Source organism: Devosia lacusdianchii (genome assembly GCF_022429625.1).
In the GTDB taxonomy this organism is placed as follows: domain Bacteria; phylum Pseudomonadota; class Alphaproteobacteria; order Rhizobiales; family Devosiaceae; genus Devosia; species Devosia lacusdianchii.
This window is the reverse complement of sequence record NZ_CP092483.1, coordinates 3707501-3820399: the sequence shown is the minus strand read 5'-3', so window position 1 is coordinate 3820399 and position 112899 is coordinate 3707501. Positions and strand designations below refer to the sequence as shown.

Here is a 112899-nt window from a genome sequence, read left to right as displayed (position 1 = left end):
AACGACGTTTCCATGGCCATTGCCGAAACGATCGCCGGCGATGAAGCGAGCTTTGTGGCGATGATGAACGAGACGGCGGCCCGGATGGGCCTGTCGGCCACCCATTACGCCAATCCCAATGGGCTGCACAATCCAGCCCAGGTGACATCAGCGCGCGATCTGGCCGTGCTCTCGCTCTATATCCGCCAGAGCTTTCCGCAATATCTGCCGATCTTCGGCACCGAGGCGGTGGTGCTGGGCAAGAAGCGTCTCGAGTCCGAAAACAAGCTGCTCACCACCTTCTCCGGCACGACCGGCATGAAGACTGGCTTCGTCTGCGCCTCCGGGCTCAATATGGTGGCGACGGTCGAACGCAATGGCCGGCGTATGATGGCGGTGGTCCTGGGGGCGTCCTCGGGTCGCGAGCGCAATGAGCGTACGGCCGAGCTGGTGCTCAAGGGTCTCTCGGGCGCGGCCCAGCCGAGCGGACAGACGATCCTCAATGTCGCCAACAATCCCGGCGCCGCACCGGTTGATATGCGGCCGATGATCTGCGGCAAGGATGCCAAGGCCTATGTGGCGGCACAGGAGGCGGCGTTCCCGATGGGCCTCGAAGGTCAGCCCAGCTATCTCAATGACACGGTGGTGCCCAGCAGCTACGTGGCAACCGATCTCGGCAGGCTCGCCACGGGCGTTGCATTGCCGCGCCCGCGTCCGCCGCATGTGCCTGTCTTCGCGGTGCCGACGACCGAAGCCGCGTTGAGCGGCGACCTGCGGCCGGGTCTGCCGGCGTCGGTGGGTGCTGGCGTGCCCTATCCGCGGCCGCGTCCAGCCAATCTCTAGACGCTAGCCCTTTTGGATCGTGAAGCGCAGCACGTCGCCTTCGGTGGCGACGGCGCAGTCATGTCCCTGCTGCCGGCAATGCAGGGGAATATCGATCTTGGCCATGGGATCGGTGGCCAGCACGATCAGCGTCGCACCCGGCAGCAGGGCCGCCAGGCGTTTTTCCATCTTCAGTACCGGCAAGGGGCACTTGAGGCCCCGTGCGTCGATGACATCATTGGTCAAGGACGAGCACCCAGTGCACGCCATAGGCCGAGCTCTGGTTGAAGGCGACGGCGACGCCGGCCTTGGTGGCGTTGGCCTTGAGACCGGCGGCATCAGCCGGATTGTTGCGCCAGCCCGAGAAAGTCTCGGCAAAGGTGGCGTAGCCGGCGCTCAGCTTCATGACCACCAGGTCCTGCGGCGTCTTGGGCGGCGTGCCCGTCTGGGCATACTGGTTGGCCAGCACCTGCGCCGTGCCATCGAGGGCCGGGTCCGGGGTCAATGCCGGCAGACCATTGGTGGCGCGATAAGCATTGATGATGCTGAGGGCCTGCGCTTTGTCGAGGCTGGCGCCCGGCTGGTCCATGCGGGCCGAAAGCCCCGGCGCCAGTGCGATGCCGGCGCTGCCGCCGCCACCCATGCTGCAGGCGGAAATGGCGAGCCCGGCAAGAATGGCGGCGAGCGGCAGAATGGCCGGCTTGGAGAGGCGCAAAGCGGTCATGAAGCAAATCCTGATCGAAAGAAGGTCTGGGGCGAGTAGGGGGGCAGCAAGGCCAAAAGATGATCCTGCCGTTCAATAGCGCCAGGAGCCTGCTTTTGGCTTAACAGCGGGTTAGCGATCCCTGGCCGATCGACAGCTCGACATTGATCGTATCGCCTACAGTGACGTCGCACGTCTTGCGCACCGCCGCCTTTATGGGCAGCAGATAGCCCTGGTCCTTGGGAAATAGCGATGTCGTAAAGCGGACGTCGGCGATCCGGGCCTCAACCGGGATCATGCCCCAGCCATAGGTAACCCGCTTCGCCGCCTTGGCAATCTCGGCCACGTGAGCGGCAGGGATCGCCGCGAAAAAGAAAGGCGACGGCCCCCGCCAATGGATGACAATGGTCTGAAATCTGAGCGGCGGCATGGCGATCTCGTTGCATCAGTGCTGTCGCTCAAATACCAGAACTATCACCAGCGCAGCATCAGCTCCGGCATTATGGTGTTGAGCCAGGTCGTAGAAAAGCCAAGCTAACCGAAGTTCTTCGATGATCAAAATTCCTCTTCGCGCTGGACAACTCACCGCGGCCATCTCGCCGATCGGTGCTGAAATCACCTCGCTTCATCATGACGGTGTCGGCGAACTCATGTGGCCCGGCTCGGAAGATAGCTGGCATCGGCAGGCGCCTTTGCTCTTTCCGATCATCGGCCGATATCCGGATGACCTGGTCCTTGTCGGAGATGGTTTGCTCAATCTGCCGCCGCATGGCTTTGCGCCCGATAGTACCTTCGCTGTCGCGCAGCAGAGCGAGGCGGCGTGCCGACTGGTTCTGGCCGATGACGCCAGGACGTGGGCGGTCTACCCCTATGCGTTCCGCCTGACTGTCGATTTCGCGCTCGATGAACGCGGCCTCACCATGGCGATCGAGGTCCACAATCCATCGACCGAGGCTGCGCTGCCCTTCATGCTCGGCGGGCATCCCGGCTTTGCCTGGCCGCTGCCGGCCGCCGGTAATGCCAGCGATCATCGCCTGGGGTTCTCCCGTCGGGAGGCCTCGCCCATGCTGGTGCTGAGCGGCGCGCCTCTATCGGATGATCGAAGTTATGGCTTTGACGGCCAAGTTGCCTGGCCGGCCGATATCGACTTCTTCAGCCTGACCCACGCGCTGTCGCCCGTCAGCAGCGAGATGGTGACCTTCGGAACCGAGGCGGTGAATGTCGCGCTGTCGTTCGAGGGTTTTGAGACACTCGCCCTGTGGCGCCGCGACACGTCGCCGTTTCTCTGTCTCGAACCATGGACCAACCTGCCGATTGCAGCGACCGAGCCGACCCATTTCGAGGACCTGCCCGAGATGATCCGGCTGGCGCCGGGCGCCAGCCGTCGGTTCGCTATGCGAATTGTTCCGGGCGGGACAAAACTTGGTGCAGCTTCGCAAAGCTAGGAGCGGCAGAAACCTGCCTGTGCTCGGCTTCGATGCCGCGTTGCCGCAAGGCACGGATGTAGCGTTGCGCTTCGACGCCTGGGCCCAGCACCAATACGGGGCCGTTCCGCAGCGGCCACTCCTGCTCCGCCTCGGCAATTTCGGCACCTACCAGCAGGCCCAGTATGTAGCCGGCAATCTCGTCGGGTGGCATGCGATCGAACAGCACCAGACTGCGGGCCGAGAACAGCCGGCGCAGCGCTCCGCCGGGCAGGGACTGGTCCCAGGCGGTTGCAACGCCGCGATCGAAGCCGGCCTCGCTGATCGCGGCGCCGTCGGGGATCAAGCGGCTGACGAGCGAATCGCGGCTTAGAAGTTTAGCCGTTTCGCCGCCCACATAGGTGCCCAGCCGAGCGATACGCTCCGCCTCCACCGTAACGAATTTGGTGTGAAGGCCCGGCATGACCACCGTAGCGTTTGCTTGGCCGGCCGCGGCGAGCGCCCGAATTTCTTCACCGCGCATCACATCAGGCAGTGCCGCGAGCGACGAGACGCCGGGCAGAAATGTCAGGGTGAGTTCGGCATCGGCATGGGTCACAGCCGCCCTCCCGATATCGGAAAGTCCGGCCGGAGCAGCGACGAATCCGGTTTCGACCCAACCGCCGCGCCCGGTGATCATGCCGGAAAAATAAGCGGCCTTGGCCTGGTTCCGCCAAACCTGGGGCAACAGTTCGGAGAAGGTCTCGGCAAAACGGCGGTCGCGCACCGCGGTCGTGCCCGTGGCGTTTTGCACCACGTCGATCACTCTGCCGTCATCCTCAATGAGGTCGGCGCAAAACGCCTGTGATGTCCATTCCACCCCAATCAGCATTCTCAGTTCCTTCCAGGCGCTGTGGTTCGGCCTCGACCTTCGGCCGCACCTTTTCGTGCGCGCCGGATCAATGGCCCACTTGACTGATAGCACGCTGCATGTTCATAGTTCCATACCAAAGAAACAAGTTCCAATATATGGAACAAACTAAGGGATTGAGGATGCTGTTCGGGGTGCTGCCGGTTCTTCCAACGCCGTTTGACGCGAGTGGAGGCGTGGATGTCGATGCCATGGCCCGCGTCACGGAATTTGCCCTGGAAGCCGGTGCCGATGGTGTGGTCTTCCCCGGCGTGGCGAGCGAATTCGACCGGTTGGACGCGCAGGAGCGCGAGCGGCTGGTCGGCGTGGTCGGTCGCACCCTGGGTGGACGCAAGCCTTTCGTCGTTGGTGCCAGTGCGGCGACGCCTGCCGAAGTCATCGCCTTTTGCCGCGCCGGCAAGGCCGCGGGCGCTTCGGCGGCCATGGTCATGGCTCCCGCCAGTGTCGGAGCGGAGCCGGCAGCGCTGATCGCCTTTTTCGCGGCGGTGGCTGATGGCGCCGGGCTCGACATCATTCTGCAGAATGCCCCGGCGCCCGTCGGATCAGGCTTGCCTGTGGCGATCATCGCGCAGGTCGTGAGGGCCGTGCCGGCCATCCGCTACGTCAAGGAAGAAACCCTGCCGCCGGGCCCGCGTATCACCGAACTTATCGACGCCGTTGGTACCGAACTGGCCGGAGTGATGGGCGGGGCTGGGTCGCGCTATGTCTATGATGAGCTTGAGCGCGGGGCCGTGGCCCTGATGCCGGCCGTCGAGATCGCCGACCTGCATGCTCAATTGTTCCGGGCCTATCGCGATGGCGACACCGGTCGGGCGCGCGAACTCTATATCCGCTCGCTACCCATTCTGCTCGTGCAGATGATCTACCGCATGAGCCTGACCAAGGAGGTTCTGATGCGGCGTGGGGTGTTCACCACCACCACGGTGCGGGCGCCCCTGCCGGCATTCGACCGCCATGGCCTGGCCGAGATCGACATGATGCTGGCCGAACTGTCCGACCTGCTCACGGTCGGGGCAGAACCTTCAAAGCGTGCCGCGGGAGTTGCGCGATGACCAGCCGTATCAAGTCCGTCGAGAGTTTCATCATCCAGATCGCCCGCCAGGACGAGCCCTATCTGGGCGGTCCCAAGGCCGGCGAGGCGGTCAACGAAGCTGGCTATTTCGTTCGCGGCGGCAACCGCACGGTCTACCCCACCAAGGATCGCACGGTGATCTGCCGCATCGAAACGGTCGATGGAACGGTGGGTTGGGGCGAGACCTATGGCATCGTGGCGCCCGGCGCGGTGCGGGCCATCATTGACGACCTGCTGGCCAATTTCGTCATCGGCCGCGACCCCTTCGACGTCACGGTGATCTACGAGGACCTCTATGACCTGATGCGGGTGCGTGGTCACGATGGCGGCTATTACCACGACGCGCTCGCCGCGGTGGACATAGCCCTCTGGGACATCTGCGGCAAACTGCGCAACGCGCCGGTCGCCAAGCTGCTGGGTGGCGTCCGCCACACCGAAATACCCGCTTATGTGTCGGGACTACCCGGGCCGAGCCTTGCGGCGCGCGCCGAGTTCGCGCGGAGCTGGCTCGACAAAGGCTTCACCCAATTCAAGTTTGCGTCGCCTCATGCCGATGACGGCGTAGTGGCTGAGTTCCGCAGCTTGCGTGAGGCGCTGGGACCGGAGGCGATGATCGCTGCCGATCTGCACTGGACACTGACCGACGTCGAAACCGTGGCATTGGCCCACAAGTGCCTGCCCTATGACCCATGGTTCCTCGAAGCGGTGTGCAAGCCCGAGGATGTGGACGGCATTGCCCGTGCCGCCGAACGGTCACCCGTGCCGATCGCGGCCGGCGAGGAATGGCGCAATGTCTACGATGTCCGCCGCCGCCTCGAGGCCGGCCCACTGGCGATCATCCAGCCCGAAATGGGTCATACCGGCATCACCGCCTTCCATCGCATGGGGCTGCTGGCTGGTTCGCATCATCGGCAGGTCATTCCGCACGCCACGATCGGCACCGGCATTTTCCTGGCGGCCAGCCTGCAGGTCAGCGCGACCTTGCAGACCCTGCGCGGCCACGAATTCCAGCACTCGGTGATGGCGCGCAACGCGCCCTACATCGAGAGCGCGCTGGAGGTGAAAGAGGGGCGCTACATCGTGCCCGACAAACCTGGCATCGGCGCCGAGCCTTCGGCTCAGGCGCTGGCCGAAATGGTCAAATAAGACGTCATCTGGGAGGATAATGATGAAACTGACTAAGACCCTGGCCGGCCTGCTGCTGGCTGGCACCATGGTGCTGCCAAGCGCGGCCATGGCCGAAACGACACTTAATTTCGTGTCGTGGCAGGTTGGCGAAAAGGGCTATGGCGACTGGTGGGCCGCCGTGATCGAGGAGTTCGAGACGACCCATCCGGACGTCACGATCGACTTCACCCTGGTGCCGCGCGACGGCTACACCGACGCCATGATCACCCAGTTCGCCGCGGGTGCACCGCCCGATATCGTGCACCTGACCTCGTTCGAGTATCAGACCTTTGCCGAGAATGGCTGGCTCGAGGATCTGGGACCCTGGGTCGAGAAATCCGGCATGGACCTGACCGGCTGGGCTGGGCAGAGCGCTTGTGTGTGGAAGGGCACCACCAACTGCATCATGCTGCTCTATTTCGGCTACATCCTGGCCTATAACGAGCAACTGCTCGAGGAAGCCGGGGTTGCGGTGCCGACCAATTGGGAGGAGTTCCTGGCCGCCGCCCGCGCCACCACCATTGATCGCGACGGTGATGGCATCAAGGATGTCTATGGTACCGGCGTGCATCTGGCCACGGCCAATTCCAGCTATACCAATGACGTGCTGATGTATGTGCTGTCTGCCGGCGGCCGCTGGACCGACAGCAATGGCAAGGTGACGATCAACACGCCCGAGACGATCGAAGGCATCAACCGCTGGCGGACGCTGGTGGAGGAGGAACTGACCCCCATGGGCATGGTTGGCGGTGATACCGACCAGTTGTTCATGGAAGGCAAGGTCGCCATGCGCATCAACGGGCCATGGATCAACGGCTTCGTGCAGCGCGCTGAGCCGGGCATCCAGGAACACCTCAAATATGCCGCTTCGCCCCTGCAGCCACCGCTGGGCGGCTCGTCCAACGTGATCACGCTGGCCAAGGAAACGCTGCAGGAGAAGAAGGAACTGGCCTGGGAGTTCATCCAACTCGCCACCAGTCAGAAGTTCCAGGAGCTCTATTCCGAGCTGGGCGCTTCGCCGGCGCCCCGTCCCAACTCGGTCAACGATGCCGCGTTCGCCGCGGTGCCGCATATGCAGCTTCTGATCGACGCGACCAATGCCGCTTCGGCGGCTGGCGTCGACCGCATCCCGACCGGACTTGAGGCTCAGAACAACGAGTTTACCAAGATCGCTGCCGAAGAGTTCCAGCGCATGCTGATTGAGAACCTGCCGACCGAACAGGTCGCCGGCGTGATTCAGGTCGAAGCCGAAAAGCTGCAGTAACAGCCCGGCCGCGCCCCCACGGGGCGCGGCTGCCAACGCACAAATCCGGAGGAGGGATAGGATGCGCAAGACCACCATTGCGGGTGCGGCCCTGGGGCTGCTGCTCGCCACGACAAGCCTGGCCCAAGCCGAAACGCTCAAGTTTCTGACCTGGCAGCTCACCGAGGACACCTATGGTCCCTGGTGGGAAGCAGTGATTGCCAAGTTCGAGGAAGCCCATCCCGGCGACACCGTCGAGGCGACGCAGATCGCCCGGCAGGACTTTGCCGATACCATGATGACGCAGTTCGCCGGCGGTTCGCCGCCCGATATCGTCCACCTCGCTTCGTTCGAATACCAGCCCTTTGCCGCCAATGGCTGGCTGGAAGATCTTGGGCCGTGGATCGACAAGGCCGGCCTCGATCTCGATGGCTGGGCCGGACAGAATCTGTGCACCTGGGAAGGCAGCACGCGCTGCATCAACCTGCAGTATTTCGCCTATATCATGGGCGTGAACACCGCCCTGCTGGAAGAGGCCGGGCTCGAGATTCCCACCGGCTGGGACGAGTTCGTGGCCGCGGCGAGGGCGCTTACCAAGGACACTGACGGTGATGGTATCACCGATGTCTATGGCACCGGCCTGCATCTGGCTTCAGGCAATAACTACATCAACGACATGCTCAACTTCGTGCTGGATGCCGGCGGAAGCTGGACCACGCCGGAGGGCAAGCCCGCCTTCGATACGCCCGAAATGGTCGCGGCCATCGACCATTGGGCCACGCTGATCCGTGAGGGCCTGGTGCCCGCCGACACGACGGGCGGCGATGCCCGCCAGCTTTTCGTCGAAGGCAAGGTGGCCATGCGTATCGAGAATCCAGGCTTGGCCGGGGTGATCGAGACCTCCGCTTCGGAAGAGATGAAGCCGAACCTCAAGCTCGTGCCGTCGCCATTCGATCCGCCGGTTGGTGGCGCCTCGGCGGTGATCACCATGCCAAGTGAAATTCCCGACGAGCGCAAGCAGAAGGTCTGGGACTTCATCGCCATCGCCACCTCGCCGGAAATGCAGGAACTGTTCTCCGAGGTGGTCGGCGCCCCGGCACCGCGGCCGGGTTCGGTCACCGATGCCGTATTGGCCTCGACGCCCGAATACGGGCTGGTCGTGGAAGCCATGGAGAAGGCCGCGGCAGCAGGCGTCGACCGCGTTCCGGTCGGGCTCGAGACGCATTACAACGAGTTGGCCAGCATCGTGCGTGAGGAAATCCAGCGCATGATCATCGAGAATCGCACGGCCGAAGACACCGCCGCGACCTTGCAGGAGCGGGTTTCCGCTCTGCAATAGCAAGCCGGTCCGCCGGCCTGCCCGGCGGACCAACACCGTTCTAGTGGAGAATTACGGCGATGTCAGAATTGAGCCAGCCGCGCACTGATCTTGCCCCGGTTCGCCGATCATCCGGCCTATTTGGGATCGACCTGGCCAGCCCCCGGCATGCCAGCAAGCTGGGCTATTTGCTGCTCGCTCCGGCGGCGCTGCTGATCCTGGCCATCCTGGTCTATCCGATGCTGCTGGCCATCGACATCAGCTTCCACGACGTCAAGTTCGCGACCCTGTCGTTCGGCGCCAGCGAATATACGCTCGCCAACTATCAGAAACTGTTCTCGTCGCCCGATTTCTGGAAAGCTATCGGGGTGACGGCGCAATTGCTGGTGGTGGTCACCAGTATCAGCATGGCCGTCGGCATGGGCACGGCGCTGCTGGTCAACCAGCAGTTTCGCGGCCGCAGCTTTGCCCGCATGCTGATCGCCCTGCCATGGGCGATCCCTGAAGTCGTGGCGGTGGTCACCTGGGTCTGGATTCTCGACGCCTCGTTCGGCGTGTTCAACTGGCTGCTGATCAAGGCGGGGTTGGTGGGTGGTCCGGTGAGCTGGTTCTCCCAACCGGGCACCGCTTTCTCGGCCGTCACCATGGTCATGGTGTGGAAGGGTTATCCCTTCATCTCAATCATGATCCTGGCCGGGCTCCAGTCCATTCCCGAGGAATACTATCAGGCGGCCAAGGTCGATGGCGCCAACGTGTTCCAGCGCTTCTTCTGGATCACCATTCCCTGCATCGCGCCGGTGCTGGGGGTGACGCTGATCCTCACCATCCTTTGGGTGTTCCGCGATTTTTCGATCATCTACGTGCTGACCGGCGGCGGCCCCGTGGGGGCAACCGAGACGCTGGCCATCATGACCTATGAGGAGGCCTTCAACTTCTTCCGCATGGGCTACGCCTCGGCCATCGGCGTGGTGACGCTGCTCATCTGCGCCATCATCAGCGCTTTCCTGGTCAAAAAGACCAGCCACGCCATCTACTAGGAGGGCGCCATGAAACGCACGCTGCCCCAATCCATCCTGCTCTATGTCACCCTGGTGCTGGTGATCGCCATCCTGCTGTTTCCGGTCTACTGGATGGTCATCACCTCGCTGGCTCCCAGCAATGCCCTGCGCAGCTTCCCGCCGCAATTCTGGCCGCAGAACCCGCAGTGGCAGACCTATACCAACCTGATCTTCAACAGCGACATGCCGCGCTGGCTGATGAACTCGGCGCTGGTGGCCGTGGCGGCAACGGCCATTTCCATGCTGGTCTCGGTGCTGGCTGCCTATAGCCTCTCGCGCTACACCATGCGGGGCAGCGAGGCGGTGGGCCTGTTTATCCTGATGAGCAAGATGCTGCCGGCCACCATGCTGATCATTCCGCTGTTCAGTATCTTTCGTAACCTCGGCTTGATGGGCTCGCTGTGGTCGCTGGTCATTGCCCATGCGACGGCTATCGTTCCCTTCGCCACCTGGATGCTCAAGGGCTACTTCGACTCCATTCCGCAGGAGCTCGAGCAGGCGGCGCAGGTCGATGGCTGCACCCCCTGGGGGGCGCTGTTCCGCGTCATCCTGCCCGTTGCGGCGCCTGGCCTTGCCGCCACTGCCCTCTATGGTTTCGTGCTGTCCTGGGCCGACTATCTCTATGCCCGCACGTTCCTGGCCAATGCGGCCGGAAATTGGACGGCCAATGTCGGCATCGCCACCTTCAAGGGCGAGTATCAGACCGACTGGAACGTCATCATGGCCGCTTCGCTCCTGGCAGCCCTGCCTATCATGATCGCCTACCTCTTCCTGCAACGCTATCTCGTTGGCGGCCTTGCCGCTGGCGCGGGAAAATAACGCCATGGCCGACATTCAGATTCAGAACCTCAATAAGTCCTACGGCGCCTTCCACGCGCTCAAGGATATGTCCCTCCGTATCGAAGACGGCGAGTTCGTCGTCTTCGTCGGACCTTCCGGCTGTGGCAAATCCACGGCGCTCAAGATCCTGGCCGGCCTCGAAGCTGCCAGTGGCGGGAGCATTCTCATTGGTGGGGAGGATGTGACCGAACTCGCTCCCGGCAAGCGCGATATTGCCATGGTGTTCCAGAACTATGCGCTCTATCCGCACCTGACCGTGCGCCAGAATATCGGCTTCGGTCTCAAGATGCGGGGCACGAGCAAGCAGGAGATCGACCAGCGGGTCGAGCATGCCGCGCAGGCGCTCGAAATCACCGATTTTCTCGATCGCCGTCCACGCGCCCTTTCGGGTGGTCAGCGCCAGCGCGTGGCCCTGGGCCGGGCCATCGTGCGCGAACCGCGGCTGTTCCTGATGGATGAACCGCTGTCCAACCTGGACGCGGCGCTCCGCGTCCAGATGCGGGCCGAAATCACGGCGCTGCAACGGCGCATCGGCACGACCACGATCTATGTGACGCATGACCAGACGGAGGCCATGACCATGGCCGACCGCATCGTCATCATGCGCAAGGGTGTGGTCCAGCAGATCGGCAGCCCCGATGAGCTGTTCAACCGGCCGGCCAATATCTTCGTGGCCGGGTTCATCGGCTCCCCGGCGATGAACTTCATCCGGGGCACTGTGACCAGCGATGCAAGTGGGCTCAGCGTCGATGCCGGCGGCCTCCGGCTCCAGCTCGATGGTGCTGCGGCCGCTGGCTATATCGGCAAGGACGTCGTCTGCGGCGTGCGCCCGGAATCCCTGACCCTGGCCGCGCCCGGTGCGCCGGCCCTCGAAATCACGCCCACGCTCATCGAAAGCCTGGGCAACGAGGCTTATGTGCATTTCCGAATGCCGGGTCGTCAGGTCGCCGTTGCGGTGGCAGGGGAGCACGAGCATGAAGCGTCCAGCAGCGGCACGCTGATCGCTCGTCTCTATGATGTCGGCCAGCCGCTGGCCGGACAAGTGGTGCGGCTTGCCCTCAAGCCAAACTCTTCCGTACACCTGTTCGATCCGGCTACAGAAGAGGCGATCAGATAACGGAATCATCATGCCCGAACTGAAGCGTCTTGGCGGATATGAAATGCCGATGGGCACGACGGCCCTAGGCAAGGGGCTCTACGTGCTCGATCTGCTCGGCGAGGTGGACCGGCCCCCGCGCTTCACCCAGCTGCTGAAGCTCACCGGCTTTCCCAAGGGCACGCTGCATCGCATCCTCGAGGGGCTGATGGAGTTCCGCCTCATTCGCTTCAACGAGGCCGACCAGACCTATCGGTTGGGACCACGCTTCTTCGAGCTGGCCCACAAGGTATGGGATGAATTCGATCTGCGCGGCGCGGCAGCTCCCGAACTGGATCGGCTGGCCGACCTGACGCATGAGACCGTGTCGCTGTGCGAGCTGGAGCATGGCGCTATCCTCTATATCGACCGGCGCCTGTCTCCGGACGCGTTCGGCTTTCGCATCGAGGTCGGCCGCCGCGCGCCGGTGCACAATACGGCGGGCGGCAAGGCGTTAATGAGCTTCCTGTCGCCGCATCGGCAACGCAGCCTGATCGCCGAGCTTCTGGCCTCGGACGATGTCACCAAGCGGCCGGCTAACGAGGCCGAGTTCATGACTGATCTGAGCCTGACCCGGGCGCGCGGCTATGCGCTGTCGCTCGAGGAACACGTCCCCGGCGTCGTGTCGGTCGCTGCGCCGGTGCTCGACCACCGGCACGAGCCGATCGCAGCCATCGGAGTTTCCGGTCCGCGCGAGCGCATCAGCATTGATCGTCTGCACACGATTGGCCGCGACCTCATGGAGGCGGCGCGGCGCATTTCAGGCAATGTCGGAGCGACTGCTATGAGCATCAACGCACCCGAGCGGCCCCGCATCGAGGGAACGGCCAATGCCGAATGCGTGTTGCCGGTGGCTGCCCATCTCGGGGAGGGTCCGGTCTGGAGTTCGGCCGACGGCAAGCTGCTGTGGCTCGATATTCTCTCCCCGGCCGTGCACGTCTTTGATCCCGCAACCGGCCAGGACAGCGCGGTCAAGGTCCCGCGCATGGTGACCTCGATTGCGGCCCGGACCCGGGGCGGGCATGCCGTTATGACCCAAAATGGGCTGGAACTGCTCGACATCGCCACGGGAGCGCTGACGCCGGTGGTCGACCCCGAACAGGCCATCGAATCCAATCGCTTCAACGATGCCAAATGTGACCGCCGCGGGCGCTTCTGGGCCGGAAGCATGGCGCTGGACGCTTCGGCACCGTCGGGCAGCCTCTATTGTATCGAACCGGACGGGCAATGGCGGCGGGTGGATAGCGGTTTCACCGTGTCCAACGGCATGGATTGGAGCCCCGATGACACCAAGATGTACTTTGCCGATTCAGCGCAAGGCAGGGTGTTCGTCTACGATTTCGACCTTGAGAGCGGCACGGTCAGCAACCGCCGTCCGCTCATTCACATTCCTGCCGTCGAGGGCAAGCCCGATGGGCTGACCGTGGATGCCGAGGGCTTTATCTGGGTGGCGGTCTGGGATGGCTGGTCGGTCCGGCGTTATGCGCCCGACGGTAGACTGGACCGCGTCGTCGGCGTGCCGGTGCCACGACCGTCGAGTTGCTGTTTCGGCGGCCCGACCCTCGACCGGCTCTACATCACGTCGGGCCGCATCCGCCTCGCCGAGCGCATGCTGGTCGAAGCGCCGCTGTCTGGCGGTATTTTTGCCTTCGAGCCTGGCGTGCGCGGCCAGCCGGGCGGATTGTTTGCCGGATGATCGAAAGCACCTATTCCAGCCTGCGCGACCGGCCCGTCGTGGTGACTGGCGCCGCCTCGGGTATCGGCAAGGCCATGGCATTGGCCTTCGGCCGACAGGGTGCTCCGGTCGGCGTGATCGACTTCAACGCGGCTGGCGGAGCCCAGGTAGCCGATGAGATCATCGCCGCTGGCGGGCGGGCGATCGCGTCGCCGGCCGACGTCACCGATATTGCCGCGCTCCAGCTGGCCATCGCCTCCGTGCAGGAGGCACTCGGGCCGATCCGGGTGCTGATCAACAATGCCGGCAACGACAAGCGCCATGATTTCGCGGATATGACGCCCGCCTATTGGGATGAGCGCATGGCCGTCAACCTGCGCCATCTAGCCTTTGCCGCCCAGGCGGTGACGCCGGGTATGAAGGGAGCTGGTGGCGGCGTGATCATCAATCTAGGCTCGACCTCGTGGATGCAGGGCGCGGCGGGTCTCATCGCCTATGGCACGGCCAAGGCCGCCATAGGCGGGTTCACGCAATGCCTCGCGCGCGACCTCGGACCCGACGGCATCAGGGTGATGTGCATTGCCCCTGGTCGCACGATGACCGAACGCGCGACCGCGGGCGGACTTGATCCCGCCTATGTCGAGCAAACGCTCGCTCGCCAGGCCGTCAAGCAATTGGTGCAGCCCGACGATATTGCGCGCCTGGCGCTCTGGCTGGCCTCGGACGATGCCCGCATCATGTCTGGCCAGACCATCATAGCCGATGGCGGCCATATGCTGCGGTGACGTGGAGGTGGTGATCTCGACGGGATTCGAACCCATGACCCCCGGATTAGGAATCCGGTGCTCTATCCTGCTGAGCTACGAGACCACGGCTCGTGGATAGCAAATGCGCCGGTATTGCGAAACCCCGTTCGCGGGGCGCGATTGATGAATGCGGTTCATGGACACATGCGCCGCGAATGGCCTAATCGCCTGCGAGCTGGCCCGATAGACTTGCCGTCGACGATTCTGTCGACAGCGGGCTTACGGGGACCAATGATGAGTGACGAGGCCGTTGCCGATGTCAGCGCGGAGATCGATGACGCGGCCAAGCCACCTGTCAGCCTGACAGAGCATCGCCCCCTGCTCGGTATCGGGTTAGCCATTGCCGCGACCATGCTCTTTGCCACCAATGACGCCACCAACAAATACCTCATCGCCACTTATGATGTGCCGCTGGTGGCCGCCATCCGATACATCGTCCACGCGTTGCTGATGCTGGCGCTGCTCGGTCCGACGCGCGGGCCCGAACTGGTGACGACCCAGCGGACCGGGCTCGTGGTGGCGCGGTCGCTGTGCCTGGTCGTGGCGACGCTGTTTGCCGGGCTGGCGCTGCAACGCATGCCGATCGCCGAGACGGTCTCGATCATCTATCTCTCGCCAATCGTGGTCGTCGTGTTGGCGCGGCCCATTTTGGGCGAGCAGATCGGCGTCATCGGCTGGCTGGCTGCGCTGGGTGGCTTTGCCGGCGTGGTGCTGATCGCCCGGCCTGGCGGCGGGCTCGATCCTGCCGGGGTGACCTTCGCCCTGTGCAATGTCGGGGTCACGGTGACCTATTACCTGCTCTCGCGCATCCTGGTGCGCAGCGAGAAGACGCTGGCGCTGCTGTTCTATTCGGCGCTGGTGGGCGCCATCTGTTTCGGGCTGGCCATGCCGTGGTTTTGGTTTGGCGCGGTGCCGAGCCCGTTCGAAATCGTGCTTTTCATCAGTCTCGGGCTGACAGCCGGCCTCGGCCATTTCTGTTTCACCGCCGCCAATCGCTATGCCGAAGCGTCGCTGCTGGCGCCAATGGGCTATCTGCACCTGTTGTGGGCCTGCCTGCTGGGCTGGCTGGTGTTCGGACAGTTGCCGGACGGGCTCGGTCTTATGGGGATGGCAATTATCGGACTAGCCGGCGTCGGCGTGGCGCTGCGGTCTCGGTTTGCTGGCCGCTGACGCCCTGATGGCGTCGGGGTTTGCAGGACATCGGTTCATGGGCCCGGCCATTCGAGCGTAGCCCTCATGGCCTTCTCGCCTCAAATCGCTCCACTGGAGCGATTTGCCCTACGGGACGGCTCGAAGTCTTGCGAATGCCTTATGTTTCGGGCACACCGGGGGTCGAATTCGTCTGCTCCAGAAGGCTCGGCACATGGCCCACCCGGTTTCCCCGCTTGCTCCCAAATCCTACCCGGATCTGCCGGCCATATCGGGGGTGCGCTTTGCCACCGCCGAGGCCGGCATCAAGTACAAGAACCGCACCGATGTGCTGCTGATGGCGTTCGAGGAAGGCACGACCGCTGCGGGCGTGCTGACCAAGTCCAAATGTTCGTCGGCTGCCGTCGATTGGTGCAAGGCCAACCTGCCGGGCGGGGTCGCGCGGGGTCTGGTGGTCAATTCGGGCAATGCCAATGCCTTTACCGGCGCAAAGGGTAAAGAAAGCGTGGCGCTGACGGCCGATTATGCCGCCAAGGCGCTGGGCTGCGCGCCATCCGAAGTGTTCCTGGCCTCGACCGGAGTAATCGGTGAGCCGCTCAATGCCGACAAGTTTGCCGGCGTGCTCGATACGATGGCGACACGTCTCAATGACGGCCCCTGGATGGACCCGGCCAAGGCCATCATGACCACCGATACCTTCCCCAAGCTTTCGGGCGCCATCCTCGAGATCGACGGGGTGGAAGTCAGGATCAACGGCATTGCCAAGGGCTCGGGCATGATTGCCCCTGATATGGCGACGATGTTGAGCTTTGTTGTCACCGACATGCCCATCGCGGCGCCGGTGCTACAGGCCTTGCTGGCGCGCCATGTGCAAACCAGCTTCAACGCCATCACTGTCGACAGCGACACCTCCACATCCGATACGCTACTGGCCTTTGCTACCGGCAAAGCGCGGGTCGAGGCGATCGACAGCCTCGACGATCCGCGCGCCGAGACCTTCGGTGAAGCGCTGAGGGATGTGTTGTTCGATCTTGCCATCCAGGTGGTGCGCGACGGTGAGGGTGCGACCAAACAGGTCTCGATCCATGTCGAGGGCGCAACCTCAGACGCCAGCGCGTTCCGCATCGCCAAGTCGATCGCCGATAGCCCGCTGGTCAAGACCGCCATTGCCGGCGAGGATGCCAATTGGGGCCGCGTGGTCATGGCCGTTGGCAAGGCCGGTGAGCCGGCCGATCGAGACAAGCTCGCCATCCGCTTTGGTGACCTCCTCGTTGCCAAGGACGGCGAGCGGGCGGCGGTCTATGACGAGGCCGCGACCAGCGCCTACATGAAGGGTGAGGACCTGGAGCTGACGGTCAGCTTGGGTCTCGGCGATGGCAAAGCCAGCGTCTATACCTGCGACCTGACGCATGGCTACATCACCATCAATGGCGACTACCGGAGCTGATATGGTTCTGCCCGGCGCCGACGTGTTCGAACGGTCCGGCCTCAAGGCCTGGCCGGGGATAGAGGTGGAGTGGGATGGCGCTTGGGTGCGCCGCGCCGCCAATGGTTACACGCAGCGCGCCAATTCGGTGCAAAGCCTTGACCCTGCCGATGACACCGATGCGCCGGCCCGGATCGCCGCAAGCAGAGCGTGGTTCGAGACGCGCGGCCTACGGCCGATCTTCCGGGTGACGCCGCTGGCCGGGCCCAAGACCGTTGCGGCGCTCGACGAACAGGGCTGGGCCGAGGTCGATGCCAGCCATCTGTTCGCGATGGAATTGGGAACCGTCGCGGCCGACCCGCGCGGCGAGGTGTATGATCTGCTCGACCCAAAATTTCTCGTCGTTCAACAGCAACTCCGGAACTATCCGGATGAAAGGCTGGAAAGGCTCAAGGCTTTGCTCGGCGTGGTCGCGGTGCCCGCTTGCGGCATCGTGCAATACTCGCCCGAAGGCGCGCCAGTGGCCACCGCGTTGATGGCCATTGCTGACGGCATCGTCATTACCGGCAATGTCATCACCGACAGGACCCAGCGTCGCAAGGGTTATGCCGCTGGCATGATGCGGACAGGGCTTGCCTGGGCCAAGCAGGCGGGCGCGGGCATAGCGGCGCTCAATGTGGCGGCGGACAATCCGGGTGGGCAGGCGCTCTATGCCGCTCTCGGCTATCGCCGCCAGTATGATTACACCTATCGCATTCCCGGTGGCGCATGAGCGAAAACAAGCTGCTTCTCGTCGTCGCCTGCGCCCTCGTTGATGCCGACCGGCGCGTGCTGATCGCGCAGCGCCCTGAGGGTAAGTCCATGGCCGGGCTCTGGGAATTTCCTGGTGGCAAGGTCGAGCCCGGCGAAAGCCCCGAGGACGCGCTGATCCGTGAACTCGAGGAAGAGCTTGGTGTTTCGACCAAAACCGCGTGCCTGGCTCCGGTATCTTTCGCCAGTCACTCTTACGAGAATTTTCACCTGTTGATGCCACTTTACGCCTGCCGGAAATGGCAGGGTGTGCCGCAGCCCAGAGAGCATACCGCGCTCAAGTGGGTGCGTCCGCAGGCGCTGCGTGACTTTGCCATGCCGCCGGCCGATGAGCCGCTGATCGCAGCCCTGTGCGATTTGCTCTAGTTGTCCGCGGGGGCGCGCATGCTGGTAGAAACCATCCGGCTATTTATCGATGACGACGGCGGTGCTACCGCTATCGAATATGGCCTCTTGGCCGCACTGATCAGCGTCGCCGCAATCGCCAGTTTCATGATCCTGGGGAACGGCCTGACCAATCTGATGGGCGAGGGCACGGGCGCCGCTGCTCAGGTCATCGGCGAACGGGCCGACAACCTCTAGTTCGGGCTACTGCAGCACCACGACCTTGTACTTCTCGCCCACGACCACGGGGTCGCCGGGATAGAGGTCATTGATGATGTAGAACAGGTCGGTACCGCGATTGAGCCCACCCATCTGGCGTGCCAGGGTATCGGCCGTGTCGCCGGTTTTTGCCGTGACGACGCGGATGGCGACCTTGCGGATCTGTCCCAGGTCCGAAGAATCGGTGCGGCGGAAGCTCTTGAGCGTCGACTCGGCGCCGGCGGCAAAGCGGGCGCTGTCGGATTTGGCGGCGAAGATGAAGCGATAGACCTGGCCGTCGAGCCGCATGACCGAGACGCGGAAGAACCACTGGTCGGTCTGGGCCAGGCCGGAGGCCATCTCGATACCGTTATAGCTCTGGCTGCTGACGCTGTCGGCCTTGAGGCCCGCGATCCAGCCGGACTTCAGATAATCGGTCAGGGCGACATTGGGCTGCACGTCGGCGCTGTCGAAGCGCACGGCCTCGCCGTCACCGGCCACGCCGACCACGGCGCTCTGCGAATTCTGCAGCGTATAGCCTTCGGGCACCGTGAAGGTGAACTTCGATGCCGAATGCAGGAAGCGGCGGCCCACGATCGAGCCCTGGGCCGGGCTGTCGCCAAAGGTGAGACCGGCGATCGAGGCCAGATAGCCGTCGCGATCGGTCTCGCCCATGCTGGTTTGGCCGAACATGGTGCGCGCGGTATCCAGCGCTTTCTGGATGCGGGCCGGGGTTGAAGGGTGCGAGGACAGGAAGCCCTCATCGGCATTGCCGGCGCCGGCCGAGAAGGTAGCGAAACGGCTCATGACGCCAAGGAAGCGCGCTGCGGCCTGCGGATCGTAGCCCGCCTTGCCGGCAAACTTGATGCCTTCGCGATCGGCCTCGAGTTCCTGGTTCTGCCCGAAGGCGGCCATGGATTCACGGGTGCGGTTGGCGGTGGCGTCGGTAGAGGTGTCGCCGCCGAAGACGCCGGTGATCACGCGATCGACGATTTCGGTGGTGCGGGTGCGGTCGGTGCGCGCGCGGGCATGGCGCAGCGTCACGTGGGCGATTTCGTGCGCCAGGACGGCCGCGAGCTCGCTGGTGTCGGAGGCGAGGGCCAGGATACCGCGCGTCACGTAGATATAGCCACCCGGCAGCGCGAAGGCGTTTACCTCGGAGCTGTCGAGAATGGTGACCTGGAATTGCGCATTGGGCTGATTGGCGGCGGCAAGCAGGCGCCCAACGATACGGGCGACCATGATCTCGGCCGGGCGGTCCGAATAGACCCCGCCATAGGCTGCGATGATGCGCGGATGTTCGCGGCGGCCAATCACGGCGTCGTCGGGATCGGTGCCCTCGGGTACGACCGTCGGGGCGGGCCGATCGCCGGTCTGGCTCACGGCAATGTTCGAACTGGTGAGGGTGGTGCAGGCAGACAGCGCCAATAGCGAGACGGCCAGCAGGCCATTCCGCAATCCGGTCCGCATGTCTTCGGCGATGTGCCCCATGCTCGTCATCGTGTCGCCAGAACCTCGATCTGCTCGGGATGGGTTATTTCGATGCGTGGACCATCCCGGTCATCCACCCACCCCCTGACGCGCACCAATGCTCCTTCGAGCATCAGCGGATCGACACCCGTCTCGGCGAAAAGCCGCAGAGCCTGCGCCTCGATCACGGCGGTGAAGTCTTCCTTCCAGAACCGGCCGAAATTGAGATAGACCCGCCCGCCGCTTTGATCGGCGAGGAGTATGCGTCCCTCGACAAGTTCGTAGTGACCGGCCCGGGCGAGGAGGTCGCCGGGCGCGTCCGCCGCACGAGTGCTGTAATAGGGATCGCGCCAGATTCCAAGCCCGGCCGTGCGGGCGCGGCCCTCTGCCGCAAACAAAAGATCGAGGCAGGCGCGGTTGTCGGGGAAGGAATAGACGCGAGCCAAACCCCGGGCGACCATCGCCTGCTGGGCCCAGACGAGACCGTCGTCGGTTTCGACGAAAACATGGGCCAGGGCGCGTTCGTAGCGGTCGATTTCCTCGCCGCCGTAACCCAGTTGCACGGTCTTGTTGAGGGCAATGGCCTCGAGCGCAGCCTTGGCTTCGGGCGCCAGCGGCCAGGTCTCGAAGCCCTCGCGGCCCAGCGGCAGCTTGGGCGCCTGCGTTCCGATCATCCGCACGACGGTTCCGGTATGGAGCACCACCGTATCGCCATCGGTAACTTGGACGACAGTTCCACCCGGCACCATGCGCAAAGCCTCGCAAGCAAGAGCTGCCGTCGATGCCGACGATAGCGCGGCAAGCGCAACAAGATGAACCAAGCTAGTTTTGAGCAAATCAGGGCCCCGGAAAGACATTGTTCACCATGCACCCAAATAAGGCAAAAAATGATGAACAGATCGTGATTTCGGAAGCAAACAGCGGCGGAAGAGACGGTGGACGTCTTCCTGCGGGTGGGTTGGTTCATCGGGCAGCCAGGGAGACCGGATGGGCGTGCGGTCCATGTCAAGCCAGGCCATCAGCGGCGTGCCTATTCCGGCGCGCGCTGCACGATCAGGTGGTTGGCGATGGCGTCGGCCACCACCCGCACGGAGGGCAGCAGGCCCCGGCGATGCGGCATCAGCATCGTAGTGGTCACCTGGCCCATATCCCAGCCGGGCAGAACCTGCACCAGTTCGCCGCGCGCTATCGGGCCGGCGCAGATCGAGGCGGGCATCGCGGTTACGCCCAGCCCGGCTACGATGCCGGCCAGAGTGCCGTTGACGTCGTTGGCGCAGAAGCGCGAGCGGGGCGTGACCCGAACGGTTTGCCCATCGGGCCCATGCAGGTCCCAGAAACTGTCATTGGGGCCGGAAAACACCGCGTCCATCCGGTTTAGGTCGGTCGGCTCGATGACGGGCGGCCTGCCAGCCAGATAGGCGGGGGCAGCCGCCAGCCAGAAGTCCTCGATCATCAGCCGACGCTGCACCAGTCCTGAATCTCGTAGGGGAGCCATATGATCGCGCACGGCGATGTCATAGCCCTCCAGGATCAGATCGACGAAGCGGTCGGTGGCGTTGAGCACCAGGGTGATGCCGGGATGGCGGAGGGCGACCTGGGGTAGCAGGGCGGAGAGTTCGCTCTGCATGGTATAGACCCCGGCGGTGACGCGCACCGTGCCCGAGGGTTCGCCTAACCGGCCGCGGATGACGTTTTCGGCGGCTTCCGCTTCCACCAGCATGGCAGCCGCATGACGATAGAGGTCGCGGCCCAGCTCGGTGACCCCGAAGCTGCGCGAGGTGCGCTGGATCAGCCTCACGCCGGTGGCCGTCTCCAGCGCCGCCAGGCGCTTGCTCAGCGTCTGCTTGGGCGTGCCGGTGGCGCGGCTGGCGGCGGTGAATCCGCCATGGTCGACCACCTGGACGAAGGTCTGCAGGTCGTTGAGGTCCAGCATGATTGTCTCCAGACGTGGATGATAAGTCCACATTTGCCCGTCTGGTCTGGCTTTGTCCACATCCATAGATTTGCGCCCTTACCGCGACGACAGGAGATTTGTCATGACTGCCGCCGACATTCCCGCTCCGCGCGCCGATGCGCGGGCGTGGTGGGGCCTCGCCATTCTGGCGCTGCCCTGCCTGCTCTATTCGATGGATCTGACCATCCTCACCCTGGCCTTGCCTCATATCGTGGCCGATCTGGGCCCTAACGGCGCGCAACTGCTGTGGATCGTGGATATCTATGGCTTCGTGCTGGCCGGGGCGCTGGTGACTATGGGCGCGCTGGGCGACCGCATCGGCCGCCGCCGTCTGCTGCTGCTGGGGGCGGTGGCTTTCGGCGCCGCTTCGACGCTGGCGGCGTTTTCCAGCAGCACCGAAATGCTGATTGCCTCGCGCGCGCTGCTCGGTCTGGCCGCCGCGACCCTGGCGCCCTCAACCCTATCCTTGATCTCCAACATATTCGCCAACCCGAAAGAGCGGAGCTTCGCCATCGCGGTATGGATCGCTAGCTTCTCGGTCGGCGGGGCCATCGGCCCGATCGTGGGCGGGCTGCTGCTCGAATTTTTCTGGTGGGGCTCGGTCTTCCTGGTGCCGCTGCCGGTCATGGTGTTGCTGCTGGTATTGGGGCCGCGGCTACTGCCCGAATTCCGCGACCCGGACGGTGCGCCGATCGATCTCCCCAGCGCCGCCCTGTCGGTCCTGGCCATCCTGAGCACGGTCTATGGCATCAAGCATCTGGTGATCGGCGAGGTCGGCCCGGTGCCGCTGGCGGCCCTCGCCGCTGGGCTGGCGCTCGGCGCGCTTTTCGTCCGCCGGCAGTTCCGCCTGCCCGACCCGGTCATCGACGTGCGGCTGATGGGTCAGGCCCGGTTCGTGGTGCCGTTGGGCATCTACTTCCTGGGACTGTTCCTCACCTTCGGCATGCTGCTGCTGCTGGCGCAGCATCTGCAACTGGTGCTGGGCATGTCTCCGCTGCAGGCCGGGGTGTGGTCGTTGTTCTCCGCACTGGGGTTCGTCGCCGGTTCGCTGCTGGCGCCGGGCCTGGCCTCGGCGCTGTCGTCCAGGCGCGTCATGGTGGTGGCGCTGGGCCTCACCGCCATCGGTTTTGCGATGGTCGGCATTGGCCTGGGCAATGGCGAGTTCGCGCTACTGCTGATCGGCATGTCGCTGTTCTCGCTGGGCGTATCGCCGGTGCTGGCGCTGTCTACCGATCTCGTCATCAGCGCCGCGCCGCCCGAACGGTCCGGCTCGGCGGCCGGAGTGGCCGAAACGGCCTCCGAACTGGGTGGCGCGCTGGGTGTCGCCGTGGCCGGCAGCATGGTTATCGCCCATTATCGGCAGGGCGTTGCGGCGGAACTGCCGCCTGGTCTGCCCGCCGAGGCCGACCTCGCCATCCGCGACAGCCTGGGGGCTGCCATGGAGGCGATCGCCAGCTTGCCGGCGGCACTGCAGACGGCTGCCGCTGCGGTGGCGCAGGAGGCTTATGTCGCCGCGTTCACCCAGCACGCCTTCGTGGCTGCCGGGCTCGCGGTGGTCGGCGTGATCCTGGCCCTGCGCTTGCGCAAGGCCTAGCCAGAGGGGCGGCGGCTCAGGCCGCCGCCTTCTTACGCCCGGCGATGAAGCCGCCAAAGTAGCGGGTGGCAGCCGGTACCACGATCAGCACGATGGTGGTGGCCATGACAGGCACCAGGATCAGGCAGCGTTGCCAGATTTCCCAGCCAGCCGTCAGCGGCATCAGGACATAAAGGTAGAGGGTGACCACGGGATAGACCAGCAAGGTCATGACGGCGGCCATGCGAAGGCGAGAGGCGAAAGTGGGTTGCATCAGCGATGCTCCATTGAAACGGTACGTTTCGTTCTCTAACGGAACGCCACGTTTCGTTCAACCCCTTTCTTTCGAGTTTCTTTTGGACGATATTGCTGTGATGACCGACTTTGCTACCGATGACGCTGATCAACGCCGCCGATCAATCGGCGCGCGCCGCAATCCCGATACCCAGGAAGCCATCCTTGAGGCCGCCGAGGCGCTGGTGTTCGAGGAAGGCATAGCCGGCTTTTCCATCGAGGCGGTTGCCAAGCGGGCCCGTGCCGGAAAACCGACCATCTACAAATGGTGGCCGGGCAAGACGGCATTGCTGCTCGATGTCTATCACCGGCGCAAGCCAGCCAATGTCCATATGGATACTGGATCGGTCGAAGGCGATGTGCTGGCATTTTTGACCGGGGTGTTTGTCCATTGGGGCGACACCGGCGCCGGTCAGGTGTTTCGTTTCATTGTCGCCGAGGCCCAGCGCGACGAGACCGCTGCAGCCTCGCTTGCCGAATATTCCGCCGAGCGGCGCCTGCAAGGCAGTGCGCTCTTCGAGCGGGGCGTGGCGCGCGGAGAGTTGGCCAGAGATGTGGATTGTGGTCTGGCGGCCGATGTGCTGGCGGGCTTTATCTGGCACCGGCTGCTGACCGGGCGCATCGAGCGCGATCCGGACAAGCTGCGCGTTGTGGCGCGGCAGATGGTCCGGGGGCTGATGGCCCCCGGACGCTGATCTGGCGTTACTGCGCGACGGGCGCAGCTTCTTCGCCGGCAGCTTCGGTCTCGGTCTGGGCAGCCACGGCGGCAGAGAGCTCGGCGTCCGGAATGTCGATCGCGACACCGTCCATCAACCGGGCGACGGTTTCATCGAAGGTCTTCATCAGCAATTGCTGCTGGATCTGGCCAGCAACCTGCTCGAATGCTGGTGGCGTCGACTCGCGCTTTTCCTCGAGCTTGATGACGTGCCAGCCGAACTGGGACTGCACCGGATCGGAGACCTGGCCGATATCGGTCAGCGCATAGGCAGCGGCTTCGAACGGAGCGACCATCATGCCCTTGCCAAAGAAGCCCAGATCACCGCCATTGGCAGCGCCTGGGTCGATCGACTTTTCCTTGGCAATGGTGGCGAAATCGGCGCCGCCGTCGAGCTCGGCCTTGACGGCCTTGGCCTCTTCCTCGGTCGCGACCAGGATGTGGCTGGCGCGGATTTCTTCTGCGGGCACGAATTCGGCGACCAGCTTGTCGTAGTCGGCGCGGACGGCTTCCTCGGTCACCGCATTGGCAATGGTATCGGCGAAGTAGGCGCGGCGCAGAGCGCGATCCTCAAGGTATTTGAGCCGCTGCTGGAACAGAGGGGTATCGGCCATGCCGGCGTCGCGGCCGGCGGCAGCCATGACCTTCATGTCGATCAGCACGCGCAGCAGGAAGGCCTTGCGCTGCTCGGGAGGCATCTGGCTGAGTTCCTGGGTCAGGTCCTCGGCGGCAAAGCTGAGATCGGCCTCGGTGATCGGCTCGCCCGCCACGGTCGCCACGACGGTCTCCGGAGTGGGGGCGGGAGCGGCTTCAGCCGCCGGAGCCTCGGCAGCGGGGGCCGCGTCCTGGGCGAAGGCGGGTGCCACGGCATTGGCCGCAAGGATCAGCGCAAGAACGCTCGCGGTGCGGGCGAGGCGCTTGGAAAAAGACATCATCAGGTAAATCTCCTTGGCCAGCGCTTGCTGCGCCCTGGCTCATTGGTAATCGGCAGCCACGTGCCTCTGGGGTATTCCGGCCTGCCTCACACGGCAACGGGGCCAAAATGTGCCGCGCCGCGTTTCGTGAGCAACCAAAGGGCCGAAAACCCCGTTTCTGCGCGGATTTCCGGCAGGGCGGAGGAGGTGTCGCCCATTTTGGCGACGTTGACAAGACAAGGCCTCGCTCTTACATCTCAGCCGCTTTTCCGCCGCTCGGCGGGGATACAGAAATTCAAAGCCGGAAAGGCTTTCTCATCGCGACGACGACCCGTTGACGGGACTGCATTTCAAACCTCCCCTCACCCGCGCGCCGATGAGCAATCAAAGGACCTGACATATGGCACTTGCTGCGCTCGCCCGGCGGATTTTCGGCTCTCCGTCCGACCGGCACGTAAAGCGGTATCAAGGCAAGGTTGCCGCCATCAATGCGCTCGAGCCCGAGCTCGAAAAACTCAGCGACGACGCCTTGCGCGCTCGCACCGCCGAGTTCAAGGCGCAGCTCGAAAAGGGCGCCGACCTCGACGACTTGATCGTGCCGGCCTTCGCCACGGTGCGCGAGGCCTCCAAGCGTGTGCTGGGCATGCGCCATTTCGATGTGCAGCTCATCGGCGGCATGGTGATGAACGAGCGTGGCATCGCCGAGATGCGGACCGGTGAAGGCAAGACGCTGGTGGCGACCCTGCCGATGTACCTCAATGCGCTGACCGGCAAGGGCGCGCATCTGGTCACGGTCAACGACTATCTGGTGAAGCGCGACGCGGCCTGGATGGGCCAGATCTACGAATTTTTGGGCCTCACCACCGGCATCATCGTGCATGGCATGACCGATCCGGAACGCAAGGCCGCCTATGCCGCCGACATCACCTACGGCACCAATAACGAGCTTGGTTTCGACTACCTGCGCGACAACATGAAGTACACGCGCGCCCAGATGGTGCAGCGTGGCCATGCCTTTGCAATTGTCGACGAAGTGGACTCGATCCTGATCGACGAGGCCCGTACGCCGCTGATCATTTCGGGTCCGTCGGAAGACCGTTCCAATCTCTATACCACCATCGATGCCCTGATGCCGATGATTGGCGAGGGCGATTTCGAGCTCGACGAAAAGCAGCGCGCCGCGACCTTTACCGACCAGGGCATCGAAAAGCTGGAAGCCAAGCTTGCTGAGGACGGCCTGCTCAAGACCGGCTCGCTTTACGACCTCGAAAACGTCGCGCTGGTGCACCATGCCAACTCAGCCCTGCGCGCTCACAAGCTGTTCCGCAAGGACAAGGACTATATCGTCCGCAACGACGAAGTTGTCATCATCGACGAGTTTTCCGGCCGCATGATGCCGGGCCGCCGTTATTCGGAAGGCCTGCACCAGGCGCTGGAAGCCAAGGAACACGTCAAGATCCAGCCGGAAAACCAGACGCTGGCGTCGATCACCTTCCAGAACTATTTCCGCCTCTACAAGAAACTGGCCGGTATGACCGGTACGGCGGCGACGGAAGCCGAAGAATTCGCCGACATCTACAAGCTCGACGTGGTGACCATTCCCACCAACGTGCCGGTACAGCGCAAGGACGATGAAGACGCCATCTTCCGCACCGCCGCCGAGAAGTTCGACGCCATCGCGCAACTGATCAAGGAATGCCAGGATCGCGGCCAGCCCGTGCTGGTCGGCACGACCTCCATTGAGAAGTCGGAAATGCTGGCCGACCTGCTGCGCCAGAAGAATGTGGGCACGATGAACGTGCTCAATGCGCGTCACCACGAGCAGGAAGCTTTTATCGTCGCCGATGCCGGTCTGCCCGGCGCCATCACCATCGCCACCAACATGGCGGGTCGCGGTACTGACATTCAGCTCGGCGGCAATCTCGAAATGCGCATCCAGCGCGAAACCGAAGGTCTTGAGGGCGAGGCGCGCGAGGCCAAGATCGCCGACATCAAGGCGACGATCGCGGCCGACAAGGCCAAGGCGCTGGCAGCGGGCGGGTTGATGGTCATCGGCACCGAGCGCCATGAAAGCCGCCGCATCGACAACCAACTGCGCGGTCGTTCCGGCCGCCAGGGCGACCCGGGTCATTCGGCTTTCTTCCTGTCACTGCAGGACGACCTGATGCGCATCTTCCCGGTCGACAGCATGGATTCCATGCTGGGCAAGCTGGGCCTGGAGCAGGGCGAGAGCATCACCCATCCATGGGTCACCAAGGCGATCGAGCGCGCCCAGGGCAAGGTCGAAGCGCGCAACTTCGATATCCGCAAGAATATCCTCAAATACGACGACGTGATGAACGATCAGCGCAAGGTGATCTTCGAGCAGCGCATCGAGATGATGGACGCCGAGGATATCAGCGAGACGGTCATCGATATGCGCCACGACGTGGTCGAGAACATCGTCAACAAGGCCATCCCGCCGCGCTCCTATCCCGAGCAGTGGAATGTCGAGCAGCTCGAGGCGGCGGCAAAGACCTATCTCAACCTTGATGTGCCGGTGAAGGATTGGGCGGCCGAGGAAGGCATCGACGCCGAGATCGTCATCGAGCGCCTGACGGCAGCGGCCGATGCTGCTGCTGCGGCCAAGGAAACCCGCACCATCGCCGCGATGGAAGCCGCCGGTTCGGGCAATCCGACCGTGATGCGGCAGGTGGAGAAGTCGATCTTGCTGCAGTCGATCGACGGGCTATGGCGCGAGCATCTGGTGACGCTCGATCACCTCTCCAAGGTCGTGGGGTGGCGCGGCATCGCCCAGCGCGATCCGCTCAACGAATACAAGCAGGAAGCCTATGAGCTGTTCCAGGCGTTGCTCGCCAATCTGCGCGAACTGGTGACCACGCAACTCAGCCATGTCGAGCTGCAGCCGCGTCCCGTGGCTCCGCCGGTGCCCGACCTCAGCCGCCTGCGCGAAACCCATATCGATCCGCTGACCGGCGAAAACGACGCCGACGGCGGCGACACGATTGCCGGAGCCCTTGGCGCGGTCGGCAGCGATCCGTCGCTCAAGCCGATCGACCCAAAGCTGTTGGTCGGCGTCTCGCGCAACGCGCCTTGTCCCTGTGGCTCAGGCAAGAAGTTCAAGCACTGCCACGGGCAGTTCTAGAGAAACGAAAAGGCCCAGATGAAAGTCTGGGCCTTTTCACTGGCACTGTCGTTCGTGCTGTGCGTCACCCTCGGGCTTGACCCGATGGTGCTTCACTCTCGGCACGCCGGCCGAGCCCTCGGGTCAAGCCCGAGGGTGACGATCGGGGCTTTCACTTGCCGGGTGCGGGCTGGACATCCTCAGCACGTCACGCGGATTTCGGCGAAGCCGCTGATGCTGCCGCCCTCGCTGGGCAATACGGCGATCATACATTGGGTGCCGGGCAGGCCGATATTGCCGCCTTGGGCGATGACGGTGCCGTCGGCCAGGCTGATGAAGCCATTCTCCACCGCGCCGATTTCAACCGTGCCAGTGGTCCCGCAGACGGTGTAATTGTCGCCGGCCGCAACCATGAAGCGCGTGCCGGTAGGCAGGCAGTCGCCATCCGAGGCGGCAGTGGCAGCGGGCGCCGTGGTCTCGCCCGCCAGGGCCGGCAAGGTCGGGTTCTGGGTATTGGCCGCGCCGCTACGCCAGCTTTCCTCCAGAATCGCCAGACGGTTGGAGAGGTCCTGCAAACCGGCATCGTCGGGTATGCTCGCCGGACTATCGGCCGCCTGCTGGCGACCGAACAGTTCGAGGCTGAGCTTGATCTGTGCGATGTCGGTCGAGAGGCGCGCTATGTCGCGCTGCGTTTCGGTATAGACCCAGCCCGCAGCAAACAGGGCCGCGACGCCGACGAGACCGACGACAAAGCTCAGAACGCGCCCGGGCGCACGGCGCGGCGCCACCGGGGTAGCGGGCTCTGGCTCAGGCGCATGCAGCTTGAAGCCACTGCTGGCCACCGGCGTCTCTTCCACAGCGACAGTCTCCGTTTGCGGTCCATTCTAGCACAGGCCGAGAGGGCATCGCCCCACAATGCGGCCCGGATATGGCTTTGCGTGAAGTGGCTATGGCCGGTTGGGGCGGGGAAAGGGTATGGGCGCGGTTTTGCCGCTCATGACCGGGACGATGTCTTCGTCCTTGCCGCCGCCAAACAGGTTGCCGATGCCGCTGAAGATGCCGGAAACGGCGCCGCCAACAGCCTCGCCGCGTGCCTTGATCGCCGCTTCCTCGGTCGCCTTGCGCTCTTGGGCCGCCAGCGTATTGGCAAAGGCGGCCTCATCGGCCTGCTGCTTGGCGGTGAGGGCGGCATTCTGCACGCCTGCCGGGCAGGCGCCCATGGCGTTGAGAGCGCCGCCGCCACTGCTGGGATTGAAGATGTATTGACGTTCGCACACGTCCCAGACTGGCGGCGTCTTGGTCAGCTCGAACAGGTCGTAGCCTTCCTTAATGTCCTTCCAGAAATTGAGGTGCTCGCTGGTGGACTGCGACGCCAGGTTGGCGGCGGTCATCTTGAACGGGAAAATCTGCAGCTGGAAGCTGGGATTGCCGCCCTTGAAGGTCTCGCGCGCCAGCGCGTAAATCTCGGCAATGCCGTCATCGGTCATGGCGTAGCAGCCGCGCGACGAGCAGTCGCCATGCACCATCAGGTCGCTGCCGGTGCGGCCCCAGGCGCGGTCGAACTTGTTGGGAAAGCCGGTATTGAAGGCCAGGTAGTAGCTCGAACGCGGGTTCATCAGGCCGGGCGTGATCGTATAGAAGCCCTCCGGGCTCTGGCGATCGCCTTCCTTGATCTTGGGCCCGAGCACGCCAGAAAAGGCGCAGATCTCGTAGCTCTTGAACATCTTGAACTGGCCAGAGCTGGTCCGCTTCCAGACCTCAAGCACCTTTTCCTGCTTGAACATGCGGATGACCATGGCCTCGCCGGGCGACGAGCCCATGGCGCGCAGGCCCGAAACCACGCCGCTTTGCAATGGCTGGTTGTGCCGGTTGTCGCTGCTCTTGGGCAGGAAGCCGCCGCAGGCGACCAGGCCAAAGGCGACCCAGAGCAGAATGAGGGCCGAACAGAACTTGCGGAGAAGGGTAGCGGTCACGGTCGGCGGCCCATTGCGGAGAGGTGCGAGACCCATAGGTACTCGTAGTTACCGCAGCATGAGAATTGCTGGTGAACGAAGCGTTACCACGGCGCAATTGTGGCGGGAAGCGGGGTGAAATCACGCAAGTGTGCAAATCTGCCCGCCCCTCCCCAAAGGAGAGGGGGAAGGCGCTACAGCGCCGTGCCGATCGCCAGGAACTTCTCGCGGCGGTGTTCGCGTACTTCAAGGCGCCCTTTGCCGGCAAAGTCGGCGAGGAAGGCGGCGATGGCGCCGCGAGTCGAGTCCATCACGATCTCGGGGTGGCGATGGGCGCCGCCCGGGGGTTCGGGAATGATGCCGTCGATGACGCCGAAGCCGAGCAGATCGGCCGAGGTGATCTTCATATTGGTCGCGGCATCCTGCGCCCGGGCTGCGTCACGCCACAGGATCGAGGCGCCGCCCTCGGGCGAAATCACCGAATAGATGGCGTGTTCGAGCATCAGTACGCGGCTGGCGGTGGCAATGGCGATGGCGCCGCCCGAGCCGCCTTCGCCGATGACGATGGCGATATTGGGCACGCCCAGCTCAAGCGATTTTTCGGTCGAGCGGGCAATGGCCTCGGCCTGGCCGCGCTCCTCGGCGCCGATGCCGGGATAGGCGCCGGCGGTATCGACGAATGAAATCACCGGGATATTGAAGCGGTCGGCCATGTCCATGATGCGGACGGCCTTGCGATAGCCTTCCGGGCGGGCCATGCCGAAATTGTGCTTGAGGCGTGTCTCGGTGGAATTGCCCTTTTCCTGGCCGACAACAGCAACGGGCTGGCCGTTGAAACGGCCGAAACCAGCCTGGATCGCAGCATCCTCGGAGAATTTGCGATCGCCGGCCAGCGGCGTCCATTCGGTAATGAGGCTCTTGATGTAATCGGACAGGTGCGGGCGCTGCGGATGGCGGGCGACCTGGGTCTTCTGCCATGGCGTCAAGCGCTTGTAGATTTCCACCAGTGCCTCATCGGCACGGCTCGATAGCCGGTTGACCTCTTCGTCGATACTGACGGCCTGGTCGGTCGCCGCAAGGGACTTGAGCTCGGCGATCTTGCCTTCAAGATCGGCTACCGGCTTTTCGAAATCGAGATAAGACTGCATCCCACCCGCCCGTTAGGGGTCATTATGTCGGACCCGTGGATATGGGCCGCTGCTGTTGCGCCCTAAAGTGGCCGGAAAGTGACGATGGCGCAACATCAAGTCAAGGTTTGCGCGCGCCTGATCGTTATGCGTCCCATAATGCTAACAGATTGATAGTGGGCGTACCGGGCTATCAGCCCTGATTGAGCGGGTGGTGGCTCTCGACCAGGGTGCGCAGCTTCTCGTCCAGAACGTGGGTATAGATCTGCGTGGTCGAGATGTCGGCGTGGCCGAGCAGCATTTGTACCACGCGCAGATCGGCGCCGCCGGCCAGCAGATGGCTGGCGAAGGCATGGCGGAGGACGTGCGGTGCGACGCGGGTCGAACTGATGCCGGCGCGGCCTGCCAGGCCCTTGAGGTCGCGGGCGAAGACCTGGCGGGATAGATAGCCGTCGGCGCCGGTCGCGGGGAACAGGAACGGGCCGGCGTCCAGCGTCGCCACATAGGCCTTGACCGCATCTCGGGCGCGATCGTTGAGCGGAACGACGCGCTCCTTGTTGCCCTTGCCGGTAACGGTGATGAAGCTGGTATCGCGCATCACCGCCGAGCGGCGCAGGCTCACGAGTTCGCTGACGCGCATGCCGGTGGCGTAGAGCAGTTCCAACAGCACGTAGAGCCGCAATGCCGCGGCGTGTTTTTGCTCGGACGCTTCGGCGTTGGCTTCTACCTCGGCAGTCACCAGAAGTTTGTCCACCTCGGCGATGGAAAGCACTTTGGGCAGCGCGCGCCGGCTTTTGGGGCTGGCGACGATGCGGGTCGGGTCATCGCCGCGCATATTGTCGGCGCACAGGAAGCGGTGAAATTGTCGGATCGCCGAGAGGCGGCGGGCGCTGGACGCGGCAGAGAGGCCGTCGCGGCGAAGCTGGTCGAGATAGGCATTGACGGTTTCGCGCGGCACGGTCAGCAGCGTCTGCTGCTTGCCGGCGACGAAGCCGGCATAGTCGCCAAGATCGCGCCGATAGGCGTCGATGGTGTTCTTGGCGGCGCCGCGTTCGGCGCTCATCATTTCGAGAAAGGCGCCGATCAGGTGCCCGCCGCTCATGGCGTCGTGGTCTCGGCAGGCGCCGCTTCCGTTGCCGGGGCGGCCGGCTGGCTGCCGGGCAGGGCCGGCGCGCCGCCACCGAGCAGATCACGGGAGGGAATGCGGATGGTGACTTCCTTGGGCGTCGGCTCGACCAGCGCCACGAGCGCGAACATGCCAGCATAGACGAGGCCAGCAAGAAACAGCAGCGTGATGATGAGGCGGATCAGGGTCGGCATGATCGTCCAACGATAACAATTGCTGGTAAACTGTCAGCAAATAGTTTCGTTTCCGTTTGACCGCCGCAGCGGCCTGCACCAGGCGTCCTGTGCAAGTTTCTTGACAGGGCGGGCCGGTGCGGGTTGATAGCGGCAAGATCAGGGAGCCCAGTCTTGAACCGACCCGACGCGGCATCGCGGCAGGCCCGCGCCGAGCACCTCGTAGAGCGCCTGGCCGGCAAGCCACTGGTCCTCGTGGGCATGATGGGCGCCGGCAAGACCACGGTGGGCCGCCGCCTCGCCGCTCGGCTCAATCGCCAGTTTCTCGACAGTGACGAGGAGATCGAGAAGGCGGCGCAGATGACGATCCCCGAGATTTTCGAGCAACGCGGCGAACCCGAATTCCGCGCCGGCGAGACCCGGGTTATCGCGCGCGTGCTCAAGGACCATGGCGTGGTGCTGGCCACCGGCGGAGGGGCCTTCGTCAATCCCGATACGCGCGCGCTGATGAAGGCGGAAGCGCTGACCGTGTGGCTCAAGGCCGAGGCGGATATCCTGTTCGAACGGGTGTCGCGCCGCTCGAACCGGCCGCTGCTCAAGACCGCCAATCCGCGCGCCACGCTCGAGAAGCTGATCGAGGATCGCTACCCCATCTATGCCGAAGCCGATGTGACGGTGTTGTCGCGCGATGTGCCGCAGGATGTGGTGGCCGGCGACATCGTCGACGCCGTGCTCGCCTTTCTCAAACGCCAGGATTGATCGATGGCCGATATTGCCCACATGGTTCATGTTGCGCTGGGCGAGCGCGCCTATGACATCCTGATCGGCGACCGGCTGTTGGACGAAGCGGGCGCCATCCTGGCCGAGCGATTTCCCGGGCGACGCTTTGGCATCATCACCGATGCCACGGTGGCCGAGGCGCAGTTGCCGCGGCTGTTGCGGTCGCTGGATGCGGCCGGGCTTGGACATACCGAGATCGTGCTGCCGGCGGGCGAAAGCACCAAGTCCTGGGCCTATCTCGGTCAGGCGGTGGAGGGTATTCTGGCGGCGCGGCTGGAGCGCGGCGACCTGGTCATCGCGCTGGGTGGCGGCGTCATCGGCGACCTCGCCGGCTTTGCCGCGTCCATTGCCCGGCGGGGCATGGATTTCGTGCAGATGCCGACTTCGCTTCTGGCGCAGGTCGATAGCTCGGTTGGCGGCAAGACCGGCATCAATTCACCTCACGGCAAGAACCTGATCGGGGCCTTCCACCAGCCCAAGCTGGTGCTGGCGGACCTCTCGACGCTCGATACGCTCGCGCCGCGGCAATTTGCTTCCGGCTATGCCGAGGTGGTCAAATACGGGTTGATCGACGACGAGGATTTCTTCTTCTGGCTCGAAGCCAATCAGGCCGAAATCTTTGCCGGCGGTCCGGCCCGCGGCGAAGCCATCGCCCGCTGCTGTGCCCACAAGGCACGCGTCGTCATCGAGGACGAAAAGGAGCTCGGTGTTCGGGCGCTGCTTAATCTGGGACATACCTTCGGGCATGCGCTGGAAAAGGACACCGGCTATTCCGACCGCCTGCTGCATGGCGAAGGCGTCGCCATCGGCATGGCGCTGGCGCATGGGTTCTCGGCAAAACTGGGCATCGCGCCGAGCCAGGATACCGGGCGGATCATCGCGCATTTGCAGAAATCGGGTCTGCCGACGGCGTTGGCCGATATTTCCGGCAATCTCGGCTCGACCGAGGTCCTGATGGCGGCGATTGCGCAGGACAAGAAAGTGACGCGCGGCGCGCTGACCTTCATCCTGACACGGGGCATCGGCAAGGCGTTCATCGAGAAGAACGTGGATCCGCAGGCGGTCTCGGCGTTTCTGGATGAGATGCGGGCCGTCGCTCAATAATCCAGGGCAGAGGCGGGAAGCGTGGCGAAGACAGCCAAGTGGAGTAAGCTGCCCTCGGCGCAGGAGATTGCCGCCTTTGGCGGAATGCACTGCAAAGCCCTTTACTTGAAGGCCGTGGCCAGCAATTGGCGGTGCCCTGGTTGCGGGCGCACGGCGCAACAGCTGATCAGGTGGTCTGAAATCAGAGGGCCATCCTGGCGCGAGCGTTTCGGCGATGAGTATGGCATGGGTTGGACCATTTCCATTACCCGGCATCACTGCCACACAGAACGCAAGGTCCGCTTCCCGGATACGATCATCTGCGGCGACTGTAACTCTGCCGATGGTGCGGTGAAGCGAAAGCTTGGTCTGCCAGCAAGCTGGAGCTTCAGCCCGGCAGAGATCGCGCAGTTCGTTGCGGTGTCGCCTCACTCCGGCAAGACCCTTATCAACTATGATATAGCCTTGGCCATTTATGAGGACGCTAGTCGTAAGACGTGATCCGACAGGGAGAACTAGGCCAGTGTACGTTCAAAAAACGCCAGCAGCTTCTCATGCAAGTCGTTCTCGCTGGCGCTGTTGAGCATGTGGTCCTGCCCGTCGAAATAATGCACCTGCGGTGCCTTGCCCGCCGCGCGCAGGCGTTGCTCGAGACGGCGGGTCATCTCGACCGACCAGACGCGATCGGCGGTGCCGTGGCTGATGAAGATCGGAGCAGGGATGGTCTCGACTGCGATCGGGGTTGTTGGGAGCAGAGCGTCCGACGAGCCCTGCCAGGTCCAGGCGCGCTTGCCGGGGTCGGGCGACTGCCAGCCGGGATCGCCCTTGTCGCGCCAGGTGGCGCTGTTGAAGCCCTGGCAAATCACATCGGGCGGGCTGTGGACGGCAATGGCATCCACCGGCGCCAGTCCGTTCTGCGCCATCAGTGTCGAAACCAGCAGCGCATGCTCGGCGCCGCGAGAAACACCATAGAGGCCGAGCCTCGGGCCGGAGAAGGGGAAGGCGCGCAGCGCGTCGAGGGCTTGAACGGTTCGGTCCAGCGGCACATCTATGATCGACCCGGCATTCCACGAATTGCCGCCGATCGAATAGGTATGCGGATAGGCCAGATAGCCATGGGCGGCGAACAGCATGGCGATCCGATGCATCCAGCCAGAAGGGCCACCTTCGGAGCCGTGTAACAGCAGGAGCGCGGGAAACGGGCCGTCACCGGGCGGACCATAAGTGGTGCCCCAATCGGGCAGCAGGCGACGAATGATCCGCAGTGACATGGCTACACCCGATCTGATAACGGATACGGTCCGTCAGGTGGCAAGACCTCGATGGCCAGGGCATGCACCCGGTCCTTGAGTTCGGCGTCGAGCACGTCCATGACGGCGCGGTGTTGCGCCACGCGGCTCATCCCGTCAAAATGGCGGGTCGCGATTCTGACACGAAAATGGGTTTCACCACCCTCCCGCCAGCCGGCATGGCCATGATGGAGCATCGATTCGTCGATCACATCGAGGAAAGCGGGGGCGAATTTATCGGTGAGCTTGGCGGTGATGGTGTCTTTGGCACTCATGCTGCGGGCTTTCTAACTGGTCCAGGCACGTAACTAGGCGCAATGAAACTGCAATCCAAGCTCTTCGATACCATCCGCATCAGGCCGCGTCGGGAAGAAAAGCCCGCGTCGGCTGAGCATGTGTGCGATTGGGAGGGCTGCGAGCTGGCTGGGGAGTACCGTGCGCCCAAGGGGCATCGCAGCGAAGGGCAGTATCATCATTTCTGCCTCGAACACGTGCGCCACTATAACACCGCGTTCAACTTCTTTGCCGGCATGGACAAGGACGAGCTGGAGGACGCGCTGCATACGCCGCCCAAGGCAGAATCGCGCTCGAGTTTTGCCACCGGCAACCCCAATATGCGCGGTGCCAAGGCGGCCCGCGAGGCTTTGCGTCCCGGCGACCGGTTCGGCGACCCGTTCGGTGTGTTCGCCCGTTACCGCCATCGCCAATCGCAGAAGCCGGCCTCGGAACGGGTCAAGCCGCTGCATGAGCAGGATCGCCGGGCGCTCGAAACGCTCGGCATTATCGGGCATGCGAAGTCCGACGAGATCAAGCGTGCCTACAAGACCCTGGTCAAGATCCACCACCCGGACGCCAATGGCGGTGACAAGGCCAGCGAAGAGCGGTTGCGGACCATTATCGCGGCTTATTCGCACTTGAAGAAGACTGGGTTCGTGGCGAAATGACTTCCGGCCCCTCCGGGCCGTTCCCTCGGGCTTGACCCGAGGGCCGCTCAGCACTTGTGCGGCGTTGAGAATGGCCCTCGGGTCAAGCCCGAGGGAACGCTGGTGGATGAGTATGGCGCATGCATTCTGTCGTCCAGACGCCTACCGCCTCCGTCACAATGCTGCTATAGAGCCCGCGACTTTCACGCCTGTCCTGCCTCGATTTTTCCCGCCAAGAGCTTTGCCATGACTGAGTACACCAATCTGCCCGATACCGAATTCTCGGCACGGGAGCTGTTCGGCATCGATACCGACATGGTGGTCAAGGGCTACAAAGAAGCCAATAGCCACGTCCCGCCCATCGATCCGGATTACCTGTTCGACCGCAACACCACGCTGGCGATTCTGGCCGGTTTCGCGTTCAACCGACGCGTCATGGTGCAGGGCTATCACGGTACCGGTAAGTCGACGCATATCGAGCAGGTCGCGGCGCGGCTGAACTGGCCGCTGGTGCGCGTCAATCTCGACAGCCATGTCAGCCGTATCGATCTCGTCGGCAAGGACGCGATCGTGCTCAAGGACGGCAAGCAGGTCACCGAATTCCGTGACGGCATCCTGCCGTGGGCGGTGCAGAACAATGTCGCGCTGGTGTTCGACGAATACGACGCCGGCCGTCCGGACGTGATGTTCGTGATCCAGCGTGTGCTCGAAGTGGCGGGCCGTCTGACCCTGCTCGACCAGAACCGCGTGATCGTGCCCCATCCGGCCTTCCGCCTGTTCTCGACCACCAATACCATTGGTTTGGGCGACACGTCGGGCCTCTATCACGGCACCCAGCAGATCAACCAGGGTCAGATGGACCGCTGGAGCCTGGTCACCACGCTCAACTACCTGCCGCATGACAAGGAAGTCGGCATCGTTCTGGCCAAGAATAAGGCTTACGGCGAGACCGAGAAGGGCAAGAAGGTCGTCTCCAACATGGTGCGCCTGGCGGACCTGACCCGCTCGGCCTTCATCAATGGCGACCTGTCGACCGTGATGAGCCCGCGCTCGGTGATCACCTGGGCCGAGAACGCCCAGATTTTCGGCGGCGATATCGGCTTTGCCTTCCGGCTGACCTTCCTCAACAAGTGCGACGAACTCGAGCGCCCCGTAGTGGCGGAGTTCTACCAGCGCGTGTTCGGTGAAGACCTGCCGGAAAGCTCGGCAAACCTCGCCGTCACAGCGTAACAACGCCTTTCGGACTTCCGGAAGGCCCCTCATCCGGCCCTGCGGGCCACCTTCTCCCAGAGAGGCGAAGGGAACGCGGTGGCCAGCCAATGCTCTGAAGCGCCCCCTCGCCCCTCTGGGGAGAGGGCCGGGGTGAGGGGTGGTCGGGGAAGCAGATGGCCCAGAATATCTACGACGACGCCAAGTTTTTCGAAGGCTACAGCCAGTTTCCGCGCTCGCGCGACGGGCTGGCTGCGGCTGCCGAATGGCCGTCGCTCAGGAGCATGCTGCCGGATTTGACCGGCAAGCGCGTGCTCGATCTGGGCTGCGGCTTCGGCTATTTTGCGCAATGGGCCGTCGAAAACGGTGCTGCCGAAGTGGTGGGCCTCGATCTCTCCGAAAACATGCTGGCCGTGGCCCGGCAGAACTGCGCCGGCATGCCGGTTCGCTTCGAACGCGCCGACCTTGAAACGGCCGATTTCGGTAGCGGGGAATACGACCTGGTGTTCAGCTCGCTGGCCGTACACTACGTCGCAGATTTCGACAGTTTCTGCGCCAGGGTGCGGCGTGCCCTCAGGCCGGGCGGCCACTTCGTCTTCTCGATGGAGCACCCGGTCTTCGCGGCCCGGGCCAATCCGGAATTCATGACCGATGCCGAAGGCTACATGGTCGGTGCCGTCAACGATTACCTGCGCGAAGGTAAGCGGCTGACCAATTGGATTGCCGATGGCGTGGTCAAATACCACCGGCTGATCTCGACCACGATCAATGCCCTGCAAGACGTTGGTCTCCAGCTTGACCATGTCGACGAGTGGTCGGCCACGGATGCCGATATCGCTGACCATCCCGAATGGGAAAAAGAGCGCTATCAGCCGATGTTTCTTCTGTTTGCGACGAGTGTCACCTCGTCTCTGCCCAACCGGACTTAAGTCATGGCCACTCCACCGCGCAGCAAAGCCAACAAGCCCGACCAGACCCAGGTGTTCAAATCCGCCATGGGTGCGACGGTGCGCGCCATCGGCGCCAAGGCCGACCTCGAGGTGACCTTCACCTCCGATCGTCCCTTGCTGACCTCGGACAAGGCGCGCCTGGCCAATCTGCCGCGCCTGCCGACGCGCCGCGATATCGCCATTGCCCGTGGGCAGGGCGATGCCATGGCCATGCGGCTCGCCAGCCACGATCCCGACGGTCATCGCAAGCGCTCGCCGATGGACCCCATTGCCCGCGCTGCCTTCGATGCACTGGAGCAGGCGCGTGTCGAAGCTTTGGGTTGCGTACGCATGCCCGGCATGGTGGGCAATATCGGCGAGATGCTGGAAGACCGGCTGTTCCGCGCAAATTTTGCCGAGGTCGACGACAAAGGCGATGCGCCGATTGCCGAGGCGCTGGGCCTGCTGCTCCGTGAAAAGCTTGCCGGCGTGCCGATACCGCCTTCGGGCCATGCGCTGGTCGACCTCTGGCGCAAGGAAATCGAGGACAAGGGCGGCAAGTCGCTCGACGCGCTGCTGACGCGCTACGAGGACCAGGAAGAGTTTTCCAAGGCCGCCAAGGCGCTGCTGCGCGACCTCAATCTCGTGCCTGAAAGCGAGCTGGATGATCCCTCCTCGGACAGCGAGGAAAATGAGGATCAGGACCCCGAGCAGGGCGATAGCTCCGACAAGTCCCCCGAGCAGGGCGAAGGCGAGAACGACAGCCAGGACAGCCAGGACGACGAACAGGCCGGCGAAAGCGAAGAGACCGGCGACGTCGAGGGCATGGAATCGGACATGGCCGATACCGACGAGGACGCGTCGGCCGAGGCCGGCGAAGACGCGCCCATGCCGCCGCCCGCCAAGGATGGCGGCAACCAGCTTTCCAACCAGTTCCAGTACAAGGTGTTCACCACCAAATTCGACGAAATCGTCAAGGCGGCCGAGCTTTGCCCGCCTGACGAGCTCGACCAGTTGCGCAGCCTCCTGGACAAGCAGCTTGAAAACCTGGCCGGCGCCGTGGCGCGGTTGGCCAACAAGCTGCAGCGCCGCTTGATGGCCAAACAGAACCGCTCCTGGCAGTTCGACCTTGAAGAGGGTCTGCTCGATACGGCGCGCCTCACCCGTGTGGTGACCGACCCGATGCAGGCTTTGTCCTTCAAGGTCGAGAACGACACCGATTTCCGCGACACCATCGTGACGCTCTTGATCGACAATTCCGGCTCGATGCGCGGTCGCCCGATCACCATCGCGGCAATCTGCGGCGACATCCTTGCCCGCACGCTGGAGCGGTGCGGCGTGAAGGTCGAGATCCTGGGCTTCACCACCCGGGCCTGGAAGGGCGGCAAGTCGCGTGAGGCGTGGCTCGAAGCCGGTCGCCCGGCCAATCCCGGTCGCGTCAACGATGTGCGCCACATCATCTACAAGGCCGCCGACGAGCCGTGGCGCCATGCGCGGCGCAATCTCGGCCTGATGATGCGCGAAGGCCTGCTCAAGGAGAATATCGACGGCGAGGCGCTCGAATGGGCGCGGAAGCGCTTGATGGCGCGCCCGGAAGCCCGCCGCATCCTGATGGTGATTTCCGATGGTGCGCCGGTCGACGACTCGACGCAGTCGGTCAATGCCGGCAACTATCTTGAAGCGCATCTGCGGCAGGTGATCGAGGACATCGAAACCCGCTCACCGATCCAGCTGGTGGCGGTCGGTATCGGTCACGACGTGACCCGGTACTACCGTCGTGCGGTGACCCTGCTCGATGCCGAAGAGTTGGCGGGAGCGCTGACGGACGAACTGGCAGCCTTGTTCGACGAGGAAATGCCGGCCCAGTCGCGCCGGCGCGGACGCGGATGAAACCCGTCCTCGCCGCGCTTGGTGTGGCCTTGCTCGCCAGCACAGGTGTCGTGCAGGCGGTCGAGGTCAGCGTTAGCGCGGCGCCGATCACCCGCTTCAAGGAAAGCGGACTGGACGAGACGGTGGATCGCCTGATCTTTCGCGGTGGCATCGCGCTGGTCAGCCAGGACGATACGGTAGGCGGATTGTCTGGGCTCGCGATCAGCGGTCCCGAGCAGCGCGTCGTTTTCGTCTCCGATCGCGGCAATTTCGTTTCCGGGCGGCTGGCCTATGACGATGCCGGGCGCCTGTTCGGTTTTATCGGCGTCACCATCGAGCCGATGCAGAATTCCAAGGGTCAGCCCTTGCCCCGGCAATATGCCAAGGATGCCGAAAGCGTCGATACGGTCTATCGCGACGGTGCGCCAGTTGCAGTGCGCGTGGCCTTCGAGCACCTGACCCGGGTGGCCGATTTTGCCCTGACCGATGGCATCCCCGGCGGCGCGGCGCGCGAGGTGAGCATTCCCGATTGGCTCACCGACCTCAGGACCAATGAATCGCTGGAATCGGTCTGCATCGCCCCACCAGCCTCGCCGATCGCCGGCTCCACCCTGCTGCTGACCGAAGAGGCGATGGACGAGAACGGCAATCACCGTGGCGAGCTGCTGGGCCAGACCGACAAGGGGCCGATCGCCTATCGGCAAAGCCCGGTGGTCAACCCCACCGATTGCGCCTTCCTGCCCAATGGCGACCTGCTGGTGCTGGAGCGCGGTGTGTCCATGCTGACCTTCACCATGGCGCTGCGCCGCGTGCCGGCGGCCGAGGTGCGGCCGGGCAATCTCATGGTGGGAGAGACCCTGCTCGAGGCCAGTGGCGGCACCATCGATAATATGGAATCGCTGGCTGTGCACACCGCGCCCGATGGCGAGGTGCGCATCCTCATCGGCTCAGACAACAATTTCAACGACTGGCAGCGTAGCCTGCTGCTGGAGTTTGCGCTGCCTGAGTAGGGGCGCCCGCTCCCCGGAGGTAGAAGGACGGTCCGTCGCCTCCCACCCATCGGCGCTTCCCCCGGACTTGATCCGGGGGCCTCTCGTCACTTGTGCCGTGTTGAGAGTGACCCGCGGATCAAGTCCGCGGGAAGCGATTGTGGGTGGGGATAGATCGCGCTCGGACCGCAGTCCGATCTCAGGCCACCACACCCAGCGGCGGCAATGGCTTCAACTTGCCCATCAGCGCGCGATACGGCGCCAGCAGCAGCAGGGCGGCGAGGAACTTCACGAGGAAATCGCCGGTTGCCAGCGAGGTCCAGAGCGGAACCTCGGGGCCCACGCCCAACCATGGCGCCGGGAAGCCGAGCGAACCATCCGGCAGACCGAACAGGGTGTCGATACCGACCAGCGCCGGCGCAAATGCCACCGAGAAGAAGATAGCCGTATCGATCATCGAGCCGAACAGCGAACCGAGCAGCGGGGGCAGGAACCAGGCCTTGCTGGCGCGCAGGCGCGAGAACACGGCGATATCGAGCAATTGTCCGGTGAGAAATGCCGTGGCCGAGGCCAGCGCGATGCGCTGCGTTGTCGCCGGGTTACCGCCGGCATTCCAGGGCAGGGGGTTGTAGCTCAGGTAGAACGAGACGCCGAGGCCAACGAGGAAACCCACCAGCACCACCAGCCGGGCGTTACGGGCGCCGTCATAGCGATTGGTCAGGTCGGTGATGAGAAAGGCGAAGGGGAAAGTGAAAGCGCCCCAGGTCAGGAGATCGGCCAGATTGACCGAGCCCAGTTGCGCCTGCAGCGGGTAGAGCACCAGAATATTGGACGCGGCAACGACCACGACCATAGCGGCAACAGCCGCCAGGAAACGAGCTAGCATCAGAATGCACCTCTGTTGAGCGCGGCCGGCAAAAGACCGGTGCGCCGTTATTCAGTTAGAGCAGGAAGTTGCCCCACTCTCAATCGTCACCCTCGGGCTTACCCCGAGGGCTCTTCACTTTGCCGGATGTACAGAAAGTGTAATGCCCTCGGGTCAAGCCCGAGGGTGACGATTGAGAGTGGGGCAAAACAAAACCGCGTGGAGCGCATAACCCCACGCGGTCAATTCGTTGGATCGTCCGATCGCTTAGGCAGCGAGAGCGGCGCGAACTTCCTTCTTGATGCCCTGGGCTAGCGGCGACAGGTCGGCGTCGCTCTGCTTGAGCAGGAAGGCATCGAGGCCACCGCGGTGCTCGACGGTGCGGAGCGCCGCAGCCGAGATACGGAGCTTGACGGGGCGGTTGAGCGCGTCCGACAGCAGCGTCACGTTGAGCAGGTTGGGGAGGAAGCGGCGGCGGGTACGGTTGAGAGCGTGCGAAACGTTGTTGCCAACCATTACGCCCTTGCCAGTCAGTTCACAGCGACGTGCCATTTTCGATATCCTATTTGTGTAAAGGTCCTGCGTGGCGGAGAAGTCCGCGACGGGCCTCGATTGTTGTGAAATCTGGCGCGTCTTTAGAGAAAACGGGCGGGTACGTCAAGGTAAGGCGACCGTCAAACGGGCGCGAGCGCCTTGCATGGGCCATATCGGGCAGGCACTTTCGTGCCAATGAGCTGATTCGCTGCTGCCTTTCGCCGAGACCCGAGCCCTTGACCCAATCCCGCCTTGCCCTGTCTGCCGTGCTGGCTTTGTCGCTGAGCCTCCCTGCCGCCGCTGCCGAGGCTGATGCCCAGGCAAGCTACATTCTGACGCTGGGCGGCATCAATATTGCGGCGATGACCGTCGATCTCAAGGACAATGGCAGCCAGTATAGTCTTGACCTCAACGCCAATGTCGCCGGCCTCGGCGCGGTGGTGGCCAGCGGCACGGCCAAGGCCAGCTCGGAAGGCAGTTCGTCGGGCAACAGCCTCGTGTCGCAGGCGTTCAATCTCGAAACGCGTGCCAAGGGCGAGACCTTTTCGGTCGATGTGTCCTTCGCCGGCCGCGACGTGTCGGCCTTCAAGGTCGAGCCGCCGATCATGGACAATTACGACCGGGTGCCGTTGGAGCGCTCGCACCTGACCGGCGTGAGCGACTTCCTCTCCGCCTTCGTGCTCAAGGGCAGCGGGCTCGACAAGAGCCTCTGCCAACGCCGGGTCAATATCTTTACCGGGGTCGAACGCTTCAATATCGCCATGAGCTATGCCGGCGACGACGAGGCGACCTCGCCGCGCACCGGCTATCAAGGGCCGGTGGTGTTGTGCACGGTGGACTATGACCCCGTCTCGGGCCACTTCACCACCTCCGACATCACCAATTACCTGGCCGACAGCGACCGCATCGTCATCTGGTACGCGCCGCTGGGTGAAACCGGATACTTCATCCCCTATCGCGTGCTACTCGGGACCAATATGGGGGACCTCTCCATGGTCCTGACCGGGATGAGCTTCTAGTTCACATTCAGCGCAGTGTTCGCTTCATCCACGGCGTTCCCTCGAACTTGATAGGGGCCTTTCGCCGCTTGTGCCGCATTGGGAGTGGCCCTCGGGTCAAGCCCGAGGGAACGTCTGCGTTTGTTCACTGGATCGGGCGCGCGCCAGGATGCCCCGGTTTCTCTGTCTCACGTTGGGACGGTCAACGGGTTTTTTGACAATTTTGGATGTCGAAGCGCCGGGCGGGTTGGGCTTTGGCGTTAACGCAGGTTTCGAGCGGCAGATTTCTCGCGGAATGTTCCGTTCAGATTCGGCGCAATTCCGGCGATTTTAACGGCTTGGTAATCGAATTGAACGGCTTTGGGCCCGATCTGCGCCTGTATCGAAGCATGGCTGCGCCGCTTGTGCATGCGCGGGATCGGCGGCACCAGATGTCGTGGTGAACAAAGGCGCATTGGCGTCATTCGCACGATTCGACCCGTGTTCGTTCCGGTTTTGGATCAGGTGTGAAGCGGGCGCCTTGGCGGCGTCCAAATCTGTGCCAGATCGGGACGCGCTCGCTGGCGGTTGGTCAGTAACGCGCAAGGCATCGTTCACTCCGGAGGGGTGCTCGTCGTCGCCGTGGCACTCCCCCGAGGCGTCGCGGAGCGCCTGTGCCGCGATGGGACGGTCAACAGGGCACTTCCTCAATTTGGCCATCGCCGAGGCCGGAAAAGCGGGTCACAGGTCGTCAAGCTGACAAAAATCTTTGCGAAACAAGGATTTACGATTGGGTGACGAATGGCCGATTCTAGACGAAATTCACTCTTTGGCAGGGAAGTTGAAGAGATTTTGCGCTTTAGGCGCCGCTGGCGCTGGCCCACGACTGACATTAGTGGTTGGGACGGCGCCAGCCTACCACCCCTAGCCGGGAACGAATCCGGACTCAGTGAGTCTCATCGATTCGGTTCCGTTTCGTTCCTGACCTGTTCCAAGCATTAACCATGGTGACAAAACCGTCGCATAGGCTGTCCTTTCTTGGGACAAGATCGCTGTGCCCTCGCAACCGGCGTTTCGACATCCTACATTGCCCACGATGACTTTTCCGCCCGCCCAATCGGTCAAGGCGATTCTTGGCCCGACCAATACCGGCAAGACTTATTTTGCCATCGAGCGCATGCTGGCCCATCCCACAGGGATGATCGGCCTACCGCTCCGGCTTTTGGCGCGCGAGGTCTATCAGCGATGCGTCGAGCGCGTGGGCGAAGGCGCGGTCGCTCTCGTGACCGGGGAAGAGCGCATCGTTCCGGCCAAGCCGCGCTTCTGGGTGTGCACGGTCGAGGCCATGCCGATGGATATCCGCGTCGATTGCGTGGCGATCGACGAAATCCAGACGGCGATCGATTTCGACCGCGGCCATGTGTTCACGGACCGCATCCTGCACGCCCGCGGCACGCAGGAAACCCTGCTGCTCGGCGCAGCGACCATGGCGCCGGTGATCAAGCGATTGCTGCCGCATGCCGATATCGTAGACCGGCCAAGGTTCAGCCAACTGACCTATGCAGGCTCGAAGAAGATTTCGCGCCAGCCGGCTCGATCAGCCATCGTCGCCTTCTCGGCTCGCCAAGTTTATGCCATTGCCGAGCTGATCCGGCGCGAGCGCGGTGGGGCGGCCGTGGTGATGGGGGCACTGAGCCCGCGTACCCGCAATGCCCAGGTCGAGCTCTACCAGAATGGCGATGTCGATTTTCTCGTTGCCACCGACGCTATCGGCATGGGGCTTAACCTCGATATCCATCACGTGGCCTTCGCCGACGACACCAAATTTGATGGTCATACCAGCCGCCCGCTGACGCCGGCCGAGATCGGCCAGATCGCCGGCCGGGCCGGCCGGCATGCCCGAAATGGCACCTTTGGCGTCACCGGCGGCACCGAGGGATTCGACGAGGAAATGGTCGTTGCGCTCGAAACGCACGACTTCGACCCGGTCAAAGTGCTGCAATGGCGCAACAATCAGCTGGATTTCTCATCCATTGCAGCGTTGCAGAACAGCCTCGACATGGCCCCCGAGCATCGCAGTCTCACAAGGGTGCCGGTGGCCAAGGATCAGCATGCCCTGGAGTTCGTTTCCCGCAACGAGGCAGGTCAACTCGCGCGCGGACTCGATGGGGCGCGGCTCCTGTGGGAATGTTGCCAAATCCCTGATTATCAAGGGATTTCCCCGGCCAATCATGGGGAAATTGTCACGCGCATTTACTCGGACTTAGTCAAGCGCGGCAAGGTCAACGCGGATTGGATTGCCGAGCAGGTGCGCTTTTGCGACAATATGAGCGGCGATATCGACACCTTGAGCAATCGGATCAAGCAAATCCGGACATGGACCTTCGTCGCCAACCGCAAAAACTGGCTTGCAGACCCTTCACATTGGCGCGAAAAGACCCGGGATATTGAAGATCGGCTGAGCGATGCGCTGCACGAGCGCCTAACCCAGCGATTCGTCGACCGGCGCACCAGCGTGCTGCTTCGTCACCTGAAAGACAAACGTATGGCATCTCCCGAGATCAATGAACGTGGCGAAGTGCGGCTGGAAGGCCATCTGATCGGCACGCTCGAAGGCTTCCGCTTCACCTTGGCGCGCACTGACGGCGACGCCGATACCAAGGGCCTGCGCGCGGCTGCCGATCAGGTTGTGGCGCCCGAAATCCACAATCGCGCCGATCGTCTGGCGGGGGCGCCGAACGAAGAATTCGTGCTGGCGACCGATGGCCGGCTGCGCTGGAAGGGCGATATCGTCGCCGAGCTGATCGAGGGCGATGCGCTTTACCGGCCACGTATCCTGATGCTGGCCGACGAAACCCTCACCGGGACCGATCTCGAGCGGGTGCAGGACCGTTTGGCGCTGTGGCTGCGCCACCATATCAATACCATTCTCGAGCCGGTGATGGCGCTTGAGGCGCCGGCCGATCTCGAAGGCGCGGCGCGCGGCATCGCGTTCCAGCTGTTCGAGCATCTGGGGTTGATCCCGCGTTCGCAGGTGGCCGACGAGGTCAAGAATCTCGATCAGGACGTGCGCGGCAAGATGCGCAAGCTGGGCATCAAGTTTGGTGCCTACCACATCTACCTGCCGCTTTCGCTCAAGCCCGCACCGCGTGAGCTGGCGCTGATTCTGTTTGCGCTCAAGAATGGCGGCATCCGCCAGCCCGGCGTGACCGACATTCCGCACATCGTGCTGTCGGGCCGCACCTCGTTCGTGGTCGATCCGGAAGTCGATACACGCCTTTATGAGATCGCCGGCTTCAAGGTGGCTGGCAAGCGTGCCGTGCGCGTCGATATTCTCGAACGCCTGGCCGACATCATCCGCCCGTTGATCGCGCTCGATCCGACGCGTCACCAGGGCGAACTGCCCGCTGGCGCTGCCGAAGGCAACGGCTTCCGCGTCACGGTCGAAATGACCTCGCTGCTGGGCTGCTCGGGCGAAGATTTCGCCTCGATCCTCAATTCGCTGGGCTATCGCGTCAAACGTACACCCAAGGTTGCCACCCCCGCAGTTGCGGCTGAGGCGACTGCCGAGGCTCCGGCGCTTGAAGAAGTGCTGGCCGAGAATCCGGCGACGGTTGATGCCGCTGCCGAGGCACCGGTCGAAGCGGTAACGGCAGATGCGGCGCCGGCCGTCGATACCGACGTACCGCCGACCGCAGTAGTCGAGGCTGCACCGGAAACGGCCGAAACCGCGCCGGCGGCCCCCGCCGAGCCGGAATTCGACGAGGTCTGGTCGCCATCAGGCAAGCGACCCGATAACAAGCGGCACGAACATCGTCGCCGGCCCGAGGGCGAAACCCAGCAGGTTCGCCAGCGGCCGGAACGCAACCATCGTCCGCCGGCCCCCCGCCGGCCGGAAGGCGAAGTGCAGGACCTCAGCAAGGCGCGGCATTTGCAGCCCAAGCCGAAATTCGAGGGTAAGGGTCGCAACGATAATCGTCGTCCGGCCGATCAACAGGGCGAGCGGGCTAAGTTCGAGCGCCCGCGCGAAGAGAAGCGCGAAAAGGCGTTCGATCCGGATAGCCCCTTCGCCAAACTTGCGGCGCTGCGCGACCGCAAGGCCGAGTAGGCCTTGCCGGGGACTGTCGGCATGCCGCTCCGTAAGGAGCGGCTCGACAAGTTCCTGTTCTTCTCGCGCGCGCTCAAGTCGCGCACGCTGGCGCAGAAGGTCATCGAAACCGGCGCCATCCGCGTCAATTCGGAAAAGACCGACCGCTCAGACCACAAGGTGGGTGCCGGCGACGTGCTGACCATGGCGCTGCATGGCCGGATCGTGGTGTGGCGCATCATCGACCCCGGCACGCGGCGTGGTCCGGCCAGCGAGGCACAAGGGCTCTACGAAGACCTGTCGCCGCCGGCTCTGCCCAGGGAAGAGCGCTCCCCCTATGACGCGGCGATCGCGCCACGTGGTGATGGGGCAGGACGGCCGACCAAGAAGCAGCGGCGCGATACGGACAGGCTAAGGGATGGGGACGAGTAGGGGCGACGCCTCCACAAAATTGATCGTCACCCTCGGGCTTGACCCGAGGGCGGTTCACTTCCCGACATGCCAATAAGTGCAGAGCCCTCGGGTCAGGCCCGAGGGTGACGCGCGGTGCTTGGCCGCGCAGGAGAATATATGACTGACATCCCGACCCTCACCACCGAGCGCCTCATCCTCCGCCCGCCAGTCTTTGCCGACTTCCCTGCCTATGAAGCCCTCATGGCATCACCTCGGGCCACGTACATGGGCGGTCCTTACGATACGTTCCGCGCCTGGGGCCTGTTCTGCCACGACATTGCGTGCTGGCAGCTGTTCGGACATGGCGCCCTGATGATCGAGCTGCAGTCGACCGGCGAATGCATCGGGCAGGTCGGCATCAATCATGGCCCGCTGTTTCCGGAGAAGGAACTGGGCTGGCTGCTTTACGAGGGCAATGAGGGGCATGGCTATGCCGTCGAGACGGCAAGGGCGCTGCGCGACTGGGCCTTTGACGTCCGCGGATTGACCACGCTGGTCAGCTATTTCGACCCTGCCAATAGCCGCTCGCTCGGTGTGGCGACACGGCTGGGCGCCGTGCACGATCCCCTGGCCCCCAGGCAGGATCCCGAGGACCTGGTGTTTCGCCACCCACGCCCCTGACACTAGTTTTCGCTGTCATCGAAGACCGCTTCGATCGGCACGCCGAACAGGCGGGCAATGCGAAATGCCAGGGGCAGGGATGGGTCGTAACGTCCCGTCTCTATGGCGTTGATCGATTGCCGCGATACATCCAGCTTCTCGGCGATCACGGCCTGGGACCAGCCGCGCTCGCCGCGCAATTGTCGGATCGCGTTCTTCAAGACGCAGCGCCGGAGCGAAGGTTGAGCGCCATGACTGCGACGCTATAGGCGATCCAGTAGAGTGGATTCAGCCAGTAGATGGAGAGAGCCGCCGCCCCGGCGTAGAATTCGAGGTAACCCCAACCGGTGGCGATGACCATGACCAGGGCAAGTGCGGCGAACGCTGCTTTGACCTGGATGGAGCGCAGGAACTCGTCGATCTCGCTCACATATCGCCAATGGGCCCAGAACATGCCGACCATGGCGGCGACCGGCAGGATGGCTGCCGCGTAGAGTGCCCATGTCGGCAGCATGGCAGACTCGTCGGCCATCTTGATAGCGGAACTCGCCCCGACAAAGACCAGGCTTGCTGGGATGATGGTTGCCAGATAGCGGCGGTTCGCGGTCTCGTTGGTCATTTCGACCTCCAGGAATGTCAAGCGTCCTTTACATAGAGATGACACTGCTTTTTGTCAAGTTTCCTTGACACAGATTGGCGGCTAGATGGCGGTACCGGCCTGGCGCGCGGCTGGGGCAAACATTTCGCGTGTGGCTCAAACCTGCGCCAAACCGTCCCCCGAACCGCCCTTGCAGCGCCGGTGAAAACGGTTTAGCACCGGTCCCGTTGAGACTTGCCGGGCCGCGTCCCCTCCCGCGCCCGTGCCTTCGTTCGGGATCGCCTCCTAGATGACCTACATCGTCACCGACAATTGCATCGTCTGCAAATATACCGACTGCGTGGAAGTGTGTCCGGTGGACTGTTTCTACGAAGGCGAGAACATGCTGGTGATCCATCCGGACGAGTGCATCGACTGTGGCGTGTGCGAACCCGAATGCCCGGCCGAAGCCATCAAGCCCGATACCGAGAGCGGGCTTGATGAATGGCTGGCGCTCAATACCAAATATGCCTCGATCTGGCCGAACCTGACCGAGCGACGCGATCCGCTACCCGAAGCCAAGGAACGGGACGGGGAAACCGGCAAGCTCGAGAAGTATTTCTCCGAAGCGCCGGGCGAGGGCGACTGAGGTTCAGCGCTTCCGGATTGGAGCGCCGATCTTACCCATTCTCCGCCGCTTCCCGCGGACTTGATCCGCGGGCCACTCTCAACACCGCACGAGCGGGCGAGAGACCCACGGATCAAGTCCGTGGGAAGCGACCGTGGCTGCGGGAAAGTTGCGCGCGGTTGATGTTGTCCGCCGACACGCACGAAACTGGCGCCCAGCCACATCCTCGCCCCATTGCGCGGGTCTGGCGGCGCTCTATTTACGACTTGATTCGTAGTTTTTGATTTTGCTGAATTTTTGTGCTATGGTCTCACCATATGCAGTTGAGCCCTTCACCCAGCCCGTGCCTTAAGGCACGATTTTTTTGACAACATCGTTGGATGCATGTGCTCCGGGGAAAGCGGACCCGGACGCCCATGGGGTTTTTGCTGCGCGCGGCGTCCCGTTCGGACGCAAGTAGAGAGTAGGAATGGACGATCCTTCCCGCGGGAATTGTCCATTTGGGGCGTCAACAAGGAGTTCCATGAATATGGTAGCCAAGAAGGTACAGACACGGCTTGGGTTCAAGACCGGCGAGTATGTCGTCTATCCGGCGCATGGCGTCGGTGTGATCGTCTCGATCGAGGAACAAGAAGTCGCCGGCCTGACCCTTGAGTTGTTCGTCATCAGCTTCGAACAGGACAAGCTGACCCTGCGCGTGCCCGTCGCTAAGATCAAATCAGTCGGCATGCGCAAGCTGGCCGAGGAAGACATGGTCACCCAGGCGCTGACCACCGTCACCGGTCGTGCCCGCGTCAAGCGCACCATGTGGTCGCGCCGCGCCCAGGAATACGAAGCCAAGATCAATTCCGGCGATCTGATCGCCATCTCCGAAGTCGTGCGCGATCTCTATCGCTCGGAAGAGCAGCCAGAGCAGTCCTATTCGGAACGCCAGCTGTTCGAGCAGGCGATGGATCGCATGAGCCGCGAAATCGGCGCCGTCAACAAGTTGACGCTGACCGAAGCCGTGCAACTGATCGAAAAGAACCTGGCCAAGTCGCCCAAGCGCACCAAGGCCGATGCCGCCGAAAGCGACGAAGAAGCCGCATAAGCGTAGAGCTTCAGCAGAATTACAAAGGGCCGGTGGCAACACCGGCCTTTTTTCGTACGCTCAAGCTGCACAGCCTGCTAGCCAATTGGCACCAAATCGCAGTGAATGTCCGATGTGTTAACGCGAAACGCCGCGGTAGGGCGAATGTCTCTCGATGCAGCCGAAGTTTTCGTCAGAGTGGCCGAGGCTGGAAGCTTCACGGCCGCGGGCAAACGCTTGGGCATGCCCAAATCGACGGTCAGCCTGCGGATTGCGCAGCTTGAGGCCCGGTTGGGCGTGACGCTGATCAAGCGAACGACCCGGCGGTTGCAGCTGACTGACGAGGGCCAGCGCTATTTCGAAACGGCAAAGCGCAGCCTTGCCGACCTTGCGGCGACGGAGGCCATGCTGCGTGACGGGCAGGCCGAACCCTCCGGCCTGCTGCGCATTGCCGGTGCCACCAATATGGGCGAAGGCAGCATTGGCGACATCATCGCCGACTTTGTCATGGCCTTTCCCAATATCTCGGTCGAGCTGGTGCTGGGGCAGCGGCGCGTGGATCTGTTCGCCGAGAATATCGACCTGGCGCTGCGGATCGGGCCGCTCGAGGATAGCGCCAGCCTCATGGCGCGCCATATCGGCGATGTCTCGCGCGTGCTGATGGCAGCTCCGGCCTATCTCGAACGGCATCGGTTTTCGCATCCGCGCGATATTCCTGCTGCGGATGTGATCGGGTTTTCTGGCGAGCCGGAGGTGGCGCTGCATCATGCAACGGGCATGGTGCATATGCTTGATAGCCGCGGGCGCCTGCGCGCCAACCGCATGACGGCGATCCGGCATCAGGCCCTCAAGGGGCTCGGTGTGGCCCTGCTGCCTACCGCCTTCACCACGGATAGCGTGGGGCGGGCGCTGGTGCCGTTCCTCACCGAGTGGCGCACCACTAGCTCACCCGTGCATGTGGTCTATCCGCGACAAGGACATCTACCGTCCCGAGCGCGTGTTTTCATCGATTTCCTGGTCGCCGCGCTCAAGGGCTAATTGTCCATCTGGCTAGACAGTCAATCCATAATAGCGTGCTGGTAGACAATCGAAGGGCGAATTATCTCCTTGGCAAACAGGAGATGATCATGCGCGCAGCAATTTTTCGCCGGACTGGCGGCCCCGAGGTTCTTGAAATCGCTGATGTTCCAGCGCCTGTCCCCGCGCCGGGCGAGGTTCTGGTGCGGGTCCATGTAACGGCCGTGCAGCAGTTCGACACGGCCGTGCGGTCTGGCTGGATGCCGACCACAGCCGAGGTCAAGCTGCCAATCATTACCGGCAACGAATTTTCCGGCGTCATCGCCGCGCTGGGTCCCGATGCGATGGGCTTCGCCGTCGGCGATCGGGTCGCCGGGCGCCACACCTTTGGCAGTGCTGCGGAATTTCTGGCGGTGCCGATGGTGGACATCGCCGTCGTGCCGGAAAAGCTCAGCTTCGCCGAGGCCGCCTATCTCGGTGGCTCCGGGCAAACCGGCCACATGGTGGTCGAGTGGCTTGGTGTCACCAAGGGCGACGTGTTCCTCGTCCATGGCGGCTCTGGTGGCGTCGGATCGGTCGCGATTCAGCTCGCTGTCGCGGCCGGGGCCAAGGTGGTCGCCACCGGCAGCGCCGCCAATCAGGACTATCTGCGCGGGCTCGGCGCGACGCCTATCATCTATGGCGAAGGACTGCGCCAGCGCATCGAGGCGGCAGCGCCCGAGGGCGTGACAGTGGTGCTCGATTGCGCCGGCGGCGAGAGCCTCGACATCTCCATTGCCCTCGGTATCGACAAAGGGCGCATCGCGACCATTGCCGATGAACGTTACAAGGAACTGGGCGTGCAATGGCCCACCGGTGCTCGCAACGGTGCGCGGCTGGCAAACCTGCTGGCCTTGGCGGCGAGCGGCGTGGTCAAGGCCAATATCCGGCAGGTCTTCCCGCTCGACCAGATCGCCGAGGCCCACCGGATCGTCGAGGCCGGGCATGGCGCGGGCAAGGTCGTGGTCGAGATCGGCTAGTCCTTCTTGGTCAGCATGTCTTTCATGCTGACCTTGGCGCTGCCCGGTCGCAAAGGCTGCTGCTGGCTTTCATGCGGAACCCAGCCGGAGAGCCAGATGATTTCCAGCGTCGCCCTGATGCGACCGTCGGGATCGCTGTCTTGCGCGGCATAGGCATTGGCGGCGGCCGCCAGCAAAGCTGGGCTGGCCAGTCGCCGCGGCCGGTCGAGCAGCGGGTTGGATGCGCCCAGCGCCTTCAATTCGCTCATCAGGGCAAAGGGCGTTGAATAGCGCACCACGTGCGTTTCGACATCCGCCACCGGCAGGGCGAGGCCGGCGCGCTGCAGCAGGGCTCCAGCGTCTCGCACCTGGATCATCGGCGCCACCCGGGCGGAGGCGCCGCCAAAGACCAGGGCATCAGCCGACAGGAACGCCTCGCGCAATTCGGTCAGCGTATCGCCGCCGAGCGCGGCGATCATTAGCAGGCCATCGGGGGCCAGCCGGGCCCGCAGGCGCGCCAGATATCCGGGCACGTCGTTGACGGCCTGCAGATGCAGCAGCGAGACGATGAGATTGTAGCCGCGACCCCCAATGTCGGGCAGATCGTCGGCGCCGGCAAAGGCCGGCAAACGCTCGAAGGCGAAGCGGTTGCTCGCCGTCTGGCCCTCGGCGGGGAGCCTGTCGACGTCGGGACCGATAATCAGCGCCTTGGGAAATTCGCGGATCAGTGCGCCCAGGCGGTCCTCGAGATCGGCCAGAACGAGGTCGGTGACGAAATCGCCCGCGCCGGAACGGCGCGCCAGGTGGCGGGCGATGAGCGCGGTGTCGAAAATCCGGGGCGGCTGGCTCATGATGGTCTTGCGGCCGTTTGGGGACGTGTCACTATCACCGCTTATGGAGAGCGTCGAAGAGCTTGTCAAAAGCGATGGATGGCACCGCCGCCTGGGCAAGGGTGCGCGGCGGCTGGGTGGCATGCTGCTCGACCTGGCCTATCCACCTGTCTGCCTCAAATGCGAAGTGCCTACGGCAACGCCCGATGCCCTCTGTCCCAACTGCTTTGCGGCCCTACGGCCGATCACCGCGCCGCTCTGTCCACGGCTTGGCCTGCCATTCGAGGTGGCGATCGGGCCGGACGCGGTATCGGCTGAGGCCCTGGCCGATCCGCCACCCTTCGGGCGGGCCCGGGCGGCGCTCGTCTATGACGAGGTGGCGCGGACCATCGTGTCGCGTCTCAAATACGGCGACCGGCCGGAGCTGGCGCGGTTTTGCGCGCGACTGATGGCGGGCGCCGGCCATGAATTGTGGGAGGGCGCGCCGCTGCTGGTGCCGGTGCCGCTGCATCCGGCCCGGCAACGCGAGCGGCGTTACAATCAATCGGGCGAACTGGCGCTGGCGTTGGGCAGGCTCATCGGCCTGGCTGTTGATCCCGATCTGGTGCGGCGCACGCGCCAGACGCGCCAGCAGGTGGGGTTGAGCGGCGATGGTCGGGAGCGGAACGTCGCGGGCGCCTTCGCCGTTCACCCCGATATCCTGCTACGGGCCAAGGGCCGCCGTGTCGTTCTGGTCGACGATGTCTATACGACCGGCGCGACGACCAAGGCGGTGACGCGAACCTTGCTCAAGGCGGGCATCGAGGCTGTCGACGTCGTGACCTTCGCTCGCGTTGTCATCGGCGCGGACTTGCCCATATAAGGATTAACGCCCGCCCGTTGGGAGAGATGACATTGGCCAGAATCGAAATCTACACCACGCCCACCTGTCCCTATTGCCACGCCGCCAAGTCGTTGCTGCATGACAAGGGCGTCGACTATACCGAGATCACCGTGCTTGATCCGGCCCTGCGCGACGCGATGACCGAGCGGGCGCATGGCCGGCGCACTGTGCCGCAAATCTTCATCGACGACACGCATGTTGGCGGCTATGACGATATGGCGGCGCTGGATCGACGCGGCGGGCTCGATCCGCTGCTGCAGGCCGAGTGATTGCCGGGACTCTTCTCATGAAAATCGCCGCCATCCAGATGCGGTCGGGGCTTGATCCCGATGCCAATATTGCCGCGCTCGAGCCCATGCTGGCCGAAGCTGTGGCGCAGGGCGCTCAATATGTGCTGACGCCGGAAGTCACGGTGATTTTCCCCGAGAATCGTGAGCAGCTGGCGCAAGTGGCAGCGCCATTCGAGGATCATTCGCAATTGCGCCGCGTGGGCGAACTGGCCCGGCAATATGCCATCCACGTGCATATCGGCTCGCTAGCCGTGCCGCTCGCCGATGGACGCTTTGCCAATCGATCGGTGCTGTTCGGGCCCGACGGGGCGATCGTCGCCACCTATGACAAGATCCACCTGTTCGATGCGACTATTGCGGGGCTCAATGCCTATCGCGAAAGCGCCACCTATGCCGGGGGCGAACAGGCGGTGACGGCATCTCTGGGTGATTTCACCCTGGGTCTTAGCATCTGCTACGATATGCGCTTTCCTAAGCTCTACAACGCGCTGGCCAATGCCGGCGCGACGCTGATCGCCGTTCCGGCGGCCTTTACCGTGCCCACCGGGCAGGCGCATTGGCATGTCCTGCTGCGGGCGCGGGCCATCGAGACTGGGTCGTATGTGATCGCAGCCGCGCAAGGTGGCCAGCATCCCAATGGGCGCGCGACCTATGGCCACTCCATCATCATCGATCCCTGGGGGCGGATTGTCGCCGAGCTGGATCATGATGAGCCCGGCGTGCTGGTGGCTGAGATTTCTCCCGAGCTCGTGGCGGACGCACGTGAACGTGTCCCGGCTCTGGCCAATGCGCGAAACTTTGCCCTGCCCCGCGCATTGCAGCCCTAGCCCATCGACCTATATCCTTAAGAAGGCAGGGCCAAGTGGCCCGAGAGACGTTTGCACGTGATCCAGTATTCGCTCCATTGCTCCAAAGGCCACCAATACGATGCGTGGTTCAAGAATGCCGCGGCGTTCGACGAGCAGCAGGCGCGCGGTATCGTGACCTGCGCCGTGTGCGGGGATGGTGTCGTGAGCAAGGCGCCGATGGCGCCGGCCGTGGCGCGTACCGATCAGCAGAAGGTTTCACTGAGCTCATCCTATCCGGAATCCGCCAAATTCCGCGAAATGCTGCGGGCCTATCGCCAGAAGGTCACCAGCGAGGCCGACTATGTCGGCGACAAGTTTGCCGAGGAAGCCCGCAAGATCCATTTCGAGGAAGTGGAGCAACGCGGCATCTATGGCGAAGCGACGCGTGACGAGGTCGCCGCATTGCTCGACGAAGGCGTCGAGTTTCTGCCCCTGCCTGACGTCACGGACGACAACTAGTTCCGAGCGCCACTCCCGGCGCAACCCGCGGAGACATCACTATGACCACACTCGACGCAGCCCTATCGGGCACGTTTGCCATTGGGGGCGACCTCAGGGTCAACCGCCTCGGTTTTGGCGCCATGCGCATTACCGGCCCCGGCATCTGGGGTCCGCCTGAGGACCCCGATGAGGCCAAGGCGACGCTGCGGCGCCTGGCCGAGCTCAATGTCGATTTTGTCGACACCGCCGAAAGCTATGGCCCCTATGTCAGCGAAGAGCTGATCGGAGAGGTGCTGGCGCCCTACGCCGATGGCACCATCATCGCCACCAAGAGCGGGCTGACCCGCAGCGGCCCCGACCAGTGGCAACAGCTGGCGCGGCCGGAATTCCTCCGTCAGGCGGCAACGCAGAGCCTGCGCCGGCTCAAGCTCGAGGTCATCGACCTCTGGCAATTGCACCGCATCGAAGCCAAGACGCCGCGCGCCGATCAGTTCGGCGCCATCGCGCAGATGCAGAAAGACGGCCTCATCCGCCATGTCGGTCTGAGCGAAGTCAGCGTGGCCGACATCAAGGAAGCCGAGAAGTACTTCAAGGTCACCACCGTGCAGAATCTCTATAACCTCGTAACCCGCCAGGCCGAGGACGTTCTGGACTATTGCGAGGCCAATGGCATCGGCTTCATTCCATGGCGACCGATCGATGGCGGAAACCTCGCCGCTGTAAGCGCCGAGTTCCGCGCCATTGCCGAAAAGCATGAGGCATCACCCAGCCAATTGGCGCTAGCCTGGATGCTGAAGCGCTCGCCGGTCATGCTGCCCATCCCCGGCACCGGCAAGGTCAAGCATCTCGAAGAAAACGTCGCTGCTGCCGCGATCAAGCTCAGCGATGAGGACTTCGCGACGCTGGATCGCATTGGCAAATCGCAACGTTAGTAAAAAAACATTTTACATACAAAATCGATGCGCTCATGATCGTGCCCAGTCACAGGGGATACGAATATGAGCGCATTGCTTGAACAGGGTCTCAACCGCGTTGACTGGATCCGCAGCCGCATGGCGCTGCTGGCGCGGGTGCGCAAGGATTTCGCCACCAGCCAGCCGTTCAAGGGCAAAACCATTGGCGTGTCGCTGCATCTCGAGCCCAAGACCGCCGTGCTGATCGAGACGCTCGCCGCCGGTGGTGCCAGGATCGTCGGCACCGGCAATTACGGCTCGACCCAGGACGATGTGGTGGCGGCGCTCCGTCACTGGGGCATGACCATGTATGGCCAGCGCGAAATCGGCTGGGACGAGCATCTGGGCAATGTCCGCAAAGTGGTGGAACACCAACCTGACATCCTGCTCGATAACGGCGCCGACCTCGTCGCGCTGGCGGTCGAGATGGGCGTCGCCGACAAGATTATTGGTGGCACTGAAGAGACCACCTCGGGCGATGACCGGCTGCGGGCCGATTTCGCCGGCAAGGTGCCGTTCCCTGTTATCGTCATCAATGACAGTCCGCTCAAGCAGATCGTCGAGAACAAGCATGCCGTCGGGCAGGGCAATGTCGAATCGATCATGCGGATGACCAATCTGATGATCAATGGCCGCCGCTTCGTCATGGTTGGCTATGGCTGGTGCGGGCGCGGCATGGCGCAATATATCCGCAGCTTTGGCGGGCAGGTGGCGGTGGTCGAGAAAGACCCGATCAAACAGCTCGAAGCTGTCATGGATGGCTTCCGCGTCGGCACGCTCGATGCGCTGGCGCCTTGGGGCCAATTCTTCTGCACGGCGACGGCGCGCGAGCGCGTGGTCGGCAGCGCGGCTTTTGCTAAAATGCCTGACGGGGCGATCCTCGCCAATTCGGGACATTTCCCCACCGAGATCGACACCGATGCCTTGCGCAGTGACGCCAAAAGCGTCCGCAAGCTGGGCTCGATGATCGAGGAATTCACCATGCAAGATGGCCGCAAGCTGATCCTCCTCACCGAGGGCCGGATGATCGAACTGGCCGGCGTCGAGGCCAAGGGCAACTCCATCGAGGCGATGGATCTGGGCTTCATGCTGCAGTCGCTGTCGCTCGAGCGGGTGGCGACGCGGCCCAAATCGCTGGCGCTGGGGCCGCAGGCTGTGCCTGTTGATATCAACCGCACCATTGCCGCCGCCATGGTTGCCGACTTCGCCCCCGACGCCTAAAGCTGGCCCTATGGCCAAGGACATCACTCCCGATTACGCGGTTCCAGCGCTGGAAAAGGCGCTGGACATTCTCGAACTGCTGGCGGCCCGGCAGGAAGGGCTGACGCAGAACCAGATCGGCGAGGCGGTCGGCCGTTCCGCCAGTCAGATCTTCCGCACGCTGGCCGTGCTGGAGCAGCGCGGTTACCTGTGGAAGGCGCGGCCATCGGGGCTCTATTTCCTCTCCATGCAGCTCTTCGAAATGGCGCACCGCCACCCGCCGACGCGTGGGCTGGTGCAGGTGGCCATCCCGGTCATGCGCGAACTGGCGCAGGCGGTGCGGCAGAGCTGCAATCTCGGCGTCTATGATTTCGGCCGCATGATCATCGTCGCCGAGGCTGAAAGCCCGGCGCCGTTTGGCTTCCGCGTGCGGGTGGGCGGGCATTTTGCCTTGTTGGGTGCCGCCAGCGGCAGGGCGCTCCTGGCGTTTCAGGACGAGACTCAGCGAGCCGAATGGTTGGCAGTTTCAGACGCGGCCGAGATGGAGGCGGCTGACCGGGCACGCTTATTGGGCCGCCTCGCTGAGGTCCGGGCTCGCGGTTACGAGCAGACCCAGGATGGGCTCCATGCTGGCGTCAGCGATCTGGCATTTCCGGTGCTGGTCGATAGCCGGGCTATTGCAACGCTGACCGTGCCCTATGTGTCGACAAGCTACAGCGAAACGCCGATGGACAAGGTGATTGCGGCTGTGGGGGAAGCGGCGGCGGCCATTTCGGTGGCCTTGCGCGGGGCCTGAAGCCAGCCCGGTCGGTTCGATAGGGAGGGTGGAATCCCCGCTATCGAACCTGACCAGAAGACAGGCCTTGGCAGGCCGTCAGGTGGCTGAGCGGGGGTGTAGCACCGGGTCGGGGCGTTGTCACGTGTTTGTCGCAGAACGTAGCAGGCAGCGGAGTACCCCCCTTAGCCTCCCCCTGACAGGGGGAGGGACTGATCGAGCTTGTGGCGCGATCCGCTCCCACACACGGGATGGATTCCTCCCCCCTTTTTCAGGGGAGGTTAGGAGGGGGGGTACCCTTATGTCGCCTCAGTTCCAGAGCTTGTCGATCGCCTGGGTATCGCGCACGGCGCCCTTGGAGGCCGAGGTCACCAGCGCTGCATAGGCCTTGAGGGCGGTGGTTACATTGCGCTTGCGCGGATGGGCCGGCTTCCAGCCCAGCTTGTCCTGCTCAGCGCGGCGGGTTGCCAGTTCGGCATCGCTTACCAGCACGTTGACCGTGCGATTGGGGATATCGATCTCGACAATATCGCCTTCGCGCACGAGGCCGATGGCGCCGCCCTCGGCGGCTTCCGGCGAAGCGTGGCCGATGGAGAGGCCTGACGTGCCGCCCGAAAACCGTCCGTCGGTCAGCAATGCACAGGCTTTGCCCAGACCCTTCGATTTCAGGTAGCTCGTCGGATAGAGCATTTCCTGCATGCCGGGGCCGCCGCGCGGGCCCTCATAGCGGATGACGAGCACGTCGCCTTCCTTGATCTCGTTGGAGAGGATGGCCTTGACCGTGGCGTCCTGGCTTTCAAACACGCGCGCCGGGCCGGTGAATTTGAGGATCGACTCATCGACGCCTGCCGTCTTCACGATGCAACCATCGAGCGCGATATTGCCCTTCAGCACGGCGAGGCCGCCATCCTTGGAGAAGGGGGTCTCGGCCGAGCGAATGACGCCATTCTGGCGATCGAGGTCGAGTTCGGCCCAGCGGTTGGACTGCGAAAACGCCTGCGTGGTGCGCACGCCGCCGGGGGCGGCCATATAGAATTGGCGGACTGATTCCGAATTGGTGCGGGAAATGTCCCATTTATCGATGGCGTCGCCCATGGTCGCGGCGTGAACCGTAGGCTCCTTGCGGTTGATCAGCCCGGCGCGGTCGAGTTGGCCGAGAATGGCGAAGATGCCGCCGGCGCGGTGCACGTCTTCCATATGCACGTCGCTCTTGGCCGGCGCGACCTTTGACAGCACCGGCACCTTGAGGCTCAGGCGGTTGATGTCGTCCATGGTGAAATCGACGCCACCTTCATAGGCAGCGGCCAGGATGTGCAGCACGGTGTTGGTCGAGCCGCCCATGGAAATATCGAGTGCCATGGCATTCTCGAACGCCGCTTTGGTGGCGATGGAGCGCGGCAGCACGGAGGCGTCGTCCTGCTCGTACCAGCGCTTGGCCAGGTCGACGATCAGATGGCCGGCCTCCTGGAACAGGCGCTTGCGATCGGAATGGGTGGCCAGGGTCGAGCCATTGCCGGGCAGGGACAGGCCGAGCGCTTCGGTCAGGCAGTTCATCGAATTGGCGGTGAACATGCCCGAGCAGGAACCGCAAGTCGGGCAGGCGGCTTCTTCGACGGCCTGCACTTCTTCGTCGGTATAGTGCTCGTCGGCTGCCATCACCATGGCGTCAACCAGGTCGAGCGCCTGCAGCTTGCCCTTGACCATGGCCTTGCCCGCTTCCATCGGCCCGCCCGACACGAAGACCACCGGGATATTGAGGCGCATGGCCGCGTTGAGCATGCCGGGGGTGATCTTGTCGCAGTTGGAAATGCAGACCATGGCGTCGGCGGTATGGGCGTTGACCATGTATTCGACCGAGTCGGCGATGATGTCGCGCGAGGGCAGCGAATAGAGCATGCCGTCATGGCCCATCGCGATGCCATCGTCGACCGCGATGGTGTTGAATTCCTTAGCGACGCCGCCAGCGGCCTCGATCTCGCGAGCCACGAGCTGACCAAGATCCTTGAGATGCACGTGTCCGGGTACGAACTGGGTGAATGAGTTCACCACGGCGATGATGGGCTTGCCGAAATCGCCATCCTTCATGCCCGTCGCGCGCCAGAGGCCACGCGCGCCGGCCATGTTGCGGCCATGGGTGGTGGTGCGGGAGCGATAGGCTGGCATGGCAATATCCTCGGAAGTCATTGCGCCGATTGAGACAGGCGCGGTTGATCTTCTTTAGACCCATTCCAGGGGAGGATCAATCAAAAAGCGTACCGTACGGTACGGTACGGTACAGGTTGCGATGCCGTGAAACCCGCCTCAGTGTCGGGCCTTGGTGCTAGAACTTGTAGCGCAGGCCGACGACGGCGGCGTTCGAGCCGTCGACGGGGGCGATCGTGCCAAAGCCACCCGAGCGGTGCTGTACACGTGCCAGGAGCTCGAGATTGGGCATGGCTTTGTGCGACAGCGAGACTTCGGGTCCGAGGTAGAACAGAACAGGCAAAGAGCTGTAGCCGGCCTCGGCGGCGCGTTCGGCCTCCGCGCCGATCAGGTCGGTCACGACAGATATGCCGGCGGTCAAAGCCGGGGCGATGGTGATGTCGCCGATATCAAAATTGACGCGGGCAACGCCGCCAGCCCAGACTTCAGCGGACGCGCGCTGGCCCAGCCGCAGGCCGGCGCCGGCCTCGACGCCGAATTTGAGGCCGCGGGGGTGATTGTAGAAAAAGTACTGGTAGCCCACGCCGCCGAAGAAGTTGTCCTCGTAGCGATTGTCCCAGAAGGCAATGGTGTCGCCGAAGAAGTCCTTGCTGAACGGACCGCCCATGATGAACACGTTCTGATTGTTCGACGCTTCCGCGGGGACGGCAGGGTCGGCATAGGCAGACGTTGCGGGGAGGGCGAGTATGGCGACGAGCAGGGCAAGACGGGTCGTCAGTAATCTCACTGCGCAAGAACCTCTAAAGCAAAAATACTACGGTTAACGCCGGCCAGGGCGATTGCGTTGCCTTAGCCGGATCACGTTTGGCGCAAGCGCCATCAATAGGGTGCGGCCAATCCGTTCGTGTGACCGCGAATCTGAATGAAAGAATCAATGGGACCGAACTTGGACCTCATCATGGCGACGCCGTGACTTGACGGCGTGCCGCTATGTTTCGCAGCTTGGTGCGGGGGATTTGCCATGGCCGAGCCAACTGCCCAAGCCTTCATCACCGCGCTCTGGGAAAACCAGTCCGACCGGGAACTGGAGAAGATCGGCCGCTACTTCAAATCGGGTGCGGGCGATTATGGCGAGGGCGACCGCTTCATCGGCGTGCGCATGGGCACGGTGTTTGCGCTCGCCAAGGCGTTCGTCGGCATGCCGCCCGACGAGATTGAGCGCCTGCTCGAAAGCGATATTCATGAGGCACGGGCCGGGGCCGTGTCGATCATGGCCAAGCAATACGCGCTCAAGAAAACCTTGCCCGAGCGGCATGCCGAGCTGGCCCGGCTCTATCTGCGGCGGCACGATCGCATCAACAACTGGGACCTGGTCGATCTTGGCGCCTGGCAGGTGCTGGGCATTTGGCTGCGCGACAAGGACCGTTCCGTGCTCTACGAGCTAGCGCGATCAGACAATCTATGGGAGCGGCGGACGGCCATGTTCGCAACCATGGCCTTCATCAAGCCGCGGCAGTTCGACGACGTCATGGCCATCGCCGAAATCCTGGTGAATGACCCGCACGACCTGATCCACAAGGTCGTCGGCGGCATGCTGCGCACCGTGGCCATGCGTGACAAGCCGCGCGTCGAAGCCTTTCTCGCTCGGCATGCGGCGACCATGCCGCGTGTCATGCTGCGCTACAGTATCGAGCATTTCTCGCCTAGCGAGCGGGCGGATTGGCTTGGGCGGAAGGCGTCAGCCTAGTTGTTGATGCTGAGAATGCCCCATTGGGTTTCGGCGCAGCCGTCATCGAGGCAGACATTGGTCATCCACAATGCGCCATTGGCAAAGCCGACGCCTTCGCTGGTCACGATCAGGTCGGAAAAATCCTGGCTGGCCAGCGCGTCCTGCGTATCCAGGGTCACCAGATCGCTGAAATTATCGATGAGGTCCTGTGGTTCAATAATGTCGTAGGCCTCGCCATTGGCCTCGATGGGCAGCGGATAGAAAGCCATATTGGCCATGGTGACGGCCAGGTCACCAAACAGGAACCCGTCCTGCAACATACCGAAGGCCTCGCCGAAGCCGACGGAATCGCCGTGGATGGACTCGATCTGGTTCACGACCTCCTCTTCGCTCTGGGCAAAGGCGGGCGCGATCGCGAGGGAGGAGGCAATCAAAGCGGCGGCGGCAAGGGTGATGCGCATAATGGCTCCGGGCGTTTGCGCGGCACTATAGCCGGCCGTCACACCGTAAAGCGACAGTGCCGAGCGCAAGTCGTGACTAATGGACGGGTTTTTCGGCCATCACCATGTAGTTGACGCCCATGTCGCGCGAGCGGCGCCATTCGTCGGCCAGCGGGTGGAAGACGACGCCGGTTTCACCCGTCACGCGCAGGCCGTTGCGTGTCAGCAGCGTCTTGATCTCATCTGGCGTGAGGAACTTGTTCCAGTCGTGCGTGCCCTTGGGCAGCCAGCGCAGCACGCGTTCGGCACCGACAATGGCGAGCGCGTAGGCCCGGGCGGTGCGGTTGAGCGTGGCCGTCAGCATCAGGCCGCCCGGCTTCACCAGGTCGGCGCAGCTCTTCATGTAGAGCGGCACATTGTCGACATGCTCGACCACTTCCATGTTGAGCACCATGTCGTATTTCTGGCCTTGGGCAGCGATTGCTTCGCTCGTGGTCGCCTGGTAGTCGATGGCGAGGCCGGATTTTTCGGCATGCAGCCGGGCTATGGCGATGTTGCGCTCGGCGGCATCGATGCCGGTGACCGTTGCGCCAAGTCGCGCAAGAGGCTCGCAGAGCAGGCCGCCACCACAACCGACATCGAGAATTGTCAGGCCCTCGAACGGCCGCATGGCCGACCCGTCACGGCCGAAATGGGCGAGCAGATGCTCACGGATATAGCCCAGCCGCACCGGATTGAATTTATGCAGCGGCTTGAACTTGCCGGTGGGGCTCCACCATTCCTCGGCCATCGCGGTGAACTTGGCGATTTCGGCATCGTTGATGGTGGTTGACGTCATGGCGCGGCTCCGTTTCCGCCATATGACGCTGCGACTGCGGAAGAGACAAGCCGCGCAACGGTCGCAGGGCAAATACGCGAGGTCGGCTTGCGACCCCTTTTCGGTCGACAAACGACCGACGCTCGTCACTTGAAAGCGGACACCAGAGGTAGCCGTCTCCTTTGTCATTCGTTTGGTCGCGGAGAGGGGCGAGTACCTAGCTGCCATCCTGTCTCGAGGGATACCAATCCGACTCGAGGTGCCCTCACTCCGTTTATACTCGTCAGATGGAATCCGCGCACCCGGTGCGGCGGAAGTCCGCGCTGGCTTTGAGACGTTCGCCATCACGCCAGCACATCTGGAAAGAACCCTGGTTCCAGTCCCATTGCGGCATCGGGCCCAGAAGCAGGCCCATTGCCGTAAGGTCGGTGACGACCTCGGGCTTAAGACGGCTTTCGATATGGAGCGTGTAGTCGTCTTCGAGCGGCAGCATCCGCGGCGCGTCTGAGGCCAATTGCGGATCCATGCCGAAGTCGAGGATGTGGACCAGCATCTGCGCAACCGTGGCGTAGACATTGCCGGGCGTGCCCAATGCCAGCCAGGGCGCGCCGTCCTTGAGCACCAGCGTATTGCCCAGGATGTTGCGCATGCGGGCGCCGGGAACGCGGAAGTTCGAAAAATGGGCGCTCATCGACGTCTGCTCGTGCGACCCCATCATGAAGACGCCATCGACCGCCATTCCGGGAATGCCCCCGGACTGGATGGTGTTCATCATTTGAACCCAGTTACCATCGGCGTCGACAATTGAGATTTCGCAGGACCCGACTGGCGACTTGCGGCTGGCGCTGTTCCAGCCGCTGGCGGCAAGGGCGGCGCGGCCACGTGTCAGGCGGACATGCTCGGTCAGGTCGACATGCGGGCGGCTCGCGGCAATCAACCTTGCCTGCTGCGCGTGATAGACTGGGTCCATCAGCACTGCGGCAGCGTTGCCGGTGACCGTGGGATCATGCAGGAAGCCGCAGGCCTGTTCGGCGAGACGCAGTGCATGGGCCATGGTGAAGACATACTCGGCACCGAACGGCTCCATCCCCGCGATGCCAGCATGATCGAGGATACCCAGCACCATGGCACAGAAGGCGCCCTGGCGCTCAGGCGGCGCCAGTCCGACGATTTCATGTCCGCGATGCATGAATCGCAACGGCACCTGCCAGCGCGGCGGATTGGCTGTCAGATGATCGAGGCGGACCGGCCAGCCGAGCTCGTTGCCCGCCGCCACAAAAGCCTTTGCCCAGCCGCCGGTGATGAAATAGTCCGGACCCTCGGTAGAAAGCCGCTGCATGGTTTCGGCCATGGCGGGGTTGCGCAACACCTTTCCAACAGGGGTCAGGTAGCCGCTCGGCATGAAAACGGCACGGCCGGATTCGAAATAGCTGCAGAAGGGCGCGGCAAAGACGTTGACGCCATATTCGAATGAAGAGACGGCGTGGCCCAGTTCGGCCCAATGCACGGCGGGCGCACAAAGGTCCGCCCAGCTCCTGCTGCCATAGCGCTCATGCAGCGCCTTGAGGCCGGGCATGAAGCCGGGAATGGCGGCCTGGGGTCCCGGTGCCCCTTCGCGCGCCCATCCGCCGACACCGTTGATCGGGCGGAACGGCGCGAGATCGGGCGCCAGTGTGCCCAGGGCATTAAGCTGGTGCGCCTCTTTGCTTTCCCCGTCCCAGTAGAGACAGGAAACCATGCCGGCATGGCTTGTCAGGTGCGGTTCAACCACCGCCTGCACAAGGGCAGCAGCAATGGCCGCATCGGCGGCATTGCCTCCCGTGGCGAGTACGCCGATCGCAGTCTCGGTGACGATCGGGTTGCCCGTGGTGGCGACGGCTCGGCCCTGGGCCACGGGTTTGGGACCCTGGTCGGCAATGTAGCTCTCAAGCGGTCGCATGCTTACTCCCGGGGCTCCATGGCGTCGCGCAATCCGTCGCCGAGGAAATTCACCGCAAGGACGGTGAACAGGATCAGAAGGCCGGGTGGAATGGCTAGCCAGGGTGCTTGCGATAGCCAGGACGATGCGCTGTTGAGCAGATTTCCCCAGGTGGGCACGGGCGGCTGGATGCCGAAGCCGAGGAAGGAAAGCGCGGATTCCAGCATGATGGCGCTGCCCACCGCGAGGGTCGACGCCACGGTGATCGGGCCGATGGCATTTGGCAGGATGTGGCGGAACATCAGCCGTGGTCCGCTCGCGCCGAGCGCCCTTGCTGCCTCGACGAATTCGCGTTCTCGCAGGGCCAGGAACTGGCTGCGCACCAGGCGCGCCGTGCCCATCCAGATCAGGATGCCGACGATAGCGACGAGCAGAGGCGGACTGGGACGGAAGAGCCCGGAGAGCAGCAGCACAAGGGGCAGGGTGGGGATCGACATCATAACGTCGGTAAAGCGCATCAGGATGATGTCTGGAATACCGCGATAAAAGCCCGAGACGGCACCGATCAGCGTGCCGACAATGCCGGCGATCATAGCGCCTGCCAGGCCCACGGCGAGAGACACCCGGCCACCATGGAGGAGGCGCGTCAGCGCGTCCCGGCCCAGTTCGTCGGTACCCAGCCAATGCTCCTGCGACATCGGGCCGGGCATGCCGAGCAGGTCGAAATCCTGGTAGTCGTAGCTATAGGGGGAGATCATCGGCCCGATGGTCACAGCTATGCCCAGCAGCACCAGGAAGACCGCACCGATGACGGCGAGCCTGCGCTTCAGAAAGCGGCGGATGACGCGACGCCAATAGCTCTGCGGCGGTGTCTTGGCAATGACGGCATCTTGCGCCGTTGCATCAGTCATAGCGGATCCTCGGATCGAGCGCCGCATAGCAGAGGTCGGCGACGATGTTTGCGACGACGATGGCGAGCGAACCCATCATCATCAGGCCCATCAACATCGGATAGTCGCGGCCATCCATGCTTTCCATGAAGAGCCGCCCTATGCCGGGCCAGGCAAAGACCGTCTCGGTGATGACGGCGCCCGAAATGATGGTGACGAAGTCCACGGCGATCACGGTGACGGCGGGGATCATGGCATTGCGCAAAGCATGCACGAACAGTACGGCTTTCTCGCTGCGCCCCTTGGCATAGGCGGTGCGGATATAGTCCTGGTTGAGCACGTCGATCATGCCCGACCGGATGAAACGGCTCCAGCTCGCGACTGTTGCGAGGGACAGAACCGCGGTCGGCATGATGATGTGGCGGAGCCTGTCAACAAAAGATCCATCGCCGATCGACTGATATCCGGCGGAAGGCAGCCAGCCCAGTTGCACGCTGAACAGCAGCTGCAGCAGCAACGCGAGCCAGAAGACCGGGGTGGAAATGCCGGCAAAGCTGAGCACTGTGACGGTGCCGTCGAGCTTGGAGCCGCGGCGGGCGGCGCTGATAATGCCGACCGGAACGGCGATCAGCAGCGAAATGACCATGGCGAGGCCACCCAATTGCAGGGTGGGGCCCAGGCGCAGCACGATTTCGTCCAGCACAGGACGGCCGGTGCGGATGGAATAGCCCCAGTCGCCGACAAGGATGGCCTTGAGCCAAAGGAAATACTGCACGGGAACGGGCTGGTCGAGCCCATATCGGGCGGCGATCTGCGCCAGCGCCTCCTTACTGACGGAAGGATTCTCGGCGTATATGTCCAGCGGTCCGCCCGGCGCCAACTGGATGATGACGAACAGAATGACGGAGATGCCCAATAGAAGCGGGATGGCGCCGAGCAGCCGGCGAATGGCGTAACCTAGGCTCATCTCGCTCCCTGGGGCTGCGGAGCCACCGGCCCTGTCGAAACAGGGCCGGCACGCAATTCAAGTGCGTCTGTCGAGCACTCAGCTCTCAAGATACCATTCCTTGGTGTCCACGAAATTGGTCATGTTGGTGGGGTTGGGAACGAAGTTCTTGAGCTCGACGGGCTTGGCGATGACCGAGACGCCGCCTGTGAGGGCGATGGCCGGAAGGTCTTCGGCAATAATGCGCTGCATTTCGGAAGCGGCGGCCTTGCGCACGTCCTGGTCCAGCGTGTTTTCGAGGCGGGCGAAGACTTCGTCGAGCTCGGGGTTCGAATAGCCCTGGCCGTTGTTCTCGCCTTCCGTGCCGTAAAAGATCGAGTAGACCGGATCGGCAGAGGTGATCCAGCGACCGTAGATCAAGTCATAGCCGCCCGAGTAACGGGCTTCGCGGTAGGCAACGCCGGTCTTGTTGTCGGCGGTGGCTTCGATGCCGATTTCCTTGAGCTGGGCGATGATCACCTGCTGCACGTTTTCGTCGTCGGCACGGCCTGACTGGACCACGAAGGCAAAGCTGAGGCGGTCGCCATCCTTTTCACGGATGCCGTCGCCGCCCTTGGTGTACCCGGCGTCGTCGAGCATGGCATTGGCCGCTGCCGGATCGTAGGCGTATTCGGGGGTGGCGTCATCGTAGAGGTCGAAAATGGGCAGGACCAGCGATTTGATGGGGGTGGGGAAACCACCCTGGACGCGGATCAGCGTTTCGCGGTTGATGGCATGGGCCACGGCCTTGCGGACAGTGCCGTCGGCCAGGATTGGATTGCGGAAGTTGAAGTCGAGGTGCCCCCAGCTCAGCTGCGGGCCGACGACGATTTCAAGGCCTTCGACGCCCTCAAGCTGGGAGGCGCGGCCATAGGGGACCGAAACGGCCATGTCGAGTTCGCCGCTCTGCAGCTGGGTGATCAGCGTGTTGCTGTCTGTGACGATGCGGAACACCAGCCGATCAATATAGGGCAGGGCATCGCCACTTTCAGCGGTCTGCCAATAGTCGGTATTCTTGTCGAGCACGACATACTGGCCACGCACGAATTCAGCGACCTTGAACGGGCCGGTGCCCACCGGGGTTTCGTTGTAGGACGAGGTATTGAGATCTGTGCCTTCGAGCAGGTGCTTGGGCATGATGCCGAAGGTGAACAGGGTGGAGGCGAAGTTCGGCTTCACCGTGTTGTAGTTGCATACGACGGTGTAATCATCTGGCAGGTCGATGCTGTCGATATCCTGCGTGCCGTCCTTGGATTCGGCGATGAAGGCGGGGTCCTTGACCGCTTCCCAGGTGAACTTGACGTCAGCGGAGGTGAAGGGCGCGCCGTCGTGCCACTTGACGTTTTCCTGTAGCTTGTAGGTGATCGTCATCTTGGAGCGGTCCTCCGAAAGGACGATGCCGCCATTGTCCAGGGTCGGCACTTCCTTGGCCAGAACCGGCACGTAGCGGGCGTCCTTGTCGGGCGCAATCAGGCCTTCAATCACGGTGTGCTGGGCATCGGCGAGGAAGCCGGTGGAGTAGGTGTTCATGGTGTCGAGCTCATAGGTGAGCCCGACAGTCAGGGTACCGCCGGCCTGCTGGGCCATGACAGGGAATGCCCGCATGGTGGCGAGCGCGGTGGTGGTGGCGAGAATGCCCTGAAGCAAGACGCGGCGTGAGAGTTTGACGTTCATGATGTCCCTTCCTTTGTGCAAACTTTTGATTTCGCTGGCGATTTTCCGGTCTTGTTAGTAGCCCAGGCTCCGATCGACGGCGTGCAGCACGGGCTCGCCATTTTCGAAGCGCCGGATGTTTGCGGCCATTTCCTTAACGGCCATATGCTGGTGGGTCGGTGCCGCGACATGGGGCGAAAGCCGGATCTTGGGGTGCTTCCAGATCGGATCTTCGGACGGCAGCGGTTCGACGCGGAAGACATCGAGCGCCGCGCCGCTGAGCTTGCGACTATCGAGGGCGGCAATCAGGTCGGCATCGACCACGTGGCCGCCGCGGGCGCCATTGATGAAGAAACCACCATCGGCCATGGCATTAAACAGGGCCTTGTCGATGATGTCGGCGGTCTGTGCGGTCAAGGGCAGCAGATTGATGACAATGTCGGACCCGCGCACGGAAGCGATCAGCTGATCGGCTCCGGCAAAGGTGGTAGCGCCGGCAATGTCGTGCCTGGAACGGGCCCAGACGCGGGTATCAAAGCCGAAGCGCACCAGATGATCGGCAACGGGACGGCCTAGGGCGCCGGCACCCAGAACGGTGACCTTGCGCTCATTGGCGAGCTTTTCGGGGAGCGGGGTCCATTCGCCCTTGGCCTGCAGCTCGGTGTAATGGAAGAGGTTGCGATGCCAGGCCAGGGTCTGGGCGAGCACCCATTCGGCCATGCCCAAGGCCAGGCCTTCATCGACAAGCCGCACGATGGGCAGTGCTTCGGGAACCTCGCCGCTTGCGAGCAGATGCTCGATGCCGGCATTGAGGCTGAGGACGAGCTTGAGGCCCGGGACGGCGCGGATGACGCCCGGAAGGGGACGGCCGACGACGATAAAAGGCACATCGGCATCGCCGGCCTGAGGCTGGTCGGTGAGTACCTCGAAATCCGGCAATTCCGTGCGGAAAAGCTGGGCCAATTGTTCAGGATTTCCGCGCGAGGCAATGAATAACCGTTTCATGACAGTGAGCATGATGCGCGAAGCTGTCCTCATGCAATGGCCGAAAAAATTCAATTTCCCTGCACTTGAGATCATGCAATGGGCGTTTTCGGGCCAAGACGCGAAGGCACGCGGCGGGTGTGACGCGTGCTTGGACAGGGTGCTGCAATGTTGGGCAGGCCCGATCAGTTGGGCGGGGCGGAAAGGTCGAGTTCGTGGCTGCGGATACAGGCAACGGCGTGGCCATTTTCCATGACTTCGAGCGGCGGAACGCCCTCGGCGCAAGGGGCGATGGCATAGGGACAGCGGGTACGGAAGACGCAGCCTGAGGGCGGATTGACCGGGCTGGGCAGATCGCCCGTCAGCGTGATGCGCTCGCGGCGGATGGTGGGATCGGGGACCGGGGCCGCGTCAAGGAGGGCGCGGGTATAGGGGTGGCGCGGCTTGGCATAAAGATCGGTTGCGGTGCCCATTTCCATGACCCGGCCGAGATAAAGGACGATGACGCGATCGCAGAGGAATTCGATGACCGACAGATCGTGCCCGATGAAGAGAAGCGATAGGCCCAATTCCTTGCGCAGATCCTGCAGGAGGTTGATGATCTGGGCCTGGATCGACACGTCGAGCGCCGAGACCGGCTCGTCGGCAACGATGAAATCGGGATTGACTGCCAGGGCGCGGGCGATGCCGATGCGCTGGCGTTGCCCGCCGGAAAACTCATGCGGGAAACGGGCAGCGGCATTGGCGGGGAGCCCCACCTTTTCGAGCAGCTCGCCGATGCGCTGATCGCGATCCTTGCGGGTGCCGATGCCATGCAGCATCAGTGCTTCGCCTAACGTCTGGCCGACGCTCATGCGCGGATTAAGGCTCGCATAGGGATCTTGGAAGATGATCTGCATGCGCGAGCGCAGGGTCTTGAGGGCCTTGGCAGAGAGGGCGGTGACGTCCTGACCATCGAGATGAACCTTGCCGGAGGTCGGTTCGACAAGGCGCAGTACGGCGCGGCCAAGCGTGGTCTTGCCCGAGCCCGATTCCCCGACCAGTCCGACCACTTCGCCACGGTTGACGGTAAACGAGACGCCATCGAGGGCGCGCAGGGTGAGGCCCGGCTTGAACAGAGTCTTGCCCAGTGGGTAGTGGACCCTGAGGTCGTCGACGACGAGGAGCGGCTCAGCCATGAACTTCACTCCAGCGAATGCAGCGCGCGCCGTGTCCGGGCACGACCGGCAAGAGAGCGGGTACGGCGGCGCGGCACTCAGGGATCACCCAGGTGCAGCGCGGGTTGAAATCGCAGCCCTGGGGCGGATTGCGCGGATCGACGACGCTGCCGGGAATGGCGCGCAGGCGAAGCTCTTCGCCACGGCTGCGGGCGGCGCGATCGACCACCGGGAGGCTATCGAGAAGGCCGCGGGTATAAGGATGGCTGGGCCGGGCGAAGAGTTCGCGCACCGGCGCGGTTTCGACTATGCGGCCGCCATACATGACAGCGACGCTATCGGCGACTTCGGCGACGACGCCCAGATTATGGGTGATGAAGAGGATTCCCATGCCGATCTCGCGCTGGAGGCGCCGCATGAGTTCGAGGATCTGCAGCTGCACGGTGACGTCGAGCGCAGTGGTGGGTTCGTCGGCGATCAGCAAAGCGGGATTGCAGGCGAGCGCCATGGCGATCATGACCCGCTGGCGCATGCCGCCCGACATCTGGTGGGGATACACCTCGGCACGGCGGGCCGGATCGGGGATTTCCACCAGCGCCAGCATTTCGACGGCGCGCGTCCAAGCCTGCTTGCGGGTGAGGCCCTGATGGAGGCGGGCCGCCTCGGCGATCTGGGCGCCGACCTTCTGGGTGGGGTTGAGCGAGGTCATCGGCTCTTGGAAGATCATGCCGATCTCGTTGCCGCGAATGGCGCGCATGGCGTGTTCGGGCTGTTTGACTAGATCGATGACCTGGCCCGAGCGGGTGCGGAACAGCATTTCGCCGCCGGCGATGGCGCCAATGCCCTTTGGGATAAGGCGCATTACCGAAAGGCTCGTCACAGACTTGCCCGAGCCGCTCTCGCCCACAAGGGCCACGGTTTCGCCCTGGCCGATGGTCAGGTCCACGCCCTTGACGGCGCGGACGAGGCCGGTTTCGGTGCTGAACTCGGTGACGAGCCCCTTGATGTCGAGCAGCGGCGTGGTCTGGTCGGTCATGGGTGGAGTTGCCCCGCCTTTTCCATTTCCTCGGCGATCCACGCGAGCGGCATGTGGCCGAAACTCAGAAGCCCATCGTGGAAGCTGAGCGTATCACCCTTCCAGCGCTGACGCAGGCTCTTGATGCCTTCGACACCCAGCCAGTACATCAGGCGCGAGCCGGGCAGCATGGAATTGCGCACCACTTCGCCCTCGACGCGGGCGGGAGCGAACCCTGCCGAGCGGTAGAAGTCCATGGCTTGCTCAAGTGTCCAATCGGCCAGATGCAGCTTGATGTCGACCAGTACGCTGGCGGCGTTGCGGCGTTCGAACTGCTTGAGAAGGAGGATTTCCTCGGGCGTGTAGAAACCGGGGGCTTCCATCAGGAGGTCTTCGACGTAGCAAGCCCAGCCTTCGATCAGTGTGCCTGAGCCCAGAAAGGCGAGGCCGAGCGCGCAGTCCGTACCGGCGATGCGAGCAAGGCGTGAGGCGGCGGCCCGGGCGCGGGTGTTCTGGGTGTGATGGCCAACGCTGCCGTGATGCACGGAATGGATGGTTTTCACCATGGCAGTATTGTTGCCGCGAAGAAACGCGGTCTCGTCTTCGCCGGGCGGGGTGACCCAGTAGACGCTGCCCGCACCGGGATCAAGGCCGGGGGGCGAGCGGTAGAAGAGGAAGTAGAGCGGCTGGCTGATCTTGCGGAAGCACGGGGCCATCCAGCGGTAGTCCAGATCGTATTCCTGGGCAGGGGTGACGAGCGCGGCGCCCTGGGCCACGGCCTGGACGTCCCAATCCATGTAGCTGTTAAAGACGGATTCGGGATCATCGGGGTGGATATCGGCAAGGCCAGCAAGAATCTGGTCGGCCGTGCGATTGGGATCGATGGCCCGGGCCATTTCGGCCATTTCCTCGCCCATCCGCCTGTAGGCCGTTTCCGCCTTCTCGACCGCTTCGCGCGGCGACATGGGCAGGCCATGCAGTTCGGCCATCAATCGGGTGAGATAGGCTTCGCCACAAGCCGGATCGGCATCGGGGTGGCCATCGAGCGCCGCGGCGAAAGCCTCAAACGCATCAGCTGCCCAGCGCGCCGGCTCAGCCCAGTCGTCGGCGAATTCTTCATGCAGCCTGATATCGGTGCGCAGGAACTCGGCCATGGCCAGGGCTTCCTTTTGGGCGCGCTTGATCCAACCTTGCGGCACGGCCGCGCCTTCAAGACGCTCGGTGGCCGATTGGAGGAATGCCGCGATGCCGCTGAGCCGGGCCACCAGGGCCTCGTGGCGGATGGGCATAGACTGGGGCAAGAGCAGCGAGATGATCGCGAAGGCGGCTTCGCCCGAATACCAGGCCGGATTGTTAAGGCGCGGCCTTGTTTGGGCGGCCAGGCGCTGCATGCCCAACTCGGCCAGCATCATGCGCCGGTCAAGCCGATCGCCCAGATCGGCCGGCTCAGCGCTGTTTTCAAGCCGGAGCCGCAGCGCATCGATGCCTTCTACCTCGTCGGCGAGCGTTTCGGGCCCGGCCGGCGGCAGCAAGGCATCGTGGTTTCTGTCGCCCATGAAGGTCGCGTCGACAGGACGGAAGCCCCAATGGTGAGCCATGAAGTCGTCAACCAGGGATGGATCGTAGGCCTGGCTCATGCCTGCCTGCCCGGCAGGTCGACCCAGCGGCGCTCGAAATGCGCCTTGATGATGGCGTCGACGATTTCTTGGCTCTTGGCGCCATCAAAGAAGGTGCATTCCTGCGGCCGGTCCTCAAGGATTTCATCGACGAAGTGGCGCACCAGATTGCGATAGTAGAGTTCGGGCCAAGGGGTGTTGAGCGTCGTGCCAGGCGGCAGTGACGCGGGGCCAACATCATAGGGAACGAATTCGACGGCTTCCGCCTTGGCGATCCTGAGGGTTTCGGCCGTGCCGAACTCCGAGATCAGGCGGGCGACGGCCGCTCCCTTGGAGCCATAGACGCGGATTTCGACGCCGGGATAATTGCCGACCGCGACATAGGAGGTCTGCAGCAGGCCCTGCGCGCCATTTGCATATTCGACCAGCGCCACGGCGCCGTCTTCGACCTTGATCTTCTGTCGGCCCACTTCGCCGCGCACGATGCGCTCGGGGATGAAGTTTTTCATGGTTGAGGCAACCGAGCCGAACTCGCCGCCCAACCAGCGCATAAGGTCGATTAGGTGCGACCCATAGCCGACGATCGAGGCCGGGATCAGCGAATTGCGATCGACGCCCGGGGTGATCTGGCGCAGCGGCTCCTGCGGGTCGAGCCACTGCGAATTTTGTTCGAAGCCGTGGATGTGGAACACTTCGCCAAGCGTGCCGTCATCGATCCACGCCTTGATCTGGCGAATGGCAGGCGAGTAGCGGAAGGTGAAGCCGAGCTTGGTGCGCACGCCCTTGGCATCGGCCTTGGCGGCCGCGTCGAAAGCCGGGGCGGCTTCGGTGTGAAGTGGCTTTTCGCTCAGCACATGCTTGCCGGCGTCGATGGCCAGAAGGCTCAGCGGCAAATGAGTGTGCGTGGGAGTGCAGACGTCGACCATCTGCACGTCCGGATCCGCGATAAGCTTTTCGGGGTCCGAATAGATTTTCCGCGCGCCGTACTTTTCGCCCATCGCCTTGGCGCGATCGGGATCGAGATCACACACTGCAATCAGGTCGACGCGCTCATGCGCCTGGTAGCCGGGAAGGTGTGCCTTGTCGGCCCAGGTATGCGCGCCAATCAGGCCAACGCCGAGCTTTGTGGTCATGGCAGGGTCTTTCCGATCTCGGCCGCATAGGCTTCGAGTTCATCATAGTTGTGGAAGCCAAGCTGGCGCTTGCCGTCCTCGATCTCGTAGATCATGCCCACCATCTTCTCGTTGAGGCGGGTGTCGGCGCCGGCCTTCTTGCCGAATTCAATCAGCTTGCCGGCAAAGGCGCGGGTTTCCGATGGGCGCTTGCGATAAACGATATCCCACCAGATGCCCGAGCCCTTCTTCTTGAAATTGTGGGTCGGCTTGTTGTCCTGGTCCTTCTTGAGGAGCCAGATCGCGTGGTCGATATTGGCGAGGAGTTTCTTGGTGTCCTCGGCAGTCTTGACCCGATAATTGGCGGGGTCGAAAAAGTCGAACGCTTGGATGTCGATATCGTTGGCGTCGGCAATCTCGAGTGCTTCCTTGACGACCGCGCCGGCAAGGCGCGCATAGCGCTCGACGCCAAGCGTGTCGCGGATATTGGCATCCGCGAGAGCGGAGAAAACCACTTGGGCGGAATAGACTTCCTTGGCCCAGATCTGGCCCCAGATGCGATCCGAGTACTGCACTTCGGTCAGAGCCGAGAGGGCGTCGCCGATTTCCTTGAGGCGAGGCGACGTCTCGCCGTTCATTTCGCCCAGCTGGATGGGGCCTTCATGCACGAATTCGATATAGCCCGGATCAACCAGCGCGCCGCCATAATTGGGGATGGAGCCGATGACCATCCTGTCGCCGGGCAGGCCCGCATCGTTAAGCAGCGCGATCATGTCGGGCTCGTTGAAGCCGTTCTGATAGGACACCACGGCGCTGTCGGTGGTGAGGAGTGGGATGATCTGCTTGAGAGCTTCGAGCGTGTGCTGTGACTTGGTCGCGATGAGTACGACGCCCAGATCGCCGGAAAGCTGATCGGGGGGTGCCGCCTTGACCTTGACAGTCAGATCGCCGCGCACGCCATCAATGGTCATGCCGTTCTGATTGAGGGCGGCGACATGCTCTTTCCAGCGATCGACCAGGAGCACGTCATGGCCGGCTTTGGTCATGTAGGCGCCGGCCAGACCGCCGATGGCGCCGGCACCGATAATGGTGAACTTCATGGGACCATGACTTTCTTAGTTGGCAACCTGGGGGAACATCGAGAGGCTCTCGGGCGAATTGGCATAGCTGTAGAGCGCCTTGATGAAAGCCGGCCGGTCGGCCTCGGTCACGCGCTCGCGCACCTTGCGGACGACCTCATTGCCGGCCCAGTATGAAGAAATGAACGGTCCGCGGAACGGATGGGCAGCCATGCGCAGGCGCCCCTGCACCCAGGCTTCCTGGCCCATTGCAGTGGTGCGTAGGTAATTGGCGACATCCTCGCGCGGCACCCCTTCCACCATCAGCATCCAGGCGGCGCTGGTTTGGGCGGCAGAGCGCACGCGGCGCAGCTCGATGTGGATTTCGTCGTCGTCGTCCTCCACGAAATCGATCAGGTGCACGCCCTGGTCGCCGATGCCTTCCTGCACGCAACCGGTAATGGCGTCGGTGGTGATGAGCAGAGCGTCGACAGGCGCCTCTCCGGCATCTACCGCAGCCTTGGTCGACAGGAGCTGGGTCGAGTGGCCGGGATAGACTTCGTGGCAGACCAGATGCTTGAGCGCGGCGCGCGTAAAGCTCAAGTCGAAATTTAGGTCCATCTTGCCTTCGTTGAACGAGCAACGGGCGGTGTAGAACATGCCACGGACCGGGTTGAGCACCATGTCATAGTCGCCGGTGTCGAAGATCATCTCGTCGGTCTTGGCTTTGGCCTGGAACATTAGCTCGCGGAACACGGTTTCGATCTGTTCGGCGGGAATGGCGCGGGCTTCCTCCCAGGCGGCGATGCGTTCGCCCAGCGAACCATTAACGAAGCCGGAGCGCTTGAGAACGGCGTCAAGCCTGGCGCGTGCATCCTCGATCAGCGCAGCATCCTCGCGGCCGGCGGGCGCGCCGACGAGGTGAGTCACCTTTTCCTCAAAGCTCGGGCTCGCACCGGCCAGCATCTTGGTGGCGGTGGACACCGAGCGGATCATGCCTTGAAGAAACATCTTGCGAGGGCCTTCGTGCAGAGCGGACGCTGCGGTGGCCAGCGTATCGAGATCGGCCCTGATGGTTTCGACGGCGTCATAGTGGCGGGGTTGGACGTCTTCGCTTCCCAGATAGATCGGCACTAGGCCCTCGCCGCCGAGCAGGCTGCGATCGGCAGGCTGGCGACGCTCGTAGGCATCGATACCCATGGTGATGGAGGTGAGGTCGCGACCGATCTCGAAGGAATTCATGGGACTAAACTCAGTGCTCGAAAATGGCGTCGGGATTGCGGAAGGACTTGAATTCGAGCGCATTTCCCGAAGGGTCGAGCAGGAAGAATGTCCCTTGCTCGCCGGGCTCGCCTTCGAAGCGGACCTTGGGCTCCATGACGAAGGGATAGGAAGCGCCGCGCAGGCGATCGATCAGATCATTCCAGGTGTCCCAGGGCAGGACCGCACCGAAATGGTGCAGCGGTACCATGTCATTGCCCACCTTGGACTTGGCCACCGGCTTTGGGTCGGTATTGAGATGCGCGGACAGCTGGTGCCCGAAAAAGTCGAAATCGACCCAGTTCTCTGCCTCGCGGCCCACCTTGCAGCCGATGACATCGCCGTAAAAATGGCGGGTGCTTTCCTTGTCTTTAACAGCGAAAGCCATGTGAAATGGGATCATGTGATGCGTCCAAAGTGTCAGAAATGGGTGCGGGTTATGTGTGTCTGTTGAAAATGCTATCTGCTTGGCGTCTCGCCGCAAGGCGCATAAAGATCGCCCTTGCATGACTCTATGGAATGATAATCGGTGAAACGACGCGTTCTCCCATCGCTCAACGCATTAAGAACCTTCGAAGCTGTCGCGCGACACAATTCCTTCACGCGCGCGGCCGAGGAATTGAACGTCACCCAAAGCGCCGCTAGCCGCCTGGTGCACAGCCTCGAGGAATATCTCGAGGTGCCGCTCTTCACGCGGCGTAGCCGGCGCATCCAGCTCACCGACCAGGGCTCCTACTACAGCCGCCTGATCAGCCGCTCCCTGGACCTGATCGAAGCCGGAACGGTGGAGCTGATGTCGTCCAAGGCCGGCAAGGGCACGCTGTCTGTCGGCATGCTGCCGACCTTCGGGACGCGCTGGCTGCTGCCGCGACTTCCCTCATTCCAGGCGCTCTATCCCGATGTCTCCGTCAATGTGGTGTCCAGCGACGGCGAGCTCGATTTCACGCGCGAGCGCATCGACATTGCCATTCGCTTTGGCAATGGCCAGTGGTCGGAGGCGCTGATCGATCCGCTGATGAGCGAGGAAATCCAGGTCGTCTGCTCCCCGGTGCTGCTGGAGGGCCGGCCCCCGCTTATCAAACCCATTCAGCTGGCCGACTATCGCCTAATCGACCATTCGACGCGCCCTGACAGTTGGGAATACTGGTTCCGCTCCATCGGCTCTGACCTGCCTGACATAAACTGGGGCCCGAGGTTGGAGCATTTCTTCATGATCATCGAGGCAGCTAAGGCCGGTTTGGGAATGGCGCTGGTGCCGACCTTCCTCATCGAAGAGGAAATGGCGCGGGGCCAGCTCGTATCGCCCTTTCCGGGGCGAATTGCGGGGCCGGGGGCATACTATATGGTCACCCCGCAGACGAAGGCCGGCCTGCCGCGTGTCATGGCGTTCAGGCAATGGGTGCTGGACCAGCTCAGGTAACTGGTCCATCGAGCCAATGGCCGGACGATGTCAGCGCCTATGATAGCGCTGCCTCAGCACGTCATAAACCGATCGAATTCCGTGGTCTGTTCCGCCGAGGGGGCGACCTGGGCGGCCTCGGGTGCCCACGCCATGATGTCCAGGTGAGGTTTCGCCCGGTCGACAAAGCGTATAGGAATAGCGCGGCCGTGATTGAGCCGGCGAAGCCGCTGGTGCCAGCGTTGTTCACGTCGGCAATCTTGGAGTTCATCATCGCGTCATAGGGTGACCACAGCGGCAAATGCCAGAGTGGATCGTCTACCCTAATGCCGGCGGCCATCAGATCCCGCGCAAGATGATCGTCGGTCGAATAGAGCGCGGGCAATTCCGGCCCGAGAGCCACGCGCGCCGCACCAGGGTAGCCATATCCAGCAGCTGCTCTGGGCGTCCGCGAACTTTAAGTAGCTTTCCAAGAGCTGTCGATCCGCTCTGAGATCCATATTCGGATTTGGCCAGCCAAGGCAGCAAGCCGCTACGTCATGGCCATCAGTGGCGGAAGAGGGACTTGTTGTTCCAGAAGAAGCCTCGCGCCGCCGATGCAATTTTGTCCGCTACCGATTGCCACCACGTCAGTTGCTCTCACCGTCGTAAATCCAGATTTCGGATTTGAACTCGACCAGGCGGGACAGGTAGAGCACCCCGGAGGTATTGGTCAGACGGTGGATAGCGCGCTTTTCATTGATGAAGACGGTGTGGCCCGATGGCTCGTCAACATCAATCGTCTGGCCGAAAATCGTTTCGATACGGTTGGCGCCACCTTCCAGCGACACCACCAGATAGGGATGGCGGTGAATGTGGAATCCCAGCGTTTCCCCGGGCTCAAGCCGCACCTCCCAGACGCGCGTGAGATCATTCTCGAAAAAAATGCGGTGGCCGATCTCGCCCAGCGTGATCCCCTGTTCCCGTGCGAGGATAAAACCGTGATCGTCGTTCATACCACCCCTCATGTCGATTGCCGGCGGGCCTGAGCGCTGCCGAAACAGCCTTGCTTCAACTTCAACCCTAGCCTTCACAATGCCGAAATTCAACACGATAATCGAAAATCAATTGACGAGTCGATTTTTTAGGCGTGTGTTTGATGTCTCGTGACCGAGGGGGTTGGTCACGCCGGCGCTCGGCTGGGCGTCGCCGATACAGGGAGCACTATAATGACAGCTTGGAAACAACTGGGAATGTGTCTGCTGGCTGCAGCCACGATAATGGGTAGTAGCGTGGTGGCGCCAGCAATGGCGCAGGAGCAACTGACCAAAGTCACCTTCTCGCTCGACTTCATCCCGCTCGGCCGCCATGCAGCCTGGTATGCCGCGCTGGGCGAAGGATATTTCGCGGAAGTGGGGCTCGATGTCGAGATCATTCCTGCGCAGGGCACTGCTCAGGTGATGCAGGCCATAGCCTCCGATACCGCCCAGCTCGGCTTCGTCGATCTGCCGGGCGTTATCCTGGCACAGGCGGCCGGCAACGACATCAAGATGGTCGCCGTCAATTACCAGAAAGCGCCCTATGCCATCTTCTCGCTGGCCAATGGCGCCAATGTCACCGAACCCGCCCAGCTTGAAGGGCTGACCATCGGCAGTGGCGCCGGCAGCATCACACCCCAGGTCATCCAGGGCTACATGAAGCAGCAGGGCCTCGATCCGCAGACGCTTCAGGTGGCCAATGTCGCCCCGCCGGCGCGCGCCAGTGCCCTGCTCAGCGGCCAGGTCCCCGCCATCGAATTCTTCGTCATGTCCAAGCCTGGCCTCGAAAAGGGTGCGACCGAGGCGGGCACCGAGCTCAACACCTTCCTGCTCGCCGATCACGGTCTCGAGCTCTATTCAAATGGCATCGGTGCCACCGGCGCCTTCATCGAAGCCAATCCAGATGTGGTCAGGAAGTTCGTTCATGCTGCTCTGCGAGGCTGGAAATTCACTCTCGACAATCCCGAGGCGGCGGCCGATCACGAACTGAAATATGTCGATGGTCTGGACAAGACGGCCATTCTTGCCGAGATCGAAATCGTCCGCGGCCTGGTGGTGACCGACGACACCACGGCCAATGGCCTTGGGTGGTTCGATGCCGGCAAGATGGAAACCGGCCTCGCTTTCGTGCTCGACAATGTCGGCGTCACGGGCACGGCGCCGCAGGCATCGGCGATCTTCGCGACGGGCTTCCTGCCCGAAGACGCCATCAAGCCCTGAGGCTTAGCCAAGCCAACATCCTGAACACTGGAGGCCACCCGCACCTGGCAAGGGTGAGGGTGGCTCCAATCATATCGGAACATTCATGACGTCCACTTCACCAGCACAGGCCCCATCGGGCCCTGCCGACGAAGCCCCGGTCTTTGGGCAGTTCGACAATGTCGGCAAGGTTTTCGCGCTGCCGGGCCAGGCAGATATCACGGCGATCGAACGGGTCAGTTTCGGCCTCAAACGCGGGCAACTGGTCAGCCTGCTCGGCCCCAGCGGCTGCGGCAAGACCACCTTCCTGCGCATTGTCGCCGGCCTCGAACGCGCGACGACAGGTCAGGTCACCATCGACGGCCGGCCGGTAACGGGGCCGCATCCCAACTTCGCCTTCGTCTTCCAGCAGCCCAATCTGATGAGCTGGCGCACTGTCCTCAAGAACGTGCTGTTTCCGCTCGAGATCCGGGGTGAACTGAACCAGGCCGGCATCGCCCGGGCGCGCGAACTGCTCGATCTGGTCGGGCTGTCCGGTTTCGAGAACCGCTATCCGTCCGAGCTGTCCGGCGGCATGCAACAGCGCGTGGCGCTGTGCCGGGCGCTGGTCTATGACGCCAAGCTCTTGCTGATGGATGAGCCCTTTGGCGCCCTCGACGAGCTCAAGCGCATGGAAATGCACGATCTTCTGCTCGCCATTCGGGCAAGGACCGGCGCCACGGTGATGTTCGTTACCCATTCGATTTCCGAAGCCATCTATCTCTCTGACGTTGTGGCGGTCTTTTCCAAGCGCCCCTCGACCGTCGCCGAATTTATCGAGATCGACCTGCCCTATCCGCGGGAAACGGCCATGCGCTACACCGCCCAATTCACCGATTACGAACACCGCGCCGGCCGCGCATTGGGGATCGCCCGATGAATTACACCAGAGTTCTGCACGCCATCTATCCCTTTGCCGGCCTCGCCATCATCATCCTCGCCTGGCAGCTCTATACCGATCTGTTCAACATCAACCCGATCATCCTGCCCAGTCCCTCCGATGTCGCCTGGGCCAGTACGGTAAATTTTGGCCTCCTGGCCCGGCACCTTTGGCCGACCCTGCAGGAATGCGTCTATGGCTTTGCCCTGGCCATCCTGGTTGGCATTCCCGTGGCGGTGGCGGTTGCCAATTCGCGCGTGCTCAACCTCACGCTCTATCCGGGGCTGATCGCGCTGCAATCGGTGCCCAAAGTCGCCGTGGCGCCCATTATCCTGGTCTGGTTCGGGCTTGGCATGGAATCCAAACTGGCGATTGCCTTCCTCGTGGCCTTCTTCCCAGTGGTGGTGGACACGGCAACGGGCCTGCGGGCGACGCCCAAGGGGTTGATCGAACTGGCAAAGTCACTGCGCGCCTCGCCCTTTCAGATCTTCTGGAAGGTCCAATTGCCGGCAGCTCTACCCTTCGTCTTCGCCGGCGCCAAGGTGGCGGTGACGCTCACGGTGATCGGTGCGGTGATCGGCGAATTCGTCGGCTCCAGCGAGGGTCTGGGCAATCTGCTGCTGACCGCCAATTCGCAGCTGAACAGCCCTCTCGCCTGGGCGGCGCTGGTCTGGCTCAGCATGCTGGGCGTGCTGCTGTTCGGCGTAGTGGCACTGGTCGAACGCCTGACCATGCCCTGGGCCAAAACCGGCCACCACTGATAGCAAAGCAGGGGCAGCCAGGCCGCCCCTGCTCCACAGTCAGGCTGGATGAACGAATTCTACACCGCAACAACGCCACGGATCGGTCCGCATCTGAACGATATTCGATAAAACTGTAAATCGTCGATGGCGCGCTCGCTATTGAGGTCACACAACCCGCTCGCTCTGCTCCCGAAAGAGCCACTGCATCATCGGCTTCGCAAACGGCGCGGAGCGCCCGATCAGGTTAGGAAGAGCAGGGGATCGACGTCGAATTCCTCGATCTCGCAGATATCGAGCGGTTCGATGAGACGGAGGATGAGCTTGCCGTCGCTGACCGTATCCACCGTCCAGCTGGTGCCGAACGCGCGTTCAACCATTGCTCGAGCGTCAGGCCCTCCGGCTCGTCGCCGAAAGCCGATGTCGCGGCACGCACCACGGACATCGGCGTCGCCAATTCGGTATGCCAACGGCCGCCCATCCGGACCATTTGCAATGGCGCTAAGATGGGCGGCTCTATCATTTCTCTTCAGCCACGATCAGTTTGCTGAGCATCGATACGAGGCCCACGGCAATAGCCGCATAGAGCACGATCAGCAGGATCACCGCATAAAGCTGGTCCATGGAGAAGACCGTGCCGTATTTCTTGACCAGACCCCCGAGACCGATGATGGCGATCAGCACTTCACCATTGATCAGCCCCTTGATACCGCGCGCCACGCCCAGCCGCAATCCGGCCAGGAAATAGGGCGCCCCGGCCGGCAGGCGGACATCGCGGAAAATGGCCCAGCGGCTGGCGCCGAAGGAATGGGCCATTTCAATCAGCCGCGGATCGCTTGAGCGCATCGCCGTGGCCGCATTGGTCGCCACGATGAAGATCGAGAAGGCGACCACAGTGGCAATACGCGTGGCCGGGCCGATGCCGAAGATCATCAAAAAAACCGGCACGAAGGCGATCATGGGCGCCGAAAGGCCCGCCTTCACATAGGGGCTGACAGCCACCTCGACGAAGCGCGACATGCCCATTCCGATTCCGATGAGGCTGCCAAAGACCAGCGAGATGACGAGGCCATAAATCAGGGCGAGTGTGCTGTCGAGCAGCGGTGCCGTAACGTCCCCGCTGGCCCAGAGCTTGTAGAAGGCCACAAGCACATCGGATAGCGGGGGCAGGGTGATCAAGTCGGTACTGCGGCCCCCGATCTCCCAGATGGCGGCCAGCGCGACGAGGGAGATGAGGAAGGGCCCCTTGCGGCGGGCCGTGTCTTGCAGTGCCTCCATCATGCGGCCTGTTCGTCGGCCTGGATCATGCCGCGCAGGCGATCCCAGACAAAGCCCGTCAGCTCCACGAAACGCGGATCGCGGCGGGTTTCCTCGGTGCGGGGACGCGGCAGGTCGACGTCGATGACATCGGTGACATGGCCCGGCCGGGCCCCCATGATGACCACCTTGTCGGAGAGGAAGACGGCCTCATCCATGGCATGGGTGATGAAAAGGACCGAAAGGTCCGTCTTGGACCATATGTCGAGCAGGTCGGTCTGCAGGATCAGCCGTGTCTGCGCGTCGATGGCTGAGAAAGGCTCGTCCATTAAAAGCAGCTGTGGCGAAACGGCGAGGGCCCGGGCCAGGCCCACGCGCTGCTGCATGCCGCCAGACAGCTGGCGCGGATAGGAGTACTCGAAATCGGCCAGGCCCACCGAAGCCAGCAGGCGCCGGGCGATGGCGTAGCGCTCCGCCTTGGCCATGCCGCGAACCTTGAGGCCGAAGGAGACGTTGTCGATGATGGTCATCCAGGGCAACAGCGCAAAAGACTGGAACACGGTGGCGCGTTCGGGGCCGGGGCCGGTGACGGCCTTGCCCAACACTTCGACGCTCCCTTCGTCCCAGCCGAGAATGCCGCCGACCATCTTGAGCATGGTGGTCTTGCCGCAGCCGCTGGGGCCGATGATGGAAACGAACTCCCCGCGACCCACGGTGAGGTTGACGCTTTCCAGCGCCTTCATCCGGTTGCCGTTGGTCGGGCCGTAATATTTGGTGAGATTCTTGATGGAAATGGCCGGGGCCAGATTGTCGGTCATGATTGACTCCAACGACCGAGACGACGCTCGATCCATTCAACGATGGTCATCAGCAACACGCCCTCGAGCACGATGGTGACGGCGATGGCCAGAACCGGAGCAACCCGGAAGCGACCCTGCAGGTCGGCGATGAGGCTGCCGATGCCGGCGCCGACAATGGTTAGCTCCGCCACGACCATGCCGATTAGCGCCTGACCCAGGGCGATGCGGATGCCAGCCATGATTCCGGGCACGGCGGCCGGCAGGACCACGTCGCGCAGGCGAACCCAGGGCGAGGCCCCAAAGCTGGTGGCCATTTCGGTCAGCATTGGGTCGACGCGCCGAACGGCAACAGCGGTGTTGATGATGATGTAGGGAATGCCGAACAACACCACGACAGTGACGCGCGCGGCGAAGGTGAGACCCATCAGCGCCTGCACCACTGGGATCAGTGCGATCACCGGAATGGCGACGAGGAAGGTTATGTATGGCGTGACGATACGGTCCAGGAGCGACACGCGGGCGGTGACGATGCCCAGCGGAATACCGATGACCAGCATGACCAGGAAGCCAACCGCCAAGGACTGGTTGGTCACGAACAGCGCCATCTGCAGCGTGCCGTCGCTGACCAGCGTCCAGAATGCGGCGAGGGTCCGCCCGAAGGTGGGGAAGAGCAGGCCGATCGTATCATTGCCGACAAGCTGCCATACCCCGATCAGGGCCAGCAGCATGCCGGCGCGGACGAGATTTCGCCCCAGTGCCGTTTCCACGATGTGGTCGGGTGTCCAGCGGAGCCCGGGGGCTCCGCTTTGTTTGCTTTCCTTGGAGCCCATCACTGCGACAGCACTTTGTCCAGCATGGTGCGGTCGGCAACGTCGTCGGCAGTCTTGATGTTGACGAAGGGCTCCCCGTCATTGTTGAAGAAGTTGATCGTGTCCATCACGTCCTGCTTGCCGAGGCCCCCGTCAACCGGCCAGACCTGCGCGGCGAGGAAGGCTTCGACAATGGCGGGCAGCGCCTCTGGGTCGATTTCACCCAGCAGTTCGCGACCCTTATCGACCAGCAGGTCAGGATTGTCATAGGCCTCGCGATAGACGTCGAGGTGGACGCGGATCCAGTCTTCGATCAGTTGCGGGTTTTCCGCGATGAAACTCTGCGGCGCGGCAAAGGCTGCACGCATGATCGGCATCATCTTGGTGAAATCGCCAGTGACGGTGAACTCTCCTGGCTTGGCGCGCTGCAGCAGGGTCCAGTCCTGCAGGTCGACCACGCTGGAATCGAGCTGGTTGGCGAGCAGTGCCGCGAGGCGATTGTCCGACCCCTCGATGACGGTCAGGTTTGTATTGGTGCCCGGGCAGGCCTGGGCCAGCCACTGGATGGCGAGCTGGCCGACAAACGAGCCGGTCGACTGGATGCCGACGGTGCGCCCGTCAAGCGACTCGCAAGTCTCGAACTCGGCTTTGGAGACCAGCAGGAATTCATTGGTATTGGCTTCCATGAAGAAGCGGCTGTCGAGGCCCTGATCGATGGCGTCCATTACCTGCGCAATGGCCGTGATCTGCACTGCGCCGGTCGCGGCCGCCTGCAGCTGATTGCTGTTCCCTCCCAGTTCGGCGACCTCGATTTCGTAACCCATTTCGGTCAGCCGATCGATCGCTACGGCCGTTGGCAGGTAACCCACGGCCCAGCCCGAAAACCCGAATACCGCATCGGCTGCCATCGTCGGCAAGGCCGAAGTTGCCATCAATGCAATGACCATTGCGCCAATGTCTGTGGCGCGCCCCGTCTTTGTCATGTCAAAATCTCCTACGGCCCGTTCCCAAGGCCGGCAATCACTAAAAGACCGCTGGGCATCCACGTCAAGAGATTTTCGAAAATATATCTATTTGTCGGTTTTCAATATGGTTGTCTAAAATCACATTGCGTGACGCCTTCTCCCCGATTAATTATGGGTACGCGAGTGAGCAGCAAAACAGGGCCGATCGACCATGAATGAACACGCGACACTGAATGCCTCGGTATTCAGCCAGTTGAGGCAGGACATATTGACCGGTCGGCTGCGTCCTGGCGAGCGGTTGCGGGCAGAAACCCTGCGCCAGCGTTATGATGTCGGCGGCAGTCCCGTGCGTGAAGCCCTGATGCGCCTTGAGACCGAAGGCTTTGTCGTGCTTGAGGAAAACAAGGGCTTTCGCGTCGCCGATGCCTCTGTGGCACACCTGCAGGACCTGTCGCGCACCCGCATCGAGATCGAAGCGCTGGCGCTCAAGTGGTCCATTGCAAAGGGCGGTGTGGACTGGGAATCCTCCATTGTCGCCTCGATGCATCGCCTTGCCAGCGTACCCAAGCACCTCGACGCGGCGGGGCACGAACACAATGCCGACTGGCTGCGTTATCACCGCGAATTCCACGCGGCGCTCGTGGCGGCCTGCGATTCAGCGGTTTTGCTGGGCATTCGCAACCGTTTGTTCGACCAGGCCGAGCGCTATGTAGCGCTCTCGATCACGGCCGGGGGCGAGGTGCGCGACGATGTCGCCGAGCATCAGGCCCTCATGGAGGCCGTGTTGAGCCGGGACACTGAACTGGCTCTGGCGTTGAACCGCCGTCATCTCGAACGCACCACCAAGAAGCTGCTCGCCGCGCTCGAAGCCGGAGCCAACCTGTAAGATTTTCGATTATCTTCTTGATTGTCGTTTTTAGTGTCTCTATGCCTGTAGAGAGGGATGGTCTGGTGACCTGTTCCCCAACATGCAGGTGACAGATGACGCAGGACGGAAAGATCGGCATGCCCCCGGGCGCGCCTTCACTCGAAGAGATTTTGCTTCAGACCAATGACATGCCCTGGCGAGCCAAGTCGCTGAAGGGCGTGCATGAGAAGATGCTGTGGCGGGACGAGGAGACCGGTGCTTCTGTGGCGCTGATCAAGTTCGACAAGGGGGCCAGTATCCCGACGCCGCACCTGCACGCCTCCAACCAGATGATGTTCTGCCTGTCGGGGCACTACGAATATACCGCCACCGGCGTGACGCTGAAGCCAGGCTCCTTCTACTGCAATCCCAAGGGCAATGTGCATGGGCCGACCCTGGCGCATGAGGACACTGTCGTTGTCGAGATCTATGACGGCCCGCACTATCCGGTGCGGCCCGACTGGTATGACAATGACGAGGATGCCCGCTGATGCTGGCCGACCAGAATGGAACGGTCAGCGCTCTGGGCCTGCAGCGCGGCGTGGCGGCCCTGTTCACCGCAGCCGGCATTTCACCTCACGCGTCCGAGCAGGTCGCCGAAGACCTGGTGGCAGCCGATATCGAGGGCGTTGCCTCCCATGGTGTGATGTTGGTGCCCATGTATCTGCAGCGCCTCAAGGCCGGCTCGGTCTCGCGGGCCGAAGAGGGCGTGGTGGTCTCCGATCGCGAGGCGTCGGTCGTGCTCGATGCCGGTGATGTGCTTGGCCAACTGACCGCCCGCCAGGCCGTGGAGCTTGCCGTCGAGCGGGCGCGCCGGTTTGGCCTCGCCGCCGTCTCGGTGCGCAATGCCTTTCATTTTGGCACGGCTGGCCGCTATGCCCGCATGATGGCCGACCAGGGCGTCGTGGGTATCGTCATGTCCAATACGCGGCCGCTGATGCCGGCCACTGGCGGCGCCGAGCCGCTGACCGGCAACAATCCGCTCGCCATCGCCGTGCCCTCGGATGCCGCTTTCGCGCCCGAAGTGGACATGGCGCTGAGCGCCGCGGCTATGGGCAAGGTCCGCAATGCGGCCGCAGCCGGTCGCAACATTCCCGATGGCTGGGCTGCTGATCGCGATGGTAATCCCACCAATGATCCGCAAAAGGCCATCGAAGGCATGCTCCTGCCGGCGGCCGGACCCAAAGGCTTTGGCCTCGCCTTCATGATCGATCTTCTGGCGGGTGGCCTGTCGGGCGGCGCCATCGGTCCCGAGGTCAGCGGCCTCTATGGTGATCCGGCCAAGCCTTATCGCTGTTCAAACCTGTTCATCGCCATCCATGTCGATCACTTCGTTGACCAGGCCGAGTTCGTTCAGCGGGCCGGCGCCGAGCTGGGGCGGGTTGCCGCTTCGCGCAAGGCGCCGGGCGTTGATCGCGTCTATGCGCCGGGCGAATTGGCACATGTGGCCCGCAGCCGCGCCCAGGGACGCGCCCGCGTGGCGCCACCCGCCCTCAACAGTCTCGTTGAGGCCGGCGCCGCGCTGGGCGTCGACCTGCCCTCCTATTTCTAGCAAAGAGAATATCCATGAAAGAACAGATCCAAACCGACCGCCTGGCCAAGCCGAACGGCCATTTCTCCCAGGCGACCACTATCGAGGCTAAAGGCAAGCTGGTCTTCATCTCGGGCATGACGGCCCGCGCGGCCGATGGCTCGGTTGCCGGCATCGGCAATGTGGAAGTGCAGACCCGCCAGGTCTGCGAAAACCTCAAGGCCGCGGTCGAGGCCGCCGGTGGCTCGCTCGATGATATCGTTCGTGTCGACGTCTATGTGCGCAATATCGAGCACTTCCAGACCATCCACAAAGTGCGCGCCGAGTATTTCAAGGCGCCAGTCCCCGCCTCGACCATGGTGGAGGTCGCCAAGATGGTGAATGCCGAATATCTCATCGAGATCAGCGCCATCGCCGTGCTGCCGAACGGGTGAGGCCATGAAACTCGCAACTGTTCTGCTCGCTGGCGTGCCGCGCGTCGGCGCCGTCGAAAGCGAAACCATTCGCCTTTTGCCCGAAGCAGCCGGAGACATGGTGACGCTGATTGGCAAGGGCCACGCCGCCATCGTGGCGCTGCTGTCTGAACCATCTGTGGTTGCCATGCCGCTGGCCGGCGTGACGCTCGCCGCCCCGATCCAGCGCTTCACCCGCGACGTGCTGTGCACGGGCTGGAACTATTGGGCGCATTTCGAGGAAAGCAAGGGCAAGCGCGAGGGGCAGGACGTCGACAAGCCCAACGCGCCGACCTTCTTCACCAAGGCGCCCAATACGGTCATCGGTCCCAATGATGATATCGGGCTCGATCCCCATATCTCCGCCAAATGGGACTATGAAGCCGAAGTGGCCATCGTCATCGGCAAGCGCTGCCGCTCGGTGTCGCAGGCTAAGGCGCTCGACCATGTGTTCGGCTATTTCCTGGCCAATGACGTGTCGCAGCGTGACCTGCAACGCCGCCATGGCGGGCAGTGGCTCAAGGGCAAGAGCATTGACAAGACCATGCCGATGGGGCCCTGGATCGTCACGCCCGACGAACTCGACGTGCCCGAAATCCGGCTGCAACTGACCCTCAATGGCGAGGAAATGCAGAATGCGCTGGTCAAGCAGATGGCCTTCCCCATCGCCGAACTGATCGCCGAACTCTCCTTCGGCATGACGCTCGAAGTGGGCGATGTAATCATTACCGGCACGCCGCAGGGCATCGGCAATGCCCGCGAGCCGGCGGTCTTCCTCAAACCGGGCGACGAAATGGTCATTTCGGCCACAGGCCTGGGGGAATTGCGCAATCGCGTCGTCGCTGCAGACCTGCATGGCTCGACAGACATCACCTCGATGAGCCAGCCTGCTGCCTGACCAGCCAAAGACCTGGAGTATTTTAGTGCGTCAACCGCGCGCTGAAATGCTTCAAGGTCGGCACCCTGGTGCTGGCCTCATTTTTCCGGATGCATCATGACCCAGACCATCGCCCTTGACGTCCATACCCATCTCATTCCCGTGGATGAGGCCCGCCTCGCGTCATTCGAGGGCGTAACGTGGGATGCCGGGGCAGGGGTGATGAGTCTCGACGGGCATGTCGTGGGCATGAAGAGCATTTACCAGCCCGACAAGCTCCTGACCTGGATGGAGCAGAACGCGGTGGCGCATGCCTTCGTCTCCGTGCCCCCGCCGACCTATCGACAGCACCTACGTGGCGAAGAGACCAGAAGTTGGGCCGATTATCTCAATGCCGGTCTCGCAGGCATCGTCGAGAAAGCGCAGGGCCGGCTCACGGCGCTGCTGCATCTGCCGACCGAGGAGCCGCTGATCGCCGCCGAAATCGTGCGGGCGGCTGCGGCATCCGGGCATCGCCATTTCGCCATGCCGGCCGGGACCGGGGATGAGCGCACCCTTGGCCTGGCTGAATTCGAACCACTGTGGCAGGCCCTTGATGACATCGCAGCCTTCGTATTCTTCCACCCCGGCGAATGTGCCGATGCTCGCTTGAGCGCCTTTTATCTGACTAATCTGCTGGGCAATCCATATGAGAGCACGGTGGCCATCGCCCATCTCGTGCTGGCTGGTGTGCTCGAGCGCCACCAGCGGCTGGTACCGTGCTTTGCCCATGGCGGCGGATTGACGCCGATGGTCGCCGGGCGCTGGCAGCGCGGCTTCGACACGGCTCGGCCCGGCATGGTGCTGAACGCTGCGCCGCCCGAGCAGGTTCTCGGGCGCATTTTCGTCGACTGCATCTGCCACGGCGAAGCAGCGGCGGAAGCGGCCGAGAAGACCTTCGGCGCGACCAACGTCGTCTTTGGCTCCGACTGGCCCTTTCCGATGGGGCTGATAGACCCGCACGTCCAGCTTGGTACGTATGAGAGCACGAGGCGTTTAGCCTATGTGGATCAAAATACTCTCAAGCTGCTCAACAGGCTGGATGCTGTTCCAGGACTGGGCGGTCAGTAACGCCCGCCCTTTGCCCACTTCGCTTTGTCGCTGCTTTCCCATCGCCTGGCCCGGCGATGGTTGGGATATCACAGTTTGCCGGGGCCATTGGCTGCCCCTTTCGGCCGTCGACTTAAGCCAGAAGCCGACCGGCTCGCCTTCCCGCAATACCAGTGAGCAGGGCATTGGCTCGGCTGGATCGAGCAATCGTCCGAAGGTGAGGCTCGGCACCCCACGCGACTTCGATACTGCTTTCTCCTTACGAGGACATGGGCGCCTTCAGCGGGCGCATCCGTGTCGCAGTGCTGCGTATGGGGGTGGGCGAAGCATCTGCCAGGTCGCTTTGCCTTGGTCATTCATGAACTGGCGACCAACTCGCTGAAGTACGGTCGATGTCCGCCGAAGCGGGAACGCTCGACCTTTCAGGCTCCTCGATCGGCGAAGACCTTGAGCTCATCCGGACTGAAAGAGGCGGACTGCTGGTCACGTCACCGGACGGCAAAGGCGGGTACGGAAGCCGTCTGGTCACAAGGAGCGTGTCAGGACAACTTGGTGGTACCATAGACTATGACTGGTCGAGCGATGGACTTGTCGTCACCCTCAGGCTAAGCGGCAATCATCACAATATCCTTCCATGAAGCCTGTCCAACGGCTTGGGTACGCTGACGTTGCACATTGCGATGCCCTCAAGCACGACTCCCAAGTATTTGAGCGCGCAGCTCAGCCTCCGCAGCCATCCATCCGGGCGCATCCGGCCTTCGGGGCCCCGCAGTCCCCTCAAGAGTCATCACGATTTAAGGGTGTTAACCGATGCTAACACGCCGGTAAGCTTGTGAGTGCTGTACTGGGCGCTCCTGGGAAGCGATCCTTATGTCATCTCTCGACCAATTTCTTGCGGCCTCCCCTGACGCCATGATCATCGCCGACGCTGGTGGGCTCATCTTGCATTGGAACACAGCAGCAGAGCGCATGTTCGGCCTGCGGGTAGAACAGGCAGTCGGCACTTCGCTTGATGTCATCATTCCCGAACAGATGCGTGGCGCCCATACCGACGGCATGCGCCGCCTCACGGCTGGTGGACGTCCACGGGTGGTGGGCTCCGTGGTCGAGGTGACCGCGCAGCACGTAGACGGCCGACAGTTTCCCATCGAGATGTCCCTGTCCATGTGGAGCGAAAACGGGGAGGCGCGTTTCGGAGCTACGGTTCGCGACGTATCGATGCGAAGGGCCAACGATGATCGGCTGCATCATCTCGCCCACTATGACCAACTCACCCTGCTACCAAACAGGACCTCGTTCCTGGAGAAGATCGAAAGCGCGCTCGGGACGGCATCGACCTCCACCGTGCTGCTCGTTGATCTGGACCGGTTCAAAGAGGTCAATGACCAACTCGGGCACGCCGCCGGCGACTCCGTTTTGATTGAGGCCGCCCTGCGAATTCGGCGGTGCGTGCCTGTGGGGATAGCCACAGTTGCTCGGCTAGGTGGAGACGAGTTTGCCATCCTGATACCTGGTACCGCAGACCTTCTGAAGGCCGATGCCTTGGCACTTCGCATTCGCCAAGAGCTGGGAAGGCCGTTCAATCTGGACGGCAGTCTGATGTGGGTGGGTGGCAGCCTTGGGATCGCGACGTCGCCGTGTCACGGAACCGACGCAGCGACGCTTATGGGAAGCGCCGACTTGGCCCTCTACAAAGCCAAGGCAGAGGGAGGAGACCGCCAATGTCTGTTTGTCCCAACTCTAAAGGCGGCTGCCAGTGCGCGGCGTCATCTGGAAACTGAGCTTAGGGCGGCGTGGGAAGCGCAAGAATTCGAGCTGCACTACCAACCGCAAGTCAGCTTGGCAGACCGTCAAATCGTCGGCGCAGAAGCATTGTTGCGATGGCGGCATCCCACACGCGGCTTGCTGCAACCGAGCGCCTTTCTCTCCACCCTGGAAAATAGCAGCCTTGCTGCCCCGCTGGGCCAGTGGGTGCTGGAGACAGCCTGCCAGCAGGGAACGGCCTGGGCTTCCCAGGTCGGCGGATTCACAATGGCTGTGAACCTGTTCAGCGCCCAACTCAAGTCGGGTCCCTTGCCGGATATCGTCGCATCGGCCTTGAAGCTGTCTGGGTTTCCCGGGAGCCAGTTAGAGCTGGAGATCACCGAAAACATCATGCTCAACGATGATGGGCGCTCGAGGGATCAGCTTCAGGCACTTCATGACCTGGGCATAGGCCTGGCGTTTGACGACTTCGGCACGGGTTATGCCTCTCTGGCTTTTCTCAAGCAGTTTCCCATCACCCGCTTGAAGATCGACCGTGGTTTTGTGAGCAATATGCGCGCTCGCGGCGCCGATGCGGCGATCGTTCAGACCGTAATCATGCTGGCCCGCAGGTTCGGCTTGGCGGTGATCGCGGAAGGCGTGGAAACCAAAGAGCAAGAGGACTTGCTGAAGAAGTGGCGTTGTCCTCAGGCGCAAGGGTATCTGTACAGCAAGGCGCTTTCTGCGAACGATTTTGAGCATCTCTTGGCCGCTCGGTCGCGCGGAGCCAAATTTGGGTCGGCAAGGTGACTAGAGGCGGGTGCCGACCCCATTTCGGTCGTTCTGGCGAGCATTGCGGGCGCCTATAAGCGGACAATTGCCGAAAGGTAGTCCAAATCAACAGCAGAACATCCTGATCGCCGTCAGGTGTCTAAATCTCCGGCGCCCCAATCGTCGCCGAGTATCCAGTCAAGAGCCCTGGCGCGCTCTGTGATTACATAAGGCTCCAAACCCGGAGGGAGCGTTTGACCCCTGAGAGATGTCTCTCGAACGACCCAGTTTAGGCAGTAGTACAGGTCGCAGGCAGCGCGTACCTCGTCTCCGTCTCGCGCATTCATTTGCATGATTGTCCGCGCAGTTCCCTCACCTGATTTTAGGTCGGGCAATCGTGTGACGAAATCGGAACTGCAGTGGCGCCAGAAATCCAGCCTGGAGACGATGCCTAGCGTCCAGGCGAGCGCCCACATCCCCTCCACCTGAAGCCTGAATACGACTGGGTCTCCTTGGCCGTGCTCTAAGAAAATCCGTTCGTTAATGCTGAGCCTGTCGACGAAGTTCTCCCGCGTGAGCCAAGCGAGAGAACTTGCAGAGCGGAATCCGTACGCCGCAGCAGCAACGGCATTTAGGCAGAACAGTCGCGCCAGTACGTCGCCGACAGGTCGGGGCTCAGCAAAATCGAGGAGCGGTAGGGTCTGGTGAAATTCGAGGCCGTGCTCGTCCAGAGCTTTCCGCGTTTTAGCTCTGGATGCGGTGTCGCCCATTCTGCGCCTCGTTCCCTAACACGATGTCTTGCTCTACCAACCCATGTGCAAGTGGGAACAGACTCAGGTCGTTCTTTCTCGTTGCCACCCTCATCATAAGCGGGCCGTAGGCAAAACCTGCGAACCCGCAAACGGGACATAACATGTGCCCGTCGCCGTCCAGGACATTGAATCGAGTGGCATCTTCCATGCCGATAATCCTAACCGACAAAATGGCCGCTTATCCAGCAGTCTGTCGAAATGCAGACTGTCAGCAACCCACCCCGTTCTCGACATCTTAGCGTGGCGCTCGGCCCAAAAACCTCATTCCCATTGATCGTCCGCGGCCTTTGTGGCATGTCCCCGGCCAAGAAGAGCGTACCGCCGGGTTCGGTGGAGTGTCGGGGAAGCAATTGGCCCGTATAGTCGTCAAGTTCGGTGGCACGTCCGTTGCCACCGTCGAACGTATCCGCCAGGCAGCGCGCCATGTGAAGCGCGAGGTCGATGCCGGCAATGAAGTGGCTGTGGTTGTCTCCGCCATGTCGGGCAAGACCAATGAACTGGTCGGCTGGGTCAATGAAGCCAGCCCACTGCACGACGCGCGCGAATATGACGCCGTCGTGGCTTCGGGCGAGCAGGTGACAGCCGGCCTTATGGCGATCGTGCTGTCCGAGATGGGTATCCAGTCGCGCTCATTTGCCGGCTGGCAGGTGCCGATCCATACCGACGATTCCCACGGCGCGGCGCGCATTACAGAAATCGATCCGACCGAACTCGACAAGCGGATGACGAGCGGCTGGGTGCCTGTCATCACCGGCTTCCAGGGCGTGTCGCCGCATGGCCGCGTCACGACGCTGGGCCGCGGCGGCTCGGATACTTCGGCCGTTGCCGTGGCAGCGGCGGTCAAGGCCGATCGCTGCGATATCTATACCGATGTTGACGGTGTTTACACCACGGACCCGCGGATCGTGCCCAAGGCGCAGCGGCTGACCAAGATTTCCTTCGAGGAAATGCTGGAAATGGCCTCGCTCGGCGCCAAGGTGCTGATGATCCGCTCGGTCGAGATGGCCATGGCGCATAAGGTGCGCCTCTTGGTGCGGTCGACTTTCGATGATCCTGATGCGCCGCAGCTGGCGCCGGACGGAACGCCCGGCGTGCCCGGTACATTGGTTTGCGATGAGGATGAGATCATGGAAAAGCAGATCGTTTCGGGCGTGACGCTCGCCAAGGCGGAAGCCAAGATCACCCTGCGCGACGTCAAGGACAATCCGGGTGTTGCCGCCGCCATTTTCGGCACGCTGGCCGATCAAGGCATCATCGTCGACATGATCGTGCAGAACATCGCCGACGATGGCGCGACCACCGACATCACGTTCACGGTGCCGGATAGCGAGTACGACAAGGCAATCAAGACGCTCAAGGATGCGGGTGACCGTATCGAATATGCGCGGATTTCCGGCTCCAAGGGCGGCGCAAAGGTCTCGGTCGTGGGCGTAGGCATGCGTAGCCACGCGGGCGTTGCATCCTCGATGTTCAAGGCATTGGCCGACAAGGGCATCAACATACAGCTGATCACCACGTCGGAAATCAAGACCTCGGTGTTGATCGATGAGCAATATGCTGAGCTTGCGGTTCGCGCGCTCCATACTTATTACGGGTTGGACAAGAAGGACGCATAAGCTCCGTCGAGGGGAGTGAGCCGCGTCCGATAAAGGGGGGCGGCTTTGCGGGCCGTCTATAGGGGTAATGGTCACGACCATAGGCGGCCCGAGGGTGCTGCTGCGGCAATTGCGCGAGACGATGGCGGAGCCGCTGGCTTCGCAGGATCGGCTCGACAAGATCGTGGGCCTGATCGCCGACAATATGCGCGCCGATGTGTGTTCGTTCTACGTGCTGCGTGATGACGGCGCGCTGGAGCTGTTCGCCACCAAGGGCCTGGCTGCCGAATCGGTGCACATGACCACGCTTCGCCTTGGCGAGGGCCTGGTCGGTCTGATTGCCGCCGAAGCCGAGCCGCTCAGCCTCGACGATGCCCCCAGCCATCCCAGCTTTGCCTATCGCCCGGAGACCGGTGAGGAGCGTTATAACGCCTTCCTTGGCGTGCCTGTGCTGCGGGCCGGCCAGACGCTGGGCGTGCTCGTGGTGCAGAATGCCGAACGCCGCCATTATGGCGAAGACGAAACCGAAGCGATGCTGACTACGGCCACAATCCTGGCCGAGATGATCGCCACCTCGGATTTCGACAATCTGATCAAGCCGGGGTCCGATATCGATCTCAGGCGTCCCCGCATGTATACCGGCGTCAGTTTTACCGACGGCATCGCTCTCGGCACCGTCGTGCTGCACGACCCGCGCGTCGTGGTGTCCAATTTTATCGCCGAAGATACCGAAGCCGAAAAGGTGCGGCTGGAGACGGCGCTCGAGAAGATGCGCGTCTCGATCGATGCCATGCTCGACCATGGCGACATGGTCGGCGGCACCGACCACCGCGAAATTCTCGAAACCTACCGCATGTTCGCCAATGACCGGGGCTGGGTACACCGGCTGACCGAGGCGATCGACAATGGCCTTTCGGCCGAAGCGGCGGTCGAGCGGGTCCAGAACGACACCCGCGCCCGCATGCTGCGCCAGACAGACCCCTATATCCGCGATCGGCTGCACGATCTCGACGATCTGGCCAACCGTCTGTTGCGCGTGTTGACCGGCGATGGCCAGGCGCTGGCGCGGAAGGCGCTGCCTGACAATGCCATCCTCGTTGCCCGCAATATGGGTCCGGCGGAACTGCTAGAATACGACCGCACTAAACTGCGCGGCATCGTGCTCGAAGAAGGCGGCACCACCGCGCATGTGGCGATCGTGGCACGCTCGCTCGGCATGGTGGCCGTCGGCCAGGCGCAGTCGATCGTCTCGATGTGCGAGACCGGCGACGATATCATTCTCGATGGTCCGGCCGGGATCGTGCATTTGCGGCCGACGCCCGATATCGAGCAGGCCTATATCGACAAGGTCAAGGTTACGGCCAAGCGGCGGGCTCACTATGCCGCGCTCAAGGACAAGCCCAGCGTCACCAAGGATGGCACGCAGATTACGCTGCTGCACAATTCCGGGCTGGTCGCTGACCTGCCGATGCTGGACGATACCGGCGCGGCTGGTGTCGGGCTGTTCCGCACCGAATTGCAGTTCATGATCGCCAGCAAGCTGCCGCGCCTGCATGAGCAGCAGGAGCTTTATGCCGAGGCCATGGCGATTGCCGGCGAGCGGCCGGTGGTGTTCCGTCTGCTCGATATCGGCGGCGATAAAGTGTTGCCCTATCAGCGCTCGATGGCCGAGGAAAACCCGGCCATGGGCTTCCGTTCGATCCGGCTGGGGCTGGAACGGCCGGGTCTGTTACGCACGCAGATCAGAGCGCTGCTGCTGGCGGCGAATGGGCGGCCGCTCAAAATCCTCGTGCCGATGGTCACCGAGACTTTCGAGTTCATCCAGACCCGCATGGTCGTGCAAAAGGAAGTCGAGCGGCTGCGTCGCGCCGGCAAGCCGGTGCCGAGCCGGCTCGAACTGGGCGTGATGGTTGAAGTGCCCAGTCTGCTGTTCGAGCTCGACCAATTGCTGCCGCAGGCGGATTTCGTTTCCATCGGGTCCAACGACCTGGTGCAGTTCCTCACGGCATCCGATCGCGCCAATCCGCGAGTGGCCAAGGCCTATGATCCGATCGGCATGCCGCGCCTGCGCGCCATCCGCATGGTGGTGGACGCTGCGCGGCGCTACAATATCCCGATCACCATGTGCGGCGAGCTGGCTGGCAAGCCGCTGGAGGCGCTGGCGCTGATGGCGGTGGGGATGACGCGGCTCTCTATGGGCCCGGCCTCGATCGGACCGATCAAGGAACTGGTGCTCAACGTCGACCTCAAGCCAATCCAGATGGCGGTGGGCGCCGCGCTCAGCGATGGCGCCGATGGCGTGACCATCCGCCAATTGCTGCAGGAGTGGATCGAAAAGCAGAACCTGCCGGTTTAGGGCGCGTGTTGCCCACCCACCGGACGTCACCCTTGGCTTGACCGGAGGGTGTTACGCTTACGCGACGTCCGGCAAGTACAGAGCCCTCGGGTCAAGCCCGAGGGTGACGCGCACTGGGTGTTGCGAGACTGCGCTTACACTTGCGATCCGGCTGCGTTGTCCCTAAAGCCGTGCCTGAACGACGAAAGTTACACCAATGCCATCTCTTCCCCAGGACAAGCTCGACGCGCTCGAGACGCGGTTTCAGTATGTCGAGGCGGCGCTGTCTGGTGGCGCCGGACCGGATGAGTTTGTTAAGTTCTCCAAGGAACATGCCGAGTTGGCGCCGATCGTCGGCGAGATCCGCGCCTATAACAAGGCGCTGAGCGATCGGGCCGAGGCCGAAGCGCTGCTCAAGAGCGGCGACAAGGACATGGTCGAGATGGCCGAAGCCGAGATCGCCGAGCTGGACGAGACGATCGAGCGGCTGTTCCAGGCCGTGCGCATCCTGCTGCTGCCCAAGGACGAAGCCGACGAGAAATCGATCATCCTCGAAATCCGTGGCGGCACCGGCGGCGACGAGGCGGCTCTGTTCGCCGGCGACCTGTTCCGCATGTATGAGCGCTACGCCGCCAATCACGGCTGGAAGGTCACCGTGATGGAGGAAAGCCCCGGCGAAATGGGGGGCTTCAAGGAAATCATCGCCAATGTTTCGGGCAAGGGCGTCTATGCCCGGATGAAGTTCGAAAGCGGCGTGCACCGCGTGCAGCGGGTGCCCGCCACGGAAGGCTCAGGCCGTATCCATACGTCGGCCGCGACGGTGGCCGTGCTGCCGGAAGTGGAAGACATCGACATCGAAATCCGCAACGAGGATATCCGCATCGATACGATGCGGGCCTCGGGCGCTGGCGGGCAGCACGTCAACACCACCGACTCGGCGGTGCGCATCACCCATCTGCCCACCGGGCTGGTGGTGACCTCGGCGATGAAGAGCCAGCACCAGAACCGGGCCCAGGCGATGATCGTGCTGCGCTCGCGGCTCTACGAAATGCAGCGCGAGGAACGCGACAGTGCCCGCTCAGCCGAGCGCAAGGGGCAGGTGGGGTCGGGCGATCGCTCGGAGCGCATCCGCACCTACAATTTCCCGCAGGGCCGTGTCACCGACCACCGCATCAACCTCACGCTCTATAAGCTCGACAAGGTCATATCAGGCGAAGCGCTGGATGAACTGATCGAAGCGCTGATCACCGAAAGCCAGGCCGGCCAATTGGCGGCGATGGAGCAGGCCAACTGAGCGAGGCACCAAAGCTTGGAGCGCTGTGGCGCGGCTGGCGCGATGTGCTGAGCCGGCAGGGTTTCGAGACGGCGGCACTCGACGCCAAGCTGCTGACCCAGCACGCTCTGGGCCTCAACGCGCTGGAGCTGGCGACGCGCGAGAATGAACCCGTCGACGAGGCCGGAGCTGTGATGATCGTCGAACTGGTGCGCCGGCGCATGACCGGCGAGTCGGTGGCGCGGATCATCGGCGAACGCGAATTCTACGGTCTCGCGTTTGCGCTTAACGCGGCAACGCTTGAGCCGCGTCCGGAGACTGAATTGCTGGTCGATCTGGCACTCGGCGCCCTGCCTGCTGGCGGGCGGCTGCTCGATCTCGGAACCGGAACGGGCTGTATCCCGATCGCGATCCTGGCCAACCAGCCCGACGCAACGGCCGCAGCGGTGGATCTGAGCGCCAAAGCGCTAGCCGCAGCAAAAGGCAACGCGCAACGGCACGGTGTTGCTGGACGGATTGAGTTCTTGCTGGGTAGTTGGTTTGAACCGCTGCTCACCTCTCCCTTTGGGGGAGAGGTAGACCCCCTTGGGTCGGGCGAGGGGGTCTACCCCACGCGCCGAGCCGAGAAAAGGCCCCCTCACCCGTCGCTACGCGCCGACCTCGCCCCCGAAGGGAGAGGTGAAGGAGGGTTCGATCTTATCGTCTCCAATCCGCCCTATATCACCTCCGCCGTGGTTGAAACGCTGGCTCCCGAGGTCAAGGATTTCGATCCCCGTCTTGCGCTTGATGGTGGACCTGACGGCTTGGCGCCTTACCGCGTCATCGCGGCCCAAGCGGTGGGCTGGCTGAAGCCCGACGGACGCATTCTGGTGGAGATCGGCCACGATCAGGGTGCGGCGGTGAGCGCGCTGTTTCTCGAAGCCGGCTACGAAGCCGTCGACGTTCATAAAGATCTTGCCGGCCTTGACCGTGTTGTATCGGCGCACCATGTTGAGGACAGTCACGCGCAGGCCTGAGGGGCCGCGCATTTAATGCTGGCAAAGCGGGCGCGAACCATATAGTTTGATCGTGCTGTCAACGGCGCTTCATGAGCGCCACGGCGACAATGCCACCCGACACTTCCGGAAGCTGCAGACGCAGCGCGGTTTCAGCCGAGGCTGAAACGACGCAGGAAAAGTTCGGAGCGCCGTCCGACGGTTTCGGTCTTCATGAAGCCAGATAGAGCCCCATTTGCGAGGACGCGATCTTCGCGGGGAGTGGCCCGACCAGGCACAGTGCCGGTCCGCCACCAGTGTGACGCTTATTTTTCTAGAGTTAGATAAAGCGACCAGATGAGACCCAATAACAATCAGAATAACAAGAACCGTCAGCGGGGCCGGAACGGCGGGCGCAAGCACGTCAATCCGCTGTCGCGCAATTTTGAGAGCAATGGCCCCGATGTGAAGGTGCGCGGCAACGCTGCCCATATCGCGGAGAAATATCTCCAACTGGCCCGCGACGCGCAATCGAGCGGCGACTCGGTCATGGCGGAGAATTATCTCCAGCATGCTGAGCATTATTTCCGCATCGTTTCCAGCGCCCAGCAGGCCCAGAACGGCCAGCGCCCCGAGGGCCAGGATGATGGCGATTTCGACGATGATATGCCCGAGATGAACTCGCGCTTTTCCTCGCCGCAGCCTCAGCCGCAGCAGCAATATGTGCAGCCTGAAGGCGACGAGCAGCCCGATGGCGAGCAGCCTCGTCAGCAGGGCGAGCATCGTCCGCCGCGGCAGGACCGCCAGGATGGCGATCGCCAGCAGCGTCAGGATCGTGGCGACCGCCGGGACCGGCAGGACCGTCAGCGGCCGCAGCCCGTCGAGGGTGAGGTTGCAGCAGCGGCCGCACCGCAGGCAGCCGCCCAGGGTGAAGAAGCGGCTCCCGCCGTTGAAGCCGTGGCCGCCGAAGGCGAGACCCGTAAGCCCCGCGAGCGTCGTCCGCGCCGCCGTCGCCCGGCGGGGGGCGATGCCGGCGATCTGGCTGGCGCCGACCAGCCCGATGTCGGCGAATTGCCTGCCTTCCTCACCGCGGGAACCAGTAACGCCGCGGAATAGGCGAAACGGATATTGCGAAAGGCCGGGCAGCAATGCCCGGCCTTTCGTTTTAAGCGCAGAGACGTGGGGGCATCGCCTGTCCGACGGCCTGCTGCGCGTCACGCGTCGTGCCAAGGCCGTAACGCGCCAGCACCGCGTCGAGCCACAGACCCGGCGTACCCTGAGGTCGCTGGTGCGGTGCGAAGGGCAGCATGACGGCTTCCAGTTCTTCCATGACATCGAGCAGGGCGTCGCGCTCGGTCGGCGTGAGCTCGGGGCGGCGCCCTTCGTCGGTCATGACGAGGACAGCGGCGCGGCGACAGGTCTTGGTAATGGCATGGTGGGCGTCGCCGTAGCGCAGGCAGACGCCATAGCCGCCGTCGATCCAGTCATTCCATTCGGCTCGAGCTGATGCCTGGGCGGCGGCTGCATCGAACCGCCCGGTCGCGAAGACCTGGGCGTAACCCAGTGGAGCCTGCGGTTCCAATGGAAGGCGCGTGACGAAATCAGCCACGAATCGGGCCTCGAACCGCGCCGACGCATCGACGGGCGACAGGCCGCGGCTGCGACGGATCCACCATGCGGCAGCAGGGGAGTACCAGTGCGTCGGCTCGCCATGCGGGGCGGCACCATGGGGGCCGCCGATGGGGCTCGAGAATGCGCCATTGGGCCAGATCGTATAGATCGGCTGGGGGATGGCGCGCGCGGCGATCAGCGCCGCCACCTCGGCGGGAGAGACGCCGCCGAGCCTGGCCAAGTCGTCCAACTGCACGAAGTAGCGATCGAGATAGGTTTGCAGCGCGACACTATCGGACATGGGCCATTTGCTCCGGCTGGATTGTTGTAGCTCATGATGGGTCAGCTTTGGAGAGGCAACAAGCGCCGACGTGTTCGTCTTATCCCCGCCCGAAGGAGTGGCAGTGGATGGGAGGCATAGCCACCACCCGCTGCCGACACGCCCGCATCCCCAAGCACCGCCCGTCACGTCAGGGCTTGACCCGAGGGCTCTACACTTGCCGAGCGCCGAGCTAGTGCAGTCCCCTCGGGTCAAGCCCGAGGGTGACGATCGAGGATGAAGCAACATCCCGCGCCGCCCACAGGGCCACACCTCCCCCTTGATGGGGGAGGCCGGGAGGGGGGCCAAGCACACGAAACTGTGCCCCTTATCCCCACCCCCCAAAACCTGTGCCATCCTCCTCCCATCATTCCGGAATGACGGGCGGCGCTGCAGCGACCTGCGGCCGGGGTGGTGCCGGGAGCGTGCGTCGCTGCATGCTTAGGTCCGAGCAGCGGCCGGTCGGGGCGAGCGTTCCCGGTCCGCGACTCCGCGTGTTGTTCCAAAAACCGGCAACCCCGAGGCGACCAGCGTCTCATATAAAATTACTTACGGGGCGATGGCCGCTTCGGGGGCCGTCCGTTCTTGATAACCGCAATCCAGGCGGTGCATCGGCACGTCCGCATACTGGAGCGTATCGCGTTTGATCACCCCGCCCCCGAGGTCTACGAGTGGTTTCGAACGACGCGACGCGCCTCTATCCCACTCTCGCCATGAGCGCCCCTTTTCGCTCGGCATTTGGTCCCCATATATGCTCTCGTGATGGAGCAGCGCCGCGTGTCGGGCGTTTCATCAGACGACGCTTCCGCCGCATGTTTTGGTGCCTTCGGGGCCGGGCAGCGGGCGAGACCAGGAGAGTTGCATGAATATCGAAAAATACACCGAGCGGGCCCGGGGCTTTATCCAGAGTGCGCAGACGATCGCGCTGGGCAAAGGGCATCAGCAGTTCGCTCCCATCCACCTGCTCAAGGTGCTGCTCGACGACGACCAGGGCATGGCCAATGGCCTGATCGAGCGCGCCGGGGGTGATCCCAAGGCCGCGCGCGCTGCTGTCGAGGCGGCCCTTGCCAAAATTCCATCCGTATCCGGCGACGGCTCGCAGCTTTATCTGAGCCGCGAACTGGCGCGCGTGTTCGACACCGCCGAAAGCGCGGCGCAGAAGGCCGGCGATTCCTATGTGACGGTCGAGCGCCTGCTGCTGGCCCTGGTGGTCGAGAAGGACACTGACGCAGGCAAGATTCTGTCGTCGGCCGGCGTTACGCCGCAGGCGCTCAATCAGGCCATCGAAGCCATCCGCAAAGGGCGCAATGCGGATTCCGCGACGGCCGAGAACAGCTATGACGCGCTCAAGAAATATGCGCGCGACCTCACCCAGGATGTTCGCGAAGGCAAGCTCGATCCGGTGATCGGCCGCGACGAAGAGATTCGCCGCACCATCCAGGTGCTGAGCCGGCGCACCAAGAACAACCCGGTCCTCATCGGCGAGCCCGGCGTCGGCAAGACTGCCATCGCCGAAGGCCTGGCCATCCGCATCGTCAATGGCGACGTGCCGGAGTCGCTCAAGAACAAGTCGCTGCTGTCGCTCGACATGGGCGCGCTGATTGCCGGTGCGAAGTATCGCGGCGAGTTCGAGGAACGGCTGAAGTCGGTGCTCTCGGAAGTGACGGCGGCCGAGGGCCAGATCATCCTGTTCATCGACGAGATGCACACGCTGGTTGGTGCCGGCAAGGCGGATGGCGCCATGGACGCGTCCAACCTGCTGAAGCCTGCTTTGGCGCGCGGTGAACTCCATTGCGTCGGCGCGACGACACTCGACGAGTATCGCAAGCATGTGGAGAAGGACGCGGCGCTGGCCCGTCGCTTCCAGCCCGTCTTCGTCGACGAGCCGACAGTGGAAGACACCATCTCGATTCTGCGCGGCCTCAAGGAAAAGTACGAGCTGCATCACGGCATCCGGATCTCGGATTCGGCGCTGGTGAGTGCGGCAACCCTGAGCAACCGCTACATCACGGACCGCTTCCTGCCAGACAAGGCCATCGACCTGATGGACGAGGCGGCAGCGCGGTTGCGCATGGCCGTCGACAGCAAGCCCGAGGCGCTGGACGAACTCGATCGCCGCATCATGCAGCTCAAGATCGAGCGCGAAGCGCTGCGCAAGGAAGAGGATGACGGCTCCAAGACGCGGCTGGGCCGGCTCGAAGGCGAGCTTGCCGACCTTGAAGAGCAGGCGCAGAGCCTCTCGACCAAGTGGCATGCCGAAAAGGAACGCATCCAGGGCGGTCAGAAGCTCAAGGAAGAGCTCGACGCGGCGCGCAGCCAACTCGAAATTGCCCAGCGCTCCGGGGATCTCGCCAAGGCCGGCGAGCTGGCCTATGGCGTCATCCCCGAGCTTGAGAAGAAGATCAAGACATCGGAAGACCCCAATGGCGACGGCAAGATCGATCCGTTGATGGCCGAAGAGGTGGTGACACCCAGTCACATTGCGCAAGTGGTCTCTCGTTGGACCGGCATTCCAGTCGACCGCATGCTGGAAGGTGAGCGCGAGAAGCTGCTGCATATGGAAGACTCGCTGGGTGCCCGCGTGATTGGTCAGGCCGAGGCTGTTGCTGCGGTGGCCAAAGCCGTGCGCCGCTCGCGGGCCGGGCTGCAGGATCCGAACCGGCCAATCGGCTCGTTCATGTTCCTGGGGCCGACCGGCGTCGGCAAGACCGAGCTGACCAAGAGCCTCGCCCAGTTCCTGTTCGATGACGAGACCGCCATGGTCCGGCTCGACATGAGCGAGTTCATGGAAAAGCACTCGGTGGCCCGGCTGATCGGCGCGCCTCCCGGCTATGTCGGCTATGACGAAGGGGGCGTGCTGACCGAAGCGGTGCGGCGCCGGCCCTATCAGGTCGTGCTGTTTGACGAGATCGAGAAGGCGCACCCTGACGTGTTCAACGTCCTGCTGCAGGTACTCGATGACGGGCGGCTGACGGACGGGCAGGGGCGTACGGTGGATTTCCGCAACACAGTGATCATCCTGACCTCCAACCTGGGCGCCGAATATCTCGTCGACCTCAAGGACGGGGATTCGGTGGAGTTGGTGCGCGGCAAGGTGCTTGATATGGTCAAGGCGGCGTTCCGGCCGGAATTCCTCAACCGCATCGACGAGATCCTGCTGTTCCACCGGCTTGGCCGTGAGCATATGGGCGCCATTGTCGATATCCAGTTCGGGCGGCTCGAAAAGCTGCTGAAGGATCGCGATATCGTCCTCGAGCTGACGCCCAAGGCGCGCGATTGGCTCGCCAATGAAGGCTACGATCCGGCCTATGGTGCGCGGCCGCTCAAGCGGGTGATCCAGCGCGCCGTGCAGGATGGGCTGGCCGAGGAAATTCTCGGCGGCCGCGTCAGCGATGGCAGCCGTGTGGTGGTCGATGCCAATGATGACGGCATCGTGCTGCTGCCGGGCGGCGCGGCCGAAGCAGACGCCGCGGCGTAACAAACGTAAAGGCCGGTCTCGCGACCGGCCTTTGTCTATTCGGCTTCGCCGAGCCGGATGAGCGCGTCCTCGGCCTTGGTGTTGCCGCCCGCCGCCGCCTCCCGGTAGATTTCGATTGCCCGGTCGAGATCGACAGTCACGCCCTGGCCGTTCTCATAGAGGTCCCCGAGCAGGAACTGGCCATAGGCATTGCCCGAGCTGGCCGATTTGCTGATCCATTTCAGCGCCTGGCTGTCGTCCTGCTCGACCCCCAGCCCCTGAGCGTAGAGGTTGCCGATATTGGCCTGGGCCATGCTCGAACCGGCAGCGGCGGCCTTGCGGTACCATTCCATCGCCAGGTCGAGGTCCATGTCGATGCCCTCGCCAATCTCGTAGCTGACGGCCAGGCTGTTCATGCCGCCGGCATCGCCCTTTTCCGCCGCACTCATGAAGAGCTGGGTGGCGCGTTCGTCGTTTTCCGGCACGCCCAAGCCATCGGCATAGAGCATGCCGAGATTGACCTCGGCCACCGGCAACCCCTGCTTGCTTGCCGCGGCATAGAATTTGGCGGCGCGCGCCTTGTCCTCCGGCACGCCCTGGCCACGCTCATAGCTGACGCCGAGGCTGTTCTGAGCCGGCGCGAACCCGGCCGTGGCCGATGCCTTGAGCAGTTCTATGGCGCGGGCCTCGTCGACCTCTATACCACCCAGGCCATCGATCAGGATATCGCCGAGCAATTGCTGAGCCAGCGCATTACCCGCTTCGGCAGCCGGCTCCAGTAGCGCCTGCGCCTCCTCGTATTCACCATAGTAATAGTGGATGCGCGCCAGCCAGGCCATGGCGTCGGTCGCATCGGGATTGGCTGAGATCGCATCATTACAAACTTCTTCGGCCTCCGCCAGACGGGCATCGGCGAGATCGACGCCGGTGTCGCGATGGCCGGCTTCATAGGGGCTGGCAACGAGCGCGCCGCATTCATCGACTTCGTCGGCCAATGCCGGAATTGCTGGCACAAGGCAGAGCAGTGCCGCGGCGAAAACGCGGCGCGCCCGGTGCGTCGGTGAAGGTGTCGTGATCATGCCGGTGGGCTCCTTAGCGTTGGCGTCGTGGTCAGCCTAGCGCAGGAACGATCGCCTTGCACCGCACGTTTGGCTCATTCCGGCTTGCACGTTGACCCATGACGGTGTAGAACAAATAGAGAACATATGGATCACTGATATGACCGACAAGATTGACTATGTAGAGTTCCCCTCGACCAATCGCGGGCTGACCAGCGCGTTCTTTCGGGCGGCGTTCGGTTGGGGAATCGTGAGCTATGGGCCCGACTATGACGGGCTAGACAATGCCGGCATTGATGGCGGAATCGACCAGGCTGCCAACAAGGTAGCGGCGACGATGGCGATCGTGCGCACCGATGATCTTGATGGCGCGGAACGGCGCGTATTGGCGGCGGGTGGAACGATCACCAAGGCGCAGTTCGACTTTCCCGGCGGGAGACGCTTCCACTTCCGCGAGCCAGGCGGAAACGAGATGGCGGTATGGACGGCGCGCGAATAGTCTTCAGCGGATAAACAGAAACCCGAGTCGGGCATGACCCAGGATATTGCCGCGCCGCAGAACCGCCGTTTCGTGCTGATCGCGGCGATCCTCGCTTCGAGCATGGGCTTCATCGACGGCTCGGTGATTTCAATCGCTATCCCTGCCATTCGCGCCGATCTGGGCGCTACGCTGGCCGACGCGCAATGGGTAAGCAATGGCTACCTGCTGTTCCTGTCGGCATTGATCCTGCTGGGCGGCGCGGCCGGCGATCGGTTCGGACTGCGCAAGACCTTTGGTGCCGGGATCGTGGTGTTCGTGGTGGCCTCGATCGTCTGCGCGCTGGCGCCGACGCCTCTCGTGCTGGTGGTGGCGCGTGCCATTCAGGGCGCGGGTGCGGCCTTCATGGTGCCGGGGAGTCTCGCCATCATCGCCAAGGCTTATCCCCGCGAGGAGCGTGGCCGCGCCATCGGCATCTGGGCGACAGCATCGTCATTGACCTCGATCGGGGGACCGATCATCGGCGGGTTCGTGCTGACGGCTTTGGGGGACTGGAGCTGGCGGCTGGTGTTCGCGGTCAACCTGCCACTGGGTGCTGCGGCGCTGGCGCTGCTCTGGTTCAAGGTGGCGCCGGACAAGCCGGAAGAGGGACGGCGACTGGATGCGGTTGGGGCAGTACTGGCGACGCTTTCCTTGATGCTCATCGCCTATGGTCTCACTGGCGACGGCAGCGAAAGTGTGCCGCCGTTGTCCCATACGGCCATCTGGTCCGGCGCCGGCCTCTTGCTGGCAGTGGTCTTTCTCGTCTGGGAGGCCCGGACCAAGGCGCCGATGCTGCCACTGCGCCTGTTCGCCAATATGGGGTTTTCGGGAGCCAATGGCCTGACCTTTGCGCTCTATTTCGCCTTGGGCGGCACGATGTTCTTCCTGCCCATGACCATGATCGGCGGCTGGGGAGAGTCGCCGGCCACGGTGTCGCTGGCCTTCCTGCCGCTGGGCATTATCCTGACGGCGCTGTCTTCGTTCAGCGGCCGATGGGCCGACCGCTACGGACCCGGGCCCTTGATCGCGGCGGGATCGTTGATCGTTGCCGCCGGCTTTATGGCATTGGGCCTGACAGCGCCGATGCATAACGTCTGGATCGCGGTGTTGCCATCAGTAGCCTTGCTGGGATTGGGCATGGGTCTTGTCGTATCGCCGCTTTCGACGGCGGTCATGACCTCTGTCGAGGATAGTGACACCGGCGTCGCCTCGGGTGTCAACAATGCGGTGGCACGCGTGGCCGGCCTCGTGGCCGTGGCGCTTCTGGGCGTCGTTGTTGCCTCGGTGTTCGAGCGGGCTCTTGGCAGCGCGGCTGAGTTGCCTATCTTTTTCGGGCTTCCGGCCGAGGGGCTGGATGCGGAACAGGAAGCGTTGCGGACCGGTGCGACCGACGCGGCATTTGCTGCGGTCGCCTATGTGACCGCCGCCTTGAGCGTCATATCGGCGGGGATCGCCTGGGTGACGCTGGAGCGCAAGCTGGGCTAGTTGGCGGTCGCCACAGCCACCGGCGCAGGATCGCGGGCCATCAGATCGTTGATCTGGGCCATGGTTTCCTGGAATGCCGGCTCATACTGTTGGGCCAGAACATTGTCCTTGGGCAGCTTGACGCTGAGCGGATCGACCAGGTTGCCGTTGATCTTGATCTCGAAATGCAAGTGCGGGCCGGTGGATTGGCCCGTTGAACCGACATAGCCGATGATCTGGCCCTGGCGCACGGTGCTGCCCACGCCCAGGCCGTCGACATAGCGCGACATGTGGCCATAAGCAGTTTCGTAACCGTTGACGTGCCTGATCTCGACCTTGTTGCCGTAGCCGGACTGCCACTTGTAATATTCGATGACGCCATCGCCGGCGGCATAGATCGGCGTGCCCGAGCGTGCGGCAAGGTCGACGCCGGTATGCAGCTTGCGCGTCTTGAAGATGGGGTGGATGCGATAGCCGAAGCGCGAGCGCAGGGTGCCGCCGCCTTCGAGCGGCCGGCGGGTCAGGAAGCGCTTGCCGGTCTCGCCGTTGGGATCGTAGAAATCGACGACGCCGTCATCAGTGCCGAAGCGGTAGAGCTGCCGAGTGGTCGAGCCTAGCGTGAGACCGACATAAAGCAGTTCGGTACGGCCCTCGGCATCGGGCGCGGTTTCCAGAATCTCGATGGAATCGCCGGCGGCGATCTTCTTGGTCATATCCACGTCATAGGCGAACATGCCGATGATGCGCTCGATGGTGGCATCGTCCAGGTCATGCTTGCGGCCGGTCTCCCAGATGGAGCGGTAGACGCTGGGCAGGTTGGCGACGTTGACCTCTTCGGTGTCTTCGTCGGGAAATTCGATTTCGGCCGGCGCTAGGCCGAGCACATATTGTCCCTTGTCGGTGAGGGCTACCGTGGCCCGATGCACGTCCACATTGGCGGCATCGTCATGCAGATAGATGCTCATGCGATAGGGAATGAGCGAATTCGAGGTGCGCGACGGTCCGAACAGAATGCGCAGGCGCGCGCCGGTCGGCAGATCGGTCGACGGGAAGACGTTTTGCAGCGTTCCCTCGATGGCGGCAACCATGGCTTCGGTAAAGCCGTTGCGGCGCAGCACGTCGTCAAGCGCCGTGCGCTCCTTCATAGTGAGAATGCGTTCCGACCGACCAAGCGCGGCGTCGGCGGCGCGGGTGGTTTTGGGAACGACGGTCACGTTCTCGGCGATGCCGCCAAGCGTACCGCTTTCGGTGGCAAGGCCCAGGTCGCGCACCGTCGGACCGAGCGCGGCATAGGCCAGGGTCGGTGCAGCAGCGTCATCATAGAATGTCGCCTCGACGGCACTTCGTACATATTCGGCGGCGGACTGGTCGGAGATGGCGGTGGGCGGCACGAAGGTCATCGGCATGGCGGCCAGGCGTACGGCGACTTCGCCCTCGACCTCGGCGCCATAGACATCGGTGTTGATCTCGGGCGCGCCCGGGCTGGCGGTTATTGGCTGGGTCGCATTGAGAATGGCCACCGGATCGTAATCTGGCGCGTCTTCCGACAATGAGGTCGCCGCGGTAGCCAGCGTGGCGCGGATGCGCACGAAGGGCTGGTTGCGGATCATGTCGCGGCCATCGACCGTTTCGCGGATGGAGGCTTCGATGATCTCGAGATCGGAGCGCGTCGCTGTTACCGGGCGCACGCGGGAAGACTTGGCCGACATGTCGGTGGGGGCCAGCGCCTCGGGTTCGGGTCGCGAGAGCTGCAACGCCTCGTATGCGGTCGAGAAGGTGTCCTGCCCCTGGAAGGAAACATAGAGCGCGGCGCCCATCAGCAGCACGCTGGTCAGGCCGGTCATCACCGTACCGGTGAGCCAGGCAAAACTGAGTTCGCGACCGTGCGGGATTTCACCGTCCGTCGATTGCATCGTGAGCGCCGGGCTGTCTTCAAAGCCCGTAGCCTTCAGCAATGCGGCGTGGCGGTTTCTTTGCGCTGCGTTCAACGCCCCATCCTTTGGTGTCTTGCGGCAGGTCCCCAGCAACCGGTCTTAGCCAGTTTTGGCACGCGCTTACGCGTAACGCGCTCGTATGTGCGCGCGGAGTCTATATCAATCCGTCCGCCGTATCTAAGGAAAATACGGCGAAACTGCGTATGGGAGGTCCGGGTGGCCCAGCGCATCCTGGCAAACGGGCCGGCTGCGCGCGTTAGGCTCACCGTCTTTCAAGCCGTCGTAGCGGGCTGCCCTGTATAGAGAGGAAGAGAAATCTTTCTCGCACTGGGTACCATCGGAGCATGGGAAGCGTTCAATCGGGTCCGTTGCGGCCGAGTCAGCCTGGAACGGCCATGCTGCAGTGCGGATTCGGTACCGCGGCCACTGCTTTCGCCCGGGCCATTGAAATATCTCGGAAATTTCCCATATTGGTCGTCTCGACCGGAAAGCCCCGAAATCACTGGTGGTTCAGTCGAGTTTTCCACACGGCCAAATCACCCAAAATCAGAAAATGACGTTTTTGTCGTTTTGGGGGGTTTACAGCAAAATGGGTCGCCCCTATAACCCGCTCATCGCTGAAGAGCGCGGCGCCAAACGGCGGCGGGCACGGAAGCAAG

General features: G+C 63.1%; 111 protein-coding genes and 1 tRNA gene (1 of these 112 running past the window's edge). 62 read left to right on the top strand and 50 right to left on the bottom strand.

What is annotated here, in order from left to right; genetic code table 11:
* Positions 1 to 822: the 3' portion of a D-alanyl-D-alanine carboxypeptidase family protein gene (locus tag MF606_RS18810; protein ID WP_240230856.1), read on the top strand. 333 nt of this gene lie to the left of the window's left edge; the window shows 822 of its 1155 coding nt (coding positions 334-1155); its start codon lies beyond the left edge, outside the window; the stop codon is at positions 820 to 822.
* A 3-nt stretch (positions 823 to 825) separates the two neighbouring features.
* Here MF606_RS18810 and MF606_RS18805 read toward each other — a convergent pair whose 3' ends face one another.
* The 3 genes from MF606_RS18805 to MF606_RS18795 form a co-directional block, all read right to left on the bottom strand.
* Complete coding sequence (locus tag MF606_RS18805) at positions 826 to 1047, bottom strand: sulfurtransferase TusA family protein (protein ID WP_240230855.1); 222 nt, start codon at positions 1045 to 1047, stop codon at positions 826 to 828.
* Positions 1037 to 1525 carry a CAP domain-containing protein gene (locus MF606_RS18800; protein WP_240230854.1) on the bottom strand — a complete coding sequence of 163 codons (489 nt, stop codon included), beginning with the start codon at positions 1523 to 1525 and terminating at the stop codon, positions 1037 to 1039. The genes MF606_RS18805 and MF606_RS18800 overlap by 11 nt, the downstream gene beginning before the upstream one ends.
* Positions 1526 to 1625: 100 nt before the next feature.
* Positions 1626 to 1934, bottom strand: coding sequence for a DUF1905 domain-containing protein (locus tag MF606_RS18795; protein ID WP_240230853.1), 309 nt, complete (start codon positions 1932 to 1934; stop codon positions 1626 to 1628).
* A gap of 121 nt (positions 1935 to 2055) precedes the next feature.
* Between MF606_RS18795 and MF606_RS18790 the strand changes: the two genes are divergently transcribed.
* Positions 2056 to 2949 (top strand): aldose epimerase family protein, encoded by an 894-nt coding sequence (locus MF606_RS18790; protein ID WP_240230852.1) that lies wholly within the window; start codon positions 2056 to 2058, stop codon positions 2947 to 2949.
* Here the strand turns inward: MF606_RS18790 and MF606_RS18785 are convergent.
* The gene (locus MF606_RS18785; protein ID WP_240230851.1) at positions 2897 to 3892 is read right to left on the bottom strand and encodes a 2-dehydro-3-deoxygalactonokinase; all 996 of its coding nucleotides are present in this window, start codon (positions 3890 to 3892) and stop codon (positions 2897 to 2899) included. The genes MF606_RS18790 and MF606_RS18785 overlap by 53 nt on opposite strands.
* A 68-nt stretch (positions 3893 to 3960) precedes the next feature.
* Here MF606_RS18785 and MF606_RS18780 point away from each other — a divergent pair, with 68 nt between their 5' ends.
* From MF606_RS18780 to MF606_RS18740, 9 genes are all read left to right on the top strand, one after another.
* The gene (locus tag MF606_RS18780; RefSeq protein WP_420842267.1) at positions 3961 to 4890 is read left to right on the top strand and encodes a dihydrodipicolinate synthase family protein; all 930 of its coding nucleotides are present in this window, start codon (positions 3961 to 3963) and stop codon (positions 4888 to 4890) included.
* Complete coding sequence (locus tag MF606_RS18775; RefSeq protein WP_240230849.1) at positions 4887 to 6056, top strand: mandelate racemase/muconate lactonizing enzyme family protein; 1170 nt, start codon at positions 4887 to 4889, stop codon at positions 6054 to 6056. The genes MF606_RS18780 and MF606_RS18775 overlap by 4 nt, the downstream gene beginning before the upstream one ends.
* Before the next feature lie 22 nt (positions 6057 to 6078).
* The gene (locus tag MF606_RS18770; protein WP_240230848.1) at positions 6079 to 7341 is read left to right on the top strand and encodes an ABC transporter substrate-binding protein; all 1263 of its coding nucleotides are present in this window, start codon (positions 6079 to 6081) and stop codon (positions 7339 to 7341) included.
* A 61-nt stretch (positions 7342 to 7402) separates the two neighbouring features.
* Entirely contained in the window at positions 7403 to 8659 is a 1257-nt protein-coding gene (locus MF606_RS18765) for an ABC transporter substrate-binding protein (protein WP_240230847.1), read from the top strand.
* Positions 8660 to 8718: 59 nt separating this feature from the next.
* On the top strand, positions 8719 to 9675 hold the full coding sequence (locus MF606_RS18760; protein WP_240230846.1) for a carbohydrate ABC transporter permease: 957 nt from the start codon (positions 8719 to 8721) through the stop codon (positions 9673 to 9675).
* 9 nt (positions 9676 to 9684) lie between these two features.
* Positions 9685 to 10515 carry a carbohydrate ABC transporter permease gene (locus MF606_RS18755; RefSeq protein WP_240230845.1) on the top strand — a complete coding sequence of 277 codons (831 nt, stop codon included), beginning with the start codon at positions 9685 to 9687 and terminating at the stop codon, positions 10513 to 10515.
* A gap of 4 nt (positions 10516 to 10519) precedes the next feature.
* A complete protein-coding gene (locus MF606_RS18750; protein WP_240230844.1) occupies positions 10520 to 11653 on the top strand; it encodes an ABC transporter ATP-binding protein in 1134 nt (377 codons plus the stop codon).
* A gap of 10 nt (positions 11654 to 11663) precedes the next feature.
* Positions 11664 to 13367, top strand: coding sequence for an SMP-30/gluconolactonase/LRE family protein (locus MF606_RS18745; RefSeq protein WP_240230843.1), 1704 nt, complete (start codon positions 11664 to 11666; stop codon positions 13365 to 13367).
* Complete coding sequence (locus tag MF606_RS18740) at positions 13364 to 14131, top strand: SDR family NAD(P)-dependent oxidoreductase (RefSeq protein WP_240230842.1); 768 nt, start codon at positions 13364 to 13366, stop codon at positions 14129 to 14131. The genes MF606_RS18745 and MF606_RS18740 overlap by 4 nt, the downstream gene beginning before the upstream one ends.
* Positions 14132 to 14139: 8 nt before the next feature.
* Here MF606_RS18740 and MF606_RS18735 read toward each other — a convergent pair.
* A tRNA-Arg gene (locus MF606_RS18735) sits at positions 14140 to 14216 on the bottom strand.
* Between the two features lie 170 nt (positions 14217 to 14386).
* Here MF606_RS18735 and MF606_RS18730 point away from each other — a divergent pair.
* The 5 genes from MF606_RS18730 to MF606_RS18710 all read left to right on the top strand — a co-directional run bounded on the left by MF606_RS18730 (position 14387) and on the right by MF606_RS18710 (position 18119).
* Positions 14387 to 15322, top strand: a complete 936-nt coding sequence (locus MF606_RS18730) for a DMT family transporter (protein WP_240230841.1) — start codon at positions 14387 to 14389, stop codon at positions 15320 to 15322.
* A 193-nt stretch (positions 15323 to 15515) separates the two neighbouring features.
* The gene (gene argJ, locus MF606_RS18725) at positions 15516 to 16748 is read left to right on the top strand and encodes a bifunctional glutamate N-acetyltransferase/amino-acid acetyltransferase ArgJ (RefSeq protein WP_240230840.1); all 1233 of its coding nucleotides are present in this window, start codon (positions 15516 to 15518) and stop codon (positions 16746 to 16748) included.
* A gap of 1 nt (position 16749) precedes the next feature.
* Positions 16750 to 17499 (top strand): GNAT family N-acetyltransferase, encoded by a 750-nt coding sequence (locus tag MF606_RS18720; RefSeq protein ID WP_240230839.1) that lies wholly within the window; start codon positions 16750 to 16752, stop codon positions 17497 to 17499.
* A complete protein-coding gene (locus MF606_RS18715; RefSeq protein WP_240230838.1) occupies positions 17496 to 17903 on the top strand; it encodes a (deoxy)nucleoside triphosphate pyrophosphohydrolase in 408 nt (135 codons plus the stop codon). Before MF606_RS18720 ends, MF606_RS18715 begins: the two co-directional genes overlap by 4 nt.
* Before the next feature lie 18 nt (positions 17904 to 17921).
* Positions 17922 to 18119: a Flp family type IVb pilin gene (locus MF606_RS18710; protein WP_240230837.1), complete on the top strand. Its 198-nt coding sequence runs from the start codon at positions 17922 to 17924 to the stop codon at positions 18117 to 18119.
* 6 nt (positions 18120 to 18125) lie between these two features.
* Here the strand turns inward: MF606_RS18710 and MF606_RS18705 are convergent, their stop codons facing one another.
* From MF606_RS18705 to MF606_RS18695, 3 genes are all read right to left on the bottom strand, one after another.
* Positions 18126 to 19610 (bottom strand): M48 family metalloprotease, encoded by a 1485-nt coding sequence (locus tag MF606_RS18705; protein ID WP_240230836.1) that lies wholly within the window; start codon positions 19608 to 19610, stop codon positions 18126 to 18128.
* Between the two features lie 5 nt (positions 19611 to 19615).
* Complete coding sequence (locus tag MF606_RS18700) at positions 19616 to 20410, bottom strand: thermonuclease family protein (protein WP_240230835.1); 795 nt, start codon at positions 20408 to 20410, stop codon at positions 19616 to 19618.
* A gap of 209 nt (positions 20411 to 20619) precedes the next feature.
* Positions 20620 to 21522 (bottom strand): LysR substrate-binding domain-containing protein, encoded by a 903-nt coding sequence (locus MF606_RS18695; protein ID WP_240230834.1) that lies wholly within the window; start codon positions 21520 to 21522, stop codon positions 20620 to 20622.
* Positions 21523 to 21625: 103 nt separating this feature from the next.
* On the opposite strand from MF606_RS18695, the gene MF606_RS18690 reads away from it, so the two are divergent.
* Complete coding sequence (locus MF606_RS18690; RefSeq protein WP_240230833.1) at positions 21626 to 23137, top strand: MFS transporter; 1512 nt, start codon at positions 21626 to 21628, stop codon at positions 23135 to 23137.
* A 16-nt stretch (positions 23138 to 23153) separates the two neighbouring features.
* On the opposite strand, the gene MF606_RS18685 is transcribed toward MF606_RS18690, so the two are convergent.
* Positions 23154 to 23390, bottom strand: coding sequence for a putative antibiotic biosynthesis monooxygenase (locus tag MF606_RS18685; protein WP_240230832.1), 237 nt, complete (start codon positions 23388 to 23390; stop codon positions 23154 to 23156).
* A gap of 100 nt (positions 23391 to 23490) precedes the next feature.
* Between MF606_RS18685 and MF606_RS18680 the strand changes: the two genes are divergently transcribed.
* Positions 23491 to 24105 carry a TetR/AcrR family transcriptional regulator gene (locus MF606_RS18680; protein ID WP_240230831.1) on the top strand — a complete coding sequence of 205 codons (615 nt, stop codon included), beginning with the start codon at positions 23491 to 23493 and terminating at the stop codon, positions 24103 to 24105.
* A gap of 7 nt (positions 24106 to 24112) precedes the next feature.
* Here MF606_RS18680 and MF606_RS18675 read toward each other — a convergent pair whose 3' ends face one another.
* Positions 24113 to 25060, bottom strand: coding sequence for a peptidylprolyl isomerase (locus MF606_RS18675; RefSeq protein ID WP_240230830.1), 948 nt, complete (start codon positions 25058 to 25060; stop codon positions 24113 to 24115).
* Positions 25061 to 25439: 379 nt separating this feature from the next.
* Here MF606_RS18675 and secA point away from each other — a divergent pair, with 379 nt between their 5' ends.
* Positions 25440 to 28184: a preprotein translocase subunit SecA gene (gene secA / locus MF606_RS18670; protein ID WP_240230829.1), complete on the top strand. Its 2745-nt coding sequence runs from the start codon at positions 25440 to 25442 to the stop codon at positions 28182 to 28184.
* A gap of 179 nt (positions 28185 to 28363) precedes the next feature.
* Here the strand turns inward: secA and MF606_RS18665 are convergent, their stop codons facing one another.
* The 5 genes from MF606_RS18665 to MF606_RS21685 all read right to left on the bottom strand — a co-directional run bounded on the left by MF606_RS18665 (position 28364) and on the right by MF606_RS21685 (position 32562).
* Entirely contained in the window at positions 28364 to 29005 is a 642-nt protein-coding gene (locus tag MF606_RS18665) for a hypothetical protein (protein ID WP_240230828.1), read from the bottom strand.
* Between the two features lie 105 nt (positions 29006 to 29110).
* Positions 29111 to 30136, bottom strand: a complete 1026-nt coding sequence (locus MF606_RS18660; RefSeq protein WP_240230827.1) for a L,D-transpeptidase family protein — start codon at positions 30134 to 30136, stop codon at positions 29111 to 29113.
* A 173-nt stretch (positions 30137 to 30309) separates the two neighbouring features.
* A complete protein-coding gene (locus MF606_RS18655) occupies positions 30310 to 31263 on the bottom strand; it encodes an acetyl-CoA carboxylase carboxyltransferase subunit alpha (protein ID WP_240230826.1) in 954 nt (317 codons plus the stop codon).
* A gap of 172 nt (positions 31264 to 31435) precedes the next feature.
* The gene (locus MF606_RS18650) at positions 31436 to 32344 is read right to left on the bottom strand and encodes a site-specific tyrosine recombinase XerD (RefSeq protein WP_240230825.1); all 909 of its coding nucleotides are present in this window, start codon (positions 32342 to 32344) and stop codon (positions 31436 to 31438) included.
* Positions 32341 to 32562 carry a hypothetical protein gene (locus MF606_RS21685; protein WP_338084388.1) on the bottom strand — a complete coding sequence of 74 codons (222 nt, stop codon included), beginning with the start codon at positions 32560 to 32562 and terminating at the stop codon, positions 32341 to 32343. Before MF606_RS21685 ends, MF606_RS18650 begins: the two co-directional genes overlap by 4 nt.
* Positions 32563 to 32715: 153 nt before the next feature.
* Here MF606_RS21685 and MF606_RS18640 point away from each other — a divergent pair, with 153 nt between their 5' ends.
* From MF606_RS18640 to MF606_RS18630, 3 genes are read left to right on the top strand one after another with little or no spacing between them, the layout of a single operon-like run.
* On the top strand, positions 32716 to 33300 hold the full coding sequence (locus MF606_RS18640) for a shikimate kinase (protein ID WP_240230824.1): 585 nt from the start codon (positions 32716 to 32718) through the stop codon (positions 33298 to 33300).
* Between the two features lie 3 nt (positions 33301 to 33303).
* Entirely contained in the window at positions 33304 to 34425 is a 1122-nt protein-coding gene (gene aroB, locus MF606_RS18635; RefSeq protein WP_240230823.1) for a 3-dehydroquinate synthase, read from the top strand.
* A 21-nt stretch (positions 34426 to 34446) separates the two neighbouring features.
* Positions 34447 to 34905: a hypothetical protein gene (locus MF606_RS18630; protein ID WP_240230822.1), complete on the top strand. Its 459-nt coding sequence runs from the start codon at positions 34447 to 34449 to the stop codon at positions 34903 to 34905.
* Positions 34906 to 34919: 14 nt separating this feature from the next.
* On the opposite strand, the gene MF606_RS18625 is transcribed toward MF606_RS18630, so the two are convergent.
* Both MF606_RS18625 and MF606_RS18620 read right to left on the bottom strand, forming a co-directional pair.
* Positions 34920 to 35675: an alpha/beta hydrolase family protein gene (locus MF606_RS18625; protein WP_240230821.1), complete on the bottom strand. Its 756-nt coding sequence runs from the start codon at positions 35673 to 35675 to the stop codon at positions 34920 to 34922.
* A gap of 2 nt (positions 35676 to 35677) precedes the next feature.
* On the bottom strand, positions 35678 to 35968 hold the full coding sequence (locus tag MF606_RS18620) for a BolA family protein (RefSeq protein WP_240230820.1): 291 nt from the start codon (positions 35966 to 35968) through the stop codon (positions 35678 to 35680).
* Between the two features lie 42 nt (positions 35969 to 36010).
* Between MF606_RS18620 and MF606_RS18615 the strand changes: the two genes are divergently transcribed.
* The 5 genes from MF606_RS18615 (at position 36011) to MF606_RS18595 (ending at position 41633) form a co-directional block, all read left to right on the top strand.
* On the top strand, positions 36011 to 36637 hold the full coding sequence (locus tag MF606_RS18615; RefSeq protein WP_240230819.1) for a J domain-containing protein: 627 nt from the start codon (positions 36011 to 36013) through the stop codon (positions 36635 to 36637).
* 225 nt (positions 36638 to 36862) lie between these two features.
* On the top strand, positions 36863 to 37846 hold the full coding sequence (gene cobS / locus MF606_RS18610) for a cobaltochelatase subunit CobS (protein ID WP_240230818.1): 984 nt from the start codon (positions 36863 to 36865) through the stop codon (positions 37844 to 37846).
* Positions 37847 to 38001: 155 nt separating this feature from the next.
* Entirely contained in the window at positions 38002 to 38754 is a 753-nt protein-coding gene (locus MF606_RS18605; protein ID WP_240230817.1) for a class I SAM-dependent methyltransferase, read from the top strand.
* Between the two features lie 3 nt (positions 38755 to 38757).
* Entirely contained in the window at positions 38758 to 40644 is a 1887-nt protein-coding gene (gene cobT, locus MF606_RS18600) for a cobaltochelatase subunit CobT (protein ID WP_240230816.1), read from the top strand.
* Positions 40641 to 41633 (top strand): esterase-like activity of phytase family protein, encoded by a 993-nt coding sequence (locus MF606_RS18595; protein ID WP_240230815.1) that lies wholly within the window; start codon positions 40641 to 40643, stop codon positions 41631 to 41633. Before cobT ends, MF606_RS18595 begins: the two co-directional genes overlap by 4 nt.
* A 178-nt stretch (positions 41634 to 41811) precedes the next feature.
* Here the strand turns inward: MF606_RS18595 and MF606_RS18590 are convergent, their stop codons facing one another.
* Positions 41812 to 42498: a queuosine precursor transporter gene (locus MF606_RS18590; protein ID WP_240230814.1), complete on the bottom strand. Its 687-nt coding sequence runs from the start codon at positions 42496 to 42498 to the stop codon at positions 41812 to 41814.
* A gap of 246 nt (positions 42499 to 42744) precedes the next feature.
* Entirely contained in the window at positions 42745 to 43029 is a 285-nt protein-coding gene (gene rpmB, locus MF606_RS18585) for a 50S ribosomal protein L28 (RefSeq protein ID WP_240230813.1), read from the bottom strand.
* A gap of 218 nt (positions 43030 to 43247) precedes the next feature.
* On the opposite strand from rpmB, the gene MF606_RS18580 reads away from it, so the two are divergent.
* On the top strand, positions 43248 to 44030 hold the full coding sequence (locus tag MF606_RS18580; protein ID WP_240230812.1) for a DUF3108 domain-containing protein: 783 nt from the start codon (positions 43248 to 43250) through the stop codon (positions 44028 to 44030).
* 239 nt (positions 44031 to 44269) lie between these two features.
* Here MF606_RS18580 and MF606_RS18575 read toward each other — a convergent pair whose 3' ends face one another.
* A complete protein-coding gene (locus MF606_RS18575) occupies positions 44270 to 44473 on the bottom strand; it encodes a hypothetical protein (protein ID WP_240230811.1) in 204 nt (67 codons plus the stop codon).
* Positions 44474 to 45084: 611 nt separating this feature from the next.
* Between MF606_RS18575 and MF606_RS18570 the strand changes: the two genes are divergently transcribed.
* The 3 genes from MF606_RS18570 (at position 45085) to MF606_RS18560 (ending at position 49149) form a co-directional block, all read left to right on the top strand.
* Entirely contained in the window at positions 45085 to 48096 is a 3012-nt protein-coding gene (locus MF606_RS18570) for a helicase-related protein (RefSeq protein ID WP_240230810.1), read from the top strand.
* Between the two features lie 21 nt (positions 48097 to 48117).
* Positions 48118 to 48507, top strand: a complete 390-nt coding sequence (locus tag MF606_RS18565; RefSeq protein WP_240230809.1) for an RNA-binding S4 domain-containing protein — start codon at positions 48118 to 48120, stop codon at positions 48505 to 48507.
* Between the two features lie 138 nt (positions 48508 to 48645).
* Complete coding sequence (locus tag MF606_RS18560; protein ID WP_240230808.1) at positions 48646 to 49149, top strand: GNAT family N-acetyltransferase; 504 nt, start codon at positions 48646 to 48648, stop codon at positions 49147 to 49149.
* 2 nt (positions 49150 to 49151) lie between these two features.
* Here MF606_RS18560 and MF606_RS18555 read toward each other — a convergent pair whose 3' ends face one another.
* A complete protein-coding gene (locus MF606_RS18555) occupies positions 49152 to 49349 on the bottom strand; it encodes a helix-turn-helix transcriptional regulator (protein ID WP_240230807.1) in 198 nt (65 codons plus the stop codon).
* Positions 49346 to 49747: a hypothetical protein gene (locus MF606_RS18550; protein WP_240230806.1), complete on the bottom strand. Its 402-nt coding sequence runs from the start codon at positions 49745 to 49747 to the stop codon at positions 49346 to 49348. The genes MF606_RS18555 and MF606_RS18550 overlap by 4 nt, the downstream gene beginning before the upstream one ends.
* A 268-nt stretch (positions 49748 to 50015) precedes the next feature.
* Between MF606_RS18550 and fdxA the strand changes: the two genes are divergently transcribed.
* The 4 genes from fdxA (at position 50016) to MF606_RS18530 (ending at position 53438) form a co-directional block, all read left to right on the top strand.
* Positions 50016 to 50354 carry a ferredoxin FdxA gene (fdxA, locus tag MF606_RS18545; protein WP_240230805.1) on the top strand — a complete coding sequence of 113 codons (339 nt, stop codon included), beginning with the start codon at positions 50016 to 50018 and terminating at the stop codon, positions 50352 to 50354.
* A gap of 502 nt (positions 50355 to 50856) precedes the next feature.
* Positions 50857 to 51423 (top strand): CarD family transcriptional regulator, encoded by a 567-nt coding sequence (locus MF606_RS18540; RefSeq protein ID WP_420842223.1) that lies wholly within the window; start codon positions 50857 to 50859, stop codon positions 51421 to 51423.
* 144 nt (positions 51424 to 51567) lie between these two features.
* On the top strand, positions 51568 to 52440 hold the full coding sequence (locus MF606_RS18535; RefSeq protein WP_240230803.1) for a LysR family transcriptional regulator: 873 nt from the start codon (positions 51568 to 51570) through the stop codon (positions 52438 to 52440).
* A gap of 89 nt (positions 52441 to 52529) precedes the next feature.
* Positions 52530 to 53438 carry an NADP-dependent oxidoreductase gene (locus tag MF606_RS18530; protein ID WP_240230802.1) on the top strand — a complete coding sequence of 303 codons (909 nt, stop codon included), beginning with the start codon at positions 52530 to 52532 and terminating at the stop codon, positions 53436 to 53438.
* Here the strand turns inward: MF606_RS18530 and MF606_RS18525 are convergent.
* Complete coding sequence (locus MF606_RS18525; RefSeq protein WP_240230801.1) at positions 53435 to 54268, bottom strand: class I SAM-dependent methyltransferase; 834 nt, start codon at positions 54266 to 54268, stop codon at positions 53435 to 53437. The genes MF606_RS18530 and MF606_RS18525 overlap by 4 nt on opposite strands.
* Here MF606_RS18525 and MF606_RS18520 point away from each other — a divergent pair.
* The 7 genes from MF606_RS18520 (at position 54267) to MF606_RS18490 (ending at position 59658) form a co-directional block, all read left to right on the top strand.
* Positions 54267 to 55109 (top strand): ComF family protein, encoded by an 843-nt coding sequence (locus MF606_RS18520; RefSeq protein ID WP_240230800.1) that lies wholly within the window; start codon positions 54267 to 54269, stop codon positions 55107 to 55109. The two genes, MF606_RS18525 and MF606_RS18520, sit on opposite strands and share 2 nt — an antisense overlap.
* A 32-nt stretch (positions 55110 to 55141) precedes the next feature.
* Complete coding sequence (gene grxC / locus MF606_RS18515; RefSeq protein ID WP_240230799.1) at positions 55142 to 55399, top strand: glutaredoxin 3; 258 nt, start codon at positions 55142 to 55144, stop codon at positions 55397 to 55399.
* 17 nt (positions 55400 to 55416) lie between these two features.
* A complete protein-coding gene (locus MF606_RS18510; protein WP_240230798.1) occupies positions 55417 to 56247 on the top strand; it encodes a carbon-nitrogen hydrolase family protein in 831 nt (276 codons plus the stop codon).
* A gap of 57 nt (positions 56248 to 56304) precedes the next feature.
* The gene (locus MF606_RS18505) at positions 56305 to 56727 is read left to right on the top strand and encodes a DUF1178 family protein (protein WP_240230797.1); all 423 of its coding nucleotides are present in this window, start codon (positions 56305 to 56307) and stop codon (positions 56725 to 56727) included.
* Positions 56728 to 56768: 41 nt separating this feature from the next.
* Complete coding sequence (locus tag MF606_RS18500; protein ID WP_240230796.1) at positions 56769 to 57641, top strand: aldo/keto reductase; 873 nt, start codon at positions 56769 to 56771, stop codon at positions 57639 to 57641.
* A gap of 66 nt (positions 57642 to 57707) precedes the next feature.
* A complete protein-coding gene (locus MF606_RS18495) occupies positions 57708 to 58883 on the top strand; it encodes an adenosylhomocysteinase (protein ID WP_240230795.1) in 1176 nt (391 codons plus the stop codon).
* A gap of 10 nt (positions 58884 to 58893) precedes the next feature.
* Entirely contained in the window at positions 58894 to 59658 is a 765-nt protein-coding gene (locus tag MF606_RS18490) for an IclR family transcriptional regulator (RefSeq protein ID WP_240230794.1), read from the top strand.
* Positions 59659 to 59946: 288 nt separating this feature from the next.
* Here MF606_RS18490 and ilvD read toward each other — a convergent pair whose 3' ends face one another.
* Both ilvD and MF606_RS18480 read right to left on the bottom strand, forming a co-directional pair.
* Complete coding sequence (ilvD, locus tag MF606_RS18485; protein ID WP_240230793.1) at positions 59947 to 61800, bottom strand: dihydroxy-acid dehydratase; 1854 nt, start codon at positions 61798 to 61800, stop codon at positions 59947 to 59949.
* Positions 61801 to 61957: 157 nt separating this feature from the next.
* On the bottom strand, positions 61958 to 62566 hold the full coding sequence (locus tag MF606_RS18480) for a hypothetical protein (RefSeq protein ID WP_240230792.1): 609 nt from the start codon (positions 62564 to 62566) through the stop codon (positions 61958 to 61960).
* 234 nt (positions 62567 to 62800) lie between these two features.
* On the opposite strand from MF606_RS18480, the gene MF606_RS18475 reads away from it, so the two are divergent.
* Positions 62801 to 63526 (top strand): DNA alkylation repair protein, encoded by a 726-nt coding sequence (locus MF606_RS18475; RefSeq protein ID WP_240230791.1) that lies wholly within the window; start codon positions 62801 to 62803, stop codon positions 63524 to 63526.
* Here MF606_RS18475 and MF606_RS18470 read toward each other — a convergent pair.
* The 14 genes from MF606_RS18470 to MF606_RS18405 form a co-directional block, all read right to left on the bottom strand.
* Positions 63523 to 63969: a hypothetical protein gene (locus MF606_RS18470; protein ID WP_240230790.1), complete on the bottom strand. Its 447-nt coding sequence runs from the start codon at positions 63967 to 63969 to the stop codon at positions 63523 to 63525. The two genes, MF606_RS18475 and MF606_RS18470, sit on opposite strands and share 4 nt — an antisense overlap.
* Before the next feature lie 76 nt (positions 63970 to 64045).
* Positions 64046 to 64786, bottom strand: coding sequence for a bifunctional 2-polyprenyl-6-hydroxyphenol methylase/3-demethylubiquinol 3-O-methyltransferase UbiG (ubiG, locus tag MF606_RS18465; RefSeq protein WP_240230789.1), 741 nt, complete (start codon positions 64784 to 64786; stop codon positions 64046 to 64048).
* 262 nt (positions 64787 to 65048) lie between these two features.
* A complete protein-coding gene (locus tag MF606_RS18460) occupies positions 65049 to 66704 on the bottom strand; it encodes a gamma-glutamyltransferase (RefSeq protein WP_240230788.1) in 1656 nt (551 codons plus the stop codon).
* Positions 66705 to 66706: 2 nt separating this feature from the next.
* Positions 66707 to 67594 (bottom strand): ABC transporter permease, encoded by an 888-nt coding sequence (locus MF606_RS18455; protein WP_240230787.1) that lies wholly within the window; start codon positions 67592 to 67594, stop codon positions 66707 to 66709.
* Positions 67587 to 68540, bottom strand: coding sequence for an ABC transporter permease (locus tag MF606_RS18450; protein ID WP_240230786.1), 954 nt, complete (start codon positions 68538 to 68540; stop codon positions 67587 to 67589). The genes MF606_RS18455 and MF606_RS18450 overlap by 8 nt, the downstream gene beginning before the upstream one ends.
* 78 nt (positions 68541 to 68618) lie before the next feature.
* On the bottom strand, positions 68619 to 70232 hold the full coding sequence (locus MF606_RS18445; RefSeq protein ID WP_240230785.1) for a peptide ABC transporter substrate-binding protein: 1614 nt from the start codon (positions 70230 to 70232) through the stop codon (positions 68619 to 68621).
* Positions 70233 to 70286: 54 nt separating this feature from the next.
* Entirely contained in the window at positions 70287 to 71174 is an 888-nt protein-coding gene (locus MF606_RS18440; protein ID WP_240230784.1) for a 2-hydroxyacid dehydrogenase, read from the bottom strand.
* 206 nt (positions 71175 to 71380) lie between these two features.
* Complete coding sequence (locus MF606_RS18435; RefSeq protein ID WP_240230783.1) at positions 71381 to 72373, bottom strand: ABC transporter ATP-binding protein; 993 nt, start codon at positions 72371 to 72373, stop codon at positions 71381 to 71383.
* Positions 72366 to 73388, bottom strand: coding sequence for an ABC transporter ATP-binding protein (locus tag MF606_RS18430; protein ID WP_240230782.1), 1023 nt, complete (start codon positions 73386 to 73388; stop codon positions 72366 to 72368). Before MF606_RS18430 ends, MF606_RS18435 begins: the two co-directional genes overlap by 8 nt.
* Entirely contained in the window at positions 73385 to 75004 is a 1620-nt protein-coding gene (locus MF606_RS18425; protein WP_240230781.1) for a DUF885 family protein, read from the bottom strand. Before MF606_RS18425 ends, MF606_RS18430 begins: the two co-directional genes overlap by 4 nt.
* Positions 75001 to 76116 (bottom strand): Gfo/Idh/MocA family protein, encoded by a 1116-nt coding sequence (locus MF606_RS18420; protein WP_240230780.1) that lies wholly within the window; start codon positions 76114 to 76116, stop codon positions 75001 to 75003. The genes MF606_RS18425 and MF606_RS18420 overlap by 4 nt, the downstream gene beginning before the upstream one ends.
* Positions 76113 to 77195, bottom strand: coding sequence for a ketopantoate reductase family protein (locus MF606_RS18415; RefSeq protein ID WP_240230779.1), 1083 nt, complete (start codon positions 77193 to 77195; stop codon positions 76113 to 76115). The genes MF606_RS18420 and MF606_RS18415 overlap by 4 nt, the downstream gene beginning before the upstream one ends.
* A 15-nt stretch (positions 77196 to 77210) precedes the next feature.
* Positions 77211 to 78395, bottom strand: coding sequence for a hypothetical protein (locus MF606_RS18410; protein WP_240230778.1), 1185 nt, complete (start codon positions 78393 to 78395; stop codon positions 77211 to 77213).
* Positions 78396 to 78405: 10 nt separating this feature from the next.
* Entirely contained in the window at positions 78406 to 78816 is a 411-nt protein-coding gene (locus MF606_RS18405) for a VOC family protein (protein ID WP_240230777.1), read from the bottom strand.
* 126 nt (positions 78817 to 78942) lie between these two features.
* On the opposite strand from MF606_RS18405, the gene gcvA reads away from it, so the two are divergent.
* On the top strand, positions 78943 to 79833 hold the full coding sequence (gcvA, locus tag MF606_RS18400; protein ID WP_240230776.1) for a transcriptional regulator GcvA: 891 nt from the start codon (positions 78943 to 78945) through the stop codon (positions 79831 to 79833).
* A 61-nt stretch (positions 79834 to 79894) separates the two neighbouring features.
* Here the strand turns inward: gcvA and MF606_RS18395 are convergent, their stop codons facing one another.
* Together MF606_RS18395 and MF606_RS18390 are read right to left on the bottom strand one after the other, a co-directional pair.
* Entirely contained in the window at positions 79895 to 80215 is a 321-nt protein-coding gene (locus tag MF606_RS18395) for a hypothetical protein (protein ID WP_420842222.1), read from the bottom strand.
* A 226-nt stretch (positions 80216 to 80441) separates the two neighbouring features.
* Positions 80442 to 80807, bottom strand: coding sequence for a cupin domain-containing protein (locus MF606_RS18390; RefSeq protein WP_240230775.1), 366 nt, complete (start codon positions 80805 to 80807; stop codon positions 80442 to 80444).
* A 213-nt stretch (positions 80808 to 81020) separates the two neighbouring features.
* Between MF606_RS18390 and MF606_RS18385 the strand changes: the two genes are divergently transcribed.
* From MF606_RS18385 to MF606_RS18375, 3 genes are all read left to right on the top strand, one after another.
* Positions 81021 to 82049: an ABC transporter substrate-binding protein gene (locus tag MF606_RS18385; protein ID WP_240230774.1), complete on the top strand. Its 1029-nt coding sequence runs from the start codon at positions 81021 to 81023 to the stop codon at positions 82047 to 82049.
* 85 nt (positions 82050 to 82134) lie between these two features.
* Positions 82135 to 82947, top strand: coding sequence for an ABC transporter ATP-binding protein (locus MF606_RS18380; protein WP_240230773.1), 813 nt, complete (start codon positions 82135 to 82137; stop codon positions 82945 to 82947).
* A complete protein-coding gene (locus tag MF606_RS18375; RefSeq protein WP_240230772.1) occupies positions 82944 to 83708 on the top strand; it encodes an ABC transporter permease in 765 nt (254 codons plus the stop codon). Before MF606_RS18380 ends, MF606_RS18375 begins: the two co-directional genes overlap by 4 nt.
* A gap of 221 nt (positions 83709 to 83929) precedes the next feature.
* Here the strand turns inward: MF606_RS18375 and MF606_RS18370 are convergent, their stop codons facing one another.
* The 5 genes from MF606_RS18370 to MF606_RS18350 form a co-directional block, all read right to left on the bottom strand.
* Positions 83930 to 84067, bottom strand: coding sequence for a hypothetical protein (locus tag MF606_RS18370; RefSeq protein ID WP_240230771.1), 138 nt, complete (start codon positions 84065 to 84067; stop codon positions 83930 to 83932).
* A 139-nt stretch (positions 84068 to 84206) separates the two neighbouring features.
* A complete protein-coding gene (locus tag MF606_RS18365) occupies positions 84207 to 84968 on the bottom strand; it encodes an ABC transporter permease (protein WP_240230770.1) in 762 nt (253 codons plus the stop codon).
* Complete coding sequence (locus tag MF606_RS18360) at positions 84965 to 85762, bottom strand: ABC transporter ATP-binding protein (RefSeq protein WP_240230769.1); 798 nt, start codon at positions 85760 to 85762, stop codon at positions 84965 to 84967. The genes MF606_RS18365 and MF606_RS18360 overlap by 4 nt, the downstream gene beginning before the upstream one ends.
* Positions 85759 to 86511 (bottom strand): ABC transporter permease, encoded by a 753-nt coding sequence (locus tag MF606_RS18355; RefSeq protein WP_240230768.1) that lies wholly within the window; start codon positions 86509 to 86511, stop codon positions 85759 to 85761. Before MF606_RS18355 ends, MF606_RS18360 begins: the two co-directional genes overlap by 4 nt.
* 62 nt (positions 86512 to 86573) lie before the next feature.
* Positions 86574 to 87536, bottom strand: coding sequence for an ABC transporter substrate-binding protein (locus MF606_RS18350; protein WP_240230767.1), 963 nt, complete (start codon positions 87534 to 87536; stop codon positions 86574 to 86576).
* Between the two features lie 193 nt (positions 87537 to 87729).
* On the opposite strand from MF606_RS18350, the gene MF606_RS18345 reads away from it, so the two are divergent.
* From MF606_RS18345 to MF606_RS18315, 7 genes are all read left to right on the top strand, one after another.
* Positions 87730 to 88404: a GntR family transcriptional regulator gene (locus MF606_RS18345; protein WP_240230766.1), complete on the top strand. Its 675-nt coding sequence runs from the start codon at positions 87730 to 87732 to the stop codon at positions 88402 to 88404.
* Positions 88405 to 88499: 95 nt separating this feature from the next.
* On the top strand, positions 88500 to 88916 hold the full coding sequence (locus tag MF606_RS18340; RefSeq protein WP_240230765.1) for a cupin domain-containing protein: 417 nt from the start codon (positions 88500 to 88502) through the stop codon (positions 88914 to 88916).
* A complete protein-coding gene (locus MF606_RS18335; protein ID WP_240230764.1) occupies positions 88916 to 89977 on the top strand; it encodes an Ldh family oxidoreductase in 1062 nt (353 codons plus the stop codon). Before MF606_RS18340 ends, MF606_RS18335 begins: the two co-directional genes overlap by 1 nt.
* Before the next feature lie 14 nt (positions 89978 to 89991).
* Positions 89992 to 90390: a RidA family protein gene (locus MF606_RS18330; RefSeq protein WP_240230763.1), complete on the top strand. Its 399-nt coding sequence runs from the start codon at positions 89992 to 89994 to the stop codon at positions 90388 to 90390.
* 4 nt (positions 90391 to 90394) lie between these two features.
* Positions 90395 to 91306 (top strand): fumarylacetoacetate hydrolase family protein, encoded by a 912-nt coding sequence (locus MF606_RS18325; RefSeq protein WP_240230762.1) that lies wholly within the window; start codon positions 90395 to 90397, stop codon positions 91304 to 91306.
* Positions 91307 to 91402: 96 nt separating this feature from the next.
* Positions 91403 to 92395: an amidohydrolase family protein gene (locus tag MF606_RS18320; protein ID WP_240230761.1), complete on the top strand. Its 993-nt coding sequence runs from the start codon at positions 91403 to 91405 to the stop codon at positions 92393 to 92395.
* Between the two features lie 849 nt (positions 92396 to 93244).
* The gene (locus tag MF606_RS18315) at positions 93245 to 94927 is read left to right on the top strand and encodes a putative bifunctional diguanylate cyclase/phosphodiesterase (protein ID WP_240230760.1); all 1683 of its coding nucleotides are present in this window, start codon (positions 93245 to 93247) and stop codon (positions 94925 to 94927) included.
* 113 nt (positions 94928 to 95040) lie between these two features.
* Here the strand turns inward: MF606_RS18315 and MF606_RS21725 are convergent, their stop codons facing one another.
* Entirely contained in the window at positions 95041 to 95658 is a 618-nt protein-coding gene (locus MF606_RS21725; RefSeq protein ID WP_420842221.1) for a DUF4272 domain-containing protein, read from the bottom strand.
* 392 nt (positions 95659 to 96050) lie between these two features.
* Between MF606_RS21725 and MF606_RS18310 the strand changes: the two genes are divergently transcribed.
* The 5 genes from MF606_RS18310 (at position 96051) to MF606_RS18290 (ending at position 102993) form a co-directional block, all read left to right on the top strand.
* The gene (locus MF606_RS18310; protein ID WP_240230759.1) at positions 96051 to 97316 is read left to right on the top strand and encodes an aspartate kinase; all 1266 of its coding nucleotides are present in this window, start codon (positions 96051 to 96053) and stop codon (positions 97314 to 97316) included.
* Between the two features lie 67 nt (positions 97317 to 97383).
* Positions 97384 to 99651, top strand: coding sequence for a phosphoenolpyruvate--protein phosphotransferase (gene ptsP / locus MF606_RS18305; RefSeq protein ID WP_240230758.1), 2268 nt, complete (start codon positions 97384 to 97386; stop codon positions 99649 to 99651).
* 196 nt (positions 99652 to 99847) lie between these two features.
* Positions 99848 to 100924: a peptide chain release factor 1 gene (gene prfA, locus MF606_RS18300; RefSeq protein WP_240230757.1), complete on the top strand. Its 1077-nt coding sequence runs from the start codon at positions 99848 to 99850 to the stop codon at positions 100922 to 100924.
* On the top strand, positions 100897 to 101919 hold the full coding sequence (locus MF606_RS18295; protein ID WP_338084461.1) for a N5-glutamine methyltransferase family protein: 1023 nt from the start codon (positions 100897 to 100899) through the stop codon (positions 101917 to 101919). The genes prfA and MF606_RS18295 overlap by 28 nt, the downstream gene beginning before the upstream one ends.
* Before the next feature lie 315 nt (positions 101920 to 102234).
* The gene (locus MF606_RS18290; RefSeq protein ID WP_240230755.1) at positions 102235 to 102993 is read left to right on the top strand and encodes a DUF4167 domain-containing protein; all 759 of its coding nucleotides are present in this window, start codon (positions 102235 to 102237) and stop codon (positions 102991 to 102993) included.
* Positions 102994 to 103042: 49 nt separating this feature from the next.
* On the opposite strand, the gene MF606_RS18285 is transcribed toward MF606_RS18290, so the two are convergent.
* A complete protein-coding gene (locus MF606_RS18285; RefSeq protein WP_240230754.1) occupies positions 103043 to 103789 on the bottom strand; it encodes a DUF6058 family natural product biosynthesis protein in 747 nt (248 codons plus the stop codon).
* A gap of 880 nt (positions 103790 to 104669) precedes the next feature.
* Here MF606_RS18285 and clpB point away from each other — a divergent pair.
* Positions 104670 to 107285 (top strand): ATP-dependent chaperone ClpB, encoded by a 2616-nt coding sequence (clpB, locus tag MF606_RS18280; protein ID WP_240230753.1) that lies wholly within the window; start codon positions 104670 to 104672, stop codon positions 107283 to 107285.
* A gap of 35 nt (positions 107286 to 107320) precedes the next feature.
* Here the strand turns inward: clpB and MF606_RS18275 are convergent, their stop codons facing one another.
* A complete protein-coding gene (locus tag MF606_RS18275; protein WP_240230752.1) occupies positions 107321 to 108343 on the bottom strand; it encodes a tetratricopeptide repeat protein in 1023 nt (340 codons plus the stop codon).
* A 139-nt stretch (positions 108344 to 108482) separates the two neighbouring features.
* Here MF606_RS18275 and MF606_RS18270 point away from each other — a divergent pair, with 139 nt between their 5' ends.
* Together MF606_RS18270 and MF606_RS18265 are read left to right on the top strand one after the other, a co-directional pair.
* Positions 108483 to 108821, top strand: a complete 339-nt coding sequence (locus tag MF606_RS18270; RefSeq protein ID WP_240230751.1) for a VOC family protein — start codon at positions 108483 to 108485, stop codon at positions 108819 to 108821.
* 33 nt (positions 108822 to 108854) lie between these two features.
* A complete protein-coding gene (locus tag MF606_RS18265) occupies positions 108855 to 110327 on the top strand; it encodes an MFS transporter (protein ID WP_240230750.1) in 1473 nt (490 codons plus the stop codon).
* Here MF606_RS18265 and MF606_RS18260 read toward each other — a convergent pair.
* Entirely contained in the window at positions 110324 to 112219 is a 1896-nt protein-coding gene (locus tag MF606_RS18260; RefSeq protein WP_240230749.1) for a M23 family metallopeptidase, read from the bottom strand. The genes MF606_RS18265 and MF606_RS18260 overlap by 4 nt on opposite strands.
* Positions 112220 to 112899 lie beyond the last annotated feature (680 nt).

Bases quoted from the DNA above. Each gene is read 5' to 3' on its own strand.
- MF606_RS18800 (WP_240230854.1), bottom strand. From the start codon at position 1,525: ATGACCGCTTTGCGCCTCTCCAAGCCGGCCATTCTGCCGCTCGCCGCC.
- MF606_RS18795 (WP_240230853.1), bottom strand. From the start codon at position 1,934: ATGCCGCCGCTCAGATTTCAGACCATTGTCATCCATTGGCGGGGGCCG.
- MF606_RS18790 (WP_240230852.1), top strand. From the start codon at position 2,056: ATGATCAAAATTCCTCTTCGCGCTGGACAACTCACCGCGGCCATCTCG.
- MF606_RS18780 (WP_420842267.1), top strand. From the start codon at position 3,961: ATGCTGTTCGGGGTGCTGCCGGTTCTTCCAACGCCGTTTGACGCGAGT.
- MF606_RS18775 (WP_240230849.1), top strand. From the start codon at position 4,887: ATGACCAGCCGTATCAAGTCCGTCGAGAGTTTCATCATCCAGATCGCC.
- MF606_RS18770 (WP_240230848.1), top strand. From the start codon at position 6,079: ATGAAACTGACTAAGACCCTGGCCGGCCTGCTGCTGGCTGGCACCATG.
- MF606_RS18765 (WP_240230847.1), top strand. From the start codon at position 7,403: ATGCGCAAGACCACCATTGCGGGTGCGGCCCTGGGGCTGCTGCTCGCC.
- MF606_RS18760 (WP_240230846.1), top strand. From the start codon at position 8,719: ATGTCAGAATTGAGCCAGCCGCGCACTGATCTTGCCCCGGTTCGCCGA.
- MF606_RS18755 (WP_240230845.1), top strand. From the start codon at position 9,685: ATGAAACGCACGCTGCCCCAATCCATCCTGCTCTATGTCACCCTGGTG.
- MF606_RS18750 (WP_240230844.1), top strand. From the start codon at position 10,520: ATGGCCGACATTCAGATTCAGAACCTCAATAAGTCCTACGGCGCCTTC.
- MF606_RS18745 (WP_240230843.1), top strand. From the start codon at position 11,664: ATGCCCGAACTGAAGCGTCTTGGCGGATATGAAATGCCGATGGGCACG.
- MF606_RS18740 (WP_240230842.1), top strand. From the start codon at position 13,364: ATGATCGAAAGCACCTATTCCAGCCTGCGCGACCGGCCCGTCGTGGTG.
- MF606_RS18730 (WP_240230841.1), top strand. From the start codon at position 14,387: ATGAGTGACGAGGCCGTTGCCGATGTCAGCGCGGAGATCGATGACGCG.
- argJ (WP_240230840.1), top strand. From the start codon at position 15,516: ATGGCCCACCCGGTTTCCCCGCTTGCTCCCAAATCCTACCCGGATCTG.
- MF606_RS18720 (WP_240230839.1), top strand. From the start codon at position 16,750: ATGGTTCTGCCCGGCGCCGACGTGTTCGAACGGTCCGGCCTCAAGGCC.
- MF606_RS18715 (WP_240230838.1), top strand. From the start codon at position 17,496: ATGAGCGAAAACAAGCTGCTTCTCGTCGTCGCCTGCGCCCTCGTTGAT.
- MF606_RS18710 (WP_240230837.1), top strand. From the start codon at position 17,922: ATGCTGGTAGAAACCATCCGGCTATTTATCGATGACGACGGCGGTGCT.
- MF606_RS18705 (WP_240230836.1), bottom strand. From the start codon at position 19,610: ATGGGGCACATCGCCGAAGACATGCGGACCGGATTGCGGAATGGCCTG.
- MF606_RS18695 (WP_240230834.1), bottom strand. From the start codon at position 21,522: ATGCTGGACCTCAACGACCTGCAGACCTTCGTCCAGGTGGTCGACCAT.
- MF606_RS18690 (WP_240230833.1), top strand. From the start codon at position 21,626: ATGACTGCCGCCGACATTCCCGCTCCGCGCGCCGATGCGCGGGCGTGG.
- MF606_RS18685 (WP_240230832.1), bottom strand. From the start codon at position 23,390: ATGCAACCCACTTTCGCCTCTCGCCTTCGCATGGCCGCCGTCATGACC.
- MF606_RS18680 (WP_240230831.1), top strand. From the start codon at position 23,491: ATGACCGACTTTGCTACCGATGACGCTGATCAACGCCGCCGATCAATC.
- MF606_RS18675 (WP_240230830.1), bottom strand. From the start codon at position 25,060: ATGATGTCTTTTTCCAAGCGCCTCGCCCGCACCGCGAGCGTTCTTGCG.
- secA (WP_240230829.1), top strand. From the start codon at position 25,440: ATGGCACTTGCTGCGCTCGCCCGGCGGATTTTCGGCTCTCCGTCCGAC.
- MF606_RS18655 (WP_240230826.1), bottom strand. From the start codon at position 31,263: ATGCAGTCTTATCTCGATTTCGAAAAGCCGGTAGCCGATCTTGAAGGC.
- MF606_RS18650 (WP_240230825.1), bottom strand. From the start codon at position 32,344: ATGAGCGGCGGGCACCTGATCGGCGCCTTTCTCGAAATGATGAGCGCC.
- MF606_RS21685 (WP_338084388.1), bottom strand. From the start codon at position 32,562: ATGCCGACCCTGATCCGCCTCATCATCACGCTGCTGTTTCTTGCTGGC.
- aroB (WP_240230823.1), top strand. From the start codon at position 33,304: ATGGCCGATATTGCCCACATGGTTCATGTTGCGCTGGGCGAGCGCGCC.
- MF606_RS18625 (WP_240230821.1), bottom strand. From the start codon at position 35,675: ATGTCACTGCGGATCATTCGTCGCCTGCTGCCCGATTGGGGCACCACT.
- MF606_RS18620 (WP_240230820.1), bottom strand. From the start codon at position 35,968: ATGAGTGCCAAAGACACCATCACCGCCAAGCTCACCGATAAATTCGCC.
- MF606_RS18615 (WP_240230819.1), top strand. From the start codon at position 36,011: ATGAAACTGCAATCCAAGCTCTTCGATACCATCCGCATCAGGCCGCGT.
- cobS (WP_240230818.1), top strand. From the start codon at position 36,863: ATGACTGAGTACACCAATCTGCCCGATACCGAATTCTCGGCACGGGAG.
- MF606_RS18605 (WP_240230817.1), top strand. From the start codon at position 38,002: ATGGCCCAGAATATCTACGACGACGCCAAGTTTTTCGAAGGCTACAGC.
- cobT (WP_240230816.1), top strand. From the start codon at position 38,758: ATGGCCACTCCACCGCGCAGCAAAGCCAACAAGCCCGACCAGACCCAG.
- MF606_RS18595 (WP_240230815.1), top strand. From the start codon at position 40,641: ATGAAACCCGTCCTCGCCGCGCTTGGTGTGGCCTTGCTCGCCAGCACA.
- MF606_RS18590 (WP_240230814.1), bottom strand. From the start codon at position 42,498: ATGCTAGCTCGTTTCCTGGCGGCTGTTGCCGCTATGGTCGTGGTCGTT.
- rpmB (WP_240230813.1), bottom strand. From the start codon at position 43,029: ATGGCACGTCGCTGTGAACTGACTGGCAAGGGCGTAATGGTTGGCAAC.
- MF606_RS18575 (WP_240230811.1), bottom strand. From the start codon at position 44,473: ATGACGCCAATGCGCCTTTGTTCACCACGACATCTGGTGCCGCCGATC.
- MF606_RS18570 (WP_240230810.1), top strand. From the start codon at position 45,085: ATGACTTTTCCGCCCGCCCAATCGGTCAAGGCGATTCTTGGCCCGACC.
- MF606_RS18565 (WP_240230809.1), top strand. From the start codon at position 48,118: ATGCCGCTCCGTAAGGAGCGGCTCGACAAGTTCCTGTTCTTCTCGCGC.
- MF606_RS18560 (WP_240230808.1), top strand. From the start codon at position 48,646: ATGACTGACATCCCGACCCTCACCACCGAGCGCCTCATCCTCCGCCCG.
- MF606_RS18550 (WP_240230806.1), bottom strand. From the start codon at position 49,747: ATGACCAACGAGACCGCGAACCGCCGCTATCTGGCAACCATCATCCCA.
- fdxA (WP_240230805.1), top strand. From the start codon at position 50,016: ATGACCTACATCGTCACCGACAATTGCATCGTCTGCAAATATACCGAC.
- MF606_RS18540 (WP_420842223.1), top strand. From the start codon at position 50,857: ATGAATATGGTAGCCAAGAAGGTACAGACACGGCTTGGGTTCAAGACC.
- MF606_RS18535 (WP_240230803.1), top strand. From the start codon at position 51,568: ATGTCTCTCGATGCAGCCGAAGTTTTCGTCAGAGTGGCCGAGGCTGGA.
- MF606_RS18530 (WP_240230802.1), top strand. From the start codon at position 52,530: ATGCGCGCAGCAATTTTTCGCCGGACTGGCGGCCCCGAGGTTCTTGAA.
- MF606_RS18520 (WP_240230800.1), top strand. From the start codon at position 54,267: ATGATGGTCTTGCGGCCGTTTGGGGACGTGTCACTATCACCGCTTATG.
- MF606_RS18525 (WP_240230801.1), bottom strand. From the start codon at position 54,268: ATGAGCCAGCCGCCCCGGATTTTCGACACCGCGCTCATCGCCCGCCAC.
- MF606_RS18510 (WP_240230798.1), top strand. From the start codon at position 55,417: ATGAAAATCGCCGCCATCCAGATGCGGTCGGGGCTTGATCCCGATGCC.
- MF606_RS18500 (WP_240230796.1), top strand. From the start codon at position 56,769: ATGACCACACTCGACGCAGCCCTATCGGGCACGTTTGCCATTGGGGGC.
- MF606_RS18495 (WP_240230795.1), top strand. From the start codon at position 57,708: ATGAGCGCATTGCTTGAACAGGGTCTCAACCGCGTTGACTGGATCCGC.
- MF606_RS18490 (WP_240230794.1), top strand. From the start codon at position 58,894: ATGGCCAAGGACATCACTCCCGATTACGCGGTTCCAGCGCTGGAAAAG.
- ilvD (WP_240230793.1), bottom strand. From the start codon at position 61,800: ATGCCAGCCTATCGCTCCCGCACCACCACCCATGGCCGCAACATGGCC.
- MF606_RS18475 (WP_240230791.1), top strand. From the start codon at position 62,801: ATGGCCGAGCCAACTGCCCAAGCCTTCATCACCGCGCTCTGGGAAAAC.
- MF606_RS18470 (WP_240230790.1), bottom strand. From the start codon at position 63,969: ATGCGCATCACCCTTGCCGCCGCCGCTTTGATTGCCTCCTCCCTCGCG.
- ubiG (WP_240230789.1), bottom strand. From the start codon at position 64,786: ATGACGTCAACCACCATCAACGATGCCGAAATCGCCAAGTTCACCGCG.
- MF606_RS18460 (WP_240230788.1), bottom strand. From the start codon at position 66,704: ATGCGACCGCTTGAGAGCTACATTGCCGACCAGGGTCCCAAACCCGTG.
- MF606_RS18455 (WP_240230787.1), bottom strand. From the start codon at position 67,594: ATGACTGATGCAACGGCGCAAGATGCCGTCATTGCCAAGACACCGCCG.
- MF606_RS18450 (WP_240230786.1), bottom strand. From the start codon at position 68,540: ATGAGCCTAGGTTACGCCATTCGCCGGCTGCTCGGCGCCATCCCGCTT.
- MF606_RS18445 (WP_240230785.1), bottom strand. From the start codon at position 70,232: ATGAACGTCAAACTCTCACGCCGCGTCTTGCTTCAGGGCATTCTCGCC.
- MF606_RS18435 (WP_240230783.1), bottom strand. From the start codon at position 72,373: ATGGCTGAGCCGCTCCTCGTCGTCGACGACCTCAGGGTCCACTACCCA.
- MF606_RS18430 (WP_240230782.1), bottom strand. From the start codon at position 73,388: ATGACCGACCAGACCACGCCGCTGCTCGACATCAAGGGGCTCGTCACC.
- MF606_RS18425 (WP_240230781.1), bottom strand. From the start codon at position 75,004: ATGAGCCAGGCCTACGATCCATCCCTGGTTGACGACTTCATGGCTCAC.
- MF606_RS18420 (WP_240230780.1), bottom strand. From the start codon at position 76,116: ATGACCACAAAGCTCGGCGTTGGCCTGATTGGCGCGCATACCTGGGCC.
- MF606_RS18415 (WP_240230779.1), bottom strand. From the start codon at position 77,195: ATGAAGTTCACCATTATCGGTGCCGGCGCCATCGGCGGTCTGGCCGGC.
- MF606_RS18410 (WP_240230778.1), bottom strand. From the start codon at position 78,395: ATGAATTCCTTCGAGATCGGTCGCGACCTCACCTCCATCACCATGGGT.
- MF606_RS18405 (WP_240230777.1), bottom strand. From the start codon at position 78,816: ATGATCCCATTTCACATGGCTTTCGCTGTTAAAGACAAGGAAAGCACC.
- MF606_RS18390 (WP_240230775.1), bottom strand. From the start codon at position 80,807: ATGAACGACGATCACGGTTTTATCCTCGCACGGGAACAGGGGATCACG.
- MF606_RS18385 (WP_240230774.1), top strand. From the start codon at position 81,021: ATGACAGCTTGGAAACAACTGGGAATGTGTCTGCTGGCTGCAGCCACG.
- MF606_RS18380 (WP_240230773.1), top strand. From the start codon at position 82,135: ATGACGTCCACTTCACCAGCACAGGCCCCATCGGGCCCTGCCGACGAA.
- MF606_RS18375 (WP_240230772.1), top strand. From the start codon at position 82,944: ATGAATTACACCAGAGTTCTGCACGCCATCTATCCCTTTGCCGGCCTC.
- MF606_RS18370 (WP_240230771.1), bottom strand. From the start codon at position 84,067: ATGGTTGAACGCGCGTTCGGCACCAGCTGGACGGTGGATACGGTCAGC.
- MF606_RS18365 (WP_240230770.1), bottom strand. From the start codon at position 84,968: ATGATGGAGGCACTGCAAGACACGGCCCGCCGCAAGGGGCCCTTCCTC.
- MF606_RS18360 (WP_240230769.1), bottom strand. From the start codon at position 85,762: ATGACCGACAATCTGGCCCCGGCCATTTCCATCAAGAATCTCACCAAA.
- MF606_RS18350 (WP_240230767.1), bottom strand. From the start codon at position 87,536: ATGACAAAGACGGGGCGCGCCACAGACATTGGCGCAATGGTCATTGCA.
- MF606_RS18345 (WP_240230766.1), top strand. From the start codon at position 87,730: ATGAATGAACACGCGACACTGAATGCCTCGGTATTCAGCCAGTTGAGG.
- MF606_RS18340 (WP_240230765.1), top strand. From the start codon at position 88,500: ATGACGCAGGACGGAAAGATCGGCATGCCCCCGGGCGCGCCTTCACTC.
- MF606_RS18335 (WP_240230764.1), top strand. From the start codon at position 88,916: ATGCTGGCCGACCAGAATGGAACGGTCAGCGCTCTGGGCCTGCAGCGC.
- MF606_RS18330 (WP_240230763.1), top strand. From the start codon at position 89,992: ATGAAAGAACAGATCCAAACCGACCGCCTGGCCAAGCCGAACGGCCAT.
- MF606_RS18325 (WP_240230762.1), top strand. From the start codon at position 90,395: ATGAAACTCGCAACTGTTCTGCTCGCTGGCGTGCCGCGCGTCGGCGCC.
- MF606_RS18320 (WP_240230761.1), top strand. From the start codon at position 91,403: ATGACCCAGACCATCGCCCTTGACGTCCATACCCATCTCATTCCCGTG.
- MF606_RS18315 (WP_240230760.1), top strand. From the start codon at position 93,245: ATGTCATCTCTCGACCAATTTCTTGCGGCCTCCCCTGACGCCATGATC.
- MF606_RS21725 (WP_420842221.1), bottom strand. From the start codon at position 95,658: ATGGGCGACACCGCATCCAGAGCTAAAACGCGGAAAGCTCTGGACGAG.
- ptsP (WP_240230758.1), top strand. From the start codon at position 97,384: ATGGTCACGACCATAGGCGGCCCGAGGGTGCTGCTGCGGCAATTGCGC.
- prfA (WP_240230757.1), top strand. From the start codon at position 99,848: ATGCCATCTCTTCCCCAGGACAAGCTCGACGCGCTCGAGACGCGGTTT.
- MF606_RS18290 (WP_240230755.1), top strand. From the start codon at position 102,235: ATGAGACCCAATAACAATCAGAATAACAAGAACCGTCAGCGGGGCCGG.
- MF606_RS18285 (WP_240230754.1), bottom strand. From the start codon at position 103,789: ATGTCCGATAGTGTCGCGCTGCAAACCTATCTCGATCGCTACTTCGTG.
- clpB (WP_240230753.1), top strand. From the start codon at position 104,670: ATGAATATCGAAAAATACACCGAGCGGGCCCGGGGCTTTATCCAGAGT.
- MF606_RS18275 (WP_240230752.1), bottom strand. From the start codon at position 108,343: ATGATCACGACACCTTCACCGACGCACCGGGCGCGCCGCGTTTTCGCC.
- MF606_RS18270 (WP_240230751.1), top strand. From the start codon at position 108,483: ATGACCGACAAGATTGACTATGTAGAGTTCCCCTCGACCAATCGCGGG.
- MF606_RS18265 (WP_240230750.1), top strand. From the start codon at position 108,855: ATGACCCAGGATATTGCCGCGCCGCAGAACCGCCGTTTCGTGCTGATC.
- MF606_RS18260 (WP_240230749.1), bottom strand. From the start codon at position 112,219: ATGCAATCGACGGACGGTGAAATCCCGCACGGTCGCGAACTCAGTTTT.